Below are 114,337 nucleotides of genomic sequence, written 5' to 3'. Positions count from 1 at the left end.
CTGTCACCGAGTCCGGTCGTCACCGCGGCGGCCGCCGGCGTCTGGGGTCTGGGCATCGCCCTCGGGTTCCCGCTGTCGATCTCCGCCGCGGGCGACCACCCCACCGACGGCGACCGCCGGGTGTCGGTGGTGGCCACCGCCGGGTACATCGCGTTCCTGGTGGGGCCGCCGCTGCTCGGGTTCGTCGGGGAGCACCTCGGCCTGCAGACGGCGATGCTCGTGCCGCTCGTCCTGCTGGTCGCGGCGTTCCTGGTCGCCCCGGCGACGCGGGGACAGGACACCGGTCGGACGATCGAGCCGTCGGAACCGGCGCGGCGGCCGTCCGGTCGGTAGCGTCTCCGGCATGCCGTTCTTCCGCGACGCTCCGCGCCCGACCACCCCAGCCCCGCCGTCCAGGGTCCAGGCCGCGTGGTCCGACTCCGCCGGGCACTTCGCGACCCGGTGCCTGCAGCTCATCATCGTCGTGGTGGTCGTCGCCGGCATCGTCTGGGCGAGCAACATCCTGAGCGTCGTCACGATCCCGGTGCTCCTCGCGCTCATCATCGCGTCCGCCATGCACCCGGTGGTGTCGTGGCTCCGCAAGCACCGGGTGCCGTCGGTGCTGGCCACCCTCGCGGTGCTCATCGGCGTCCTCGCGATCCTGGGGCTGATCGGCTGGCTCATCGTCGTCGCCGTCGAGAACCAGTGGGCACAGCTGCAGAAGTCGGCCGTCGACGGGTTCCAGCAACTGCAGGAGTTCGCGAAGAACCTGCCGTTCTCGATCTCGGACAAGCAGATCGACGACGCGGTCGCGTCGGCGTCCGACTTCGTCACGAGCGCCCAGTTCGGATCCGGTGCACTCGCCGGCGCCTCGGCCACCGCGAACTTCCTGACCGGGCTCGTCCTGATGATCGTCGTGCTGTTCTTCTTCCTGAAGGACGGCCCGAGCATCTGGGAGTTCCTGCTCCGCCCCTTCACCGGTGAGCGCTACGCCCGCGCACGTCGCGTCGGCGACCGGGTCGTCTCCACCCTCGGCGGGTACGTCCGCGGCACCGCCACGGTTGCGGCGGTCGACGCGATCGGCATCGGAGTCGGCATCGCCATCGTCGGCGTCCCGCTCGCCCTGCCGCTGGCCGTCATCGTCTTCATCACGGCGTTCATCCCGATCGTCGGTGCAACCGCCGCCGGCATCCTCGCCGCCCTGGTCGCGCTCGTGGCCCTCGGTCCGGTGCAGGCGCTCATCGTGATCGGCATCGTGGTGCTGGTGAATCAGCTCGAGGGCAACCTGCTGCAGCCGGTCCTGATGGGGCGCACCCTCAAGCTGCACGGCCTCGTCATCCTGATCGGGCTGACCGCCGGCACCGTCCTCGCCGGCATCACCGGCGCGATCATCTCGGTGCCGCTGATCGCCGCGGCCTGGGGCGCGATCCTGGTGTGGGACGGCCCGAACACCCCGGCACGACCGTGGCGGAAGAAGCGCAACGAGGACGTCACCGCGCACGAGCTGCCGCAGGGCTGATCCGCAGCGCCGATCCGTGAGGCGCGTTGCGGACATCCGCTTCGCGCAGCGGCCTTCCACCCAGCAGGATGGAGGAGTGCTCGTCTCCATCGTCTACATGAGCCGTGCCGTCGTCCCCTTCGACGACCAGGCCATGGCGGTGCTGCTCGCGGAGTCCCGGCTGCGCAACGAAGCGCTCGGGGTCTCCGGGCTCCTGCTCGCGAAGGGCGGCCGGTTCATGCAGCTGCTCGAGGGGCCGGCGTGGAGCGTGCAGGACCGGTACGACGTGATCGCGAAGGACCGCCGTCACGGTGAGGTGAAGTCACTCGTGCGCGAGGACATCGAGCGCCGACGGTTCGACGGCTGGTCGATGGCCTACCGCGCGCTCGACGACTCGGACATCCGGTCCGAAGCGGGCTTCAGTCCCTTCCTGTCCGGCACGATGGACTTCCCGCGCTCGTTCGACCGGACGAGTGCTGCCTGGCTGCTGAAGTGGTTCCGCGACCGCGAGCTGCACGACCTCTGAACCGACCCAGGACCCCGTCGCCGGATCAGCGTTCGGTGAACTCGTCCTCGACGACGCCGAGCAGCCGGTCGCGGTGCTTCGGGTCCGCCGTCGCCGCGATCACCACGCGCCACATCGTCGCCACGGCCGGCATCAGGTCGGTGCGCCGCGTCCGGACGTCGGACACGAGCTGCACGCCCGTGAAGTAGGGCACCACCGTCGACCCGAGCTGCTCAGCGGTCAGGTCCGTCCGGAGTTCCCCACTCGCGACCGCCAACCGGAACACGTCGACGATCCCACCGATCCACTGCTCGTAGAAGCTCAGCGTCGCGGTCTGGAACTCGCCGCGCTCCAGCGACAGCCGGATCCCGGCCCGCACGATCGGGTCGGTCCGGAGCAGGTCGGCGATGCCGTGCGACGCCCCGATCAGCGCGGCGACGGGCGAGCTGTCGGTGTGGCTGACGACGTCGAAGGTGCGGGCGTTCTGCTCGCCGATGACGCCGAGCGCCAGGGCGAGCTTCGTCGGGAAGTGGAAGTGCAGGGTGCCCTGCGAGACACCCGCCGCGCGGGCGATGCCCGCGATCGTCGCGCCGGCGAAGCCGACGCGGTCGAACTCCTCCGCCGCGGCCACCAGGATCTGCTCACGTCGTTCCACGGGACCAGTCTCACAGTCTGGAGGGACGGTGCCAGCTGGCACCGCGCCTCCAGTCCGAGGGGTGGTGCGGCTCAGGCTGCGTGCCGGCCGAGCGTGATGCGCTCCTCGGGCAGGTCCTGCAGGTCGCGCCCACGGAACCAGCGGAGCAGCCAGTCGGCGGGCGTGCCCGCCACCCCGGTCGGCAGACCGGTGCGGTCGCTGAGGAAGGTACTGAACCCGGGCTCGTCACGGAGCTCGTCCCCGGTCGGGCTGCCGAACGCCATCGCCCAGCCGTCGAACCGACGCGTGCTGATGGACTCACGCGACAGCGACTTCACGCCGGTGTGCCGCGGGTCGCGCTCGATCGCGGCGAAACGGTCCTCGACGCTCCAGACCGGACCCTCGAGCACCTGCATGAAGCGGCCGCCCTTGGCGAGCAGGAGCCCGGAGACGCCGAGCGCGTGGTTGCGGAGCCGCGCCTCACGCAGCATGGCGACCAGCTGGTCGTCGGTCAGGTCGTCGACGGCGACGGACATGTAGACGAGGGAGGTGAGGGAGGTCATCCCCTGCAGTCTGGGTCGTGGTCGGCGGCACGGTCAACGCGTCGTCCGCACACCGCACCGGACGGTGCGGCATGCGGACGACGGGCGGGGTTTCGATCAGGTGAGGGCGAGCAGGTTGTTGACCTGCTCGTTGACCCCGGTCAGCGTCGAGATCGGCTTGCCGTTCGCGTAGACGTCATCGAAGGCGGGCTGCAGCAGGGCCTGCACGTCGGCGGGGTTCTTCGTGACCGGGAACAGGAACGTGGTGTCCTCCTCGACCTGCCGGGTGAACGCCGAGACATCGAGCCCGCGCTTCCGGAACGACGCCACGGCAGCCTCGGTGCCAGCGGGACGAGCGGGGAACACGATCCCGCTCTCACCGACGATCCGCTGCGCCTCGTCGCTGCCCAGGAACGCCACCCACTTCGCCGCGGCCTCGGGGTCCTTCGCCTGCTTCGTGATCGAGTCGCCGAGCCCGTTGAACATCGACGCACGATGACCCGACGGGCCGATCGGGGTCGGGGCGACCGCGACGTCGAGGTCCTCCATGCCGAGGTACGAACCGATCATCCACGAGCCGTTGAACGACAGCGCGCACTTGCCCGCGCCGAGCTGGACCTCGGGCCCGGTCGTGGTGGAGAACACCCCGTACTTCGCCATGTAGCCCTTCTCGGCCAGCCGGTAGTACCAGGCGAGGGTGTCCTGCACGACGCGCTCGTCGTAGCGGAACCTGTCACCCCAGGGGTTCTCGTTCGTGTAGAACCAGTCGACCGATCCGGTGAACGGTGACCACTGGGTCTGGCCGAAGCCGTCACCGCCCGAACCGTTCGACGAGATGCCGTAGACGGCGACGTCGTCCTTGTCGAAGCCGTCCTCGTCGCCGCGGCGGCCCTTCGAGTCGACGGTCAGCCGCGCGAGCATCCGTTCGAACGTGCCGCCGTCGTCCGGGTTCCACTCGAGCGACCCGAGCTCCTCGGCGGAGACCCCGGCCTTCGCCATCGCCTTCTGGTCGTAGAACATCGCGACGGTGTCCCAGTCCTTCGGCGAGCCGTAGCGGTGGCCGTCCTGGCCCTTCCACAGTTCGGCGAGTCCGGACTGGTAGTCGTCGTCCCGGATCCCCTTCGTGGCGTCGAGTTCGTCGAGCTTGTAGAGCACGTCGAGGTCGGCGTACTGCGGGAACTTCGTCAGGTGGTCGGTGAAGACGTCGGGCGCGGTGCCGGCGATGAAGCCCGCGGTGAGCTTGGTCCAGTAGTCGTTCCACCCGAGCTGGGTGATCTTCACGGTGATGTCCGGGTTTGCGCGGTGGAACGCGTCGGCGACGGCCTGGTACGCGGGCTGCTGGTTGGCGTCCCAGAGCCAGTAGCTCACGGTGCGCGCACCCGACCGGTTCGTCGTGCGGCGACCGGGCGACGAGCAGGCGGCGAGTGCGCCGAGGGCCAGGGCCGAGGCGCCGCCGGCGAAGAGCGTGCGGCGGGTCAGTTGGTTCGTCATGGTGTTCGTCCTGTCCGACAGCCGGGTCACTTGATCCCGGAGAAGCCGATGGAGTTGACGATCCGCTTGGCGAAGACGCCGAACAGCAGGATCATCGGGAGCGCCGCCACCAGGGTCGCGGCCATGAGCCCGGCCCAGTCGGTGCCGGACTGCGGGGTCTGCGACTTGAAGACGCCGAGCGCGACGGTCAGCACCCGCGAGCTGTCGGTGTACGACACCATGAGGGGCCAGAAGTAGTCGTTCCAGCTCGTGATGTACGTCAGCACGGCGAGGGTGGCGATCGGGGCCGCCGCCATCGGGATGACGAGCCGGAAGAACACGCGGACCTTGCCGGCGCCGTCGATGAGCGCCGCCTCTTCGACCTCCTTCGAGATGCCGAGGAAGAACTGCCGCAGGAAGAACACCGCGAACGGGGTCATGAACATCGTCGGCAGGGCGATGCCGAGCAGGTTGTCGACGAGCCCGAGCTGCTTGATGAGGGTGAAGTTCGGCAGCAGCGTGAAGATCGCGGGGACCATCAGCCCGGCCAGGAACACCCCGAACACCTTGTCGCGACCGGGCCAGCGCAGCCGGGCGAAGGCGTAGGCGGCCGCTGCCGAGAAGAACACCTGACCGACGGTGACGAGCGTCGACACCAGGATCGAGTTGAGCAGGTACCGCCAGAAGTTCAGGGCGGCGCCGGAACCGCCCTGCGCCAGTGCCTCTTCGGTGGACTGCAGGCCGAAGACCCGCTCGAACCCGCCCAGGCTGAACCCGACGGGCAGCAGCGAGGTGGGGTCGGAGTTGATCGCGGTGTTCGACGACAGCGCGGTGCGCAGGATCCAGTAGAACGGGAACAGGGTGACGACGATGACGAGGATCATCGCGACCCAGGCCAGAACCCGGCCGAGCGACGGGCGACGACGGTGGCCGGCGCCCATCCGCGGCGGGCGGGACGTGGTGACGGAACGGGTGAGTGTCGTGGTCATGGCGCTTCCGTTCAGTCCAGGTCGGACTCACCCGAGCGGGTGAGGCGGTACTGGATGATCGTGATGATGCTGAGGACGATGAGGAGCGCGACCGAGACCGCGGACGCGTAGCCGAACTGGAACCGGCCGAACGCCAGGTTGTAGATGTAGTTCTGCACGACGTTCGTGGCGTTCGCGGGGCCGCCCTGCGTGGTGACGGCGACGGTGTCGAACACCTGGAACGACCCGATCACGGTGATGATCAGCACCAGCGACAGGATCGGGCGGAGCAGCGGCACCGTGATGCGCCAGAACATCTTCCACTCGCTCGCACCGTCGATGCGTCCGGCCTCGTACACGGTCTCGGGCAGCGACTGCAGGCCGGCGAAGATGAGCAGTGCCGTGTAGCCGACGTGCCGCCAGACGTTGATGAGCGCGATCGAGGGGATGCCCCAGACGTCGCTCTGCAGGAACGGGATGCGGTCGAGCCCGAGTGCGGCGAGCATCTCGTTGCCGATGCCGAGCTGGGTGTCGAGGATCCAGAGCCAGACCAGGGCGGCGACGACGTTCGACACCAGGTACGGCGCGAGCACGATGCCGCGCACGAAGGTCGACTTCGTCAGCCGGTGCATCATCACGGCGATGAACAGCGCGACGACGGTCTGGATGACGATGTTGATGAGCACGTACTCGACGGTCACCACCATCGAGTGCCAGAAGATCGAGTCCTGCACCAGGCGGGCGTAGTTCTGCAGGCCGGTGAACTCGGGCTCGGTGAGCAGGTTGTACGACGTGAAGCTCAGGTAGATGCCCCGCACGGTCGGCCAGGCGAGGAACACCGCGAACCCGACAGCTGCCGGGGCGATGAAGACGAGCGCGAGCCACAGGTCGTTCCTGGGGCGGCGCCGTGGTGCGGTGGTGCGGGCACGGGCGAGGTCGGCGGACCGACTCCTCCGTCTCGTGCTGGCGGTCGTCAAGGGTGACGACACAGGGCTCTCGGTTGCCATCGCGACTCCTTCGTCTGCGGTGGACTGACGTGCAGCAGTCCGTGAGCCGGGAATCTACACGTGGGGACCACTGCTGGCAAGAGGCTCTTTCCGGGCTGTCGGCGGGGGTTGTCACGTGTAGACAGCATGTGTCAGGATGGCGCTCGATCGCATCGGAGCGACCCGCTCGGCGACGCATCCCACACCCCTGGAAAGGTCACTGATGATCTCTGTCGGAATGGTCGGCGCGGGCCAGTTCGCCCCCCAGTTCGCCAAGCTGTTCAAGCTCCACCCCGACGTGGACCGGGTCTACGTCACGGACCTCGTCGACGAGCGCGCGTCCGAACTCGTCGAGACGCAGCACCTCGACGGCACGTTCCCGGACTTCGACGCCGTCCTCGCCTCGGACGTCGACGCCGTCGCGATCTTCACGCAGCGCTGGACCCACGGCCCGCTCGTGGTCAAGGCCCTGCGCGCCGGCAAGCACGTGTACTCCGCCGTGCCGATGGCGATCTCCGTCGACGAGATCCGCGACATCATCCAGGCGGTCCGCGAGACCGGCCTGACCTACATGATGGGCGAGACGAGCTACTACAACCCCGCGACGGTGTTCGCCCGGAAGCAGGTCGCCGCCGGCGCCTTCGGCCGGGTGTTCTACGCCGAGGGCGACTACGTGCACGACATGGACCTCGGCTTCTACGCCGCGTACCAGTACAGCGGCGGCGACGAGTGGAAGCGGACCGCCAGCTACCCGCCCATGCTCTACCCGACGCACTCGGTCGGCGGGGTCCTCGGCGCGATCCCCGGGCACGCGGTCAGCGTCAGCTGCATCGGTGTGAAGGACGACCGCGGCGACGGCGTCTTCGACAAGGACGTCAGCCAGTTCGACAACGACTTCTCGAACGCCACCGCCCTGTTCGAGCTCGACAACGGCGGGGTCATGCGCATCAACGAGATGCGTCGCGTCGGCTACCCGTCGCACATCCGTGAGTCGCGCTTCCGCTACTTCGGCACCGAGGCCAGCTTCGAGCAGCTCGCGAAGACCAGCGTCTGGCAGGACAAGGAGGACTCGTACGACATCAGCGACAAGATCGACACGCAGGCGACGATGTCCCTCGACGACCCGCGCCTGGCCGACGTCGACCCGTCCCTGCGCGACGCGTTCGTCTCCGGCTACGCCGAGGTGCACGACACCGACCGTCTGCCCGCCGAGTACGACGGCGTGCCGACCGGGCACGAGGGCAGCCACCAGTTCCTCGCGGACGACTTCGTCCGTGCCGTCGTCGACCGGACCCTGCCGCCGGTGAACGCCTGGACGGCCGCGCGCTTCACCCTGCCGGGCATCATCGCCCACCAGTCCGCGCTGCAGGGCGGCGCCCGCCTCGACGTGCCGGACTTCGGTGACGCCCCCGAGACGACGAGCGCTGCGACGGCGAGCGCACCGACGTCAGCGGGCAGCACGTCGTCGGCTACGATCGCGTCCGAGTAACACGTGTCGTTCGGGTGCCGGTCCGTCGTGGGCCGGCACCCGAACGACGCTCCTGGACCCGACGAAGGTGGCACCCGTGACCGTCCCGACGAACCCGAGGGCGGTCACCCGTGCGGACGTCGCCCGCTACGCCGGGGTCAGCACCTCCGTCGTGAGCTACGTCGTGCACGACGGACCGCGCCCCGTGGCCGCCGCCACCGCCGCCCGGGTGCGCGAGGCCATCCGCGTCCTCGGCTACCGCCCGAACGCGAGCGCCCAGGCCCTGCGCACCGGCTCGTCGAAGATGCTCGGCCTGATCGTGCCCGAACTCGACAACCCGTTCTGGTCCGAGCTCGCCGTCGCCGTCACCCACGCCGCGGCTGCGCGCGGCTACGACGTGCTGCTCGCCAACAGCGACGGCGATGCCGCCCAGGAGCGCGAGCGGCTCCGCAGCCTGTCCGCGCGCCAGGTCGACGGCATCATCGTGACGAGCATCATGACCCACCCCGACCTGTCGACCGTCACCGACCCCGGCCTGCCGATGGTCCTGCTCAACACGTTCTTCGAGGTCCCCGAGTACGCCAGCATCGGTGTCGACGCCCTGCGTGGTGCCCTCGACGGCACGCAGCACCTGGTCGAGCACGGCTACCGCTCGATCGGCCTCGTGATGGGGCACACCGGCTCGATGGAGCTCCGCGAGCAGGGCTGGATGCGTGCCCTGCGCCAGGCTGGCCTGCCCGACGGGCCCATCGTCCGCACCGACTTCACCCGGCGCGGAGGCTACGAAGCCGGCCTCCGGATGTTCGCCGACGAGACCGGCCCCCGAGCCGTCTTCGTCAGCTCCGACATGCAGGCGATCGGCGTCATGCGCGCACTGTGGGAACTCGGTCTGCGCGTCCCCGAGGACGTCGCGATCGTGTCGTTCGACGGCGCGGCCGAGGCGGACTACACGAACCCGCAGCTCACCACGGTCCGGCAGCCGATCGAGACGATGGCGGTCGCCGCGGTCGACCGCGTGCTCGGCCTCGACGCCGACAACCAGTGGCACCGCGACCTGGTCCCCGCCGAGTTGGTCCTCGGCGCGAGTTGCGGGTGCGACGTGCGTCGCTGACGCACCCACCGACAGCCTGGGGGCCCACGCCGCCGGTTCCGGACCGACGCGCCAGCGGCGGGCCGGCCGTGCCGGTGGGGAGGCGCGGGACGGGGCCGCCACGGGCCTCCAGGCCGTCAGCTGGTCGCGTTCAGGACGCCGGCTCCATGACGGCGCGGAGGCGCGCGGTCGGGATGCGCTCCTGCGCATCCACGGTCACGGCGGCGGCCTCGACCGCCTCGCCGGTCTCCGCGTCGACGAAGCGCAGGTCCGACTTCCGCTCGGACGGCCGGTGCCGGTCTGCCCAGCCCCCGAGGGCGAGCAGCACGAGCGACAGGTCGCGGCCTGCGTCGGTCAGGACGTACTCCTCGCGGGCACGTGCCCCCTCGGGCTTGTAGGTCGTGCGCTCGAGCACTCCCCCGTCGACGAGTGAGGCCAGGCGTGCGGTCAGGACCTCGCGCGGGATGCCGAGGCTCTGCTGGAACTGGCTGAAGCGGGTCGAGCCACCGACGGCGTCGCGGACGATCATGAGCGTCCACTTCTCGCCGAGGACGTCGAGGGAGCGTGCGATGGGGCAGCGCTCGTCGCCGCCGAGGATGCCGAGCATGCGTTCATCCTAGCTGGGTTCGATTTCCGGACACAACGTGCTAGGTTCGGTTTTCGTACTCAACTTCTCTTCTTTGGAGCATTCATGACCGACCTCACCAACGCCGTCGTCCTCGTCACCGGAGCGAACGGCGGCCTCGGCGCCGAGTTCGTCCGCCAGGCCCTGGAGCGTGGCGCCACCAAGGTCTACGCGACCGCCCGCAACCCCCGTACCTGGGACGACGAGCGCATCGTCCCGCTCGCCCTCGACGTCACGAGCCAGGAGAGCGTCGACGCCGCGGCCCGCACCGCAGCCGACGTGACCGTCGTCGTGAACAACGCCGGGATCGCCGGCTCCGACCCGCTCGTCGACGTCTCCGTCGAAGAGGTCGAGCGCATCTTCGCCACCAACGTCTTCGGTGCACTCCGCGTCGCCAAGGCCTTCGCCCCCTCGATCGCCAACGGTGCGCTGATCGACGTGCACTCCGCCCTGAGCTGGGTCGCCCTCGCCGGCGCGTACTCGGCGTCGAAGGCCGCGTTCTGGTCGATCACGAACTCCCTGCGTCTCGAGCTCGCACCCCAGGGCACCCAGGTCGTCGGCGCCCACCTCGGCTACACCGACACCGGCATGATCGCCGACCTCGACGTCGAGAAGTCCGACCCCGCCGACATCGTCCGGTCGATCTGGGACGCGGTCGAGGCCGGCGAGCACGAGGTCCTCGCCGACCAGGTCAGCCGCGACGTCCGTGCCGGCCTGAGCGCCCCGCTCACCGCGCTCTACCCGATGCTCGCCAGCGCCTGAGGCCGGTTCTCGTCGGGACGGTGACGGTTCTGGTTCACGAACACCCGGGTTCCTGAACCAGAACCGTCACCCGCCCCGATCGCGTCAGCCGCCCGCGCCGCGGTCGGTGATCCGACGGTTCGTGGCGGTGATGGCGGACCGCTCGTCGTCGGACAGACCACCGGCGTGGAGGATCCGGCTCAGCACGTCGCTCTTCCGCTCGATGTAGTCGTCGATGTCCTCGGCCTCGGTGGCTGCCCGGCGTTTCACGGCGGCGTACTCGTCGCGCAGCACCGGGTCGGCACGCAGCACGTCGCGGACGGCCAGGTGGTTCCGCAGCGCGAGCGACCCGGCCGCGACGACGTAGGTGTTGGTCGGGGCGAACCGCTCCGGTGCCCGGAACGCCTGCCTGTCCGGGACGCCGAGTTCACCGCGCGGCTCGAAGCCGATCGTCGCCATCGCCGCCACTGCAGCCGGGACGTCGGCAGCGTCCACCACGACGTCGACGTCGAGCACGGGCTTCGCCGCCAAGCCCGGCACGGACGTGCTGCCCACGTGCTCGATGCTCCGGAACGGCACGTCGGCGCCGTCGAGCGCGGCGGCGTACGCGTCGTGGAGCTGCCGGAACCGCTCGGGCCAGGACGACCGGTACTCGACGACCTCGATCACGGGGCCGGCGTCGGCGCGAGGAGCTGGAACATGACGTGGTCGCGCCAGACGCCGTTGATCTTGATGTACTCCGGCGCGAAGCCGTACCGGGTGAAGCCCGCCGACTCGAGCGCGCGCTGCGAGCCGACGTTCTCGGGCAGGGTCTCAGCCTGCACGCGGTGCAGGCGGAGCACGTCGAACGCGTGATCGGCCGCCGCGCGGACAGCGCGGGACGCGTGGCCCTGTCGCGTGCGGTCGGCGCGGATCCAGTACCCCATCGCGCACGACTGCAGGGCGCCGCGGACGACGCCGCTCAGCGTGATCCGGCCGAGGAGTTCCCCGTCGGTCGACTCGATGACGAACGGCACCGCGTTGCCCGCGCGCTGCGTGGCGAGGGCCTGCGTGATGACGTCCCGCTGCCCGGACTCCGTGTAGTACGACGGCGCTCGCGCCGGTTCCCACGGTCGCAGGTGGTCGGCGTTCTCGGTGATGACCGCAGCCAGGACGGCCGCGTCGTCGAGGCGGAGTGGGCGCAACCGTGTGTCCATCGCGGAGGGTGTGGGATTCGAACCCACGAGACATCTCTGCCCACCTGTTTTCAAGACAGGCTCCATCGGCCGCTCGGACAACCCTCCAGTGACGCGACCACGTGGCGAGACGTGATCGCGTCCCGGGAAGTCTACCCGGGCCTCCAGGCAGGGGTGCGCGCGAGCGCGGACTAACGGGGCAGGGAGTCGAGCGCCGCTGCCAGGCCGTCGTCGGTGATGCCGCCGGTGAGCTCGTTGCCGGCGTCGACGACGTCGTCGGGGGCCTGGCCCATGACGACGCCGCGACCGGAGGTCGAGGCCCAGCGGAGCATGTCGATGTCGTTGCGGCCGTCGCCCGCGGCGAAGACGCGGGAACGCGGGATGTCGAGCCACTCGCGCACGCGCTCCATCGCGGTGGCCTTCGTCACGCCCTCCGGAGCGATGTCGAGCCACGACGTCCAGCCGACGGAGTACGAGACCTTGTGCAGGCCCATCTGCTCGACGATCTGCAGGAAGTCCTCGGTGTCGTGGCCGGGCGAGATGACGACGACGCGGGTGGCCTCGACGCCGAGCAGCTGCTCGAACGGCACGTGCTCGCCCTCGACGGTCATCGTGTCGTCGGGGAAGTTGCCGGACAGCAGGAAGTGACCGGTCTCGTCCTCGACGCCGAACGCGGCGTTCTCGAGCGCGCCGTGGATGGTCTGCAGCACCTCGGACGGGTCGAACCGCTCGACGTGTTCGCGCACGTAGGAGCCGTCGGCGCGGCGGGCCAGGATGAGCGCACCGTTCGCGCAGACCAGGTACTTCGGCCGGATGCCGAGGGTCTCGAGCAGGGGCACGGTCATGCCCTCGCTGCGGCCGGTCGAGAGCATGACCTCGTGCCCGGCGGCCTCGGCGTCACGGACTGCCGCCACGACGGCCTCGGTGATGACACCGTCCTCGCGCATGGTGGTGCCGTCGATGTCGAGCGCGACCAGCCAGCGCTTGGTGCGGGCGGGCGCGTCGGTGCCCGCGCCCTGCTCGGTGCCGTCCACGAACCGTCCCTGGGTGCTCATCGGGGCTCGATCACCTCGACGCCACCGAGGTAGGGGCGCAGGACCTCCGGCACGACGACGGAACCGTCGGCCTGCTGGTGCGTCTCGAGGATCGCGACGATCCAGCGGGTGGTGGCGAGGGTGCCGTTCAGTGTGGCGACCGGGGCGGTCTTGCCGCTCTCGGTGCGGTAGCGGATGTCGAGGCGGCGGGCCTGGTACGTCGTGCAGTTCGACGTCGAGGTGAGCTCGCGGAACGTGCCCTGCGTCGGGACCCAGGCCTCGATGTCGTACTTCTTCGCGGCGCTCGTGCCGAGGTCACCGCCGGCGACGTCGATCACGCGGTAATGCAGCCCGAGGTCCTGCAGCATCTGCTCCTGGTGGGAGACGAGGCGCTCGTGCTCGGCCTCGGCCTGGTCCGGGTGGACGTAGGCGAACATCTCGAGCTTGTTGAACTGGTGCACGCGGAGGATGCCGCGGTTGTCCTTGCCCGCCGAACCGGCCTCGCGGCGGTAGCAGGTCGACCAGCCGGCGTAGCGGTGGGCCTGTCCTTCCTCGAGCGGAAGGATCTCGTCGGCGTGGAACCCGGCGAGGGCGACCTCGCTCGTGCCGGTCAGGTACAGGTCGTCGGCTTCGAGCCGGTAGACCTCGGCCGCGTGCTCACCGAGGAAGCCGGTGCCGGCCATCGTCTCGGGGCGGACGAGCGTCGGGGTGATGAGCGGCTCGAAGCCGGCGGCGATCGCACGGTCGAGGCCGAGCGACATCAGTGCGATCTCGAGCCGGGCGCCCAGGCCGCGCAGGAAGTAGAAGCGCGAGCCGGAGACCTTCACGCCGCGGGGGATGTCGATGATGCCGAGGTGCTCGCCGAGGTCGGCGTGGTCCTTCGGCTCGAAGTCGAACTCGGGCTTGGTGCCGACGGTGCGGAGCGTGACGAAGTCGTCCTCGCCGCCCTCGGGCACACCGGGGAGCACGACGTTCGGGATGCCGCGGACGACGGTGTTGAAGGTGTCCTCGGCCGCGGTGACGGTGGCCTGCGCCTCCTTCACCTTCGCGGCGAGGGCCTGGGCCTGCTGCACGAGCGCGGCCTTCTCGTCCTTCGGGGCCTTGGCGACGGTCTTGCCGAAGGCGTTCTGCTCGGCGCGGAGCGACTCGAACGAGGTGATCGCGCTGCGGCGGGCGGAATCGGCGGCGACGGCTTCGTCGACGACGGCCACGGAGGCACCACGCGCCCGCTGTGAAGCCTTGATGACGTCCGGGTTGTCGCGAAGCAGCTGTGGATCGATCACCGCCCCATCCTAGACGGGGCAACCGCACGCAGCCTCGATCGGTAGCGTGGACGTATGTCGACCCCTTCGGAGACCGCGCCCGCGGACCAGGACGCCCTCCCCACCGAGCAGCGGACGGCCGCGGTGGTCTACAACCCGGTCAAGGTCCACCTGCCGACCCTCAAGCGCACGGTGCAGGAACACCAGCAGCAGGCCGGCTGGGCCGAGACCCTGTGGTTCGAGACCTCAGAAGAAGACCCGGGCGGCGGCATGGCCCGCGCGGCGATCGAGGCCGGTGCCGACGTCGTCGCGGCGGCCGGTGGTGACGGCACGGTCCGTGCGGTCGCCGAGGTCGTGCACGAGTCCGGTTCGACCCTGGCGCTGCTGCCGAGCGGCACCGGCAACCTGCTCGCGCGCAACATGAAGCTCCCCCTCGACGACCTGGCCGCGAGCGTCCGGACGATCTTCCACGGCGACGACCGCAAGATCGACTTCGGCATGCTCAAGGTCGAGCGCCCCGGGGGCGAGCGCGAACGCTTCGGCTTCCTGGTGATGGCGGGCCTCGGGCTCGACGCCCGGATGCTCGTGAACACCCGCCCCGAGCTGAAGAAGAAGGTCGGTTGGCTCGCCTACGTCGACTCGCTGTTCCGTTCGGTGCGCGACGCCAACGCGTTCGAGTTCCGCTACCAGCTGGACGACGACGGCAACCACTCGCTCCGGGCGCACTCGCTCATCGTCGGCAACTGCGGCATGCTGCAGGCCGGCGCGATCCTGCTGCCCGACGCCGAGATCGACGACGGCGTGTTCGACATCGCCGTGATGCGCCCCCGCGGGTTCTTCGGCTGGGTGCGGATCGGTGCCCGGGTGTTCTGGGAGAACGGGATCCTGCGGGCGTTCCGCCGGTCGAACCTGGGCAAGACCGCCGTCGGCAAGAAGATCGTGTCGCGTTCGCGCGAGGAACGACCCCTGCGCTACCTGCGCGGGCAGGAGTTCACGGCGCGGCTCGAGCGGCCTGACGAGTTCGAGATCGACGGCGACCCGGTGGGCGAGGTCATCGCCTTCCGTTCGCGCATCGACCCGATGGGGCTCTCCGTGCGGGTGCCGGACCCGGCGGACGACCGCCACGGCTCGCGCCAGGTGCCCTGACCCGGCCGGTCGCTCCGTCGCTCCGTCGCTCCGTCGCTCCGTGCGAGGTTCCGTCGTCCGTGCGAGGGCCGCGGGCTCTCACGGACTACGGAACCTCGCACCACACGGTGTCACGGCACCGCGCCGCGCCGGCGCTACCGCGCCCCGGGCTCGCCCGACACGATCGCGCGCAGCCAGTCCCGCGCCTCGACGAACGCGGCGTCCGAGTAGCGCGCGGGCACCTCGGGGCGGGCACCGTCGGCACGCGGGTACGACCCGAGGAACGTCACGCGCGGGCTGAACCGACGCAGGCCGAGCAGCGCGTCCGCGACCCGCTCGTCGCGCACGTGCCCGTCGAGGTCGATGACGAACCGGTAGCGGCCGAGCTCGTCACCGATCGGCCGTGACGACAGCAGCCCCATGTTGATGCCCCGCGTCGCGAACTGCTCGAGCATGTCGACCAGGGCACCGGGGTGGTCGGCGGGCAGCTCGACGATGACGCTGGTCTTGTCGGCGCCGGTCGGTTCGGGCAGCGCGAGGGTCTTCGACACGAGCACGAACCGGGTGACCGCCGAGGCGTTGTCGCCGATGGACGACGCGAGCACGGCGACGTCGTGGTGGTCGGTGATGCCGGGCGGCGCGACGGCAGCGTCGGCGGTGGGGTTCGCCTCGAGCAGGGCGAGGGCCGCTGCGACGTTCGACGACGCCGGGATGTGGCCGTGGCCGGGCAGGTTCGCCTCGAGCCAGTTGTGCGTCTGCGCGTAGGCGACCGGGTGCGCGTTCACGGTGTGGACGTCGGCCAGGGTCGTGCCGGGTCGGGCGACGAGCACGAAGTCGACGGGGACCAGGTACTCCCCCACGATCCGCACGCCGGGGATCCGGGCCAGGGCGTCCTGCGTGGCGCTGACCCCGCCGTCCACGCTGTTCTCGATCGCGATGACGGCCCCGATCGAGCGGCCGGACATGACGTCGTCCAGGGCCTCACCGACGTTGTTGACGCTCCGCCAGGGCTTGCCGGCGGCGGCCTCGACGAGCTTCAGGGCTGCCTCGGTGAAGGTGCCGGCGGGTCCGAGGTAGGAGTACGTGTCGGACGGCGCGGCGGGGTCGGTCATGCGGCGAGCCTATTGCAGGGACGCGGCCGTCAGCCCGCCTCAGTCGGTCGCCGCACCCGTCAGCCGCTGCTCGCAGATCGCGGTGTCGTCGTCCTCGCGCGGGTAGGTCAGCGCCGCGAACCGCCCCTCGGGGTCGAGCCGCGTCAGGAGCGACGCCGCGATGCCGTCGAGCTGCGCGACCTGCTCGTCGGAGAGCGCGTCGATGACCACCCGGCGGGCGGTGCGGACGTGGTCCGGGGCAGCGTCGACGATGGTGGCGTACCCGGCGTCGGTCAGCCGGACGTCGGTGGCCCGGCGGTCGGAGGTCGACGGGCACCGGGTCACGAGCCCGCGCTTCTCGAGCCGGGACACCACGTGCGACAGCCGCGGCAACGAGGCGTTCGTGGCCGAGGCGAGTGCCGACATCCGCAGGGTCCGGGTGTCGGTCTCGGAGAGCATCGCGATGACCATGTAGTCGAAGTGCGTCAGGTCGGCGTCGCGCTGCAGCTGCTGGTCGAGCGCCGCCGGCAGGAGTTCCATGACCGCGACGAGCTTCATCCACGCGCGCAGCTGCTCGCGGGTGAGCCACGGGGTCTCGTCGGTCATGACCTGATCATACCGAAAGGTTGTCTCTTTAACCAGTGGTGCGCACCGCGGACGAACCGGACGAACCGGACGAGCCCGCCGAACCCGACGAACCGCCAGCGCGACGCGACCGCACCACCCCGATGACGAGCACGACCACCACGACGACGAGCAGCGCCCCCTCGACGAGCAGCAGGCGCGTGCCGTAGTCGAACGGCAGCACGGTCGGGTTCTTCTGCCCGTGGTCCTTCGCAGCGATCTCCGGCAGGACCACCAGGGCGAGCACGCTGCCGAGCACGATCGCCGCCTGCACGACGACGAGCACCCAGGCCCGCAGCGAGCGTCCGGCCCGACGCAGCAGCAGCCCGGCACCGACCACGAACGGCGACAGGATCGCGTCGTGCAGCACCACCGCCGCGAGCAGCCACACCCCGAGCCCGCCGATGCGGTTCGGCGTGACGGACGTCACGAGCACGTACGCCCCGAACGCGATGACCAGAACACCGATCACCACGAGCACGATCCGCGCGACCTTCACCGGAGCACCTCGATCTTCTCGATCCACTTGGTCTGCAGCACACCGGGCCGTCCGGGAGCGATGATCCGCGCCGGGAACCCGTGGTCCAGGTCGAGCGTCGCACCGTTCAGCTCGAGGGCGACGAGCGTCGTCGGGTCCTCGGCGTACTCCGGCCCCATGTCCATGATCCGGTAGCCGCCGTGCCGCTCCAGGCTCGTCACGCGCACGTGCGACCCCTGCGGCGCCTGCACGGCGTCGAGCAGGTCGCGCATCCGCACGCCATTCCAGGTCGCCATCTGGCTCCACCCCTCGACGCACGAGATCGGCAGGTCGACCTGCGCGGTGCCGAGCGCGACGAGTTCCGCCCGGACGAACGTCCGGCTCACGTCGTGGCCGACGACGGTGAGCGTCCAGTCGGCGGCGGTCGCGGTGGCGAGCACGCCGGCCGCCCGCGCGGTGCGGTTCACCGGCAGTCCGTTCGCGCCGATGCCGCGACCGCGGGCACCGAACACGTTGAACGGTTCCGCGAGCTTCGAGGACTGCCCCGCCGTGAGCGCGACGACGCCGACCGTCGCCGCCGTCACGCCGGCGAAGAACCCGCGTCGGGCGATGCGCTGGCGTCGTCCGGTGGCTGCTTCCGGCGTCGGCCTGGAGGCCCGGCTCGCCTCCGCCACGTCGGCCGTCGGCTGGGCGGGACTCGGCTCCTCGGACACCTCGCGGGTCTCCGGGGCCGTGTCGGGTCCGGTGGGACGGGACTCGGCGCCGCCGGGGGCGGCGTCGACGCCGTCGATCCAGCGGAACACGCGGCCCAGCAGGCCGGGGGCGGTGGACCCGGTGGTCTCGGAGACCGCAGCGCGCGGGGCGGACGCTGAATGAGCCTCCAGACCGGGTGGGAGCAGTTCACTGCCGGACGCGGGGTCCGCGATGAACCGGCCGTGCACGTCGTAGGAGTCGCGCTTCCGCCAGTAGCGGGCGATGACCGGCAGCTTGGCGGCGATGTGGATGGCCAGCGACCCGATGATCACGTAGGCCAGGGCGTTGTGCACCTGGCGGAACGGGAACGGCCACGGGTACCACTGGTACGTGTTGAGCAGGCCGGTGACGACCTGGATGATCGACGCGGACACGAGCACCGCGATCGAAAGCCGCTCGAGCAGGTGCAGCACGCCGCGCACCGGCGGCACCTGCACCAGGGCGGGCATGACGGTGTTGAGCTTGGCGAGCAGCAGCGGGATGATCGCGATGCCGGTCGTGATGTGCAGGCCCTGCGTGAACTGGTACAGCTGCGTCGGACGGGTCGGGAACCGCATCCAGCCGAGCGGTTCCTGCAGCAGGTGGCTGTAGATCCCGGTGCCGAAGCAGATCAGGAACGCGATGCCGAGCAGGCGCCCGAGCACCACGGCCGAGCGGGCGTTGCGGTTGGGGGACGCCAGAGCTGCTCGTCCGTCGTGCAGCAGGCGCTGGAGGCCGGATAGCCTCGACGGACCATGAGCGACCGACTGCGTGCCCTCCGACCGTCCCTGGCCGACGGCACCGCCGTCCGGATCGGCACGGTGCTGGCCGTCGTTGGGGTACTCGCCCTGTCGGGCGTCATCGCCGTCGGCGTCACGCATCTGGGGTTCCTCCGATCGGGCCATCGTTCTGCATTCGTTGCGTGGACGCTGATCGCTTGGACCGTCTTCGTGATCGCCGTGCTCGCGGTGCGTTTCGTGCCCGTCCGGTGGATGACCACCATGGTCATCGGCGGAGCGGTGGTGATCGGCATCGCCGCGCTGGTCGGCCCGCCCAACACGAGCACCGACTCCGCTCGGTACGCGTGGGACGGCATCGTCCAGCATGCCGGTGTCTCACCGTACGCGCACACCCCCCAGTCCGCGGCACTGTCCGGTCTGCGACCCGACTGGTTGTTCCCCGACAAGGTCGACGGCACGTGCGATCCGCTGAAGCCCCGGTTCCGCGGGCTCGGCGACGGCGCGGACGGGCACTGCACCGCGATCAACAGGCCCGACGTCACGACGATCTACCCGCCGATGGCGCAGCTGTGGTTCGCCGCGGTGCGGTTCTTCGTGCCGGCGACCGCGCAGTACCTGCCGTTCCAGGTCGCCGGGCTGCTCGTGTCGCTCGGTGTGACCGTCGGGCTCGTCCTGGTGCTCCGCCGGATCGGCCGTCCGACCTGGTGGGCGGCGCTCTGGGCCTGGTCGCCGCTCGTCGCGTCCGAGGCGGTCACCAACTCGCACGTCGACGTCGTCGGCGCCGCCCTCGCCACGGCCGGTGTCGTGCTCGTCGCGTTCGGCCGGCCGATCTGGGGCGGGATCGCGCTCGGGGCCGCGACCGCGACCAAGCTCATCCCGGCGATCGTGTACCCGCCGTTGCTCGGCCGCGGTCGGGCGTGGTGGGCGATCCCCATCGGCATCGCCGTGTTCGGGCTGCTCTACGTGCCCTACGTGCTGACGACCGGGCTCGACGTGCTCGGGTACCTGCCCGGCTACCTGAACGAGGAGGGCTACGAGGACGGCTCCCGGTTCGCGCTGGTGTCGCTCGTGGTCAAGGGCGACGCGGCGACCCTGGTGGTGGGGCTCCTGGTGCTGCTGGCGGCGTTCGTGGCGTGGCGGCTGTCCGACCCGGCGCGGCCGTGGTCCGGCGAGGTCCTGATGATCGGGGTGACGTTCCTCGCCGTGACGCCGCGCTACCCCTGGTACGCGCTGCTGCTCATCCCGTTCGTGGTGCTGTCCGGGCGGTGGGAGTGGTTGTCGATCGGCCTCGCCATCGCGCTGCGCGGGGTGTGGCCGTCGGCGGACGCCTACCGGTGGTGGTTGCTCGCGGCCGTGGCGGTCATCGTGGTCGTCACACTGCTGCGCACGGAGCGGTCGGAGTGGCGACGGTGGTGGGAGCGGCTGACGTTCCGGCGCGTGGAACACGTACGCTGACGACCATGGCACCCGCGATCCTGCTCGGCACGACCGGCTCCGTGGACCCGGCTCCGGCCGGGCTCGTCGACCGCTTCGGGCGTCGCGCCGTCGACCTGCGGGTGTCGCTGACCGAACGCTGCAACCTCCGCTGCACGTACTGCATGCCCGCGGCCGGACTGCCCTTCGCCCCCGACGAGGCCCTGATGACGGCGACCGAGATCGAGCGGCTGGTCCGGATCGGCTCGTCGCGGTTCGGCGTCCGCAAGGTCCGGTTCACCGGCGGGGAGCCGATGCTCCGGCACGACCTGGTCGACGTGATCGCCCGGTGCGCCGCGCTGCCCGACGCCCCGGAGCTGTCGCTCACCACGAACGCGATCGGCCTCGCGCACCGCGCCCAGGGCCTGTACGACGCCGGGCTGCGGCGCGTGAACGTCTCGCTCGACACCGTCGACCCCGACGTCTTCACCACCGTGACCCGGAGGCCGTTCCTCGACAAGGTGATCGCCGGGCTGTCAGCCGCGCACGACGCCGGACTCGACATCAAGGTGAACGCGGTGCTGCTGCGCGGGATCAACGACGAGGCCGCCCCGGAGCTCCTCCGCTGGTGCCTGGTGCGAGGCTACGAGCTGCGGTTCATCGAGCAGATGCCCCTGGACCCCGACCACGCGTGGGACCGCACCTCGATGATCACCGCGGCCGAGACCCGCGCGCTGCTGGCGACGTCGTTCGTGCTCACCCCGGACGACGCCCCGCGCGACGGTGCCCCGGCGGAGCGGTACCGCGTGCACGACGCCGTCACCGGGGAGCCGCTCGGCACCGTCGGGATCATCGCGAGCATCACCGAGTCGTTCTGCGCCGACTGCACCCGTACCCGGCTGACCGCCGACGGACACGTGCGCAGCTGCCTGTTCTCGGACGAGGAGACCGACGTGCTCGGGCCGATGCGCTCCGGGGCGGACGACGACCAGGTCGCCGAGCTCTGGCGGCTCGCGATGTGGGCGAAGCCGCGCGACCACGGTGACGACAGCGACGAGCTCGTGCACCCGACGCGCGGCATGAGCGCGATCGGCGGCTGAGGCATGACCACGATCCGGTTCTTCGCCGCTGCCCGGGCTGCCGTGGGTGTCGACTCGCTGACCACGTCGGGGCCCACCATCGAGGCCGCCCTCGGCGCGATCGACGTCGTGGACCCTGCGCGATGGAGTGCGCTGCAGGAGCGCTGCTCGTACCTGGTCGACGGCGTGACCACGCGCGACCGGGCGACCTCGCTCGACGGTGTCGAGGCCGTCGACGTCATGCCGCCCTTCGCCGGGGGCTGAGTTCGGCGGCTGAGCGGTAGTACGCCCGTTCCTTCCCAGAACACCCGCGATACCTGGTGCTTCCGGGCATACCGTGTCGGAACTTCCGACCAGGTACGCCCGATTCGACCAGGTACGCGCGGAACGACCAGGCACGCCCGACTCGACCAGGTACGCCCGGAACGACCAAGTACGCCCGACTCGACCCCGCGCCCGCGCACCCCGCGCCCGTTCCTTCCCAGAACACCCGCGATGCCTGGTGCTTCCGGGCATACCTGGTGCGAACTTCCGACCAGGTACGCCCGATTCGACCCGGTACGCCCGGAACGACCAGGCACGCCCGACCCGACCCCGCGCCCGCGCACCCCGCGCCCGTTCCTTCCCAGAACACCCGCGATACCTGGTGCTTCCGGGAATACCTGGTGCGAACTTCCGACCAGGTACGCCCGGAACGACCAGGTACGCCCGGAACGACCTGGCGCAGCCAGCCCAGCCCGAACCAGCCCAGCCCCGACCCCGCCCCGCCCCCACCCCGCCCTACGGCGAGACGGACAGCACGATGAACGCGGCGAAGATCACCAGGTGCACCCCGCCCTGCAGCCGCGTGGCACGACCGGGCAGCACGGTGAGCACCGCCGCGACGATCGTCAGCGCGAGCAACACGATCTGCGACGGCCCGAGCCCGAGCAGCAGCGTCCCCGGCATGAACAGCGACGCGACCGCGATCGACGGGATCGTCAGGCCGATCGACGCCATCGCGGACCCCATCGCCAGGTTCAGGCTCGTCTGGATCCGGTTCCGTGCGGCGGCCTTCGACGCCGCGATGCCCTCCGGCAGCAGGATGAGCAGCGCGATCACGACACCGACGAACGACGGCGGGAACCCGACCGCGGCGACCCCGGCCTCGATCGCGGGCGACTCCACCTTCGCGAGCCCGACCACGGCGACGAGCGCGACGACGAGCAGCCCGAGCGACACCATCGTGGTGCGTCCCGACGGGCGGGCGGCGTGGGCGTCCTCGGACTCGACGAGCACCCCGCCGGCGCGGTTGACCGGCAGGAAGAAGTCGCGGTGCGCCACGGTCTGCGTGACGACGAACAGCCCGTAGAGCACCAGTGACGCGATCGCGACGAACACGAGCTGCGTCCCCGTGAAGGACGCGTCGTCGGTGCCGGTGGTGAACGTCGGCAGCACCAGGGTCAGCACGGCGAGTGCGGCCACCGTCATGGTCGCGGCGCTCGCGCCCTCCTGGTTGAAGCGCACGGTGTTGTGCCGCAGGGTGCCGATCAGGATCGCGAGGCCGACCAGCCCGTTCATCGTGATCATCACCGCCGAGAACACCGTGTCGCGCGCCAGGGTCTCGGCCTGCGCACCGCCCGAGCTCGACAGCGAGATGATGAGCGCGACCTCGATGATCGTCACGGCGACGGCCAGCACGAGCGAGCCGAAGGGTTCCCCGACCCGGTGCGCGACGACCTCGGCGTGGTGGACGGCCGCCAGGACCGTGACCGCGAGCACGACCGCGACGACGACCACCACGGCGGTACCGAGCCCGTAACGGCCGTACGAGAACGCGAGCACGACGGCCGCCAGGATCGGCGTGGCCACGGGCCACACCTTGGGGAACCAGGAGGTCATCCGACCATTGTCTCAACCGCGGGGCGCGTAGACCGCCACCTCGGCTGCGGGGACGTCGATGCGCACCGCGTCGCCGGGCGCGATCCCGAGCGCGGTCAGCCGGGCGAGGGTCAGGTCCGCCACCAGGTCACCGGCCCGCACCCGCACCAGTCCGTCGCGCGGTTCGAGCGACGTGACGGTGCGCGCGGCTCCGGCACCGTCCCGCGTCAGCACGGCGGCCGTCGGGTGGAAGGCGGCCAGGGCGGGCCGGCCGGGAGGCACGGCGTGCGCCCCCGACGCCAGCTCGCCCCCGCCGTCGATCGCGATCCCACCCCCGGTGGCGGTCCCACGCACCAGCGCGAGCCCGGAGAACGTCGCGGCGAACGCACTCGTCGGACGACCGAGCACGGCAGCGGGGGTGCCCTGCTCGACCACCCGTCCGCCCTCGAGCACGACGACGCGGTCGGCCAGGGCGACGACCTCGACCGGGTCGTGGGTGACGAGGACCGCGGGCCGGCCGGCGACGGAGGTCCGGAGTGCCGCGCGGACCTCGTCCTGCACGCCGACGTCGAGCGCCGAGGTCGGTTCGTCGAGCAGCAGCACCGCCGGGTCGGTGGCGAGCGCGCGGGCGATCGCGACGCGTTGCGCCTGTCCGCCGGAGAGCGTGCGTGGGTCGCGGGTAGCCAGGTCGGCGACCCCGACGGCGTCGAGCGCGTCGCGGGCGAGCTGCCGGGCCGCGGCGCGACCGGCTCCGGCCGCACGGGGCCCGAAGGCGACGTTCCCGACGACGTCGAGGAACGGGAACAGGTCGGACCGCTGCGCGACGAGTCCGATCCGGCGACGGTGTGCGGGCAGGGTGTGCCGCGGGCTCGAGACCTGCACCCCGTCGAGTTCGATCCGGCCGGCGTCGATCGGCAGCAGCCCGGCCAGGGCCTCGAGCACCGTCGACTTGCCCGCACCGTTCGGCCCGATGACGGCCAGGCACTCCCCCACGCGGACCTCGATCGCGACGTCGACGTCCCGCGACCCGACGACGACGTGCGCCCGGACGCCCACCGCACCCTCGGCCGTCACGCCAGGGCTCCGCGGGTGCGGAACGACGAGGCCCCGATGACGACGACGGCCACCACGACGAGCACGACCGCCAGGGCCACCGCGGTGTCCGGGTCGACCTCGCGCTGCAGGTAGACCTCGAGCGGCAGGGTCCGGGTGACCCCCTGCAGGCTGCCGGCGAAGGTCAGGGTGGCCCCGAACTCGCCGAGGGCCCGGGCGAAGCAGAGCACGAGCCCGGACACGATCCCCGGCAGGACCCGCGGCGTCGTGACGGTCAGGAACGTCCGAGTGGGTCCGGCGCCCAGGGTCGCGGCGACCCGTTCGTAGCGGTCGCCCTCGACACGGAGCGCCCCCTCGACCGAGGACACCAGGAACGGCATCGCGACGAAGGTCTGCGCGATGACCACCGCCGTCGTGGTGAACGCGATGTGCAGGCCGTGGTCGTCGAGGAACGCCCCGACCACCCCGAGCCGACCGAAGGCCGCGAGCAGCGCGAGGCCGCCGACCACCGGCGGCAGCACGAGCGGCAGGAGCACGACGGCACGTGCGACGCCGACCCAGCGAGACCGTGACCGCGCGAACAGCACGGCGAGCGGGTAGCCGAGGACGAACGCGACGCCGGTGGCCGCGAGCGCCGTGCCGAGGCTGAGCCCGAGCGCGGTCAGTGACGCGGTGGAGGTCACGAGCCCGACGAACGACGACCAGTCCACCCGGCCGAGCATCGCGAGCACCGGCACGACGACGAACAGCCCGCCGAGCACCGCGGGCAGCGGGAGCCACCATGCGACCGGCGGCCGTCCGTCAGCGCGGGGAGCCACGGGTCAGGGCTTCCCGAAGCCCGCGTCGGCGAGCACGCGCTGCCCGGCGGCGGAGCGGACGTACTCCGAGAACGCCCGCGCGAGCTCCGGGTCCTGGGATTCCCGGAGCACGCCGATCGGGTACGTGTTGACGGCCTTGCCCGACTCGTCGAACGGGACGCCGTCGACCTTGCCGCCGGCCCCTCGGACGTCCGTCACGTAGACGAGTCCGGCGTCGGCCTGCCCGGACTCGACCTTGCCGAGCACGTCGGTGACGGACTGCTCCTCGCTGACCGGCTCGAGATCGACGCCCGATGCGGACTCGACCTTCGCCGTCGCGGCACCGCACGGCACCGGGGCGGCGCACGTGACGAGCTGGACGCCCGGAGCCGTCAGGTCGTCGAGGTCGGCGATGCCCTTCGGGTTGCCCGGCGCGACGGCGATCTCGAGGACGTTCGTCGCGAAGTCCTGCGGCGACCCGCTTGCCAGGTCGGTCGACGACAGCTTCGCCATGTTCGCTTGGTCGGCGGACGCGAACACGTCGGCGGGGGCGCCGTTCTGGATCTGGGTGACGAGGTCGCTCGAGCCGGCGAACGAGAACCGGATCGAGGCACCGGGGTTCGCGGTCTCGAACTGCTTGCCGAGCGTGGTGAACGTCTTCTGGAGGGACGCCGCCGCGAACACGGTGATCGAACCGGTCGGCCCCTCGGTGTCGGAGCCCGCCGGGGCCGATGCCCCCGACCCCGCGTCCGGAGTCGTGCACGCAGCGAGCCCGAGCGCGACGGTGGCGGCGAGGGCCAGCGCCGCGAACGGCCGGAGGCGGCTCATCGTTCGTCCTCGTGCCGGGCAGGGGCCTCGACCGCGACCATCGTGGCCTTGACGGACGCCACCGCGACGGACCCGACCTCGAGCCCGAGGTCGCGGACGGCCTCGGCACTCATCAGGGACACCACGCGGTGCGGGCCGCACTGCAGCTCGACCTGCGCCATCACGGTGTCGACGACCAGGTCGGTGACGATCCCGACGAAGCGGTTGCGCGCCGAGCTCTTCACCGCGGACCCCGGGTCGGTCAGCTCGGAGCTGCGTTCCCGCGCGTACGCGGCGACCTCGCGACCGTCGACCACGGCTCGCCCCGCGTCGTCCGTGGCACGGGTGAAGGTGCCGCCATCGACGAGCCGTCGCACGGTGTCGTCACTGATCCCGAGGAAAGCCGCAGCATCCCGTACCCGCAGTTGCGTCATGATCCACCGATCCTATCCGCGGATGCGGTGGCATAGGCGGTGGAGGTGACCGGGCTGGGTCAGGACCGGTGCTCGATCGCCACGGGCAGCCCCTCGCGACGCCAGGCCTCGAAGCCGCCGTCGAGGACCGTCACGCGCCTCCCGGCCGGTTGCCGCGCCGCCCACGCGTCCGCACGGGGGCCGCGCGCGCAGTAGACGACGACCTCGTCCGAACCGGTGTCGTCGGTGACGGCACCGGCGACCACGCCGGACGCGCGTTCCTCGTCGGTCCGGACGTCGACGACGACCAGCGGGTCCGACGGGTCCGCCACCCTGGCAGCCAGGGCGGACGGCGCGATGCGCGGCGTCGCGGAGGCACCAGCAGGTGCCGGTCGACGCGAAGCGGGTCCGCGACGGACGGGGCTCTCCATCCAGCGCCACCGGCGGGCGTCGACGGTCAGCACGCGTCCGAGCAGCGGGTCGCCGCTGCCGGTGACCAACGCGAAGACCTGTCCCGCCATCACCGCACCGACCGCACCGCACAGTGCGGGGACCACGCCGTCCAGGGCGCACGAGCCCTCGTCGGGCAGCGCGTCGGGGTGCAGGTCGTGGAAGTCGACGCCGTCCGGCCCGGCGTCGCGGAAGACGCTGACCTGCCCGTCGTGGCCGAGCACGGTGCCCCACACGAACGGCACGCCGACAACGGCGCAGGCGTCCGAGACGGCCCGGGTGACCACGACCGAGTCGGCGGCGTCGACCACGACGTCGTGTCCGGCGACCAGGTCCGGCGTGAACGACCCGACCACGGCGACCGCGTCGAGTTCCGGGTCGACGGCGACGGCCCGGGCGACCGCGACCTGCGCCTTCGGCGAGCCGACGTCCGCGGCGGTGAAGAGCGTCTGCCTGGCCAGGTTCGAAGCGTCGACCACGTCGGGGTCGACCACCGTGAGCCGACCGATCCCGGCGAGGTACGCGACCACCGGCGCACCGAGCCCGCCGGCCCCGACGACGAGGATGCGCGATGTGGCCAGGCGTCGCAGCCCGGTGACCCCGACGTCGGCGAGCGCGGCGGTCCGCGAACCGAGCTTCGTCCGCCCCGGGGAGAGCGCGGCGGCGGGGGCGACGAGGGGTTCCATCCCGTCATTCTGGCCCGTCGCACCGAACTCCTGCATGTGAGAGTTCAGCGCCCGGACGCGGCGGATCCCCAGAGCAGATCGGTACGGTCGCGGGCGTGAGTTCCCCGCGCACCGGTACCGTCCCGGTCCGACGCACGACGTCGGACGCGTCGGTGCGCGCGCGCTCGCTGGGCCTCGTCGTGGCGGCTGTCCGAGCCCTCGCACGGACCCCCGAGATCACCGTCGGCGCGCTCGGCGTCGTCGTCGCAGCGGCCTTCAGCTGGGTGCCGTCGGTCTGGTACGACGAGGCCGCGACCATCGCGAGCGCACAGCGCAGCTGGCCGGCGCTCTGGGCCGAACTGCAGAACGTCGACGCCGTCCACGGCCTGTACTACGCCGTGATGCACGTCTGGTTCACGCTCGTCGGGTACTCGCCGTTCACGCTGCGGTTCCCGAGCGCGCTGGCCATCGGGGTCTCCGCCGGCCTGGTCGTCGCGCTCGGCCGTCGTCTCGGCGGGGTGCGGCTCGGCGTCGTCTCCGGGATCGTGTTCCTGGTCCTGCCGCGCGTCGCCTGGGCCGGCACCGAGGGGCGCCCGTACGCCACCGTCACGACGTTCGCCGTCGCGCTGACCCTCGTGGGGATCACCGCGGTCCGGCGCACCCGGACCCGGCACCACGCGACCCGGTGGTGGGTCGTCTACGGCCTGCTCGCCGTGGTGGCCGTGCTGTTCAACGTCTACCTGGCCCTGGCCGTCGTCGCGCACGGGGTCGTGCTCCTCTGGACCGCCGTCGCGGACCGTGCCGCACGTCGCGACGCCGTGCTCTCGCAGCGCAGCGGTCCGGTGGTCGCGCCGATGGTCGACCGCGCCGCGTTCGTGCGCTGGGGCGTCGCCGCCGTCGGGCCCGCGCTCGTGGTGTCGCCGTTCATCGTCCTCGCGGCAGGGCAGGCCAAGCAGGTCGGCTGGATCACCGGCGTCGGGTGGGCCACCGTGCGCCAGGTCGTCGCGACCGCCTGGTTCGGTGCTGTCTGGCCGTACGCGGTGCTCGGGTGGGCGCTGATGATCGTCGGCGTCGTGCTCGCCGTCCGGGCCACCCGACGCCCTGCCCCCGCTGCCCGTGACCTGCTGCGGATGCAGGCCGTGCGCGTCGCCGTCCCCCTGACGATCCTGCCCACCGCACTGCTCGTCGGCGCGACCGCGGCCGGGGAGCACCTGTACTCCCCGAAGTACGCCAGCCTGAGCCTGCCGTTCGTCGCGCTGCTCATCGGCCTGGCGATCACGGCGATCCGACCCCGGCGGTGGCTGGCGCTCGCGGTCGTCGGGATGCTGCTCGTGTCGGCGCCGACGAGCACGATCGTCCGGCTGCCCCACGCCAAGCAGGACTCGCACTGGGCGAACGCGGCGGCGATCATCGAGCGCGAGCGGGACCGGCGCACCGACCAGAACGAGGGCGTCGTCTTCGGCAGCGTCTGGGAGCACCCGGGCACCACCGCGCAGGTCATCGCCGACTCCTACCCCGAGGCCTTCACCGGGATGCGCGACCTCGCCGTCGCCGAGACCGGTGCCGAACGCGGGCAGCTCTGGAACGTCAACGGGGACATCGCGACGACGGTACCCCAGCGGATCTCCGGCATCGACACCGTGTGGTTCGTCGGCGGCAAGTCACGGAACATCCGCCCGCAGGTCACCGACACGCTCGTGGCCGAGGGGTTCCACGTCGTGCGCTACTGGCACACCGGCACGGTCATCCTCTGGAAGTACAGCCGCTGACGGTGGCGGTCCACCCGCTGACAGTGGCGGTCCCGCCGCTGACGGTGGCGGCACATCCGCCGACGGCTGTGCCGGGGCGTCAGGTCAGTGCACCACGCGTGCGCCGTGCACCGGGCCGGTGGCGCGGAGTGCGACGAGGCCGGCGGCGCTGAGCTCGACCTGCAGTTCGAGTGCGGCGTCACGGTCGCCCACCAGGAACGCCACGGTCGGTCCGCTGCCGGACACCAGGCCGGCCAGGGCACCGGACTTCTCACCGAGCTCCAGGGTCGCCGCGAGCCGCGGTTGCAGCCGCATGGCGGGCGCCTGCAGGTCGTTGTGGACGCAGTCGGCGAGCAGGTCGGGGTCGCCCGCGCGCAGGGCCTGCAGCACGTTCGCCTCGACCACGGGGTGCGACGGCGCTGGAGAGATGTCGGCGCGGTACCGCTCCCGGTGCTCGTCGAGCGCACGGTAGACGGCCGGGGTGCTCAGCCCGTCGTCGCTCAGGGCGAGGACCCAGTGGAACTCGCCCTTGGCCAGCGCCGGGCTCAGCTCGTCGCCGCGACCGGTGCCCACGGCGGTGCCGCCGGCGAAGGCGAACGGCACGTCGGCGCCGAGCTGCGCGGCGAGCCGGAGCAGCTCCTCGCGACCGAGCGCGGTGCCCCAGAGCGTGTCGACGGCGAGCAGGGTCGCCGCGGCGTCCGCGGAGCCACCGCCCATGCCGCCGGCGACGGGCACCTGCTTGTCGATGGTCAGCCGCACCCCACCGCGGTGTCCGGCCGCGTCGGCCACGAGCCGGGCCGCACGGATGGCCAGGTTCGACTCGTCGACCGGCACGGTGCTCGTGTCGATCGGGCCGGTGAAGGTGACCGAGAAGTCGTCGGCGGCCTCGGCGGTGACGTCCTCGTACAGGGACACCGCCTGGTACGCCGTGGCGACGTCGTGGTAGCCGTCGTCCTGCAGCGCCCCGACGGACAGGAACACGTTGATCTTGCCGGGGGCGCGCGTCCGCACGCGGGTCGGTGCGGCCAACGTGGTCATGCGCCCAACCTATCCCGCTGCGGCTGCCGTGAACCCCCGCGCCAGGTCCGCGGTGATGTCGTCGATGTGCTCGAGGCCGATCGACAGGCGGATGAGACCGTCCCCCACCCCCGCGGCAGCCCGCTCGGCCGAGGTCATCTGCACGTGGGTGGTCGATGCCGGGTGCACGACGAGCGAGCGGACGTCACCGAGGTTCGAGACGTGGTCGAACAGCTCGAGCGCCGCCACGAACCGTCGGCCCGCGGCGACCCCGCCGGCCAGGTCGAACGACAGCACGGCCGACGGTCCCTTCGGCACGTAGCGCTGCTGCAGGTGGTGCCACGGCGAGTCCGGCAGGCCGGCGTAGTGCACGTGCTCGACCTGGTCGTGCGCGTCGAGCCAGGTCGCCACCGTGGCGGCGTTCGACACGTGCCGGTCCATGCGGAGCGACAGCGTCTGGATGCCCTGCAGCACCAGGAACGCGTTGAACGGCGCGATCGCGGGCCCGAGGTCGGCGGACAGCTTCGAGCGGGTGCGCTGGATGAACGCCCGCCGCCCGAACTTCTCGGCGAAGTTCGTGTTCGCGAACCCGGACTGCTCGGTCGTGGCCAGCTGCGGGTAGGCGTCGGCGTGCGCCGCCCAGTCGAAGTTCCCGCTGTCGACGATGAGCCCGGCGATGGCGCTGCCGTGTCCGGCCAGGTACTTCGTCGCCGAGTGCACGACGATGTCGGCGCCGTGCTCGATCGGGCGCACCAGGTACGGCGTCGCGATGGTGTTGTCGACGATGAGCGGCACCCCGGCCTCGTGCGCGACGCCGGCAACCCCGGCGAAGTCCAGGACGTCGCCGCGGGGGTTCGGGATGGACTCGCCGAAGAACGCCTTCGTCTCCGGACGCACCGCCGCCGCCCACTCGGACAGGTCGGTCGGGTCCTGCACGAACGTGAAGGTGATGCCGAGGTCCCGCAGGGTCGAGGCGAACAGCGTGTAGGTCGCGCCGTACAGCGAGGCGCTCGACACCACGTGGTCACCGGCGCGTGCGACACCGAGCACGGCCAGCGACGTCGCCGCCTGCCCGGACGCCAGCGCCAGCGCACCGATCCCGCCCTCGAGGTCGGCGATCCGGCGTTCGAGTGCTGCCGCGGACGGGTTGTTCACCCGCGTGTAGGTGTGGCCGGGAGCGTCGAGCATGAAGCGCGCGGCGGCGTCCTCCCCCGACGGGTAGACGTACGCGGCGCTCTGCGCGATCGGCGGCACGTTCGCGCCCCACCCCGGGTCGGCCTTGAAGCCGGCGCGGATCTGGCGGGTCTCGAACGCCCAGCCGTCCTCGGCGTTGGTCGGCGTGGCACCCATCAGGACTGCGCCCCGACCGACTGCCGGACGAGCGGGATGACCTGCTCGCCGAACCGGTCCATCTCCTCGAGCTGCGGCGAGAACTGCAGCAGGAGCGTGTCGACCCCGGCGTCCTCGAACTCCCGGATGCGGGCGGCCACCTGCGACGGCGTCCCCACGAACCCGGGGCGCAGGCCGCGGTTCGACACCGAGTAGTCCTCGAGCGAGGGCACGTGCTCGAGCTGCGACTTCGAGATGAAGTCCTGGTACGACTCGTACGCCGTGCCGTGCTGCACGTCGGTGATCCGGGCGAGCTCGGCCTGCGCCTCTTCCTCGGTCTCGCGCACGATGACGTACGCGGCCATGCCGAACGCCTCGAACGGCGGCAGACCGGCGTCGACGCGGCGCTGCTTCATCTCGTCGATCTTCGCGCGGAGCTCCTCGACCGTGCCGCCGTGCGTGACGTAGGCGTCGGCGTACCCGGTGATCGCGGCCTTGCCGGCCTCGCTCTCCCCACCGGCGTAGATGCGCGGCGTCACGCGAGGCTTCGGCTCGAGGTGCGCGTTCTCGATGTCGTAGTACTCGCCCGAGAACGAGTACGGGGTCTCGCGCCACAGGCCCTTCATGACCTCGACGAACTCCGCGGTGCGCTTGTACCGGTCGTCGTGCTCCGAGAAGATCCCGCCGTACTGCTTCGCCTCCTCCGCCCACCAGGCGCTCACGACGTTGAAGGTGAACCGGCCGCACGAGATGTCGTCGATCGTCGCCGCCTGCTTCGCCGTCACCGCGGGCAGGTGGTACCCGGGACGCATCGCCGCCATGATCTCCAGGCGCTCGGTCGTCGCCGCGATGGCCGCCGCGAGCGACCAGGCCTCGAGCGAGGGTGCCGCCGTGCCCTTGATGTCGTTGAGGTTGAGCTCCGGCACGAGCGTCAGGTCGAAGCCGATCCGCTCGGCGCGCTGCGCCAGGCGCTTCACGTAGTCGAAGGTGACCGGCATGTTCTCGTTGTCGACGTTGCGCAGCCAGCCGCCGAAGAGCGGGGTCCAGTATCCGAATCGCACGTGGGTTCCTTGGGGGTGTGGGAAAGGCGGACTGGAGGCCCGTGGCGGGCCCGCCACGGGCCTCCAGTCCGGTGGTTCTTGCGTTCTCAGGCCGTGAGCTGCGCCGCGTACTCCGCTGCCAGCAGGCCACCGAGGTACTTCGCGATGGAGCGCGGGCCGGAGGCCGGCGCGGACTCCTCGACCGCGGGGTTGTAGTTCGTGTTCGTGTTGATGTCGTAGACGACGGTGCGGCCGTCCGTCGTCTCCATGAACTCGACGCCCGCGATGGTGATGCGCTGGTCGGCGAGGAACGTGCGGAGCTGCTGGACCAGCGGGTGCTCGGCGGTGATCTCGGTCCGGACGGCGAACGCCGGGGGCGCACCGAGGGTCTCGGTGCCGGGGACGTCGCAGACGGCACCCGCGATGACCTGCGGCACCTCGCACGCGTCGGCGGGGCAGAGCTCGAAGCTGCCGGCGCTGGTGTCGACGCGGACGGCGTACACGAACTCGCCGCCGACGAACTCGACGCGGGTGATGAAGGGCTCGCGGGCCGTCAGGTACTCCTGCAGCAGGGTGATGCCGTCGACCGGGGCCTCGAACTCGGGGCTGTCGACGTAGGCGTCGAACTCGGCGAGCGAGTCGAACCGCCGCACGCCCAGGCCCTTGCCGCCCTGGTTGTGCTTCGTGATGAAGGGGACGTCCTGCCCGTCGGTGAAGGTGCGGGCGGCGTCCTTGAGCGTCGTCGTGCCGAACACGGCGGTCGTGCGCGGCACGTCGAACCCGGCCTGCTGCAGGAGCCCGTGCTGGGCGACCTTCGACACCTCGAGCTCGAGCACGTGGCTGCCGCCGACGACCTGGCGGCCGGCACGTTCGAGCCAGCCGAGGATCGCCCGGGTGTACTCCTTGCTGTGCTCGTGGCCGCGGGTGTGGGAGCTCGCGGACATGCGGCTCCAGTAGACGCCGGGTGCCGGCTCGGCCGCGAGGTCGATCTGGCCCTCGGTCAGCAGGATCTCCTCGACCGGGACACCCTCGGCCTCGAAGGCAGCGGCGAGCGGGGGGAACCACTCGGGGTTCTCGTGGATGACGTACACGCGCGGAGTGCTCACGCCCCCACCCTAGGCACGGTATACCGCACGCGGCCAAGTGTGTGACGTGGCGTTGCTTCTCGGGGGCGCGGGCGGGGCGGGGGGCGGGTCGGGCGGCGGGGTCGGGCGGGTCGCACGGTGCGCCCCTGTCCGGTCGGTGCGAGGTTGGTCGCTCGGTGGCGGACTGTAGGGCGGCACCGAGCGGTCAACGGCGCACGGGCTCACCAACCTCGCACCGTGCGGGGTCGACCAACCTCGCACGAGCCGAGCGAACCCGCACCGTGCGCCGTGTCAGCCGGCGAAGGTCTGCTGTCCGACGACGCCGAGGAGCTCGAGCTTCTGCGCGTCCTCTGATCCTGGAGGCGCGGTGAAGAGCAGCAGAGCCTGCGCCTGGTCGTCGGTGTGCAGCACCTGGCAGTCGACGGTGATGCGGCCGAGCTCCGGCTGCACGATCGTCTTGTTGTCCGACCAGCGCGTAGCCACCTCGTGCTTGGCCCAGAGGTCGCGGAACTCGGCACTGCGCGTCTGCAACTCGGCGATGAGTTCCGTCGCCCGACGGTCGCCCGGACCCGCGAGCCCGACGGCCGCCCGGAGCGACGCGACCACCACCCGACCCAGCCGCTCGTGCTGCTCAGGTGCGTACTTCGCGAGCTCCTCACCCGTCACGAACCACCGCCACGCCTGGTACCGGCGGTTGCCCGGCAGGCCGACCGAGCTGCTGAGGAGCGCCGCCGCGAGCCGGTTCTCGACCAGGGTCTCGCCCAGGTGACTGACGACGATCGCCGGGGTGTCCTCGAGCCGGTCGAGCACCCGCAGGATCGCCGGGTCGACGTGGTCGGCGCGGTGCATCCGGGTCGGGGCGTTCTGCCCGGACAGGTGGAACAGGTGGTCGCGCTCGTCGAGGCTGCACCGCAGGGCCCGGGCGATCGCGGCGATCATCTGCTCGGACGGCTGCGGTCCGCGTTGCTGCTCGAGTCGCGTGTAGTAGTCGACGGACATGCCGGCGAGGGCAGCGACCTCTTCACGGCGCAGCCCCGGGGTCCGCCGTCGTGGGCCCTGCCCGAGACCGACGTCCTCGGGGCGCAACAGCTCACGGCGACGGCGGAGGAAGTCGGCGAGCGCGGCACGGTCCATGGGTCGATTGTCGTCCGCTTCCGGCCCGGGTGCCAGGGATCGCCGATCCCCCGATGACCGCGCTCTGGTTGCGTCCCTGTCCACGGAGCATCGTGGTGGTCATGGACATCACGAACTCCACCGTCTTCATCCCCGGCGCGACCTCGGGCATCGGTCTCGCGCTCGCCCAGCGCCTGCAGGCCGCCGGCAGCACCGTCGTCATCGGCGGCCGTCGCCAGGCGCTCCTCGACTCCCTCGCCGCCGAGCACGGCTTCGGCACCGTGCAGATCGACGTCGCCGACGCGGCGTCCATCGAGGCCGCCGCCGCATCGGTGGTCGAGGCGTACCCGTCGCTCGATGCCCTGATCACCATGTCCGGGATCATGCGCGACGAGGACCTCCGCGACCCCGAGCACATCCACGACGCCCTCGAGCTCGTCCAGACGAACCTGGTCGGCACGATCCGGCTCATCGACGCGTTCCTGCCGCACCTGCTCGCCCAGCCCTCGGCCACCCTGATGACCGTCACCTCCGGTCTCGCGTTCGTCCCGCTCACCGCATCACCGACGTACAGCGCGACGAAGGCCGGTGTGCACGCCTACACGCAGGCCCTCCGTCAGCAGCTCGTCGGGTCGTCGCTCGAGGTGCTGGAGCTCGCCCCGCCGGCCGTCATGACCGACCTGATGGGCGGCGCCGACTTCGGTGGGATGCCGCTCGACGCCTTCGCCGACGAGGTCATGGCGCTCATCGAGTCCGGCGCTGCCCCGGAGATCCTGGTGCAGAACGTGCACCCGCTGCGCTTCGCCGAGCGGAACGGCAACCACCAGCAGATCCTCGAGATGATGGCGTCCCGCGAGCACTGACCCGGGCGATGGCCCACGTTCGTACGGTGCGAGGTTCCGTGTTCAGTGCGAGGCACTTCGGCTCGCACGGAACACAGAACCTCGCACCATCGCGGTCAGCAGGCACGCAGCACGCAGGCGTCACGGCGGGGCCGTCGCCGGGCGAGGAACGAGCTACTCCGCGGCCGCCAGGACCGTCCGCCCGAGCCGCACGAAGTCGTCGACCCCGATCGCCTCGCCCCGGGCGGTCGGGTCGATGCCCGCCGCCGTCAGGACCTCGGACGCGTGCGCACTGCCGCCGAGCACCCCGGACAGGCTCTGCCGCAGCATCTTGCGCCGCTGCTGGAACGCCGCGTCCACCAGCGTGAACACCCGGGACCGCAGGAGCTCGTCGCCCGGGGGCTCGTGCCGGTCGAACGCCACCAGGACACTGTCGACGTTCGGCACCGGCCAGAAGACCTGACGGCTGACCAACCCGGCGGTGCTCCACGACCCGTACCAGGCGGCCTTGACGCTCGGCGACCCGTAGACCTTGCTGCCGGGGCCGGCGGCGAGCCGGTACCCGACCTCGGCCTGCACCATGACGAGCGACCGCTCGATCGACGGGAAGGTCGCGAGCAGGTGCAGCAGCACGGGCACGGAGATGTTGTAGGGCAGGTTCGCGACGAGGTGCGTCGGCTCAACGTCGAGGTCCGCGGCGGCGACGGTCATGGCGTCCTGCTGCACGACGGTCAGCCTGGCGTCCGGCTGCATCGACGACACCGTCGACGGCAGCTTGGCGGCCAGGCGCTTGTCGATCTCGACCGCGGTGACGGGGGCGCCGGTCTCGGTGAGCCCGAGCGTCAACGACCCGAGCCCCGGGCCGATCTCGAGCACCTGTGCCGACGGGGTCACACCGGCGACGGACACGATGCGCCGCACGGTGTTGGCGTCGTGCACGAAGTTCTGCCCGAGCTTCTTCGTCGGGGTGACGTCGAGTTGGGCCGCGAGCTCCCGGATCTCCGCCGGGCCGAGCAGTGCGCCCACGACTACTCGTCCACCGTCACGGGCTCGGCGTCCCACGCGCCGTAGACGAGCTCGGTGTTCGAGGCGATCTGGGCCGCGAGCATCGATGCGTCCGTGCCGAGCGTCTCCGCCATCGACCGCAGGGTGAGCGGGATGAGGTACGGCGCGTTCGGGCGGCCACGGAACGGTGTGGGCGTCAGGAACGGTGCGTCGGTCTCGATCATGATCAGGTGCCGCGGGGCGACGACCAGGGCTTCACGCAGCAGTGCGGCGTTCTTGAACGTCACGGTGCCGGCGAACGACATGTACCAGCCGCGCTCGGCGCAGAGCCGGGCGAGGTCCGGCCCGCCGGAGAAGCAGTGGAAGACGGTGCGCTCCGGGGCACCCACGCGGTCGAGGACCTCGACCACGGCGTCGTGCGCGTCGCGGTCGTGGATCGTCAGCGCGAGGTCGTGCTCCTTCGCGATGCGGATGTGCTCCTCGAACGAACGGACCTGGGCGTCGCGGCCGTCCTCGCCGGTGCGGAAGAAGTCGAGGCCGGTCTCACCGATCGCCCGGACCCGCGGCAGGGCGGCGAGCCGTTCGATGCCGGCGAGGTGCTCGTCGAGCAGCCCCTGCTCCTGCAGCACGGGCGCTTCGTTCGGGTGCAGCGCGACGGCCGCCAGGACCCGGGGCTCCCGAGCCGCGATCGACGCGGACCACTCCGAGGTGGCGAGGTCGGTGCCAATCTGCACGACACCGCGCACGCCGACGCTCGAGGCACGGTCGAGGTGCTCGCGGTACTCGAGCGGACCGTCACCCCCGTCGCCGACGCCGTCGGCGATCTCCATGTGGGTGTGGTTGTCGTACACCGGCACGACGAGCGCCTGCGGCAGCGGCGGGTACGTCAGGTCGCGCTTCGAGCCACCGGACGCCCCGTCGCCGCGGGACCGGACGTGCGACTCGGCGTCGGTCACGCGGAGACCTGCTCGATCCGGGGGAACAGCCCGCTCTCGAGCGGCACCACGTGCGACGCACCCTGCCACTCGTACGCGCGGTCGACCCGCTGCTCGGCGACGGACCCGCCGGCGCCGATCGAGGCCCAGAGCTTCTCGGTCGCCTTCGGCATGACCGGGGACAGCAGGACGGTGACGGTGCCGAGGCCGCGGAGCGCGGTGGTCAGGACCGTGCCGAGGCGCTCGCGGTTGGCGTCGTCCTTCGCCAGGGCCCAGGGCGCCTGCTCGGTGATGTACCCGTTCAGGGCGTCGACGAGCTCCCACACGCTGGCGATCGCCTCGTGCGGGGCGAAGGCGGCGATGGCGGCGTCGGCACGCTCGGTGACCGACACGGCCAGGGCGTCGATCGCCTGGTCGGACTCGGTCAGTTCGCCGCGATCGGGGACCTCGCCGTCGCAGTACTTCTGCAGCATGGCGACCAGGCGCGACGCCAGGTTGCCGTAGCCGTTCGCGAGTTCGGCCTGGTAGCGCGCCGAGATGTCTTCCCAGCTGAAGTTGCCGTCCTGCCCGAAGGTGATGGCGCGCAGGAAGTAGTAGCGGAACGCGTCGGACCCGAACGTGTCGGTGATCTCCGACGGCGCGATGCCGGTCAGCTTCGACTTGGACATCTTCTCGCCGCCGACGAGCAGCCAGCCGTGGCCGAAGACGCGCTCCGGCACGGGCAGCCCGGCGGCCATGAGCATCGCCGGCCAGATCACGGCGTGGAAGCGGGCGATGTCCTTGCCGACGATGTGCACGCTCGGCCAGAGGCGCTTGAAGGCCTCGTCGTCCTCGGTGCCGTAGCCCAGCGCCGTGACGTAGTTGAGCAGGGCGTCGAACCACACGTACAGCACGTGGTCGCTGTCCCAGGGGATCTTGATGCCCCAGTCGAAGCTGGAGCGCGAGATCGACAGGTCGCGGAGCCCCTGCTTGACGAACGAGATGATCTCGTTGCGGACACTCTCGGGCTGGATGAACAGCGGGTTCGACTCGTACAGGTCGAGCAGGCGCTGCTCGAAGTCGGACATCCGGAAGAAGTAGTTGCGCTCGGCCAGGACCTCGACCGGGATCGAGTGGATCGCGCAGACCTGCTGGCCCTCGTACGCACCGGTCCCGGCGACCAGGTCGCTCGGCTGCTTGTACTCCTCGCAGCCCACGCAGTAGAAGCCCTCGAACTCACCGGCGTAGATGAAGCCGTCGTCGTACAGCTTCTGCAGGAACGCCGTCACGCCGCGCTCGTGCCGTTCGTCGGTGGTGCGGATGAAGTCGTCGTTCGCGACGTCGACCGTGTCGAGCAGTGGCTTCCAGGCGTCGTTGACCAGCCGGTCGGCCCATTCCTTGGGCGAGACGTCGTTCGCCGAGGCGGTGCGCAGGATCTTCTGCCCGTGCTCGTCGGTTCCGGTGAGCAGCCAGGTGTCGTCACCGCGCTGCCGGTGCCAGCGCGCGAGGAAGTCCGCGGCGACCTCGGTGTAGGCGTGCCCGATGTGGGGCACGTCGTTCACGTAGAAGATCGGCGTGGTGATGCTGAACGAGGACCCGGCGGACATGCGGACCATCCTACGGGCGCACCGAACCCTGATGACGCGTGCGGCGGTGGACTGTGGAGAACCGGGTCCGGGAGGCCCGTGACGGGCCCGCCCCGCGCCTCCAGACCGGCGGACGCGAACGTGACGAACCCCGCTCAGCGCGCCGCGAGCGCCCCTTCGTACAGGTCCCGCTTCGACAGCCCGGTCGCGTCCGCGACCGCCGCGGCGGCCTCCTTCATGCGCATGCCTGCGGCCACCCGCTCGAGCACCAGGCGCACCCCGTCGTCGAGCGTGGCTTCTTCGGTGGCCTCCGCGGCGCCGGCGACGACGATGCAGATCTCGCCACGGACGCCCTCGGACGCCCACGTGACGAGTTCGTCCAGCGGCCCGCGACGGACCTCTTCGTACAGCTTCGTGAGTTCGCGGCAGACCGCGGCGCGGCGGTCGCCCCCGAACCCGACGGCCATGTCGGCCAGGGTCTCGGCCAGCCGGTGCGGCGACTCGAAGAACACCATCGTCCGCTGCTCCCCCGCCAGCGCCTGGAACGCCCGACGGCGCTCGCCGGCCTTGCGGGTCGGGAACCCCTCGAACGTGAAGCGGTCGGTGGGCAGCCCGGACACGGCGAGCGCCATGAGCACGGCCGACGGCCCGGGCAGGGCGGTGACGGTGACCCCGGCGGCCGCGGCGGCCTCGACGAGGGGGAAGCCGGGGTCGCTGATCGCGGGCATGCCGGCGTCGGTCAGGACCACGACGTCCTCGTCGCGGGCGAGCTCGACGACCTCGGACGCCTTCGCCCGCTCGTTGTGCTCGTGCAGGGCGATGAGCCGCGGACGGTTCTCGATGCCGAGGGCGCGCATCAGGTGGATGGCGGTCCTGGTGTCCTCCGCCGCGACGACCGTGGCGTTGGAGAGGGTCTCGACGAGACGGCGCGAGGCGTCCCCGAGGTTGCCGATGGGCGTTGCTGCGAGGACGATCACGCACCCATTGTCCCCGCACCGCGACGCCGGCGCGGCCCCGGGGCGGCCGCGGGGCGGCTGCGTCGGCGCGAGCAGCCCCGTCGCAGCGGGGACATGTGGTCGATCCGTAGGATGCTCAGCGATGACCAGCGAGCTGACCGACGACCGCACGGCCGTGCCCGACGGGCCGGTCGGCTCGCGCCTGGACGACTGGTGGGGGCGGGTGCTCTCCACGTCGCAGCGCGTCGCCGTGTGGCGGTGGACGGGTCCGCTCGCGGTGACGCTCCTCGCCGCCGTGCTGCGGCTGGTGAACCTCGGCAACCCGCACTCGCTCGTGTTCGACGAGACGTACTACGTCAAGGACGGCTGGTCGATCGTGCACCTCGGGTACGAGGGCACCTGGCCCGCGAACCCGAGCGGTGACACCGCCCCGACGACCGACGACCGGTTCGTGCGCGGTGAGACGGACGTCTTCACGAGCGCCGCGGAGTTCATCGCGCACCCGCCGCTCGGCAAGTACCTCATCGGCCTCGGGATGCTGCTGTTCGGGGCGGACAACTCGTTCGGCTGGCGCTTCACGGTGGCCGTGCTCGGCATCGCGACGGTGTTCCTCACCGCCGTGATCGCCCGGTCGCTGTTCCGTTCGACGATGATCGGCACGCTCGCCGGCTTCCTGCTCGCGATCGACGGGCAGGCGATCGTGATGTCGCGGGTGACGCTCCTCGACGGCATCCTGACCTTCTTCGTCATCCTCGGCTTCGGGGCGCTGCTGCTCGACCGCCGGCAGAGCCAACGGCGGCTCGACGAGTGGGTCGCCGCCCGCGCCGCCGCGGGCCGGACAACCCTGTGGGGGCCGGTGTTCTGGTGGCGTCCGTGGTTGTTCGCGATGGGCCTGGCACTCGGGCTGGCGGCGGCGACGAAGTGGTCGGGGATGTACTTCCTGGCGTTCTTCGCGGTGTACTCCGTGCTGAGCGACATGATGATGCGCCGCCGTGCCGGGGTCGAGTTCTGGTCGTCGAGCGCGCTGCTGCAGCAGGCACCGGTGTCGTTCCTGCTGACCGTGCCGATCGCCGCGGTGACCTACGTGGCGTCGTGGACCGGCTGGTTCGTGTCGAGGGACGGCTGGGACCGCAACTGGCTGTCCTCGGGCGGCGATCGCTGGACCGGGCTGCTCGCCTGGGTGCCGGACAGCCTGCAGAACTGGTGGCACTACCAGTCGGAGATCTACGCCTTCAACATCGGGCTGCACACCCCGCACTCGTACCAGGCGAACCCGCTGCTCTGGCTCGTGATGCAGCGCCCCACGTCGATGTTCTACGTCGGCACGGACGCCGGGCAGGACGGCTGCTGGGCGGACCGCTGCGGCGAGGCGATCACCGGCATCGCGAACCCGTTCATCTGGTACGCCTCGGTCATCGCGACGGTGGCGCTGCTCGTGCTCTGGGTCCTGCGCCGGAAGTGGGAGTACGGCTTCGTCCTGCTCGGCGTCGCGGCGGGGTACCTGCCCTGGCTGATGTACGTCGACCGGACGGTGTTCCAGTTCTACACGATCGCCTTCGAGCCCTACATGGTGATGGCGCTGGCAGCAGCGATCGGGTTGGTGCTCGGCAGGCGGAGCGACGAACGGTCCCGCCGGTCACGGGCGATCCTGTGGGTCGGCGTGTACCTGGGCGTCGTCGTGCTGGCCTCGGTCTACTGGTACCCGATGTGGACGGCGATGCAGGTGCCGTGGGACTTCGTCCGGTCGCACTACTGGATCCCCAGCTGGCTGTAGCCGGCCTGGCAGGTCCGGCCGTTCCGGTCGCGCTCGTCGCGCTGGGCGCTCTGGTGGCGACCACCGCCGGACTGGAGGCCCGTGGCGGCGCCGCCACGGGCCTCCCCTGCGTCCGTGGTCAGGACTGCGCGTGCAGCGCGCGCTCGATCGACTCGCGGTCCAGCGGGTCGCCGAGCATCGGCGCGGTGTCGTCCGTGCCCGGCAGGACGCCCTGGATCAGGAGCTCCGCGTAGCGGCGCCAGGCATCAGGGTCGTGCTCGCGGGTGGCGTCGGCGACCGCACCGACCATCGCGGTGAGCATCGGCAGGTCCCGGTAGTCGAAGCCGGGCCGGACGACGCCGGCGGTCTCGGCACGGCCGATGATCGCGGCGACCTGCCGTTCGAGCCGGTCGCGCTCCTGCACGATGGACGGTCGGGCCTTGCCGGCACGGACGATGGCGTCGGCGAGGGCGCGGTCGCGTGCACGGAACGCGAAGACGCCCATCAGGTACACCCGGAGCGCCTCGCGCGGGTCGGACACGTCCGCGGCGCGCGCTGCGGCGTCGTTCATGGCCTCGAACTTGGTGGCGAGCAGCGCCTCGATCAGGGAGTCCTTGTCGGCGAACCGTCGGTAGACGGTGCCGACCCCGACGCCGGCCTCGTGCGCGATGTCGTTCAACGTGACGGAGAGCCCGCGCTCCGCGAAGCACTTGCGTGCCGTCTGCAGGATCAGCTCGCGGTTGCGCGCTGCGTCGGCGCGCAGCGGTCGCTCGAGGTCGGACGCGGACTCGGTGGTGCTCACGATCCGACCGTAGTTGCACTTTCTGGGAACAAGTGGATGCCCTCCTTCCGTTTCGGTCTACACTGACCACAAACGGATGCCTCGCATCCGTTTTCGTCACCACCACATCTCGGGAGTGCCCGACGGCGCGCACCTCCACCCCACCCTCCAACCTTCTCGAAGGAGGCTGCCGTGACGGCAGAACACACCGTGCCGACCCCCACCGGGACAGCACCCACGACTCCGGGCACCACCCCCGCCAAGAGCAACCACCGCTGGATCGCCCTGGCGGTCATCGCCCTCGCACAGCTGATGGTCGTGCTCGACGCGACCATCGTGAACATCGCCCTGCCCTCGGCCCAGGCCGACCTGGACTTCGGCACCGACCAGCGACAGTGGATCGTCACCGCGTACTCGCTGGCCTTCGGTTCGCTGCTGCTGCTCGGCGGTCGCCTCGGCGACCTGTTCGGGCGCAAGAACACCTTCATCATCGGGCTCGTCGGGTTCGCCGTCGCCTCGGTGCTCGGTGGCCTCGCCGACTCGTTCGGCCTGCTCGTCGCGGCCCGCGCACTGCAGGGTGTCTTCGGCGCGCTGCTCGCCCCGTCCGCACTCGGCATGCTGACCACCACGTTCCGCGACCCCAAGGAACGCGGTCGCGCGTTCGGCATCTTCGGGTCCATCGCCGGCTCGGGTGCGGCCATCGGCCTGCTGCTCGGCGGCGTGCTGACCGAGTACGCCTCGTGGCGCTGGTGCCTCTACGTCAACGTCGTCTTCGCCGTGCTCGGCGTGATCGGCGCACTCGTCTTCATGGAGAAGCCGCCCAAGGTCGAGCGTCCGCGCATCGACGTGCTCGGCGTCATCACCATCACGCTCGGGCTGGTCGGCGTCGTCTACGGCTTCTCGAACGCCGAGACGAACGGCTGGGACTCCCCCGTCACGATCGCCATGCTCGCCGGCGGTGTCGTGCTGATCGCCGCGTTCGTGTTCATCGAGACCCGCGTCGCCCACCCGCTGCTGCCCCTGCGCGTCGTGCTCGACCGTGACCGCGGCGGCTCGTTCATCGCGATCGGCCTCGTCGCGATCGGCATGTTCGGCATCTTCCTGTTCCTGACCTACTACCTGGAGCAGACCCTCGGGTTCAGCTCGCTGCAGACCGGTCTCGCGTTCCTGCCGATGCCGCTGTCGATCATGATCTCGGCGACGCAGATCGGTGGCCGCCTGCTGCCGCGCGTCGGGCCGAAGGTGCTCATCTTCGCCGGTGGCCTGGTCGCCGCGACCGGGCTCCTGCTGCTGCTCCGCACCGACCTGGACAGCTCCTACGCGGGCACCGTCCTGCCGGCGCTGATCGTCATCGGTCTCGGCATGGGCACGATCTTCTCGTCCGCGATGAACACCGCGACCACCGGAGTTGCTCGGGCCGACGCCGGTGTGGCCTCGGCGACGGTGAACACCATGCAGCAGATCGGTGGCTCGATCGGTACGGCGCTGCTGTCGACGATCTTCGCGGACGTCGTGTCGAACAGCCTGTCCGGGCTGACCGCCGCGCCGACCAAGCTGCAGCAGGCCCAGGCCACGCTCGACGGGTACCACGTGGCGTTCGGCATCTCGGCCGGCGTGCTCGTGCTCGTCGCCCTGGCCAGCGGACTGCTCATCAACCGGCAGTCGGTGCGGGTCGAGCGGCTCGCACGTGCCGGGTCCGCCACGACCGGGAGCATCCCCGCCGCAGCGCACTGACGCTGGCGGTTCGCTCCGCGTCTTCGGCCCGTTCCGGTTCTGCCGGGGCGGGCCGTTGTGCGTGGGGGGGGGGGGGGGGGGGGGGGGGGGGGGGCGCGGCGACACCCGTTCCACGACGATCCACCTGTCGAACGACGCGTGCTTCGTCGAAGGATGCGCACACAATCGGTGCCCGCGCATGTTCCGACAGACCACTCGTCGAACGACTGGTGCATCGTCGATCACTGCCCACGCATGCACCTACCCCCACCCCCGGTTGCGCCGCGTGTCCACGTCCCTGGCCCACGTCAGGGGTGCGGATTATGGTGTGCGACATGGCCCCCGTCCTGACCTCACCACTCGTGTCGACGCAGTGGCTCGCAGACCACCTCGGTGCTGACGAGCTCGTCGTGCTCGACGCCTCGGTGCACACCGTCGGGGCCGGGTTCGACACCACCTGGCTCCCCGGACGGGACGCCCACGAGCAGCGCGGCCACGTGCCCGGCGCCCGCTTCGCCGACCTGATCGACGACTTCTCCGCCGCCGACGCCGACGTCCCGTTCACCCGCCCCGGCGCCGAACGCTTCGAGGTCGCCGCGGCACAGCTCGGCGTGACGAACACCTCGACCGTGGTGGTCTACGACGACAGCGTCGGCGAGTGGTCAGCGCGCCTCTGGTGGATCTTCCGTTCGTTCGGCTTCGACTCGGTCGCGGTGCTCGACGGTGGTTTCACGAAGTGGCGCGACGAGGGCCGCCCCGTCCGCGTGGGCGCACTCCGCACGCCCGCGACGCCGTCCGACCCCGATGCCGGTGCGTTCCTGGCCGGGGAAGAACGTGCGCTCTGGGCCGACCACGACCGCGTCACCCGTGCGGTCTCCGGCGAAGAGCCGGCGTCCCTGGTGTTCGCCGCGCCCTGGGCCGCCCTCGGTGACGACCACCCGCCGATCGTGCCGGGCAGCACCCCGATCACGGCGGACACCCTGGTGGACCCCGAGACGAACGCGTACCTGCGCGGCGCCGAGCTCGAGCGGGCCTTCGCCGCGGTGATCGGTGCCGACGAGATCGTCACGTACTGCGGGGTGGGCAGCGCCGCGTGCGTCGACGCCCTCGCCCTGACGGTGCTCGGGCACGACCGGGTGAAGGTCTACGACGGTTCGCTGGCCGACTGGTGGCGGCACGAGCAGCTCGCCTCCTGACGGAACCGATCGCGGAACCACGGCCGCGCCGGGCCGACGGCCGCGGACCGTCAGCCGAGGACTGACGGCCGCGAGCCGACCGCCGCGCCGCGCCGCGCCGCACCGCACCGCACTACCGTTGCACCATGAGCACCAGACGCGCGGTCATCCTCGGCGGCACCGGCGGCATCGGCTCAGCCGTCGCACGAGAGTTCCTCGACGCCTCGGGCCGCGGCGGCGACGACTGGCAGGTGGACGTCCTCGCACGCCGAGGCGGCCCCGCGGCGGACGCGCTGACCGCTTCCGGAGCCACGTTCACGCCCGGCGACCGCCGCGACCGATCCGTCCTGCGTGACCTGCTCCGCCCCGGAGCCGACCTGCTCGTCGACACCGTCGGCCTGACCCGCGACGACGCCCAGCAGCTCCTGCCGTTCCTCGACGACGTCGGCTCGACCGTCTTCGTCTCGTCCAGGTCGGTGTACGCCGACGAGCAGGGGCGGCACGCGAACTCGCTCGACAAGCCGGTGTTCGGCGTCGCGGTCACCGAGATCCAGCCGACCGTCACCGCCGGCGACGGGGACCCGACGAGCCGTGACGGCTACGGCGCCGCGAAGGTGGCGGCCGAACAGGTCCTGCTCGACCACGGCGCCCCGGTCACGGTGCTCCGCCCGTCGAAGGTGTACGGCGTCGGCATCGGCCGCCCGCGGGAGTGGTTCGTCGTCCGCCGTGTGCTCGACGGCCGGGAGCGGATCCTGCTCGCCGACCACGGCCGCGGTGTGGACCACACGACGGCGGCGAGCGGCATCGGTTCGCTCGTCCGTCTCGTCGCGGACGCACCGGACCGCCGGATCCTCAACGTCGCGGATGCCTCGGCCCCGACCGCGCTCGAGATCGTGCGGACGATCGGCGGACACCTGGACCACCGGTTCGACGAGGTCCTGCTCGACGAGGACGCGCCCGCGTTCGTGGGCGGCACGCCGTGGTCGTCACGGCCGCCGTTCGTCCTCGACACCACGGCGGCACGCGCCCTCGGGTGGGAACCACCGGAGTTCGCGACCGCCGTCGCCGCGGAACTGGCATGGCTGGTCGAGACCGCCCACGCGACGCCCGCCGACGGCGACGTCCCGTGGGCCGACGACCCGTTCTGGGAGCACATGTTCGACTACGGCCCCGAGGACGCCGCACTCGCACTCCTCTCCCTCAACCTGGGCTGACACGGTGCCCCGGTCCGAGGTCCTGTTCATCGGCGGACGTTCCGGCGTGGGCAAGTCCACGGCCGCCGAGGCGCTGCACGACCTGCTCGTCGCGGCGGACGTCCGGCACGCGGTGATCGAGGGCGACCTGCTCGACCTCGCGCACCCGGCACCGCACGTCGAACACCCCGAGGCGCGCCTGGCCGAGCGGAACCTGGCCACGATCTGGGCCGGCTACCGGGCGATCGGGCACCACCGGCTCGTCTACACGAACACCGTGTCCGTGCTCGAGCACGAGCGCCTCGCTGCGGCGATGGGCGACGATCCGCTGGTGCGCGTCGTCCTGCTCCGCGCATCCGACGGCGCGACCGCCGACCGGCTCGCACGACGAGCGGGTGGCGCGGTCCCGCAGGCGCAGCTCGCGCACAGCACGCGGACGGCCGGGAGGCTCGACTCGGCCACCGCGGACACGGTCACCCGGGTGGACACCGACGGCCAGAGCCCCGCCCAGGTGGCCGCACGGCTCGCGTCGATCACGGGGTGGCTCGAGCGCTGATCTCCCCGCACGGCCTGTGCAGAGTGGGCGTTCCGTCCACAGATGTCCCCGGGCGGTGGTCCGCCCAGTCGGGGGCGGGCACGCTGGAGCCATGAACGACAACCGCCTCGGCACCTCGGTCAGCCCCTACCTGCGTCTGCACGCCGACAACCCCGTCGACTGGCGCGAGTGGGGTCCCGAGGCGTTCGCCGAAGCGCGCGAGCGCGGGGTCCCGGTGCTGGTGTCCGTCGGGTACGCCACGTGCCACTGGTGCCACGTCATGGCGCGTGAGAGCTTCGCCGACCCGGAGATCGGCGAACTGCTCCGGCGGGACTTCGTGTCGGTGAAGGTCGACCGCGAAGAACGGCCGGACGTCGACGCGAGCCTGATGGCCTCGGCGAGTGCGTTCACGCAGCAGCTCGGCTGGCCACTGACGACGTTCCTGACGCCCGACGGCCACGTCTTCTTCGCGGGGACGTACTTCCCGCCCACTCCCGTCGGGCAGGTCCCGGCGTTCCGGCAGATCCTGGCCGCGGTGCTCGACGCCTGGACCGAGCGTCGGCACGAGGTCGACGCGAACGCGTCGGCCATCGCGACGGCGATCCGGCAGGGTGCCATGGCGGACGCGACCGCTCGCTCGGGCGAGGGCGGTGCCGGAGCCGACCCGGGCCTCCCGTCCGTCGATGCCATCCGGGCCGTCACGGACCAGCTGTCCCAGGCAGAGGACACCACCTACGGCGGTTTCGGCGGCGCGCCGAAGTTCCCGAGCACACCGTTGCTCGAGTTCCTCGCCGGCGCGGCGGCCGACGGCGACGCCGAGGCCGACGGGCTGCTCGACCGGTCGTTGCACGCGATCCGCGCGTCCGAGCTGACCGACGCCGACGGCGGCGTCTTCCGGTACGCAACCAAGCGCGACTGGAGCGTGCCGCACTACGAACGGATGCTCTACGACAACGCGGGGCTGCTCGCGGTCGCGGGTGCCGAGCAGGCCCGCGGCATCGCCGACTTCCTCCGGGACACCCTGCGCCGTACCGACGGGGCCTTCGTCGCCGCGCAGGACAGCGAGTCGACCATCGACGGCCGTCGGGTCGAGGGCGAGTGGTACCGCCGGCCGATCGCCGAGCGCGCCCAGCTCGACCCGCCACCGCTGGACGACCAGGTGCTCACGGGCTGGAACGGCCTGGCGATCCGGGGGCTCGCGATCGCCGGCGCACGGCACGGCGACCCGGAACTCGTCGCGCTATCGCGGGGCGCGGCCGACGCGGTCCTCGCCGCCCACGTGCGGGACGGCCACGTGACGGTGCGGTCCAGCACACCGCGCGGGGCGTCCTCTGCTCCGGCCACCGTCGAGGACGTCGGGCTGCTCGCCGAAGGGCTGCTCGAACTGGCCCTGGTGACGGGCGAGGTGTCCTACGCGACCGTCGCACGCTCGCTGGTCGACGACGGCCTGGCCGAACGCTTCGACGTCGACCCGGTGCTCGCCGCCGCGGGCACGGCCACGGGCGAACAGCCGCAGACCGCGATGCGGTCCGGCACCGTGGCGCTGGCGTCGGCCGCCGCGACGCTCGGGGCGCTGACGGGTGACGGGGCACTGCGGGTCGCCGCGGCACGACTCGTCGCCGACCGCGCCCGCACCGGGACGGAGCGACCCCTCGGTCACGCGGATGCCCTCGGTGTCGCCCTCGCCCTGCAACGGCCGTCGCGCGAGATCGTCGTCGTCACGAGCGGCACCGACGACCCGATGCGAGCCGTGGCACACCGTGCTCGGCGCCCCGGCACAGTCGTCGCCACCACGACGCCGGAGCAGGCACGCAACTGGGCCGAGGCGGGGTTCTCGTTGTTCGAGGGTCGCGACGTGCTCGACCCTGCCGCGTACGTCTGCCACGACCGGGTGTGCGAACTGCCGTCCCGGTCGGCGAACGCCCTGGCCCAGCAGATCGCCTGACGCACCAGCCGCCCGGCGCGCCTGTATCCTGCAATGCTCATGTCTTCTCCGCTGCCCGTCATCACGTACCCGCCCGAACTGCCGGTCTCGCAGCGGCGGGACGACATCGCGGCTGCCATCCGTGACAACCAGGTGGTCATCGTCGCCGGGGCCACCGGCTCGGGCAAGACCACGCAGCTGCCGAAGATATGCCTCGAGCTCGGTCGTGAGCACATCGGGCACACCCAGCCCCGCCGGATCGCGGCGCGGACCATCGCCGAGCGCGTGGCGGAAGAACTGGGCGGCGGGGAGCTCGGCGGGCTCGTCGGCTACCAGGTCCGGTTCACCGACAAGGTCAGCTCCGAGACCCGCGTGAAGCTGATGACCGACGGCATCCTGCTGAACGAGATCCACTTCGATCGCGATCTCAAGCGGTACGACACGATCATCATCGACGAGGCGCACGAGCGGTCCCTGACGATCGACTTCCTGCTGGGTTACCTGAAGCGGCTGCTCCCCCGTCGCCCCGACCTGAAGCTCATCATCACGAGTGCGACGATCGATCCGGAGTCGTTCTCGAAGCACTTCGACGACGCGCCCATCATCGAGGTGTCCGGCCGCACCTACCCGGTCGAGATCCGGTACCGCCCCCTCGTCGCCGAAGACCAGGACGACGACGCCGACGACGAGTCGGACTCCCGCACCGGTGACAGCGGCAACGCAGCCGACGACCGCGACACCCTGCAGGGCATCACCGACGCGCTCGACGAGCTGGCGCAGGAGGACCCGGGCGACGTGCTCGTGTTCCTGTCCGGCGAGAACGAGATCCGCGACGCGCAGGACGCGATCGAGGGCAAGCGCTATCCGGGCACCGAGGTCCTGCCGCTGTACGGCCGACTGTCCGCGGCCGACCAGCACCGGGTCTTCGAGCGCCGGCACACCCCGGGCATCCGCCGTCGTGTCGTCCTCGCCACGAACGTCGCCGAGACCTCACTGACCGTGCCCGGCATCAAGTACGTGATCGACACCGGGACGGCGCGCATCTCGCGGTACTCCCCGCGGGCCAAGGTGCAGCGCCTGCCGATCGAGGCGATCTCGCAGGCCAGCGCCAGCCAGCGCTCCGGTCGAGCGGGCCGCACCAGTGCCGGCATCGCGATCCGGCTCTACTCCGAGGACGACTTCGGCCGACGCCCCGAGTACACCGACCCCGAGATCCTCCGCACGAACCTCGCCGCGGTGATCCTGCAGATGATCTCGCTCGGCTTCGGGGACATCGAGTCGTTCCCGTTCCTGCAGCCGCCGGACAGCCGGGGCGTGAAGGACGGCCTCGACCTGCTCCGCGAGCTCCGTGCCGTCGACCAGGACGGCCGCATCACGAAGTCCGGGCGACAGCTGACCCGGCTGCCGATCGATCCCCGGCTCGGTCGGATGGTGCTCGAGGCCGGACGGCAGGGCGTCGGACGCGAGGTCATCGCGATCGTCAGCGCCCTGAGCATCCAGGACCCCCGCGAGCGCCCCCTCGAGAAGCGTGCGCACGCCGACCAGCTGCACGCCCGCTTCGCCGACCCGACGAGCGACTTCCTGACCCTGCTGAACCTCTGGAACCACATCGAGGACCAGCAGGAGGAACTCTCGTCGAGCGCGTTCCGCCGACTGTGCAAGGCCGAGTTCCTGAACTACCTGCGCATCCGCGAGTGGCAGGACCTGTACCGGCAGCTCTCCCGTGCCGCGAAGCAGGTCGACGTCCGAGTCGGGCAGTCCCGCTCCGACGACGGTGACGCCGTGCACCGCGCACTGCTCGCCGGACTCCTCAGCCAGATCGGGCTGCGGGACCGCGAGAAGCGCGACTACCTCGGCTCACGGAACACCCGGTTCGTGGTGTTCCCGGGCAGCGTGCTCGCGAAGAAGCAGCCCGACGCCGTGATGGCCGCCGAGCTCGTCGAGACCAGCCGGCTGTTCGCCCGGACCGTCGGCCGGATCGACCCCGCCTGGGTGGAGCCACTCGCCGGTGACCTGCTCAAGCGCACCTACGGCGAGCCGCACTGGGAGAAGAAGCAGGGCGCGGTCGTCGCCTACGAGCGGGTGACCCTGTTCGGTGTCCCGATCGTGCAGCGCCGACGCGTGCAGTACTCGCGGATCGACCCGGAACACTCCCGCGAGCTCTTCATCCGGCACGCCCTGGTCGAGGGCGAGTGGGAATCGCAGCAGGCCTTCGACCGCGCCAACCGGAAGCTCCGCAAGGAACTCGAGCAGCTCGAGGAACGCACCCGCCGCCGGGACATCCTGCTCGACGACGAGAACGTCTACGAGTTCTACGACGCCCGAATCCCGGCCGACGTCGCCACGACCCGCGACTTCGAGGGGTGGTGGCGGACCACTCGCCGCGAGCAGCCGGACCTGCTCACGATGCGCCGGTCCGACCTGCTGGACGAATCAGCGGCCGAGGCCGCCGAGGACGACGTCGAGTACCCGACTCAGTGGCGGAGCGGCGACCAGCGTCTCGCCATCCAGTACCGCTTCGAGCCCGGCGCACAGGACGACGGGGTCAGCGTGCAGGTCCCCCTCGCGCTCCTGCCGCGGATGCGTGAAGAGGGCTTCGACTGGCAGGTGCGCGGCCTCCGCAAGGAACTCGTCACCGCGCTCATCAAGTCGCTGCCGAAGCAGATCCGCAAGAACGTCGTGCCCGCTGCCGACTGGGCCGAGAAGATCGTCGCCGAGCTGCCCGACGACGCCCCGACCGAGCCGACGGAGTCGTTCCGCGCCACCCTCGCCAAGGCGATCCAGCGCATGACCTACGTGCCGGTCTCCGAGTCCGACTTCGACCTGTCCCGCGTCCCCGCGCACCTGCTGCCGACGTGGGCCGTGGTCGACGAGCGTGGTCGCCGGGTCGAGACCGGCAAGGACCTGTCGGCCCTGCAGACCAAACTGAAGGACCGGACCCAGCAGAGCGTCGCCTCCGCCACGGCGAAGGGCGCGGGACGGACAGGAGGCGCGGCTCGCGTCGCGTCCGCCGGTGCCGGTCGTCCGCTGGAACAGTCCGGACTCACGGCCTGGCCCGACCAGGACCTCCCGCAGACCCTCGACACCAAGCAGGCCGGCGGCGTCATCCGCGCGTACCCGTCCCTGGTGGAGGAAGGCACCGGTCCGAAGGCGACCGTCGGCGTGCAGTTGCTCGCCACCCCGTCCGACCGCGGCGTCCGGATGCCTGCCGGGGTCCGCCGTCTGGTGATGCACGCGGTGCCGTCGCCCGTGTCGTACATCCAGTCGCACCTGACCGCGCAGGAGAAGCTCGCGCTCGCCGCCAGCCCCTACCCGTCGACCGCCGCGCTGTTCGACGACGTCCTGGCCGCCGTGGTCGACGCCGGCATCCGTCGGGCCCATCCGGACGGCCTGGTCTTCACGAAGGCCGAGTTCGATTCGGTCCGCGATGCGGTGTCAGCCACCGTCGTCGACACGATGTTCACCGCCGTGTCCGAGGTCGCGGCGGTCCTGGCCGCGCAGCGCTCCGCCGAACGGGCACTCAAGCAGGCGAACTCGATGTCGCTGCTCGCCGCCCTCAGCGACATGCGGCAGCAGATGGAGCGCCTGGTGTTCCCCGGGTTCGTCTCCGTCGCGGGGCTCGACCGGCTGCGACGCATCCGCGTGTACCTGCAGGGCATCGAGGCGCGCGTGCAGAAGCTGCTGCAGAACCCCGGACGCGACGCGACCTGGATGCGCGAGGTCACCGTGGCGACCGACCGCTACACCGATGCGGGCGGCACCTTCCCACCCGCGGTCGGGGCGCACCCGGAGCTCGTGCACGCTCGGTGGATGCTCGAGGAGTTCCGGCTCAGCCTGTTCGCGCAGGAACTCGGGACCGCCGAGACCGTCTCGTTGCAGCGGATCACGAAGGCCCTGACCGCCGCACGCTGATGGGTCTACCGTGTCGGCCATGATCGGCACACTCGACGTCGTCGTCCTGGACTGCCCGGACACCCGCGCCCTCGCCCGCTTCTACGCCGAGCTGCTCGGCGGGGAGATCGTCGGCTTCGACGAGGATTGGGCGGAGCTCGCCCTCCCGTTCACCGACCACCGTCCGATCCTGGCGTTCCAGCAGGTCGACGACTACCGGGCGCCGGACTGGCCGGGGCAGACGGTCCCGCAGCAGAGCCACTTCGACGTGAAGGTCGACGACCTCGACGACGGCGAGGCCGCGGTGCTCGCGATCGGTGCGACGGCCACGGGGTCGGGCACGGAGACGTTCCGCGTCTACCTCGATCCCGCGGGGCACCCGTTCTGCCTCATCCGGCCGTCGGACTGACCGGTTCGGTCGCCAGGCCCTCGACCACGGTGACGTTCGGCAGTGCGGTGAGTGTTGCGCCGGGCAGGAACAGCTTCGCGGCGCGGCGCCCGGCGCCGATGACGACCTCGGGAGCGTCGAGCACGCGCGCGTCGATGTAGAGCGGCCACGACGACGGCAGTCCGATGGGGGTGATGCCGCCGTACTCCATGCCGGTCAGCTCGACCGCTTCGTCCATCGGGGCGAAGCTCGCCTTGCGGACGTCGAGCAGCTGCTTCACGACGCGGTTGACGTCGAGCTTGGTCGATGCGAGAACGACGCAGGCGGCGTAGCGGACCTCGTCGCCGCGCTTGCCCGCGACGACGATGCAGTTGGCGCCGCCGGCCAACGGGTAGCCGTACGCCTCCGAGAACGCGGCGGTGTCGGCGAGGTCGGCGTCGATCGGGGCGCCCTCGATCTTCATGACGACCTCGGTCGGCAGCGCGACGAGGGCTTCGGCGACGGGGATCGCGAGGAATCCGGTGGCGACCAGGGCGGGAACACGTTCGAGCGTCGGCATGGCTCCACCGTAGGGAAGCGATCCCGCACGAGGGTGGAGCCATGACCGAACTCCGGGCGATCGACGTCGACCAGTGGCCCCGCCGGGAGCACTTCGAGCACTACCGGCACCGGGTGCCGTGCGCGTACGAGGTGACCGTCGAACTCGACGTCACCGCCTTCGTCGAGCGCGTCCGAGCGACCGGCCGTCGGACCTACGCGTCGCAGCTCTGGGCGATCGCGACCGTGGTGAACCGGCACGACGAGTTCCGGATGCAGCGGCTGGACGACGGCTCCCCCGCCGTGTGGGACCGTGTCCACCCGATGTTCACCGTGTTCCACGCGGACACCGAGACGTTCTCCGCCCTCGTCGTGCCGTACGACGACGACTTCGGCACCTTCCACGACGCTGCGGTGTCGACGATGACGGAGTACCGCGACGACACCCGGATGTTCCCGCAGGACGACCGGCCCAGCAACGTGTTCGACGTCTCGACCCTGCCGGGAGCATCGTTCACCGGCTTCTCGTTGCAGGTGCGCGACGGCTGGGACCACCTGCTGCCGATCATCACGCTCGGCGGGTACCGGACCGCCGGTGACCGGACGCTGCTACCGCTGGCGCTGCAGGTCAACCACGCGGCTGCCGACGGCTTCCACACGACCCGGCTGCTGCGCGAGCTCGAGGAGCTCTTCGCCGCCCCTGGCTGGCTCGGCTGACCTTGCCCCGCCGTCCCACCGCATCTCCTACGCTGACCCCATGACGTCGCAGTCGGAGTCCCTCGCCCGCAAACGCATCGGGCTCGTCGGCGCGGGCGGCATCTCCGTCGCCCACCTGCCCGGGCTGCTCCGCCTGGGCGACGTGGTGGTGCACGCTCGCGAGGGCGCCCACGAACTCGTCGCCGCCTTCACCGACACCGCCCGGGCCGAGGGCAGCACGATCACCGTCGCCGACAGCCTCGATGAGCTCCTCGCCGTGGTCGACGTCGTCGACGTGGTGGTCCCGACGCACGCCCACGCCGAGGTGGTCCGTGCGGCGATCGCGGCCGGCAAGGACGTCGTCTCCGAGAAGCCCCTGGCCCGGACCGACGCGGACGCGGCGGACCTGGCGGCCCGCGCTGCGGACGCAGGCGTGCAGCTCTACCCGGCCCAGGTGGTGCGCTGGTTCCCCGCGTACGCGCGCCTGCAGGAGGCCGCGACCACGGGCCTCCTGGGCGACCTGGCGGTGTTGCGGTTCTCGCGGTCCGGCGCCTTCCCCACCCACGTCCCCTGGTTCGGTGACCGAGCCCTGTCGGGCGGGATCGTGATGGACCAGATGATCCACGACCTGGACATCGCACGCTGGGTGGCGGGCGAGGTGACCCGGGTGTCGGCGGTGAGCGTCCGCGCGGGTTCCGAGGCGGAGCCGGTCGAGGCGGCGCACGTCCTGCTCACGCACGAGTCGGGCGCGATCAGCCACGTCGCCGGGCTGTGGGGGCCGCAGCACCTCGCCTTCACGACGGAGTACTCGGTGACGGGGACGCTCGGCAGTTTGTCGCACTCGTCCCGGGCCGAGGAGGACACCCGGACCGACCTGGCGGCACCGGCTTCCGTGGACGGTTTCCTGCCGACGGTCGACCCGGCGGACGATCCGTACGCGCTGGAGCTCGCCGACTTCCTCGCCGCGTTCGACGGTGGTGCACCGCCCCGGGTCAGCGTGGACGACGGCGTCGCCGCGGTGCGGATCGCGAACGCGGCGATCGCCTCGATCGAGTCCGGCCAGCCGGTCGAGGTCGCGCGGTGACGCTCCGGGTCGGGGTGCTCTCCTTCGCCCACACGCACGCCATCAGCTACCTCGGTGCCCTGGCGGCGATGCCGGATGTCGAGGTGCGCGGCACGGATCCGGACGGCACCTCGACGGGGACGGAACTCGGCGATCTGCGCGGAGCCGAACTGGCACGCGCGCTCGGCGCCGGGTACGCGGACTCCGTCGACGAGCTGCTCGCCTGGGGCCCGGACGCCGTGATCGTCACGAGCGAGAACGCGCGGCACCGCGAGTTCGTCGAGCTCGCGGCGGCAGCGGGGGCACACGTGCTCTGCGAGAAGCCGCTCGCGACCTCGTGGCAGGACGGCCTCGCCATCCGCGAGGCGGTGGACCGCGCCGGGGTGCTGCTCCTGATGGCGTTCCCGGTGCGCTTCGCCTCGGCGTTCGACCGGCTGCGCGCGACGCGGGACTCCGGCGCACTCGGCACGGTGTTCTCGGTGCGGGGCGCGAACAACGGCATGCTGCCGCTCGCCCGGGACTGGTTCACCGACGTCCGGCTGAGCGGAGGTGGCGCCCTCGTCGACCACGTCGTGCACGTCGCCGACCTGATCGACGGGCTGACCGGAGCGGCGCCGGTGTCGGTCACCGCCGTCGCCAACCGGGTGCTGCACGCAGACCGCGCGAACGCCGAGACCGCGGGCCTGGTGACCATCACGTACGACGACGGCACGATCGCGGCGATCGACTGCTCGTGGAGCCGACCGGACACGTCGCCGGTGTGGGGCGGGCTGACGCTCGACGTCGCGGGGACCGGTGGCACGGTGTCGGTGGACTTCTTCGGGGCGGCTGCTCGCGGGCTCGAGGCGGTCGGGGGCCGGCCGATCGAGCTCCGGTACGGACCCGACCACGACCTGCCGATGCTCCGGACGTTCCTGGCGGCGGTGCGGTCCGGGGAGCAGCCGCAGCCGGACGTCGGGGTCGGACTCCGGACGCTGTCGATCGTGCTGGCGGCGCAGGAGTCGGTGCGGACGGGCAGGACGGTGCCGGTGCAGGTCGCGGACTGAGCACCGCCCCGCGCTACGCTCGTCCCGATGCGCGCAACCGTGCGGGACGTGGCCGCCCTCGCCGGGGTGTCCCCGAAGACCGTCTCCAACGTCGTCAACGGCGGCGTGGTCGTGCGCCCGGAGACCCGCGAACGCGTCGAGCGGGCGGTCGCCGAGCTCGACTACGTGCCGAACCTGTCCGCCCGCGGGCTCCGCAACGGCCGCTCCGGAGCCATCGCGTTGACGCTGCCGGAGATGGGCAGCGCCTACTCCGCCGAACTCGCGCAGTCCTTCGTGGAACTCGCCCGCGAACGCGGCTGGGTCGTGCAGCTCGAGCAGACCGGCAACGACCCGGCCCGCGAACGCGAACTGGTCTCCCGTGCCCGGGCACACCTGGTGGACGGGCTCATCCTCAACCCGGTGTCGCTCAGCGCGAGCGTCCTGGCCTCGACCGAGGGGCTGCCGCCGACCGTCGTCATCGGCGAGGTCGAGCCCGAGCACGTCGACCAGGTGCACGTGGACAGCCGCGCGGCCGCCGAGCAGGTCACCGAGCACCTCATCGCCCACGGGCACCGGCGCATCGCGATCGTCGGGGCGTCACCCGATGGCGCCGCGACGGCGACGAGCGAGCTCCGCGAACGCGGCTACACCGCCGCGCTCGCCGCCGCCGGCATCACGCCCGACCCGTCGCTCCGAGTCCCGCTGCCGTCGTGGACCACGAGTTCCGCGGCGACGACCTTCGCGGCCTGGCTCGACGAGCACCCGTTGCCCGACGCCGTCTTCGCCTTCACCGACTCGATCGCGTTCGGGGTGCTGCACGTCCTCGCCGCCCGCGGCGTCCGCGTGCCCGAGCAGGTCAGCGTCATCGGGTTCGACGACGTCGACGCGGCCGCGTACGCGATCCCGTCGCTCAGCACGGTGTCGTTCGACCGTCGGGCCTTCGCGACGGCGGCGCTCGACCTGCTGACCCGACGGATCGCGGACCGCGCGGCAGCGCCGGAGACCGTCGTCGTGCCGCACCGGATCGTCGAGCGCGCGAGCGTCGGCGACCGCCCGCGCTGACGCTGCTGCCGCGCCGCTTCGCTGCCGCCGCCGCGCCGTTTCGCGCTGGCCGACACCTCACGCGGCCGCGCGCCCACGAAGTGTCGGTCAGCGCGAAAGACCGCCAGAGCCGCCGCCCCCGCCCGGGTCCGCCGCTGCCAGCACCGCCGACCGCGTCCGCGCATCACCGAGGATCCGGAAGTGCCCACCCACCGGCAGCCGCACGTTCGTCGCCCCCTGGAGCTCGCTCCCCTCGGGGATGAGCGTGTCGAACACCCCGTACACCGAGGTGATCCGCGCGTTCGCGTCGAGTTCCCGCGCCAGCCCCGCCAGCACCGGGTCGGCCGCCCGGAACGCCCGCAGGTGCGGCACCGGCGCGAGCCGCGCGTAGACCGAGCCCGCGAAGGGCGTCGACACCGCGACCATCCGGTCGATCCGCTCGTGCTGGTCGAGCTGCGTCATCGCGTACTTGCCGATGAGCCCGCCCTTGCTGTGCGCGAGCACGAGCACGTTCCGCAGGTCCTGTTCCTCCAGGGTCGCGATCACCTCGCGCGCCGAGTCCGGCACGGGTCGCAGGTTGTGCCGCAGGACCGGCAGCACGTGCACCGGGTGTCCCCGGTCGTGCAGTGCGTCCATCAGCGGCCGCATGAAGTGCCAGGTCTCGTAGACGCCGGGGACCACGACGACGGGCTGCCCGGCGCCGGTCCGGTAGTCGTCCGCGGTGGTCGGCCCGAGGCTCCTGACCTGCCACCTGGCGGCGTACCCCCAGTCGAGTGCGGCCCACCACGCGCGTCGCACCAGCGGGACACGGCCTGGAGGCCCGGATCGCGCCGTCCGCGCCGCCTCCGTCCCCGACGTGGTCGGCCGGGTCATCGCAGCCCCTCCAGGCGCTCGGCGCTGCGGAACGTCTCGAGGAGGCGTGCGAAGGCGTCCGGCTGCCGTTCCTGCACGTGGTGCGGGCCGGCCAGTTCCACGAAGGTGCCGTTCGGCGCAGCGGCCGCGACCCGAGCCGACCAGTCGTGCCGCGCGATCGGGTCCTGGGCGCCGCGGACGACGAGGACGGGCTGCGTCACCTCGGTGATCGTCTGCTCGGTCGGGTAGCGGAGCATCGGCCCGAGCTCACGCGTGTACTGCCGCATGCTCCGCAGGTAGTCGGTGACCAGGACGCCGTTCATCCGGACCCCCTCGACGAACCCGTCGCGGCCCAGGTCGAGTGCCTGCAGCGGGAGCGACCGCCGTTCCGCGTTGATCACCGGACCGACGAGCACGATCGCCGCGACGGTCTCCGGGTGGCGCCGGGCGGACTCGACCACGACCTGGGCACCCATCGACTGCCCGACGAGCACCAGGTCGCCGTCGACCAGGTGGCGGACCGCCCGCACGACCACGTCGCCGAGCTCCTCGATGGGCAGCCGCCGACCGGCCGCGGGCAGCCAGCCGAACCCCGGCAGGTCGACGCTGATCGTGCGGTGCTCGGCGGCGACGGCGCGCTGCGACCGGGCGAAGGACCGGTGGGACATCCCGATGCCGTGGACGAACACGACGGTGGGGTCGGTGTCGTCGCGGACCGGCTCTCGCGCCGCCATGGTGTGCAGGCGCACGGGCAACCCGTCGATCCGGACGGTCTCCACAGCAGCGCGCACGAGCCGAGGCTACGCGGCGGTTCGCAGCACCGGGTCAGCCTCGTCATCGGCCGCACATAGCCGGGCCGTGTGCACTCCTGGCATGAGCGACACCACTCCCACCAACGGCCACGGACCGGACGGCTCCGACCGGGCGAACCGGGCAACGGCTCCGACCGGCTGGGGCGCCGCCCCGACCCCGACGTCGACCTCCACGCTCGACGCCCCCGCGCCGAAACAGCAGCAGCAGCCGTACCGCGCGGACGCCGGCGCCAGGAACCCGGGCGCCTGGGACGCCACCGCCCCGAACGGCGCCACCCCCAGGTACGGAGCCGCAGCCGGCGCCGCGAGCCCGACCGACCGCCGCAGCACCGGCCCGAAGCCCCCGTGGTTCTGGCCGCTCCTCGCCGCGATCGTCGGGCTCGCCGCACTGCTCGTCGGCGGAGGCGTCGGGTTCGCCATCGGCCACGCGATCGGTGCGGACCGGACGCAGTCGACGACGCAGGTCCCCGGCACGAACCGGTTCCCGGGCAACGGCACCGGCCAGGCCCCCGGGTACGGCTCCGGCAGCACCGACGGCACCGGGAGCTGACGGGCGCGTACGATCCGTCCCATGCGGAAGACCACTGCCGGTCTGTTCACGTCGGTCGACGGCGTCGTGCAGGACCCCTACGAGTTCCAGTACGACAGCTTCGACGACGAGCTCGGCGCCGGGATGGGTGCCTTCATGGCCCGCACCGACACGGTGCTGCTCGGCCGGAACAGCTACTTCGAGTGGTCCGAGTGGTGGCCCGCCCACCCGGACGACCCCTTCGGGCAGTGGATCAACCCGATCGAGAAGCACGTGGCCTCCACCACGCTCGGCGACGACCTGACCTGGCAGAACAGCACGCGGATCCCGGGCGACGTCCCCGCGTTCGTGCGCGACCTGCAGCAGCGCGAGGGGGCGGACATCGCCGTGTGCGGCAGTGTCACGCTCGTCCGCAGCCTGCTGTTCGCCGGGGTCCTCGACGAACTGCAGCTCATGATCCACCCGGCGATCGCCGGCCGTGGCCGGCGACTGTTCGAACCGACCGACCCGCCCACGCGCCTGCGTCTGGTCGACAGCACCGTGACGAGCAAGGGGAACATGCTGAACACCTACGGGCGGTTCGACGCCTGACGGACGCACCACGGGCCTCCCGGCCTCTGCCCGTCATGCACCCCGGCAAACCGCGCGTACCCTCGTGGGTGACCATCCGCACCCGAGGAACACCGGAGCAAGCATGACCCAGGACACCCGCCCGCACGTCGTCATCGTCGGCGGTGGATTCGCCGGTGTGGCCGCCATGCGGGAGCTCGCCGACGCGCCGGTCCGGGTGACCCTGGTCGACCGTCACGTCTACAACATGTTCCAGCCCCTGATGTACCAGGTGGCGACGGGCGGCCTGAACGCCGGCGACGTGACGTACTTCCTGCGCTCGCTCCGGGCCCGCCAGTCGAACGCCGAGTTCCGTCACGGCCTGCTCACCGGCATCCGCACCGACGAGCGCATCGCCGAGATGTCCGACGGTGAGCACCTGCACTACGACTACCTGATCCTCGCCAACGGCGTGAACACGAGCTACTTCGGCACCCCCGGGGCGTACGAGTACGCGTACTCGATGTACTCCCGCTCGCAGGCACTCCGCATCCGCGACGAGCTGTTCACCCGGCTCGAAGAAGCGGCGGCCAACCAGGGCCCCGACGAGATCCGCATCGTGATCGTCGGTGGCGGTGCGACCGGTGTCGAGATGGCGGGCGCGCTCGCCGAGCTCCGCGACCAGGCGCTCGTCGGCGCGTACCCGGAGATCGAACGCGGCAACATCTCGATCACCCTCGTGCACCGCAGCGGCGAGCTCCTCAAGCCGTTCGCCCCGCGCCTGCGCCGGTACGCCGCCAAGGTGCTGCGCAAGCGCGGTGTCGTGCTGCGGCTGAACACCGGCGTCTCCGAGGTCAAGCGCGACGGCGTGATGACCGCGGACGGCGAGTTCATCCCCGCGTCGCAGGTGATCTGGGCGACCGGCGTGGCCGCGCACAAGGAGGTCTCCGGCTGGGGCCTGCCGCAGACCCACGGTGGCCGCATCCAGGTGAACGACGACCTGAGCGTGAAGGGCGCCGAGCGGATCTTCTCCGCCGGCGACATCGCCGCGCAGGACGACGCCCTCGCCCAGCTCGCCCAGCCCGCGCTCCAGGGCGGACGGCACTCGGCGCGGCAGATCGTGCGCCTGCTCGAGGGCAAGGCCACCGAGCGCTTCAAGTACTTCGACAAGGGCACCATGGCGACGATCGGCACGAACGCCGCGGTCGCCCAGCTGCGCGGCGGGATCACCATGGTCGGCCCGGTCGCCTGGCTCGCCTGGGTGTTCGTGCACATCACGAGCCTGCTCGGCGCCGGCAACCGGATGTCGACCCTGACCCACTTCTTCGTCCGCTACGTGTGGTTCATGCGGAAGCGCTCGATCCCGATCGTCGGCGACGTCCGCCCGGTGCGCCCGAACGGCGACCGCGAGCCGGACCCCTGGCAGCTGCAGAAGGCCGAGTAGCCGCGCGCGGTCACTCGCACGCTCACTTGGTGAGCAGGAACGGTCGGGTCCGCACGTCGGACCCGACCGTTCCTGCTCACGGTGTGCGTGCGGGGGACGCGGGGCGCGACGGCCTGGAGGCGCGGTGCGGGCCGGCCACGGGCCTCCCGGCCGGCGCGTGGTGCGCGGGGCTGGCGCCGACGCGTGGTGCGGACCCCGGGGCCGGCCGACGCGGAACGACCATGTCGCTGTCGTAGGACAGCGACATCGTCGCTGCGCGCGCTTCGCAACAGCGCGCGCGTGCAACGAACGACGTTGTCGACGTCGCGCGACGTCGACGCTGTCGTTCGGCGTCGGCCCTGACGAGCCTGGCGCCCCCGCTCGTTGAGACTCCTCTTACCCGCGAGGAGGACCCTGGTCGGCGACACGCAACCGAGCAGCGCGGGGAGGGACCATGGCGACGACCACGCTGACCCACGCGCCGACGCCGACGCAGGCGCAGCCACAGCACCGCACGGCCGCCCCGGAGCGCTCCGGGGCGGGGACGCAGCAGGCTCCGCCACCCCCGCTGACGCACCGTGCACCCGCGCTCGACGGACTCCGGACCCTCGCCATCCTGGTCGTCGTCCTGTACCACCTGCACGTGCCGCAGTTCGAGGGCGGCTTCATCGGCGTGACGGTGTTCTTCGTGCTGTCCGGCTTCCTCATCACGACGCTGCTGCTCGGCGAACGGCGTCGTACCGGGCGGGTGCGCCTCGGCTCGTTCTGGGTGAAGCGGTTGCTCCGCCTGTACCCGGCACTGCTCGCGTTCGTCGTCGTCGGGCTCCTGCTCTGGAACTGGGTCGGTGACTACAAGGGCGCCTCGCTGTCGTCCGGCGAAGCGGCGTTCATCGCGTTGACCTACACGGGCAACCTGTTCCGCGCCTTCTGGGACACGTCGCAGGGCGTCTTCGCGCACACGTGGAGCCTGTCGATGGAGGAGCAGTTCTACCTGGTGTGGCCGCCGGTCCTGGTCCTGCTCGCCGCGCTCCGGGTCCGCCGCCGCTGGCTCCTGGCGGGGCTCGGGGTCCTGGTCGTCGCGGCGTCGGCGGCGTCGTGGGCGAGCTACCGCAGCCCGAGCGGCGGTGCCACGCCCGACGTCTACTTCTCGCCCGTGCTCGGGGTCGTGCCGCTCGCGATCGGCTGCGCGCTGGCCCTGGTGCTCGACGACGAACGCGTGCGCGTGCGGGCCGCCGGAGTCCTCGGACACCTGGCGACCTGGCTCGGTCTCGTGCTGCTGGTCGGGGTGCTGCTCTGGATCGACGACGACTGGACGCAGCACGCGTCGACGTTCGGCATCGTGCTCCCGCTGACCGGGCTGATCGCGGCGGTGACGATCGGCGGGCTGGTCTCGGTCCGCTCCCCCGTGTCCGCCGCCCTGGCCTGGACGCCGGTGTCGTGGTTCGGCCGCCGGGTGTCGTACTCGGCGTACCTCTGGCACCCGCTGGTGATCGCGCTGCTCGGCACCTTCGCGATCGGCCCCTGGGGCACGGTCGGCCTGGTCGGCGCGGTGGCGATCGTGTCGATCGGAGCCGCGTACGCCGTCGAGGTGCCCGTCGAGCGCTTCCGCACACGGGTCCGAGCGGGTCGCAGGGCAGCCGCGAACGCCGCGCCGGCGACCCCGCCCTCACAGCGCCCGCGCTCGCGCACGCGCAGCGCATCGGGTGCGCAGAAGACGTCGAGTACGGCCCGCTGACCCGACGTCTTCTGCTCACTGAACGCCGCGGCGATCGGTCACCGTAGGCTCAGCGGCGTGCCCATCGAACGCGTCGACGTCCTCGTCGTCGGCGGCGGCCCCGTCGGACTGTTCCTGGCGGCACTCCTGGCGGCCCGGGGCGTCGACGTCCGGGTGTGGGAACGCCGAGCCGAGCCGCCGACCGGTTCGCGGGCCATCGGCATCCACCCGCCGTCCCTCGACGCGTTCGCCGCGATCGGCCTGGACACCGCGGTGCTCGCCGAGGCGTCACTGGTGCACGCCGGAGTGGCCCGCAGCCGTGGCCGGACCCTCGGCACCCTGCGCTTCGACCGCGCGTCGCCGACCCACCCGTACGTGGCCACCCTCGACCAGCACCGCACCGAGTCCCTGCTCCGAGACCGGCTCCGGGCCAGCGCACCGGGCGCCCTGCGGACCGGGACCACCCTGACCGCACTGTCCCGGCACCCCGGCCACGTCGACGCCACCGGGACCGGACCGGACGGCGACACCGTGACGGTCCGTGCGGCCTTCGTCGTCGGGGCCGACGGTGCCCGGAGCGCCGTCCGCGACCTGCTCGGCATCGGCACCACCGGCCGGGAGTACCCGGACCGCTACGTGATGGGCGACTTCGCCGACCCCGAGGCACCGTCGGCCCGGTCCGCCGCGCTGGTCGACGTCGGCCCGGACGGCGTGGTCGAGTCCTTCCCGCTGCCGGGTGCGCGTCGCCGGTACGTCGCCCTCGTGCCGGACGACGACGCGTTCGCCTCGGCCGAGGGCAGCTGGACGGGCACGCCGGACCCCACGGTCGTCGCACGCCTGGCCGCACTCGTCGCCGAGCGCACCGGTGTCGTCCCCGACCCCGCGACCTGCTCGATGACCAGCGGCTTCCGGGTGCGCCGCCGCACCGCCGACCGCGTGGGCGTCGGCCGAGCCGTGCTCGTCGGGGACGCCGCCCACGAGATCAGTCCGATCGGCGGGCAGGGCATGAACCTGGGGTGGCTCGACGCCGCCGAGCTCGCGCCGCTGCTGGCCGGAGCGGTCCGCACCGGCACGGCCGGGCCGTGGCCGGGCTACGCCGCCCGCCGCCAGGCAGCCGCCCGACGCGCGGCTCGGCAGGCCGAGGCGAACATGGCGCTGGGACGTCCGCTCGGCCCCGTCACGGCGACCGGCCGGGAGGCACTGCTCCGGACCGCCCTGTCCCTGCCGACCGCGCATGGCCTGGCCCGGCTCTACGCGATGCGCTGGGCCTGACGGCTCGCGTCCAGCGCACCGGCGCAGTCGCGCAGTCTGTTCCGCGTCGTCAGGCGACGAGTCGCGCGCCCGCGAAGCCGAGCTCGACGACGAGTACGAGGGACGACGCGATGACCAGCCGGAACAGGGTACGCGACGCCCGTCCCGCGAACACCAGCCGGACGCCGACGACGGCGAGCACCGCCACCACGACGGCACCGAGGACCGCGAGCACGACGCCGAGCCCCTGCACGGGGTCGTCGCCGAGCACCTGTCCACCGAGCACCAGGGCGGCCGCGCCGACGAGCGAGGCGAACGCGACGATCCCCGCGCCGCGGAGCCCGAGCCGGTGCGGGAAGCCCCGCACCCCGGTGGCGGCGTCGTCGACCAGGTCGGGCAGCACGTTGGTGCAGTGGATCGCGATCCCGAAGACGGCCCCCGTGGCGATCGCCCACCACGCCGGCCACTGCCCCTCGGGCCCGGCCGCGACGGACACGACGGGCAGCAGCCCGAAGGCGACGACGAACGGCGCCACCGACCACACCGAACGCTTCAGCCCGGCGTCGTAGGCCCACCCGGCGGCGACGAGCACGAGGTGCGCGACCGCGGCGACCGGCCCCAGGAACAGCGAGAGCACCACCGCGGCCCCGGCGGTGGCGTACGCGGCGGCACGGACGGTGCCGACGGCGATGAGGCCGCGGGCGACGGGCTTGTCGCTCCGCCCGACGGCCCGGTCGCGGTCCGCGTCGATCCAGTCGTTCGCCAGCCCGATGGACAGCTGCCCGGCGACGACCGTCAGCGCCACCAGCACCACGAGCGACACCGGGTGCCCCACGGCGGCGGCGATCACCGCGGCGAGGACGGTCACGGTGACCGTGGGTCCGGGGTGCGACGACGCGAACAGCAGACGCGCGGTCGACGGGGTGCGGCTGGCGGTCACCCGGTCAGCGTACGGATCGCCCCTGCGCGGTCGTGGGGCGGATCACGGAACCGCCGTCACCTCGACGCTGAACCGGTCGACGAGCTCACGCTTGAGCACCTTGCCGCTCGGGCCGAGCGGCAGCGCCTCGAGGACGTGCACCACCCGCGGGTACTTGTACGCGGCGATCTCGGCGGCGACGAAGTCGACCAGGACCTGCGGCTCGACGGTCGCGCCGGCGTGCAGGACCACCGCGGCCTCGACCTCCTGCCCGTGCACCGCGTGCGGCACGCCGAAGACCGCGGCCATCGCGACGTCGGGGTGGGTGGCGAGCACTTCCTCGACCTGCCGCGGGTACACGTTGTAGCCGTTGCGGATGATCATGTCCTTCGTGCGGTCGACGATCGTCAGGTACCCGTCGTCGTCCTTCGTGCCCAGGTCACCGGTGCGGAACCACCCGTCGACGATGGCCTCGGCGGTGTCCTCGGGTCGGTCGAGGTACCCGTTCATCAGGTTGTGGCCACGGATGACGAGCTCACCGATCTCGCCGTGCGGCAGCATGACGATCGCGTCGCGGACCTCGGGGTCGGCGATCTCGACGTCGATGCCCCACACCGCCGTGCCGATGGTGCCGGGCCGCGGCGGCTGTCCGACGTGGTTGAAGGTGGCGACCGGCGAGGTCTCGGTCAGCCCGTACCCCTCGTGGATCGGCGCGTCGAAGACGTGCTGGAACCGCTCGAGCACCGCCAGCGGCAGCGAGGCCCCGCCGGAGATCGCGTACCGGAGCGTCGGACGGGCCTCGGACCGGGTCGCGGCGTCGAGCAGCGCCATGTACATCGTCGGGACGCCCATGAAGATGCCGCAGCCGTGCTCGACCATCGCGGCGAGCGCCGTGTCACCGTCGAACTTCGGCAGCATGACGAGCGTCGCGCCGGTCCGGAACCCGGTGTTCATCGTGCAGGTCTGCCCGAACGTGTGGAACAGCGGCAGGGCGCCGAGCAGGACGTCCCCGCGGTGCATGTCGAACGTCGTCATCAGGTTGGTGTTGACCTGTTCGAGCAGCGCGAAGTGCGAGCCCTCGGCACCCTTGGGCTGGCCGGTGGTGCCGCTCGTGTACAGGATCGTGGCGGTGTCGAACGGGTGCCGCGGCACGTAGGTGTCGAGCGGTTCGCTGTGCGCGGCCAGGGCCTCGAGCCGGTCGGGGCCGGCCGCGGACCCGTCGTCGGTCGTCGCCGGCGCGAGCACGGTCACGACGTCGACCCCGGCGAGCTCGGCACCGGCGGCGCCCTCGCCGAGCAGCGGGGCAGCACAGACGAGCAGCGTCGCGCCGCTGTCGCGCAGGACGTACTCGATCTCGCGGCGCTTCAGCAGCGCGTGCACGGGCACGGCCACCGCGCCGAGGGCCAGCGTGGCGTAGTAGACGCGGGGGAAGTCCGCGACGTTCGGCACGAGCATCGCCACCTTCGACCCCTCGGTCACGCCCCGCGCGCGGAGTGCCCCGGCGTGGGCCAGGGTCTGCGCCCACAGCTCGGCGTAGGTGGTGCGGACGTCGCCCACGATGACGGCGACGTCGTCCGGGTACCGTGCCGCCGACTCGGCGAGGATCGCTGCGACCGACGCGGTCGCGCGGGTGGTGTGGGTGTCGTGCATGCCGGTCTCCGTCTTCGTCGACGACCTCGTCGTCGTCACCGCCGATCCTACGGCTCGACCCGGCGGACCGGTCAGGCAAGCTCGACGCGGCGGACCGGTCAGGCGGCGGACGCCGCAGGTTCCCGCCGGCGCACGAGCACCCCGGACGCCAGGGCGATCCCGAGCAGGACGACGAGTCCGCCGACGGGCTCGTTCCACCGCACCCGCTCCCCCAGCACGAGCACACCGAGCGCCACCCCGACCACCGGCGTCAGGTACGTGACGGTGGAGGCGCGACCGGCGCCCCACGCCTGCACGAGCCGGGTGTTCCAGGCGTAGGCCAGCCCCGTGCCGACGCAACCGAGTGCGATCATCGCGGCCACGATCCTCCCGTCCAGCTGCACCGGACCGGTCGCGATGACGGGCGCGACCAGCAGGAGCATCCCGGAGGCCAGCGTCAGCTGGACCGTCGCCAGCGTGACCGGGTCGTACACGCTCGCCACGGCGACCCGGCGCAGGTAGGCGAGCCCGATGCCGTAGGACGCGGTCATGCCGAGCAGCGCGACCTGTCCCGGCACGCTCGCCAGGACCTCCGGGTCGGTCAGGACGTCCCACGGGCCGACCAGCACGAGCACCCCGACGATGCCGAGCACGATCCCGACCACCTGGCGTCCGCGCAGCCGTTCGGACGGCACGAGCACCGCGAGCGCGGCCAGCGTCATGATCGGTGTCGTCGCGTTGTAGATGCTCGCGAGCCCGGACGGCACCGTCTGCTCGGCCCACGCCATCAGCGACGACGGCACCGCGTTGAGGAAGACCGCGACGACCGCCAGGTGCGCCCAGGTCCGCGGCTCCCGGGGCCACCGGCGACGGGTCGCCAGGAGCACCACGACCAACGTGACCCCACCGAGCACGGTCCGCACGGTGGCGACCTGCTGCGGGGCGAGACCGTCGAGGCCGATCTTCGCGAAGAGGAAGCTCGATCCCCAGGTCAGTGCGACGAGGGCGTAGAGGAGGGCGTTCACGTGGCCTAGTGTCGGACCACCGGGTGGCATGCGGCAAACGCATGGCACTCATGCAGCCATGAGGAGGACGCATGACCGTCTCGGTCCAGCAACTTCGAGCGTTCGTCGCCACGCTCGACGCCGGGTCCTTCACCGCGGCGGCCGCCGTGCTGGGCGTCGGCCAGTCCGCGGTGTCCCACGCCGTCGCCGGGCTCGAACGCGAGGTCGGCGGCCCCGTGGTGCGCCGCGGCACGGTCGCCGCCGCCACGCCGCTGGGTGACCGCCTGCTGGCCCACGCCCGCAGCGTGCTCGCCTCGGTCGAAGCCCTGGAGGCGGTGGTCCGGCCCGCCACGGCGCGCGGCACCGTGCGCCTCGCCGCCGTCCCCACCGTCTGCCAGGGCCTGCTGCCGCGGCTCCGCGAACTGTGGGCGGTGACCCTGCCGGACGTCGACGTGCAGGTCTACGAGGGGGACGACGACGAGATGCCGGAGTGGCTCGAGGCCGGCACCGTCGACGCCGCCGTGCTCGTCGACCCGTCGCCGGTTCCCGAGGGTGGCGTGGTCGTGGCGCGGGACGAGATGGCCGCCGTGATCCGTCGCGACCACCCCCTCGCCGAGCTGCCCGCACTCACCCTCGACGACCTGCACGAGGACGGCCTGGTGGCGGGCGGCGGCGGCTGCGAGTACCAGATCCAGAAGCTGCACGAGCTCGACGGCCGGCCGTTCCGGTACGCCCACCGGGTGCGGGAGATGAGCACGATGTTCGGGATGATCCAGCGGGGCGAGGGCGTGTCGATCGTGCCGACCCTGGGCCGCGGGATGCTGCCGCCGGACCTCGTGATGATCCCGATGGTCCGGCGGCTCGAGCGCACCCTGGTGCTGAGCGGGCCGTCGCCCCGTGCGTGGCACCCGTTGGCGCGGGCCCTGGTGGACGCGGTCTGAGACACGGGGCACCTCCGACCGCCGACCTCCGACCTTCGGCGGATCCGCTCGTCCCGACGGCTCCCTAGGCTCGGGGCATGACCTCGACCACGCTCCCCGCCGTGCCGCTCGGGCAGCGTGTGTGGTCCCAGACCTGGCGTGTCGCCGTCGCGGCCCTGACCGGGCTGCTCACCGCGGGGCTCGTGTGGCCGACGATGGACACCCGTGGGTGGAGCGACCTGCACGTCGGCGCGCTGATCCTCGGCGACGTGGGTGCCGGTCTGGCCGCCCTCGTCCTCCTGCCGTTCCGGCACCGGGCACCGCTGGTGATCACCGTCGTCATCGGTGCCCTCAGCTCGGTGTCGACGTTGGCGGTCGGAGCGGCCGCGATCGCCACGGTGTCGCTCGCCACCCGGCGCCGGGCTGTCGAGCTCGCCGTCGCCGGTGCGGTGCTGCTCGGTGCCACGGTGCTCTACGACGTCGTCCTGGCGCCCCCGGCCGACGACATGCCGCTCTGGCAGATCTTGATCGCGGGCGTCGTCGGCATCGCCTTGCTCGTGGTCATCGGCATCGCGATCGGGCAGCGCCGGGCGCTCCTGCTGTCGCTGCGTGAGCGGGCCGCCCTGCTCGAACGCGACCAGCAGCTGCGCGAGGACCGTGCCCGCGAGCAGGAGCGCGCCCACATCGCCCGCGAGATGCACGACGTCCTGGGCCACCGGCTGTCCCTGGTCGCGCTGCACGCCGGTGCCCTCGAGTACCGCGGCCCGGGGCTCACCCCCGACGAGACCGCCGCGGCGGCCGGGGTCGTGCGGGCCGAGGCGCACTCCGCGCTGACCGACCTGCGCGACGTCCTCGGGGTGCTGCGCGACCCCGCGGCGACCGGCGGCGACGAGGTGACCGGCACCGCGCCTCCGCAGCCGACGCTCGTCGACCTGCCCGACCTGCTCGACCAGGCGCGTGCCGGCGGTGCGACCGTCCGGGCACGCGTCGACGCCGACGGCGCGGCGGTGCCGACGGCAGTCGGCCGGCACGCCTACCGGATCGTGCAGGAATCGCTGACGAACGCCCGTCGGCACGCCCCCGGACAACCCGTCGACGTGGTGGTCGAGACCGTCCCCGGTCCCGGGGTCCGGGTGGTGGTGTCGAACACGCTGACCGACGGACCTGCGCACGCGGACGCGTCCGGGAAGACCGCCGGGCACGGCCTGCGCGGGCTCGCCGAACGCGCCCGGCTCGTCGGCGGGAGCTTCCGCGCCGGCAGCGACGACAGACACGTGCACGTGGTCGAGGCGGTGCTGCCGTGGACTCCGTGACCGCTCCCGTCCGCGTCGTCCTGGTCGACGACGACCAGCTCGTGCGCGTCGGGCTCCGCATGCTGCTCAGCGGCGACGACGGCCTGGTGGTGGTGGGCGAAGCGGGCGACGGGCTCGAGGCCGAGGGCGTCATCGCGTCGACCGCGCCCGACGTCGTGCTCATGGACATCCGGATGCCCCGGTGCGACGGGCTCGTCGCCACCGAACGCGAACTGCGCCGACGACCCGACCTGGCCGTCCTGGTGCTGACGACCTTCGAGGGCGACGACCTCGTGCTCGGGGCACTGCAAGCCGGCGCCCGCGGGTTCCTGCTCAAGGACACCCCGCCGCACGAACTCGTGCAGGCCGTGCGGACCGTCGCGGCCGGGCGCTCGATCCTGTCCCCGTCCGTGCTCGACCGGGTCATCGCGTTCGCGGCCGGATCCCGCTCGGGCCAGGCGGCCGGTGGCCCGGGCGGCGCACCGGCCGGGTCATCGGCCGGTGCCGCTTCGGACGACACCGAGGCGCGCCGGCTGCTCGCCCTGCTGACCGAGCGGGAGCGGGAGGTCGCACTCGCCGTGGCGAACGGGGCGTCCAATGCGCAGATCGCCGCCGACCTGTACGTGGGACTGGCCACCGTGAAGACGCACGTCGGGCACGTGTACGAGAAGTTCGGCGTCGAGAACCGGGTGCAGCTGGCGCTCGTGGTGCACGCGGCCCGGCGGGGAGAGCCGACCGGGTGACCGGGTGACCGGGTCGCCGGGGCGCCGGGTCGCCGGGTGACCGTGGGCTGAACGGTCGACGGTGCCCCCTCGGCAGGATGGACCGATGGCCGAGACGCACGTGAAGACGTTCACCACCGCGGACGAAGCGGCAGCCGAAGCCGCCGGACTCGCCTGGCTCGCCGAGGCCGAGGACACCGGAGGCACCCGCATCGCCCGCGTGCTCGGGCGCCCGACCCCGACCGTGCTCGACCTCGAGCTGATCTCCGACGGCTCCCCGACAGCCGCCCAGGCGGAGCGGTTCGGCCGGTCCCTCGCACACACGCACGCCGCCGGCGCCGACCACTGGGGTGCGCCGCCCGCCGGCTGGACCCGCGGTGCGGCGCTGCGGATGGGCCGCTCGCGCACGCCGTTCGTCACGGCCGAGCAGGCACCGGCGACCTGGGGCGAGTTCTTCGCCGAGTACCGGATCCGCGACTTCGTCCGCCGGATCGTCGACGCCGGTGGGTTCGACCACGCCGAGGCCGCCGTGTTCGAGCGGGTCGCCGCACGGGTGCAGGACGGCACGCTCGGGTCGCCGCAGCCCGCGCTCGTCGGGGACCGACCCGCGCGTCTGCACGGCGACCTGTGGGCCGGCAACGTCCTCTGGCCGACGGACTCGTCCGAACCGACCGGCGCCGTGCTCATCGACCCGATCGCCCACGGCGGGCACGCGGAGACCGACCTGGCACTGCTCGGGCTGTTCGGGCTGCCCCGGCTCGAGACGGTGCTCGCCGCCTACGACCGGGAGTCACGGCTGGCCGACGGCTGGCAGGAGCGCGTCGAGCTCCACCAGCTCGCGCCGCTGCTGCTGCACGTGTTCCTGTTCGGCGGCTCGTACACCGGGGCCGCACTCCGGGCAGCGCGGCGGTACGCCTGACCCCTCGCACTGTGCGGCCCCGCTCACCCCGTGCGAGGTTGCCCGCCCCGGTGCCGGCGCCGCACCGTGCGGCCTCACTCAACCCGTGCGGGGTTGCCCGCACCGTGCAGCGCTACAACCGTGCACCGAGCAGGCGACGCCGCACGGACCGAACGACAGCGCACCGTGCGCCGCGCCGCCCGACGCCCGCAATCCGCCGCCCAACCTCGCACCGTGCGTCCTTAGCGCGCACATAGCCGGCACAGTGCAGCAGTCGGGGAACGCCCCGGATGCTCATCGACATGACCACGTACCCGATACCCGTGACCGACCGACGCGACCCCGCGCGCAGTGCCGCCCGGGATCGGCGCCGCCCGCCCCTCGCCCGGCTGTTCCTCGGCGAGCGCGAGGACGCCCGCTGGCTCCGGCCGGCGTTCTGGGCGCTCCTGGCCGTGACCGCCGTGGTGTACCTGTGGGACCTCAGCGTCTCCGGGTACGCCAACAGCTTCTACGCCGCCGCCGTACAGGCCGGCACGAAGTCGTGGGAGGCGTTCTTCTTCGGCTCCCTCGACTCGTCGAACTTCATCACGGTCGACAAACCGCCGGCCTCGCTGTGGGTGATGGTGCTGTCGGCCCGGCTGTTCGGCTTCTCGAGCACCAGCCTGCTGCTCCCCCAGGCGCTGATGGCCGTCGGTTCCGTCGCCCTGGTCTGGGGCACGGTCCGCCGCACCCTGGCCCGACTCGGAGCCACCACCGCGAACGTCGGCGCCCTGCTCGCGGGCTTCGTCGTCGCAGCGACCCCGGCGGCGGCGCTGATGTTCCGGTTCGACAACCCGGACGCCCTGCTCGTCCTGCTGATGACCGCCGGGGCGTACTGCACGGTGCGGGCGCTGCCGAAGGGCAGCTGGAAGTGGATCGCGCTCGCCGGGGTCGCCCTCGGGTTCGCGTTCCTGACGAAGATGCTGCAGGGCTTGCTCGTCCTGCCCGCCTTCGGCCTCGTCTACCTGTTCGCCGCCCGCACGGGCTGGGGCCGGCGTGTGGTCGGCCTGCTCCTCGCCGCCGGCTCCCTCGTGGTGGCCGCGGGCTGGTGGGTCGTCGCCGTGTGGCTCTGGCCCGCCGAGTCCCGCCCGTACATCGGCGGTTCGACGAACAACACCGTCCTCGACCTGGTGTTCGGCTACAACGGCCTCGGCCGGATCTTCGGCGGCTCGGGCAACGGCGGCGGAGGCGGCGGCATGACCGGCGGCACCGCCGGAGGCTCGTTCGGCGGCTCGACCGGCCTGGACCGCCTGTTCTCGTCCGAGATGGGGCTCGAGATCTCGTGGCTCCTGCCCGCGGCGCTCATCGCCCTGGTCGTCGGGCTGGTCGTCGTCGGCCGTCGGCACCTGGCCGATCCCGCACGCGCCGGGCTGGTCCTGTGGGGTGGCTGGCTCCTGGTCACCGGACTCGTGTTCTCGTACATGTCGGGCACGATCCACCCGTACTACACGGTCGCCCTCGCCCCGGCCATCGCCGGACTCGTCGGCACCGGCGGCGCCCTGCTCTGGCACGCACGAGCCCGCTTCGTCGGCCGCCTCGGCCTCGCTGCGATGATCGGTGTCACCGCGTTCTGGGGCTGGTGCCTGCTCAACGAGAACCCGACCTGGCTGCCGTGGCTGCGCTGGGTGATGCTCGCCGGCGGGCTGCTGTCCGCGGCACTGATCGTCATCGGCAGCGTGCCGTCGCTGCGCCGGCTCGTCACGGTCGGCGTCCTCGCCGGCACCCTGTTCGGCCTGTCCGGCACCACCGCCTACGCCCTCGCCACGACGACCGTCGCGCACTCCGGTTCGATCCCGAGCGTCGGTCCGGCGGGCAGCAGCTCCGATGGGATGGGCGGCGGCACCGGTGGCTTCCCGGGAGGCACGGGCGGACCGGGTGGGTCGACCTCCGGCTCCGACGACGGCGGCTCCGACAGCACGTCGGACTCCCAGCAGGGTCCCGGCGGGACCCCGCCGGAGGGCGCCTCCGGCGAGGCGCCGGAGATGCCGGACGGCACGTCCGGCACGGCACCGGGCAGTGGGCAGGACGGCACGGACGGCGCGACCTCCGAGGGCGGGTCGGGGACGGGCCTCCAGGCCGGGGGTGGTGGCGAGGGCGCGTCGACCTCGTCCGCCCTGCAGGAGCTGCTCGAGGCATCCGACGCGAAGTGGGCGGCCGCGGTCAACGGATCGCAGTCGGCCGCGCAGCTCGAACTCGACACCGACACCGCCGTGATGGCGATCGGCGGCTGGTCGAGCGACCCGGCACCGACGCTCGCGCAGTTCAAGGCGTACGTCGCCGACGGCGACATCGGGTACTACGTGTCGTCCGGCTCCGGCGGCGGCATGGGCGGCGGCTCGTCGACCGCGTCGGCGATCCAGGAGTGGGTCGCAGCGAACTACGAGTCGACGACCGTCGGCGGCCAGACCGTCTACGACCTGAGCAGCACGGAGTGACCGGCGACGAGGGCGCGGTGGATAGGCTCCGGGACATGCCCGGCACCCCGCTGCAGCGCACCGACGGCTCCCCCGTCCGCGCCCTCGTCGTCGACGACGAGCACGCCCTGGCCGAGGCCGTCGCCCTGGCGTTCGCGGGCGACGGCTGGGCCGTGCGGTCGGTGCACCGCGGGCGCGACGTGCTGTTCGCGGCCCGGGAGTTCCAGCCCGACGTGATCGTGCTCGACGTGATGCTGCCGGACATCGACGGGTTCGAGGTGCTCGAACGGCTCCGCGACGCCCGCGACGGCGTGCGGGTGCTGTTCCTCACCGCACGCGACGCCCCCGAGGACCGGCTCGCCGGGCTGACCGGCGGCGGCGACGACTACCTGACCAAGCCCTTCGGCATCGAGGAGCTGCTCGTCCGTGCGCGGATCCTGGCGCGCACCTCGGCCCGGGTCGCTGCGGCCGGGGCGAGTGCCGAGGTCGTGGTCGGGGACCTCCGGCTCGACGAGGACGCCCGCTCGGTCAGCCGTGCCGGGGACCCGATCGAGCTCACCCCGACCGAGTACGAGCTGCTGCGACACCTGGCCCGGAACGCCAACCGGGTCCTGTCCCGCGAGCAGCTGCTGGCGAGCGTCTGGGGCATGGACTTCGGCACGTCGTCGAACCTGGTGGACATGTACGTGTCGTACCTGCGGAAGAAGCTCGATGCCGGACGTGAGCCGATGCTGCAGACCGTCCGTGGGGCGGGGTACGTGCTCCGGCCGGCGACGTGAGCCGCCCCGGGCGCACCGGGCGTGTGCCGTCGTTGCGCTGGCGGATCGTGGCGGCCGTGGCCCTGCTGCTCGTGGCGACGAACGTCGTCGTGGGGGCGGTGACCGTCGTCGCCTTCCGGGGGTACCTGGTCGACCGGCTCGACGCGGAGCTGTCGACGGCGGCGATGCGGACCGTCGGCGGACGGGACGGGGCGGAACCGCCGCCGGGGGCGTCCGGGCCGCCGCCGGGGTCGTCGTCCTCGTCCTCGTCGTCGTCCTCGTCGGACGATCTGCCGGATCCCGACAACGCCTTCATCGGAGCCCCGGGGCAGTCGGCGGGCACGGTCATCGCCATCGTCCGCGACGGCGACGTGGTGCTCGGTGGCTACACCGACGGGGACGGTGACCAGCGCAGTCTGACCGCAGCGCAGCAGCGGACGCTCGCCGCGGTGCAGGCCGGCGGCGCCCCCGTGACGGTCGAACTCGGCGCGCTCGGCGACTACCGGGTGCAGGCGGTGAGCGACGACGGCGACGTGTTCGTCACCGCGCTCCCCCTCGGTGACCTCGACGCCGCGATCGCTCGACTGCTGCTCGTCATCGGGGTCGTCACGGTGCTCGGGCTCGCCGTCGCCGCGTGGGCGCTCACCGTGCTCGTCCGTCGATCGCTCCGTCCGCTCGAACGCGTCGCCGCGGTGGCGTCCGGCGTGACCGCACTCGACCTGGAACGCGGCGACCCGGACATCCCCGTGCGCGTCTCCGACGCCGACCTGCGCGCGAACCGCGAGGTCGCGCAGGTCGGCGGTGCGCTGAACCGGCTGCTGGGCCACGTCGCCCGGGCACTCACCGTCCGTCGCGACGCCGAGGCCGGCATGCGGACGTTCGTCGCCGATGCCTCGCACGAGCTGCGGACCCCGATCGCCACCGTCCGGGCGTACGCCGAGCTGTCGGAGCGGACCTCCGAACTGGACGCCGTGCACCGCAACGTCGAACGGATCGGACGCGAGGCCGTCCGGATGGGCGACCTCGTCGACGAGCTGCTGTTGCTCGCACGGCTCGACGCCTCGGCCCTGGCGTCGGGAGCGCCGGCGTCGCAGGTCGTCCGCGAGCCGGTCGACCTGACGTCGCTCGTCGTCGACGCCACGATGGACGCCCGCGCGACGGCGCCGGACCACCGGTGGACGCTGGAGATCGTGGACGACCAGCCGGTGCTCGTGGCCGGCGACGAGGTGCAGCTCCGACGGGTGGTCACGAACCTGTTGACCAACGCCCGGACGCACACGCCGCCGGGGACTGCCGTCGTGGTGTCGTTGCAGTCGGTCCCCGGGTCGGGCTCTGCGTCTGCGTCTGCGTCTGCGTCTGCGTCTGCGTCGGACGGTGCCGTCGTCCGCTTCGTCGTCGCGAACGACGGGCCGCCGATCCCCGCCGAGTCACTGCCGACCCTGTTCGACCGGTTCACCCGGGGTGAGGCCTCGCGCTCACGGGAGCACGGCACGAGCGGTCTCGGGCTGGCGATCGTGCGGGCCGTCGTCATGGCGCACGGCGGCAGCGTGCGGGTCGCGTCCGAGCCCGGCCGGACCGCGTTCACCGTGGACCTGCCGGCCTCGGGCGCTTCGTGAGCAGAAGACGTCGGGTGCCGCGACCGCACTCGACATCTCCTGCTCACCGAGTGCCGTCCCGGTCGCATACTGGTCGGAGAACGCCGGACGAGGAGGCCCCGTGACGAACGCGTACGACAAGCTCCCGGGCCGCCCCGACCCCGCCGACCTGGTGGTCGAGGTCCCGGCCTTCGAGGACGACCGCCCCCAGCCCGAACCCGCACCGCCCGCCGCGGCGCCGGAGCTCGTGGCCGCGACCGAGTTCGCGCGCTCCTCGCACGCACCGCCCACGATCCGCCGGACACAGATGCGGGCGGGCGCGTGGATCGCGGGCGTCCCGATCGCGGCGCTCGTGGTCGTCGCGATCGTGCAGATCCTGCTGCCCCACTGACCGAGAGCGTCACTGATATGTAGAGTGGTACGCCGTGGGGACGCGGTGGTGACGACAGCGACGAACGGGTACCGAGAGGTCTTCGTCGATGAGTCGAAGGTCAAGGACTACCTCCTCGTCGCCGTCTGCCTCGAACGCTCATCGACACGGGCCGCACGGTCGGCACTCACCGGCCTCGTCCTGCGTGGGCAGTCGCGCCTGCACATGCGGAAGGAGAGCGACGCCCGTCGCCGGCTGATCCTCAGCACGATTGCGTCCTTACCGGTGGAGGTCACGGTCTTCCGTGCCGTCAAGGACGGGCGATCCGACACGGCACGCCGCGCTGCGTGCCTCAGACGACTCGTCGCCGCCACCGCGGTGTCCCCGCGCGTCAGCGTGTGCTTCGAGCGGGACGAGACACTCGTCCGCAAGGACCGACAGTGGATCGTCGAGGCGACGCGGGACTCGGGTGGCGCTCGCCTGGTCCACCGCCACGAGACGGCTGCACACGAGCCGCTCCTGGCCCTGCCGGACGCAGTGGGGTGGGCGTGGGCGAAGGGCGGCGACTGGCGACGTCGTTGCCCGACGGAGCTCACCGTGATCGACGCCTGAAACGCGCAGAACCCGAGCGCCCAACCGTCCGGATGGGTCTCGGGTCCACTTCTCGAAGCTCAACGCAACGAGCACGATCACGCTACCACCGTGCCATGTCACACGCCAGGACCGGCAGACGATGGCACGGCGATCGGGCGTCGTCCGGATCGTCAGACGATCGACCAACGTCGAGCCCCGTCGCGTGCATCCGCGTCGGAGCGCACGCAGGCTGGGTCTTGTCCGAGCAAGACGACCCGAACGGGTCACCACTGCAGAGATGGGAAACACGATCATGAACTCCTTCAAGCGCAAGTCCGTGAAGCTCCTCGCCGGCACCGCCCTCGGTGGCGCCGTCATCGCCGGGGTGTTCGTCGCAGCCCCGGCGCAGGCTGCCGAGCCCGCGCCGCCCAGCACCTCGTCGTCCGTCGGCGGCAGCGTCAACGTCAACCTCGACCCGGTCGCGATCGTCAACGCGATCAAGGACGCGGTCAACGACCAGAGCGACCGCGGCGGCGCCGTCCAGGCGGCGCTCGACGTCGGGTACTGGAACGCCGGCAACCCCGACCGCCTCACCGTCGCGGTGGTCAACAAGAACCAGGACATCACCGTCGAGGGCGACGTCGCGGACGCCCAGTCGATCGACATCAAGGGTGGCAACTACGTCATCTACTGGTTCAAGGGCCCCGGCAAGGTCACCAACAACGGTGACGGCGGCTGGCTGAACTGGGGTGTGTTCGGCAACATCGAGCGCATCGACAACGTCATCCACGTCAACGGCGGCTGACTCCAGGTCCGCACGACAGCGCCCCCTGGGACCTCGGTCTCAGGGGGCGTCGTCGTGCACCCGCGCCGCTTCGATCGCCGACGGTCGGTTGCGAGCGGCCAGCCTCAGGTCCCGCCGAGACCGGATCCAGCCCCGGACGAAGGCGACCGACACCAGCGCCGTGCGGTTCGGTGCGTTCCAGGACTTCATCAGCCGGCCGAGGTGCCAGGCGACGGCCTGCCGGCTGTAGGCGGTCTCCTTGGCGATCGCGTCGTTCGACAGCCCACGGGCGGCGAGCGCCAGCATCCGCTCCTCGGTCTCGTCCAATCCGGGCGCCGATGCCACCAGGTCGATGTCGTCGGTGCCGAGCGCTGTCGTCGCGTCCGCCGACGCCCCTCCCCGGTGCTGCGCCCAGGCCTCCGCCCAGCACGAGCCGAGTTCGTGTGCCACGAGCGATGCCCGGCTCATCGCGAGCATCGTCCGGCCGGCGTGGTCGATCGTCGTCGCGTGCTCGCGGGTGGCCGTGTGCATGACGAGGGCGAAGACACGGATCGCGGGCAGGGCGCCGCGGAGCACGACCGAGACGTCGACCTGCGGGTCGCCGGCACTGGCGGCTGCGACCTCGCGGAGTCGGACCAGGCACTCGGGGTCGAGTGGCTCCCCACGCTCGACCGCGCGCAGTGCCGCGGGGAGCACGAGCGGGACGATCTGCTCGTACCGACGCCGGAGCCAGTCGTGCCCGTCGGGTCGGATGCCGTGCAACGGCGGCGCGAGCAGCAGCTCCGAGAATTCCGAGCACCGCTCGTCGAGCGCCAGCCCCAGCCGCTCCCCGGGGAGCAGCACGGCCGTCCGTCGTGCGTCGTCGCGCTCGGTCGTCATCGTGCGTCGAACGTATCCGGACAACAGGTGTCGTGTCCGCGGCGTTCACGTGGTGTTCGTTCTTACCCGGGCCACAGCGCCCTGCCTCGGCCCCCGTAGCCCCGCTGCCGAGCATGAGCGGCATGACGGAGACGAACCAGCCCCTCGACATCGACATCGTCGTCCCCTGCTACGACGAGCAGGACACGCTCGCCGCCCACGTGCGACGGCTCCACACGTTCTGCCGGACGTCGTTGCACCACTCGTGGCGGATCACGATCGCGGACAACGCCTCGACCGACGACACCGCCCGGATCGCCGACGACCTCGCCGCGATGCTCCCCGGTGTGCACGCGGTGCACCTACCCGAGAAGGGCCGAGGCCGTGCGCTCAAGGAGGTCTGGGCGGCATCGCCGGCCACCGTGCTCGTCTACCTGGACGAGGACCTGTCCACCGACCTCGCCGCGCTCGAACCCCTCGTGGCACCCCTGCTGTCGGGGCACTCGGACCTGGCGATCGGCACCCGGCTGGCCGGTTCGTCGCGCGTGGTGCGCGGCAGCAAGCGCGAGTTCATCTCACGCTCCTACAACCTGCTGCTCCGGACGACGATGGGGGTGTCGTTCTCGGACGCGCAGTGCGGGTTCAAGGCGGTCACGAAGGCCGCCGCCGACCACCTGCTGCCGCTGTGCGAGGACGATGCCTGGTTCTTCGACACCGAGCTGCTCGTGCTGGCCGAGCACGCGGGACTCCGCATCCACGAGGTCCCCGTCGACTGGGTCGACGACGTCAACTCCTCGGTGCACATCGCGTCGACCGCGACCGAGGACCTGAAGGGCATGTGGCGGGTGTCGAGGAACATCGCCACCGGGCGGGTGCCGATCAGCACGGTCTACGCGGCGATCGGTCGGCAGCCGTTCACCCCACCGAGCGTGGGGTTCCTGGGGCAGGTCCTGCGGTTCGGAGCGATCGGGGTGCTCTCGACCCTGGCGTTCGCCGCCCTGTACGCCCTGTTCCGGCCGGCGATCGGCGCCCAGACCGCGGACTTCCTCGCGCTGTTGGTCACGGCGATCGGCAACACCGCACTGAACCGGCGGTTCACGTTCGGGGTGCGGGGCCGTGCGGGAGCCGGTCGGCACCACGTGCAGGGTCTGGTCGTGTTCGGCATCGCCTGGGCCATCACGTCGGGGTCGCTCGTGGTGTTGCACGCGTCGGTGCCGGGAGCCTCGCACGGTGCGGAGATCGCGGTGCTGACGGCAGCCAACCTGGTGGCGACCGGCGTGCGGTTCGTGTTGTTCAAGGCGTGGGTGTTCCGTGGTCGCCGACGCCCGGAGCTCATCCGTGCCGGGACGACCCCCGCCGCCGACGCGAGCACGGCGGTCACGGAGCCGATCGCAGTGAGCGACCGAACCGGCGAGCGAGCAGCCTGACACTGTGCCGGGTTACCCACCCGGTGCAGGGTTGCACGGCGCCCGCGGCACGCCGCACCGTGCGGCGTCGGCCATCCCGTGCGAGGTTGCACGCTCCGTGCAGCGCTACGAACTCGCACCGAGCGTGCAACCTCGCACCAGCCGATCAGACCCGCACGGTGCGACACCATCGCGCCCCACGCCACCCGTGTTGCACGGTCGGTATACCAAGCCGTAGCATCGCCCTACCGCACCACCACCCCACAGGGCCCGACTGCCACCATCGGTCTGCCCGCGGCGAGCGCTCCATCGATGCAGCCCGCGCCGTCCGCTGCCGGCAACGCCCCACTGGACCCGCACGTGAACCCCACCTCTTTCGGTCTCTACGACCCTGCCCGCGAATCGAGCGATTGCGGCGTCGGTTTCATCACCCGTCTCGACGGGACGCCGAGCCACGACGTCATCCGCAAGGGCGACGAAGCGCTGTGCTCCATCCCGCACCGCGGCGGCAAGTCCGCCGAGGGTGTCGGTGACGGGGCGGGCGTCAGCATCGACCTGTCGGTGGAGTTCTTCAGCGCCATCACCGGCCAGCAGCTGCGCGCCGGGCACTTCGGCGTCGCGAACTGCTTCGTGCCGAGCAGCGACGGAGCGGACGGCACCGACGAGCGCGCCCGTGCCGAGCAGACCGTCACGGACGCCATCACGGCCGAGGGCTTCGACCTGCTGCTGGTCCGTGACGTCCCGGTGGACCACTCCGTCGCGCGCCCCGAGGCCGAGCAGTACCAGCTGCCGATCGTGCAGTGGGTCTTCCGTGCACCGTCCGACTGGTCCCGCACCGAGGTCGACGCCGCCGCGAACCGCGCCCTGCTCGCCATCGAGGCGGTCTCCTACGCCCAGGCCGCCGCCGAGCGCGCCGAGCACGCCGCCCTGTACCCGCTGTCGCTCAGCGCCCGGACCCAGATCCTGAAGGGCCGGCTGAACTCCGGCGAGGTGATCGGGTATTTCACCGACCTGCGCGACCCCCGGCACTCGGTCCGGACGCTGTACTTCCACACCCGGTTCTCGACGAACACCGAGCCGCACCCGACGATGGCGCAGCCGTTCCGCCTGATGGCGCACAACGGCGAGCTGAACACCGACCGCAAGAACCGGCTGTCCGACGAGGCGCTCGCGCGGGCCCGCACCCGGAGCATCGTGCGTCCGCCCGGGCAGTCGGACTCGAGCCGACTCGACCAGACCCTGCAGAGCCGTGTGTTCGACGACGGGCTCGAGATCGTCGAGGCCGTGGTCTCGCTCATGCCGCCGGCGTGGGAGAACGACCGCACCCTGACCCCGGACGTCCGGGACATGCTCGAGTACTTCTCGCTGTACGAGGAGAAGAACGACGGTCCTGCCGCCGTGATCTTCAGTGACGGCGACGTCGTCGGCGCCCGCCTGGACCGCCTGGGCCTGCGCCCGCTGCGCACCGTCGAGACGGCCGAGTACCTGATGGTGTCGTCCGAGGCCGGCCAGGTCGAGTTCGACGCCGACGAGGTCGTGCACCGCGGCCGCATCGAGGCCGGCGGCATGCTCGTCGTCGACCACCGCACCGGCACCCGCATGCGCACGGGCGAGGTGCTGCACATGCTCGCGGCCCGCCGTGACTACGGCACCCTGCTCGACGCCGCCCGCGTGAACCTGGACGACGTGCCCGCTCCGGACTACGAGCGCACGACGTCCACCCTGGGCTACGACGGCGACCTGTCGCTCGCGGGCCGGTACGTGGCGTACTCGCTGAACCAGGAGAGCTTCCGGTTCATGCTCGACCCGATGCTGCAGAACGGGTCGGAGCGCATCTCGGCGATGGGCTACGGCAACGCGATCAACGCCCTGAGCGACACCGAGGGCGGCATGGCGAAGTACTTCTCGCAGCGCTTCGCCCAGGTGACGAACCCGCCGCTCGACTCGATCCGCGAGGCCGACGGCATGTCGATGCGCGTGGCACTCGGCGCGAAGCCGGACGGCACGGGCACCACGGGGCGTCAGCTCGTCGTGCAGTCGCCGATCCTCGGGCACCTCGACATGGTGCGGCTGCGCGAGCAGGACATCGTGCCGCTCGAGCGCTTCGACATGCTCTACGTGCCGGTGCCCGCCGACGAGCAGGCCAACGCCGACGCGATGCGCGGCGCGCTGGACGCGCTGTGCGACGCGATCGAGGCGTTCGCGGCGCGCGGTGGCGGGATCGCGGTCGTGACCGACCGCGAGGTGTCGTCGACCCATGCGCCCCTCCCCGTGATCCTGGCCGTGGCCGCCGTCAACCAGCGGCTCATCGAGACCGGTCTGCGTCTGCGGGTCTCCGTCGTCGCCGAGAGCGGTCAGCTGCCATCGTCACACCACGTCGCGACCGCGCTGGGCTTCGGTGCCGCCGCTGTGTACAGCTTGAGCGCTCGGCTGCGTGCGGAGGAGAAGTACCCCGCCGCACCCGCACCCGCCGGTGAGCTGACCGCGACCGACCTGGCACTCAAGCAGTTCCGCAAGGCCGCCGAGAAGGCCCTGGCGAAGACCATGGGCCGCGTCGGCCTGTGCACCGCCGAGAGCTACATCGGTGGCGAGTTCTTCGAGCCGAACTACCTCGACACCGGCGACGACGTGCTCGCGCGGATCTTCCCGCACATGCAGGCCCCGGTCGGCGGCGTCGGCTTCGCGCGCATCGCCCAGGCGGCGACGGACTGGCACGAGCGTGCCCGGTCGGTGGCGTCCGAGGGCCAGGTCCCGCTGCTCGGCCTGTTCAAGGAACGCTCCGACGGCGCCGGCCACTCGTTCGGCGTCGCGAGCGTCCGCGGGTTCGGCGGCATGACCGAGGAGCGCCCGGCCTTCGAACGCTCCGGCGACTCGGACGCGCTGCGCCTGCTCACGCTCGGCCAGCTCGACGACTCGTTCGGCATCACCGACGCCGCGTACCGGAACACCGGGTACGACCGCCTCAGCGACGCCGAGATCGACGCGCACCGCATCACGCCGGGCTACGTCACGTTCCTGCAGACGACCCACGACGAGCGGTCCCGCCGTCCCGCCGCGCTCCGCGACGTGCTCGCGCTGCCCGCGGACGTCACCGGCATCGACGCGGCCGAGGACTTCGCCCGCGAGCTCGGCCGCTTCTCGACGAGCGGCAACGCCAGCGTCACCGTGCGCGGGCTCTCCGGCTCGCGTCCGTCGGACGACCAGGACCTGCCGGGAGGCACGGAGCGGTTCCGCCTGGAACTCACGTCGACGGGGACCACGGGTGCACTGCGCCACGCGGCCCTGGCAGACGGCCTCGCGCTGCTCCACCCGGGGCAGATCGACGTCGACGCCGTCGACGACAGCGCGGTGACGCTCCGCGCCACCGGTGCGGCGGTCGCCCTGCTCGCACTGCTGCAGAGCGCCCCGGCGAGCGTCGAGCTCGACGAGGTGCAGCCGGCCCACGAGATCACCCGGACCCTGGCGTCCGGCGCGATGAGCCACGGCGCGCTCGTCGCCACCGCCCACGAGGCCGTCGCGCACGGGACGAACATGGTCGGCGGCATGTCGAACAGCGGTGAGGGCGGCGAGCACCACTCCCGCTACGGCACCATCCGCGGCTCGCGCATCAAGCAGTTCGCCTCGGGCCGGTTCGGCATCTGGGCCGGCTACCTCGCCGACCCCATGCTCGAGGAGCTCGAGATCAAGATCGGCCAGGGCGCGAAGCCCGGCGAGGGTGGCCAGCTGCCCGCACCCAAGGTCACGGTGGACATCGCCGCGGCCCGTGGCGGCACGCCCGGCGTCGAACTGATCTCGCCGCCGCCGCACCACGACACGTACTCGATCGAGGACCTCGCGCAGCTCATCCACGACTGCAAGGCCGCCCGCGTCCGGGTGATCGTGAAGCTCGTCTCGTCCGAGGGCATCGGCACCATCGCGGTCGGCGTCGCGAAGGCCGGCGCCGACGTGATCAACGTCGCGGGCAACACCGGCGGCACCGGCGCCGCGGCCGTCACCAGCCTGAAGTACGCCGGCCGTTCTGCGGAGATCGGCGTCGCCGAGGTGCACCAGGCCCTGGTCGCGAACGGCCTGCGCCAGAAGGTCACGCTCCGCTGCTCGGGTGCGCACCAGACCGGCAGCGACGTCGTCACGAGCGCCCTGCTCGGCGGCGACAGCTTCGAGTTCGGCACGACCGCGCTCATGATGCTCGGCTGCGTGATGGCGAAGAACTGCAACGTGAAGTGCCCGGCGGGCCTGACCACGAACGCCGAGGCGTTCGAGGGCGACCCCCGCGCGCTCGCGCAGTACCTGCTCAACATCGCCCACGACGTGCGGCAGATCCTGGCCCGTCTCGGCCTGCGCTCCCTGCGCGAGGCCCGCGGCCGGACCGACCTGCTGCAGCTCCTGGACCACCCGGCGAGCGTCGGCCGGCTCGACGCCCGTGCCCTGCTCGCTCAGGTGCCCGAGAAGGTCGTCGCGGACCCGGAGTACCTGGAGAAGGACTTCCACACCGACGACGCCCTGCTCGAGCGCGTCCGCACCGCCCTCGTCGACCACGCGCAGGAGCACGTGCTCGTGCACGGCGTGCTGCTCGGCAACGCCGACAAGTCGGTCGGTGGCCAGCTCGGCATCGACCTCGAGCGCCTGCTCAACCACGAGCTCCGCGCCGAGGACGTGCAGGACCTGCCCGCCGTGACGACGGACGACCGCGGACGCCGCCGGCTGGTGGACGGTGCGGTCACGATCCGCACGCAGGGCTCGGCCGGGCAGTCCTACGGCGTCTTCAACAACGACGGCGTCGTGCTCGAGCACACCGGCACCGCGAACGACGGCGTCGGCAAGAGCCAGAGCGGCGGACGGATCATCGTCCGCGCCCCCGGTGGCGGCAGCGCCGCACAGGGCGGCAACGTGCTGGTCGGCAACTTCGCGCTGTTCGGGGCCACCGGTGGGCGCACCTTCGTCGAGGGCGAGGCCGGCGACCGGTTCGCCGTCCGCAACTCCGGCGCGACCGCCGTGGTCGAGGGCCTCGGCGACTTCGGTTGCGAGTACATGACCGGCGGCGCCGTGTTCAACCTCGGCGCGTTCGGCAAGGGCCTCGGCAACGGCATGTCCGGTGGGTTCCTGTACCAGTACGACCCCTCCGGCCAGGTCGCCGAGCGTGTCAGCACGGACTCGCTGCTGGTGTTCCCGATCACCGACACCGAGCGCGGTGCGTTCCACGAGGCCGCCGCCCGCCTGCTGCTCGAGTGGCACCTCGAGGCGACCGGTTCGGCCCTGGCCGAGCGACTGCTCGCCGAGTGGGACACCGCCCGCGCGCACGTGTACGTCGGCATGCCCCGTGCCCTGCTGCTCACGCAGGACGCCGGCGAGATCCTCGCGGCGGCGACCCGGCCCGAGCTCCTCGACGAGCTCGCGACCTCGATCGCCACCGACAAGCTCCGCGCGTTCAAGCTCGACTACCGCGACCAGCGCACGGTGCTCGACGGCCGTGCCCCGGCGCTCGGCGACCAGGGCGAGGACATGTTCTCGCTGCTGTCGTCGTACACGGTGCTCGGGGTCGCCCAGGACGTCGCCCTCGAGCGCGTCCCGGGTGCGCTCGGCAGCGCCGACCCGCGAGTGGCCGAGGCCGTCAAGAACCTCGTGCTCACCGAGGACTTCTCCGTCAAGCAGCGCGTCGTGAAGTACCTGCGCGGCACGCTCGACCGGTTCGCCGACGACCAGCTCGCCACGCTCATCGCGATCAAGCGGCTCGACGACTACAAGCGCGCGCTCACGCAGCGGAACAACCGCAGCATGGACGCGCCGGGCACCACGGGGTGGATCATGCACCAGAACGCCAAGAACGACGGCCGCGTCCGCGAGGCCCGCTTCGACGAGCTGCTCGCCACCGCGGCGCTCGAGGACATCGCCCGCCGTGCACCGCAGGCGCCGACCGAGGCGGTGACCGCGTGAGTCTGCTCCCCCCGACCGGGTCGCTGATCCCCGTCGACGCACCGTTCTCGGCCGCCCAGGAGTCCTGGCTCGCCGGGTTCATCGCGGGCATCGCCGCCGCCGGCAAGAAGGTCGCGGCCAGCGCGCCCACGACGACGATCGACGTGCTCTTCGGCACCCAGACCGGCAACGCCGAGTTCCTGGCCGACGAGCTCGTCGCCGGCGCGAAGGCCCGCGGACTCGGCGGTCGTGCCAGTGCGCTCGACGCCGTCACCCCCGAGCATCTCGCCGAGATGTCGCACGTGCTCGTCGTCACCTCGACCTACGGCGAGGGCGAGATGCCCGACAATGCCGGGCTGTTCTGGGACGCGATCCAGGCGAGCACCGTGCCGCGGCTCGAGGGGCTGCAGTACGCCGTCCTGGGCCTCGGTGACACGAGCTACGACGAGTTCTGCCAGGCCGGCAAGCTCCTCGACACCCGGTTCGAGCAGCTCGGCGCGACCCGCATCCACGACCGCGTCGACTGCGACGTCGACTTCGAGGACCCGGCCGCACTGTGGACCGCGGCGGTCCTCGACCGCCTCGCCGCCGAGGCCGGCGCGACGGCTGCACCCGGCGCGACCACGGGCGGTGGTGCCGGCGACGGTGCAGCCGCGACGGGCGGGGCGGGCGCGAGCCGTGCCTCCCGGCCGGGGTCGCAGTGGAACAAGCGCAACCCGTACCCGTCGCGCCTGGTCGAGAACCGGCTGCTCTCCTCGCCGCGCAGTGCGAAGGAGATCCGGCACTACGAGTTCGACCTCGGTGACTCGGGCATCGAGTACGCGGCCGGCGACGCCCTGGCGGTCGTGCCCGTGAACGACGAGGTCTTCGTGGCGGACCTGCTCGAGCAGGTCGGCGCGAACGGCGGCGAGGCGTTCGACGGCCGGCCGATCACCGAGGTCCTGCGGACCGACCGTGAGATCCGGACGCCCTCGAAGGACCTCATCGCCGACCTGGTGCAGCGCGCGCCGTCGAGCGAACTCGCGGCCGTCGTGGCGCACGGCGACAAGCACGAGCTGGACCGCTGGTTGTGGGGACGCGACGTCCTCGACCTGCTCCGCGACGCCGGCCCGGCCGCTCCGGGACTCGACGAGCTGCTGCCGAACCTGCGGCCGCTGCAGGCGCGGCAGTACTCGATCTCGTCGAGCCCGCTGGCCCACCCGGACCGCATCCACCTGACCATCGCGTCGGTGCGCTACGGCGACCCGCACCGGATGTACGCCGGTGTCGCGTCGACGTTCCTGGCCGACCGGGTCGACCCGGACGGCACCGTCGACGTCTACCTGCAGCCGAACGCGTCGTTCGGAGTGCCGGCGGACGAGTCGGCCCCGATGATCATGATCGGACCGGGCACCGGTGTCGCGCCGTTCCGCGGGTTCCTGCACGAGCGCGCGGTGTCCGGGGCGACCGGACGCAACTGGCTGTTCTTCGGCGACCAGCACCGGGACACCGACTTCGTGTACCGGGACGAGCTCACCGAGCTGCAGGAACAGGGCGTGCTCGACCGCCTCGACCTGGCGTTCTCGCGCGACCAGGCCGAGAAGGTCTACGTGCAGACGCGGATGCTCGAGCGGTCGGCGGAGCTGTTCGCCTGGCTCGAGGACGGCGGCCACGTGTACGTCTGCGGCGACGCCTCACGCATGGCGAAGGACGTCGAGGCTGCGCTGCTCCAGGTCATCCGGACCGGACGCGCGCGCGGCGAGGACGACGCGCAGGCGTACCTGGCCGACATGCGTCGCGCGAAGCGGTACGTGCGCGACGTCTACTGAGCCGCGTGCAGATCTGATGAGTCCGCCCCGGCCACGGAACCCGAATCCGATGGCCGGGGCGGTCCCGGAGGAGCGCCGGTCAGTGGCGACCGACCAGCGAGCCCTGCAGCGTGGCGCGGCGGACGCGACGCACAGCGTCGGTCGCACGAGCGTCGAGTGCCCTGATCCGGGACTCGCGCCGCTCGTTCGTCTCGGCCACCGATGGTTGGTCGGTGCCGGACTCGCCGGGCGTCACGGGCAATTCGGGTTCCCCTCCTGCCGCGGACGCTGCCAACACCGGTGCCCTAGCGCCGGTGCGGGGGACGACAGCGAACCGCGGTGAAGCCACAGTACGATCCGAGCAACCCGACTGGAACCCGTTGACCCGGATCAGCGCGTTGTGCTACCACTCGGTGTCCCGGATGCGTCGTCCGCGTCCCCGGGTGCCACCGCCCGCGACCACGCCGAGTCGGCCGCCGTGCTGGTGTCCGCCGGCTCCGGCGTCAGCACGAGCCCCGACCCCGAGGTGGCCGAGGCGTAGAGGTCCTCGAGCCAGCTGCGGTTGATGGACGGCACCCGGCTGCCGGTGAACTTGAAGTGCAGGCTCACGTTGGGGTGCAGCCAGATCGTGCTGCGACCGTTGCCGTGGACAACGTCGTCCTTCCACGAGAACGCGAAGCGGTGGTCACGCCGGAGCATGTTGACGATGACGATCTGCAGGTGCGTGAGCGCGCGGTCGTCGATCCGCAGGTCGAGCGGTCGGCCGTCGTAGATGAGCTGCCCCATGGCTCCTTCTACTCTTGCGCTCCGGTGTGCGCGAGGCCGGACGCCCAGGTGGTGATGGTGCGGTCGAACCAGACGGCGTCGACGTTGCGCTCCCAGGCGTGCTCGGCCGGCTCGCTCACCGCCAGTGTGACCGTGCCGGGGTGGGCGTCGGCGAACTCCTGACTGGCCGAGAACGGCACCGTGGTGTCGCCGGTGGAGTGGATGAGCAGGGTCGGTGGCAGCGGCCGGGGTGCGCGCAACCACGACAGCGCGCGCACGTCGACCGGCGAGCGCAGCCCCACCATCCGGCAGAGGACCGGCGTCGCCATCGCCCCGAGGGCAGCACCCACCACGGGGCCGGGAAGCCCCGCGCGACGGGCCTGGGACCGGACGGTGACGGCCCAGTCCAGTGCCGGGGCGACGAGCACGATCCCGGCCAGGCGGTCGCGGTGCGCCGAGCGGGCGAGGAGCTCGTGCGTGATCGTCGCGCCCATCGACCACCCCACGATGACGAGCCGCTCGGCGCCGTTCGCGACGGCGTGGTCGAGCGCCACTTCGACGTCCGCCCACTCGCGGGCTCCGAGGTGTGAGGCCCGGCCCTCCCACGGTGCCTCACCGTCGCCGCGGAACGACGGGACGATCGAGGTCCAGCCGAGTTCGAGCGCCGCGGGGACGGTCCGGAGCGCGGTGACCCGGGTCGTCCGGATCCCGTGCACGTGGACGGCCCAGGTGCGGGCGGCCACGGGGTCGGCGCCCCGGGCAGCCAAGGGGTCGGCACCCCGGGCGGCCGGGCGGCCCGGGCCCGCGGCGCCGTCCGGCCCCGGCCGCACCACCCACGCGGGCGCCGGCCCCACCGGCGTCGGCAGCGACACCTCGGACCAGTCGACCTCCATCGCCGCCGGGTCCGGGTGCACGTGCCCGCTCCACCGCACCCGCGACGACACGGCGCCGGTCGTCCGCACCACGGCCCGGCGCACGAACCCGGCGGCTTCGTCGACCTCGAGCACCGGCCCGACGGTGGTGTGCCCCGGGCCGTCGTGCCACAGCCCGTACTCTCCCGGCCGCATGGTGTCGTCGGTGATCGGCAGCCGGACGGAGTCCGCGTCGGACTCGAGCACGGGCGTCCACCGGTCGCCACCGGGCAGCACGATCCTGCCGACGACCTTTCGCAGGACGACCAGGACGACCAGCCCGATCAGACCCACCGCCGCCAGCACCCCGAGCGCTCCGAGCACCCACCACACGATCGTCACGCCGTCATCCTCCGAGGCTCCGGGTCAGGGTCCGTTCGGCCGACCGCACCTGCGCGAGTTCGGCGTCGTCGAGGGTCCGGCCCTGCACCTCGGCGTCGCGGATCGCGATGACCAGGTCGTAGGTCCGGGCCTGCGGGTCCCCCGGCCGCTCGACCGCTCGCACCGCGTGCCGACGGGCGATGCGGCGCAGGCGTCGGTGGTGCCCGCGGTGTCGCAGGTCACGGCCCCACCGCCGGAACGTCAGCGAGGCCATCGCCACGACGATGAGCACGATGCCGAGGTAGAACGGCGGGTCGAAGGCCAGCCGCAGGCCGTCCCGCGCCCCGGCCGGGAAGAGCCCGAAGTGGTCGGCGGTGAGCGAGACGACCTCGTCGACGCTCGCCACGACGACCAGGGCGAGCCCGACGCGGAACACCACGAGCGCCACCGGGCTCTGCAGCACGCCGCGGCGCAGGGTCGTCGCGGCGATCAGCCCCACGCCCACCATGTACACCGTCCCGTAGAGCCACATCGGGGTCTGCTCGATCTCGCGCACGATGAAGTGGAAGTCGGTCCCGCCGCGCTCCTCGACCAGCAGGAACGGCACCGTGAACGCCACGACCACGACGAGCAGCGCCACCGGCCTGGCGAGCACCGGGCGCTCCGGCAGGTCGTCGGTGCTCGCGCGCAGCATCAGCCAGAACGCGACGGTCGCGCAGACGTTCTGCACCAGGTTGATGAGGTTCGAGCCGCCCAGGGCACCGTCGAGCACCGGCTGCGGCACGACGCTGCCGAGGGTCAGGAGCCCGAGTGCCCCGACGCCGGTGGCACCCCAGGCCGCCCGACCACGAGGGTTCCGCAGCACGTACGGCGTGCGGGCGAGGAAGATCAGCGCCGCGAACCAGAAGGCCGCGGCGTGCAGGACGGCCATCAGCCGTAGGCCCGCTCGTCCGCGCCCGTGGCACCGGCGAGCAGGACCGTCGCGAGCTCGTAGGCGAACCGTTCGGCGAAGTGCTCGTCGTCGTCGGAGATGCTCACGAGCCCGGAGTCGGCGTCGAGCGCGCGACGGCAGACGTGGCCCCCGGCGGCGAACTCGACGACGGACGACGCGGTCGGTGTGCCGACGTCGCCGTGCACCAGGTGCCCGAGCTCGTGCAGCACGCAGTGCATGCGGTAGAGCGGCGGTGCGTCGGCCGGCACGAGCACCAGGTTCTCGTGCTCGAACTGCGACACGAGCGCGGTGAGCGGACCCCAGCTCGGCCCGTCGACGTCGACGACGCGCGTGGGCTTGCCGACCATCCGACCGACGCCGGTCACCACGTCGGACAGCTGCGGCGCACGGGGCAGGGTGGCGACGAGGGCACGGACGGCACCGGACGCACCCAGCTGCTCCGCCATCGCCCCTCCGATCTCCGCGGCAAGACTACCGGCAGGTCCCCCTTGTGGACGAGACCGGCCGGACGTAACCTACAACCAAATGGTTGTACGAATCGAACTGTCCGACGCCGAGGTCGACCGGGTGTTCCACGCACTGGCCGACGCGACCCGTCGTGACATCGTCCGGCGCACGCTCGTCGGGTCGTCGTCCGTGAGCGAGCTCGCGGACGCCTACTCGATGTCGTTCGCCGCAGTCCAGAAGCACGTCGCCGTCCTCGAAGGAGCCGGACTCGTGAGCAAGGAGGCCCGCGGCCGCACCCGCATCGTGCGCGCCGAGCCGGAGCAGCTCGAGCGTGTCCGTGCCCTCCTCGACGCCTACGGCCGCCTCTGGCACACCCGGATGGACCGCCTCGGCGACCTGCTCGACGGCGACGCGTCCGGACACCCAGCACCAGACGACCCCCGACGACACCAGGAGCGATGATGCCCACCACGTCCGTCCACACCGATCCCGACACCCTCTCGATGACCCTCGTCGCCGAGTTCCCCGTCCCCGTCGAACGCCTCTGGGCCGCCTTCGCCGACCCGCGCCAGCTCGAGCGGTTCTGGGGACCGCCCGGGTTCCCCGCGACGTTCACGACGTTCGACCTGCGCCCCGGTGGCCGCGCCGACTACCGGATGACGTCTCCGCAGGGCGAGCGGTTCCACGCCGTCTGGCAGGTCACCGAGGTCGACGAGCACCGTCGCATCGTCTTCCGCGACCTGTTCACCGACCCGGAGGGCACGGTCGACGAGTCGCTCCCCACCAGCGAGACCGTGTTGTCGTTCGGGCCGGCGGGCGACGGCTCGCGGGTCACCGTGGTGTCCTCGTTCGCCTCCGCCGCCGACCTCGACGCGATGCTCGAGATGGGCATGCTCGAGGGCTACCAGCAGGCGTTCGGCCAGCTCGACCGGGTGCTCGCCGACCTGCGCGAGTGGGCCCTCGGTGCGGGCACCGAGACCGAGGTCCTCGACGACACCCACGTCCGGATCACCCGGGCGTTCGCGGCGCCGCGGCACCTGCTCTGGCGCGCGCACACCGAGCCCGACCTGGTGCGCCGGTGGCTGCTCGGCCCCGACGGGTGGGAGATGACGGTGTACGAGAACGACCTGACCCCCGGCGGCGCGTTCCGGCAGGCCTGGGCGCCGACGGGTGACACCGAGGGCGAGCCCTTCGGGTTCGAGGGCGAGAACCTCGTCGTCGAACCCGAACGCCGGATGGTGTCGACCGAACGCATGACCGGGGCGCCCTTCCCGCCGAACACGAACGACCTGCAGTTCGACGAGGACGACGGCGTCACGCTCATGACGCTGCTCGTCACCTACCCGGACCGGGAGCAGCGGGACATGATCCTCGCGACCGGCATGACGGAGGGCATGGAGGCCAGCTACCAGCGGCTGGAACGCGAGGTCCTGTCCGCAGCGTGACCGGCAGGCGGACGGGAGGCCCGTGGCGGCGCCGCCACGGGCCTCCCGTCCGTCCCGGTGTCCGGTCCAGGACGCCTCGTGCCGGTCCAGGACGCCTCGTGCCGGTCTAGGACGCCTCGTAGTGCCGCGCGCCGCCGCGCACGCCCGCGAAGCGGAACGGCGCGGTCGTGACGCGCGGACGCTCGACGTCCTCGCTGGTGGCGGCACCCGCGGCGTGCAGCGCGCGGTACGCGTCGACCGTCAGCGGGACCCGCGCCTCGAGCAGCGACCGCACGCGACCCGCACGGCGGTGCTCGCGGTAGTCGGGCCGGACGGTGCCGGTGATGAGCTCACCGACGCTGCCGGAGCCGTAGCTGAACAGGCCGAGTCGCTCCCCCGCCAGGTCGTCGTCCAGGTCGAGCAGTGCTGCGAGCCCGATCCAGAGCGACGCCGTGTAGGTGTTGCCGGTCTGCCGGTTGTAGGTGAACCCGATCGCCAGGTCGGCCTCGTCGAAGGGTGCGCCGACGTGCTGCGTGAGCTTGCGGTGCGCCTTGATCGCCATCTTGGTGAAGGGCTGGTGGTGCACGAAGCGGGCGATGTCGTCGTACGCCGGGCCACCCTGTTCCGCCAGGTCGTCCCAGGCGCCGACGAACGCGTTGACGTACGCGCTCACCGAGAGCCGACCGTCGACCAGCGCGGTGGAGCGGTCGTTCGGCCGCCAGAAGTCGTCGACGTCCGCCGTGTAGACGCCCGCCGCCGGCTCGATCTCGATCAGGTCGGGGTCGGCGGACACCAGGATCGCGGCGGCACCGGCACCCTGGGTCGGCTCGGCCGGGGTGTCGACGTCGTACCGGGCGACGTCGGCGGCGATGACGAGCACCCGCTCGTGCGGGGCGCGCGCGACGATGCCGAGTGCGAGCTGCACCGCGGCCATCCCGCCGTAGCAGGCCTGCTTCAGCTCGACCACGCGGACGGCCTTCGGCAGCCCGAGCAGGCCGTGCACGTACACGCCGGCGGCCTTCGACTGGTCGACGCCGGACTCGGTGGCGAACAGCACCGTGCGGATGCCGTCGACGCCGTGCCGGTCGATGAGCTCCTTGGCGGCGGCGGCGCCCATCGTGACGATGTCCTCGTCGGGCGCCGGCACGCTGAAGGCGTCCTGCCCGATGCCGACGTGGTACTTCGCCGGGTCGACGCCGAGCCGCTCGGCCAGGTCGTCGAGCTCGAGCACGTGGTGCCCGGTCGCGATCGCGATGTCGTGGATGCCGACGCCGCTCATGCTGCACCGCCTGCGGGCTTCGTGCCGCGGCGTTCCATGGCGACGTGGGCGGCCATCAGTTCACCCGGGTTGGTCTGTGCGGCGAGGAGCGAGAGCTCCCCGCACAGGACGGTCGCGGCGCACAGGGCGGCGAGGCGGCGGGCGTTCCCGCCCGGCTCGCGGTCCTCGCGGCAGCCGAGGCGCACCAGGGCGTCCTCGACGACGGGCAGGTCCCCGCCCTTGCCGTTGCCGACCGTGCCGACGATCAGGTGCGGCAGCGAGGTCGCGAAGTACAGGTCGCCGTCGCGGTCCTCGGCGCTCGTGATGCCCTGCGAGCCCTCGACGATGTTGGCGGCGTCCTGCCCGGTGGCCAGGTAGAAGCCGAGCAGCATGTTCGCGTAGTGCGCGTTCGCCGAGCGGATGGCCCCGGCGATCGTCGACCCGATCAGGTTCTTCGCGATGTTCAGTTCGACGATGCGCGCGGTGCTCGACCGCAGGCGCTTCTCGACGACCTCGCCGGGGATCACGATCTCGGCGATGGTGTTGCGGCCGCGGCCACGGATGCCGTTCACCGCGGTGGCCTTCTTGTCGGTGCAGAAGTTGCCCGACACCGAGACGTACCGCAGGCCCGGCTGCCAGTCCAGGATCGCCGGCAGCAGCTTGTCCGCCGCCTGCGTGACCATGTTGTGGCCGGAGGCGTCGCCGGTGGTGAACGCGAAGCGCAGGAACAGCAGGTCTCCGACGATCTCCGGGTGCACCTCGATGAGCTTGGCGAACCGGCTCTGCCCGGACACGATCGCGGCGAGCTCGTCCTGGCGCGCGAGGATCTGGCCTGCGGCGACGTGGGCTGCTGCGGCGCTGTCGGCACGGACCACGACGGAGCGGGTCATGCGCTCGTCGACGACGGTCGCGACGATGCCGTCCTCGACCATCCGCGAGATGCGGGCGCCACGGCCGACGGACGGCCAGAGCGGCGACTCGTAGGTGGCGAGGGGGACCTCGTGCTCCCCCTGCACGGCGTTGCCGCTGACGCGGATCGGGCCGACCCACTTGGTGGGGATCGGTGTGAGCAGGTCACTCATCGAGGGCTCCTTCTGGTGCTCGCACCGCGACGCTGAGGTGTCTGATGTCGTGCGCCTCCCAGGCGCGGTGGATGCCGGCGGGGTCGGTGTCCGCCGGGACGAGCGCGATGCCGCAGTCGCCGCCGCCGGCACCGGACGGCTTCGCCGCCCCGCCCGCCGCCTCGACGACGTCGCACAGGGTCGCGAGACGCTCGGTCTCGATCTTCGACCCGACCGAGTCGCCGAGACGCTGCAGCAGCCCACGGGCGCGTCGGAGGGCACCGAGCGTGCGCTCGGCGTCGCCGGTCTGGAGGCCCGTGGTCAGGTCGTCGACGGCGCTGCGGCTCTCGTCGAGGAACGCCTGGTACCCGCCGTTGCGGTGCCGACGCACCACGTCGACGAGCTTCGTGGTGGACGCGGGCGAGCCGGTCCAGCCGACGAGCAGCTGCAGGTTCTCGGGAGCGGGCAGCCGCTGGACGTCGAAGCCGTCCCACGCGTCGGCGTCGGTCAGGATCGCGGACACGGCGTGGTCGCCGAGCATCGCGGCGAGGCGCTCGCGGTCCGGGGCGCTGTAGCGCAGCCAGCCGCCGAACGTGCTCGCGGCGAGGTCGCCACCGGAGGCCCGGGGGTTCACCCGGATGGTGGCGAGCAGGGCGACCTGGAAGCGCTGGCGCTGCGTCAGGCCGATGCCGTAGAAGCGGTCGAGGGCGCCGACGGTGGCGACGGTGACCGCGGCCGAGGACCCGAGTCCGAACTTCCGGCCGCTGGCGTCGTCGAGCTGGCTCTCGATGCGCAGGTCGTGGAACCGCGGGGCGATGCCGTGCTCGGCGCGGAGCTTCTCGACCAGGTCGATCGTGGCCATCACGTAGTCGTAGGGGTGGTGCTCACGGTCGAGCGCCAGGCCGTCCTCGGCACGGGTCCACGTGAGCGGCAGGTGCCCGTACTCCTCGGAGTGCACGCTGCCAGCGCCGTGGCCCTCGCGCACCTTCGCCGTGATGGCACGGTCGAGGGCGATCAGGACGGACGGCTGGCCCGGCTCGACGACGGCGTACTCGCCGGCGACGAACAGCTTGCCGTGTGCACGGAACTCGATCACTGCGCGGACTCCTTCTGGTCGGGATTGCTCCCGGTCTCTTCGGAGCGGAGCACCCGCGCGGCAGGTCCGGTGCCGGACTCGATGACGTCCCCCAGCGACGCGAGCGCCCCGGCGACCGCCGCCCGGTCCTGCGGCTTCGTGAGCACGACGACGTTCGGGCCCGCGTCGGCCGTGGCGTAGGCCTCGGTGCCGCCGGCACGCAGCTCGGCGACGGCGTCGAACACGGCGACGCTGCGGGCGTTGAGGTAGCGGATCGGCGGGAACGCGCCCTCGATCGTCGCGTGCATCCGGAGCGCGTTGCTCTCGGTGATCTCGCCGATGCGGGTGAAGTCGCCGGCCGCGCAGGCCGTGAGCATGTCGCCGACGGTCTCGGTCGTCGAGGTCACCCAGGCCGGGTAGAAGGGCGACGTCGCGATGGTGCGGCGCATGGCCTCGCGCGACCCGATCGGCTTCGGGCCGGCGTCGATCGTGACCACGACCATCGCCATCGGCGGGGCCGGGATCGGCTCGGCGAAGGAGCCCTGGTCGTCGCCGGCGTGCCAGACGGCGACACCGCCGGGGATCGAGCGCGTGGCCGAGCCGGAACCGCGACGGGCCAGACGGGACAGGTCGCGCGTCGACAGGTCGAGGCCGTAGGCCGCGGCGGCCGCGGTCGCGAGGGCGGCGAAGCCGGACGCGCTCGAGGCCAGCCCGGCGCCGGTCGGGACCGTGTTCTCGGAGACCACCGACGCCCGCTCGGACGACCCGGCGAGCTCGCGCACCAGGTCGAGGAACTGCTGCACGCGCACCAGCGCACCGTCGTCGACGACGTGCCCGTTCAGCGTGAACCGATCACGAGCCTCCCGTCCGCCGTCCACCGTGACGGTGGTCGTCGTCGGGAACACGTCGAGCCCCATCGAGACGCTGCCCGTGGCGGGCAGCGCGAGCTGCGCGTCCGCCTTCCCCCAGTACTTGACGAGGGCGATGTTGGGGTGCGCGACGGCGGTGGCTGTCAGCAAGCGCGGGCTCCGATCGTGGTGGTCCAGGTGGCTGCGGCCCCTGCGCCGCGGAGTGCGGCCGCGATGCGGTCCGCGTGGTCGTCGTCCGCGGCGAGCGCGAGGACGCACCCGCCCCGCCCGCCGCCGGTGAGCTTCGCGCCGAGGGCGTCCGCAGCACGTGCGGCGTCGACGAGCCGGTCCAGGTCGTCACTCGACACGTCGAGTGTGCTGAGCAGGTCGTGCGCGGCGTCCATGGTGGCACCCAGAGCCTGGGCATCGCCGTCCTCGAGTGTCCCCCGTGCCCGACGGGCGAGCGCGCCGATCCGGTCGATCACGGCGCCGACGCCGGCCGGGTCCTGGTCGTGGCGGGCGCGGACGGCCGAGACGGCCTCGCGGGTGTGCCCGGGGACGCCGGTGTCCGCGACGACGAAGGTGAACCGGGTGCCGAGCGTGACGGGTTCGATGTGCCCGCCCTCGAACCACACCGGCGCGGACGCGACGACGCCCCGGGCGTCGAGGCCGGACGGTCGGCCGTGGGCGACGCGCTCGCACTCCTGGATGAGCTCGTGGTGGGTCTCGACGTCGAGGGTCTCGCCCAGGGCGTCGGCGACGGCCGCGGTCACGGCGGCGGCGACCGCGGCGCTCGAGCCCATGCCGCGGGCGGTCGGGACCTCGCTGTCGACCCGGACGTGGAAGTGGCGGTCGGTGACCCCGAAGTGGCGCAGGGTCGCGGTGACGGCGGTGACGGTCGGCATCACGGCCGCGGGTGCGAGGTCGAGGGGGCCGGTGTGCACGGTCGACTGCAGGCTGTGACCGGGCTGCTCGGCGTCGGCGGCGACCGGGGTGACCGTCGCCACGACCCGTGCGTCGAGCACCGGCAGGACGAGAGCGGGTGCGCCGTAGACCACGGCGTGCTCACCGATCAGGATCGTCTTGCCGTGGGACGACGCCGATCCGTTGCCGGGGGTCGTGGTGGTGTCGAGGTCGCTGCTGCTCATCTTGGGTCACGTCAGCCTAACCGTCCGGGTCGTCGGCGTGTTCGTCAGCTGGGCATCCGCTCCATCGAGTTGTGCACAACTGGGTTGCGTGACAGTGTGGATGCATGCCCGTGACCGACGAGATGGTGTGCTTCTCCCTCTACGCGGCGTCCCGCGCCACCACGCAGGCGTACCGCACGATGCTCGAACCCTGGGGTCTGACGTACCCGCAGTACCTGGTGCTCGTGACCCTGTGGGTCGAGGGCGACCAGACCGTCTCGAGCCTCGGCGAACACCTGCAGCTCGACTCCGGCACCCTCTCGCCACTGCTCCGCCGCATGGAGCAGAGCGACCTGGTCCGCCGCGAGCGCCGCAGCACCGACGAGCGCGTCGTCACGGTGACCGTCGGTGACCGAGGCCGCGAACTGCGGTCCGAGCTGAGCGGCATCCCCGCGCGCATCGCCGCCGGGATGGGCCTGGCCGACGAACGTGCCGCCGCCGAGCTCATCGCGACGCTGCACCGGCTGACCGAGACGATGCACGCGGCGGCCGAGCCCGAGCACGACGCCGCGGGCGCTGACGCCGGCGCCGACGCCGTTTCGCGCTGAGCGACACCGCACGGCCACGTGTGCCCGTGAACTGTCGCTGAGCGCGAGAGCACGCCGCACACCCCCGAACTTCACGATCCGCCCCACAAGGAAGGAACCCCATGGAAACCCTCTACACCGCCGAGGCCCTGGCCACCGGCGAAGGCCGCAACGGCCACGTCGCCACGAGCGACGGCACGGTCGAGTTCGACCTCGCCATCCCGAAGGAGATGGGTGGCTCCGGCAACGGCGCCAACCCCGAGCAGCTCTTCGCCGCCGGCTACGCCGCCTGCTTCCACTCCGCACTGCAGGGCGTCGCCCGCAGCCAGAAGGTGAAGATCACCGACTCGTCCGTCGGCGGTCGCGTGTCGATCGGCCCGAACGGCAACGGTGGCTACCAGCTCGCCGTCATGCTCGAGGTCGTCATCCCCGGCCTGGAGCACGACCAGGCCCAGGCCCTCGCCGACGCGGCCCACCAGGTCTGCCCGTACTCGAACGCGACCCGCGGCAACATCGACGTCACCATCGTCGTCTCGGAGGACTGACCCATGAGCACCACCATCCCCACCACCATGCGCGCCGTCATCCACGAGACGTTCGCCGAGCCCGCCGACGTCCTCGAGGTGCATGAGCGCCCCGTCCCGACGCCCGGCGCCGGCGAGGTCCTCGTCCGCACGGTCCTCTCCCCCATCCACAACCACGACCTGTGGACCGTCCGCGGCACCTACGGCTTCAAGCCGGAGCTCCCCGCCGCCTCGGGCACCGAGGCACTCGGTGTCGTCGAGGCCCTCGGCGAGGGCGTCACGAACCTGCAGGTCGGCCAGCGCGTCGCCGGCGGTGCCTTCGGCGTCTGGGCCGAGTACTACACCGCCAGCGCCGCCGGGCTCGTCCCGGTGCCGGACGCGATGACCGACGAGGCCGCCGCCCAGCTCGTCTCGATGCCGTTCAGCGCCATCAGCCTGCTGCACTCGCTCGACCTGCACGAGGGCGACTGGATCATCCAGAACGCCGCCAACGGTGCGGTCGGACGCATGGTCGCCCAGCTCGGCGCCGCCCGCGGCATCAACGTGATCGGACTCGTCCGTCGCGCCGCCGGTGTCGACGAGCTCCGCGAGCAGGGCATCGAGCGCATCGTCGCCACCGACGCCGACGACTGGCAGGACCAGGTCGCCGCGATCACCGGTGGTGCCCCGATCATCGCGGGCGTCGAGTCGGTCGGTGGCAAGGCCGCCGGCGACATCGCGTCCGTGCTGGGCGAGAACGCCACCCTCGTCGTCTTCGGCGCGATGGCGTCGCCGACGCTCGAGATCCCGTCGGGCAAGGTCATCTTCGGCCAGCTCACCGTGAAGGGCTTCTGGGGCTCCGTCGTCAGCAAGACGATGCCGGCCGAGACGAAGGGGCAGCTCTTCGGTGAGCTCATCACCCGCGTGCTCGACGGCTCGCTGACGCTCCCCGTCGCCGAGACCTTCGCCTTCGAGCAGGTCCGCGACGCCGTGCGCGCCAGCGACACCGCCGGCCGCGTCGGCAAGGTGCTCCTGCGCCCGTAGCGCGCCCACAGGACGGACGGGCGCGCCCCGCTCAGCGGCAACGCGAAGCGTTGCGCGGGGCGCGCCGACCGAGCCTGCGAGGGAGGACGGTGCCAGCTGGCACCGGGCCTCCCGTCCGTTCGCTGGTCCGTCACATGGCCTCCTTGATGCCCCGACGCACCAGCCACGCGTTCACGGGGTAGGAGCCGACGAAGCCGGCCACCATCGCCAGCTGCATCGCCACCCAGAACTCCGGCGAGAAGACGCTCGCGCGCCCGCCGACGAGCGCCGGGAACACGACCAGCTGCCACACCGCCATCAGGCCGTACATGCCCACCTGCCACGCGATGATCGACAGTGTGTCGGCCTTGAGCGCGGCGACGAGCCCGGCCCGGACGCCGAGGCCCCGCATCGGCGCGATGGCGAAGTACTGGAACGCGATGCCGAGCACGAACGCGATGACGAAGTCGACGATCCACCCGGCGACCATCCGGTCCTGGTAGAGCGACCCCAGGCCGACCGCCACCCCGAGCGCCGGGAACGCCGCGAGCCCGAACTCGCCGATCAGGTCACCGAGGGCGCAGCCGGCCCCGCAGTGGCTCGTGTCGATCGCGGTGCCCGCCCACCGTCCGTGGCCGGGCGCCGTGGCCCGCCCCCGACGCAGGTAGAAGACGAGCCAGACGACGCTGCCGAACAGCATCGTGAGCGGCCACACGAACGCCATGACGCGCATGTGCGGCGGCCGACGCACCACGTCGACCGCCACGAACGCCGCACACCCGACGGCGACCACGAGCAGCGCGGAGCACACCACGTTGAGGGCGGTCGGGAAGTCCTGCAGCACCAGTTCCGTCACGCCTCCATGCAACCAACCGGGCGGCGACCGTGGATCCAGTGCGCAGAAGACGCCGGGTGCCCTGGGGCGACCCGACGTCTTCTGCGCACTCGGTGCGGCGTGGAGCGGACTAGCGGCGCGACGCCTTCACGGGGACGGTGAAGATGTTGCCGGTGGTGACGCCCTCTTCGACCTCTTCGAGGGTGCGACCACGGCTCTCCGGCACGAACTTCCAGATGAAGAGCAGCGCCAGCAGCCCGACGACCCCGAAGCCGAAGAAGGTCCCGGTGATGCCGGTCGCGGCGACGATCGTCGGGAAGTACAGCCCGAGGAACGCGTTCGCGATCCAGAGGCAGAAGACCGAGATGCCCATGCCGAGCGCACGGATCTGCGTCGGGAAGATCTCGGACAGGACGACCCACACGGCGATGTTGAGGAAGGTCTGCATCGAGCCGACGAACGCGACGACCAGGAACAGGATGACCCACGGGCGAGCCGGGTTGCCCTCGGGCAGCGCCACCGACGCGATGCCGATGAGGAAGTGGCAGATCGTCGTCAGCGTGAACCCGAGGATCAGCGTCGTGCGGCGGTTGATCTTCTCCATGTTGTACAGCGCGATGACGCCACCGACGACGGCGATCACGCCGGGGGCGATGTTCGCGATGAGGGCGGCCGACGCCTGGAACCCGGACTCGATGAGCACGGTCTGGCCGTAGTACATGATCGAGTTGATGCCGGTGAGCTGCTGCGCGACGCCGAGCCCGGCGCCGATGAGCACGATGCGGATGAGCCACTTGTTCCCGCGCAGCGTGTGCCAGCCGCTGACACGCTCGACCTTCGCTTCGAGGTCGTTGCTCCGCTTGATGTCGTCGAGCTCGGCGCGGGCCCGATCGGTGGTCCGGACCTGCTCGAGGACCGAGAGCGCCTCGTCGTAGCGGTCCTTCGACGCGAGCCAGCGCGGCGACTCCGGCACCCGGAGCATGCCGACGAACAGCGCGATCGCGGGGAGCGCGCAGACGGCCAGCATGACGCGCCAGACGCCGTTGCCCTCGCCCCAGATGTTGCCGATGAAGGCGTTGACCACGAACGCGGCGAGCTGACCGATCACGATCATGAGCTCGTTGCGGCCGGACAGCGACCCGCGGATCTCGTACGGTGCGAGTTCGGCGAGGAACACCGGCACCACCGTGGAGGCACCACCCACCGCGAGGCCGAGGAGCACACGACCGATGACGATGACCTCGAACGTCGGCGCGAACACGCAGATCAGCGTGCCGACGAAGAACGTGACGGCGAGCAGGATGATCGTCTTGCGGCGACCCCAGCCGTCGGCGATGCGGCCGCCGAGCATGGCGCCGATCGCGGCGCCGAAGAGCAGCGAGCTGGTGACGACACCCTCGGTGAAGTTCGTGAGGCCGAGCTCCGCCTTCATCGGGTTCAGGGCACCGTTGATGACACCGGTGTCGTACCCGAAGAGCAACCCGCCGAACGTGGCGACGAGGGCCAGCACACCGAGTCGTCGGCGGTGCGGCCCGGTCCCCAACGGGGGCAGTGCGACAGTCGGGGCTGTCGGTTTGATGTCGACCATTCGGTGACTCCTTCGTCGGTGATCGCGCGTCAGTGCGTGGACCGATCGTAACCCGAATCCATGTCCTGTCAATTGGACATTCTGTCGTCAGGTCGTTTGGATCGGTCCACAGAAGGCCTGATGAGGACGGGAGCGGTCCAATCCGCGGATCGGGCTCAGCGCTCGTCGTCGACGGGGCCGTCGCCCAGGACGTCCCCCAACGAAGCCATGTCCGCACCGTGGTCGGTGTAGCGGCGCACGGTCCGTCGGGCGGCGGCACTCGCGGCGCCGGACAGGGCGGGGTTGCGTCGGGCGGCGTCGGCGACGCGTCCGGCATGCCCCGCGGTGGAGAGCAGCACGTTCGCGAGCGCGCGGGCGTCGCCGCGCTCGGGGACCCCGGTCACGGTCCACGCCGTGCGGACCTGGGCGTCGGGGGTGACGCCACGACGGGTGCCCATCCGGTGCCAGTCCGACAGCACGCCCTCGGTGCGCGAGGCGGCGCGGTCCGCCTCTCCCGCGCGACGGCGTGCGGCGTCACGTGCATCGGACTCGGTGTCCGAGCCCTCGACCGTGTCGTACCGGTCGGTGAGCCCGTCGGCCCGGCGCCGGACGCTGTCGGCACGTTCACGCGCTGCGACGTCGTCACCACCCGCCGCTGCGATGCGGGCGGCGTGCGCGGCGGCAGCCGCGGCGAGGATCTCCGAACGCTCCATGCCCTCGACCGTAGCCGCTCCGACCGACACCATCTCGCCCCCTCGGCGGCTGGACTGCGTCCCGGGACACAGTCCGCCGGCGACGACGACCGTGTGATCGGCATCGCGTTACCCTCGACCTGAGGGGGCATCATGAAACGGACCGGCGGAATCGCCATCATGCTGGCGGCCAGCGTGGTGCTGTCCGGCTGCTCGCTGCTGCGGGGACCGGACGATGTCCCGCCCGCTCCCTCCAGTCCGCCGGCGTCCAGCCCGACGGCGAGCGAGACCCCGGCGGCGACCCCGACCGGCGAGTCCGCATCGGACCTGATCGAGGCGTCGGCGAACCCGCGCACACCGACCCCGGTGCCGACGGAGGCCGCCGCACCCGCACCGACGCTGACACCGATCCCCGCCGGGACCGTCCTGGCCCAGGGGGACGTGGCCTCGCCGAAGGGCAGCGTGCACTTCCACTTCCGGGTGGTCGCGGACGGCGACGACACGTTCACCGCGCAGTACTCCGGGATCACCTCGACGCTGCCGGTGCCGATCGGCGTCGCGTTGTTCGACCTGCCCCGTGCGGTGGGCGACGGGCTGACCTACCCCGGTGTCGGTGACCGGACCCTCGGCGGCCCGACCAGCACGGCGGCCGCGGTCGACGTCCCGTTGGACGGATCCGGGGTCGACCCGTCACACCTCGGCAACCTCGTGACCTACTCCGCCGCGGCGCCCGGACAGGACGTCCCCGTCGAGATCTCCGCCGGCAAGGTCCTCGCGGTGTCCACCGTGCGGTGGTCCGTCCCCGCCCGGCAGACGAACGTGCACCCGAAGGACGCCGGACGACGGGCGAACGCGACCGGGACCGTCACCGCGACCACGGCCGCCGGCGCGCCGAGGTCCTACGGCGTCGCACCGGACGACCTGATCGGGGACGTCGCCGCGCGGTTCGGCATCACCGTCCGCGACCTGGTCTGGCTCAACGAGGGTGTCCAGGTGTTCGGCGAGGACCAGCACCTGTACGAGGGCACGTCCCTCAACCTCGACCCGCTCGCCCGCTGAGCGGGCGGTCCGTGCGGCCCGGGCCCCGCGGCGTCGCAGCGGGCCCTCGCGAAAGCGACACTTCTCCGCGGAAGATCGGCGCACATCTGTCGCTTTCGCAGGCCTGACGGCGGCCCGTCGGGCGCAACTGTCGCTTTGGCAGTGCCCGACACGACGGACGGGAGGCCCGTGGCGGATCCGCCACGGGCCTCCCGTCCGTCAGGTGGGGACGTGCGTTACTTCCGCAGCTCCAGGTACTTCGCGATGAGCGCCTTGGTCGACGGGTCCTGCGCGTCGAGCGCGGCCTGGTCGCCCTCGACGGCCGGCGTGACCTGCAGCGCCAGCTGCTTGCCGAGCTCCACACCCCACTGGTCGAACGAGTCGATGCCCCAGATCGTGCCCTCGGTGAACACGATGTGCTCGTACAGGGCGATGAGCTGGCCGAGGACGCTCGGGGTGAGCTCCGGCGCGATGATCGACGTGGTCGGCTTGTTGCCCGGGAACGTGCGCGCCGCGACGATGCCCTCGTCGGTGGTGCCCTCGGCGCGGACCTCGTCGGCGCTCTTGCCGAACGCGAGCGCCTTGGTCTGCGCGAAGAAGTTCGCCAGGAACAGCGTGTGCACGTCGGTGCCGGGCGCGACACCCTTGCCGTCGCCGGTCTCGTCCTTGAGCGGACGGGCCGGGTTGGCGACCGTGATGAAGTCGGCCGGGATCAGGCGGGTGCCCTGGTGGATGAGTTGGTAGAACGCGTGCTGGCCGTTCGTGCCGGGCTCACCCCAGAAGACCTCGCCGGTCTCGGTGGTGACGGGCGAGCCGTCCCAGCGGACGCGCTTGCCGTTCGACTCCATCGTGAGCTGCTGCAGGTACGCGGCGAAGCGGTGCAGGTACTGCGTGTACGGCAGGACCGCGTGGCTCTGCGCACCGAGGAAGTTCGTGTACCAGACGTTGAGCAGGCCCATCAGGACGGGGACGTTCTGCTCGAGCGGCGTGGTGCGGACGTGCTCGTCGATGGCGTGGAAGCCGGCGAGGAACTGCTCCCAGTTCTCCTTGCCGATCGCGATGACGACGCTCGTGCCGATGGCCGAGTCGACCGAGTAGCGGCCGCCCACCCAGTCCCAGAAGCCGAAGGCGTTCTCGGGGTCGATACCGAACGCCTCGACCTTGTCGAGCGCGGTGGAGACGGCGACGAAGTGCTTGGCGACGGCGTTCTTCTTCTCGTCGTCGGCGGCGTCGGTCAGGCCGAGCTTCTCCCACAGCCACTGGCGTGCGAGGCGCGCGTTCGTCAGGGTCTCGAGCGTGCCGAAGGTCTTCGACGCGACGATGAAGAGCGTGGTCTCGGGGTCCAGGTCCGCGGTCTTCTCGTAGATGTCCGCCGGGTCGATGTTCGACACGAAGCGGGCCTCGAGGCCGGCCTGGACGGAGGGCTTGAGTGCCTCGTAGACCATGACGGGGCCGAGGTCGGAGCCACCGATGCCGATGTTGACGACGGTCTCGATGCGCTTGCCGGTGACACCGGTCCAGGCGCCGCTGCGGACCTGCTCGGCGAAGCCGTAGACCTTGTCGAGCGTCGCGTGCACGTCGGCGTCGACGTCCTGGCCGTCGACGGTCAGGGGAGCCGCCGGCACGAGGCCCTCGGTCGCCTTCGGGCGGCGGAGCGCGGTGTGCAGCACGGCGCGGTCCTCGGTGACGTTGATGTGCTCACCGGCGAGCATCGCCTGGAAGCGTTCGGCGACGCCGGTGTCCTTCGCGACCTGCAGCAGCGCGGCGAGGATCTCGTCGGTCACCAGGCCCTTGGACAGGTCGACGGTCAGGTCGGCCGCCTGGAAGGTGTACTGCTCGGCACGACCGGGGTCGCTGTCGAACCACCCTCGCAGGTCCGGGGTGAAGCCGGCAGCGATGCTGTCGAGCTTCTTCCAGCCTTCGGTCGATGTGGGGTCGACGGGAGCGGATTCGGTCACTTCGGTCCTCCTGGGGATCACGTTCAAGACGTACAGCCCGCGGGTCACGCAGCGCTGCGTCGCGGACCGTCTTCGAGCGTAGTGCGCTCCGGCGGGTGGTGCGCACAGTCGGCCGGGAGGCGCGGCTCGCGTTCGCTGCGCGCGTCACGCCTCCCGGCCGGTCGCGTTCAGGGCCGCGGTCGGCTCGCCGGGTTCAGGGCTGCGGTCGGTTCGCCCGGTCCACGGCTGTGGCCGGCTTCACGGCTGCGCCGCGAAGCGACGCAACCGCAGGCTGTTCGTCACGACGAAGACCGACGAGAACGCCATCGCCGCACCCGCGAGCACCGGGTTGAGCAGCCCCGCCATCGCGAGCGGGATCGCCGCGACGTTGTACGCGAACGCCCAGAACAGGTTGCCCTTGATGACGCCGAGCGTCGCGCGCGACAGCCGGATGGCGTCGGCCACCACCGTGAGCCGACCGCTGACGACCGTGATGTCGCTCGCCGCGATGGCCGCATCGGTGCCGGCCCCCATGGCGATGCCGAGGTCGGCCGCGGCCAGTGCGGCGGCGTCGTTCACGCCGTCGCCGACCATCGCGACGCTCCGCCCCTCGGACTGCAGCCGACGGACGGTCTCGAGCTTCGACGCGGGGGTCGCGCGGGCGTGCACCTCGTCGATGCCGACGCTCACGGCGACAGCACGTGCGGCACCGTCGTTGTCGCCGGTGAGCAGGACCGGGTGCAGGCCGAGCGCACGGAAGCGGGCGATCGCGTCGGCGGCCTCGGGCTTCGCGGTGTCGCCGACGACGACCACGCCCAGGGCCGTGCCGTTCCGGGCGACGACGACCGCCGTGCCTCCGTCGGCCTCGGCACGGTCGACGGCGTCGGACAGCACCGGTGGCAGGGTGATCGACCACGAGTCGGCGAGCCAGCGGGTCGTGCCGACCAGGACGACGTCGCCGTCCACGACGGCCTGCACACCGGCGCCGGCGGTGGCGGTGAACTGCTCGGCCTGGGGCAGGTCAGCGCCCCGGGCACGGGCCGCGGTGGTCACAGCGCGGGCGACGGGGTGTTCGGAGCCGTCCTCGACCGCTGCGGCGAGGCGCAGGACGTCCTCGGTCTCGTCCAGGGCGGTGACCGACCGCAGGGTCATCGACCCCGTGGTGACGGTGCCGGTCTTGTCGAGCACGACGGTGTCGACGCCGCGGGTGCGCTCGAGCACCTGCGGACCGCCGATCAGGATGCCGAGCTGCGAGCCTCGGCCGGTGCCGACCAGCAGCGCGGTGGGCGTGGCGAGCCCGAGGGCGCACGGGCAGGCGATGATCAGGGTGGCGACGGCCGCGGTGAAGGCCGCGGTGACCGAGCCGCCGAACACGAGCCAGCCGACGAAGGCCAGCACGGCGAGCACGATGACGATCGGCACGAAGACCCCGGACACGCGGTCGGCCAGACGCTGCACCTCGGCCTTGCCGGTCTGGGCGTCCTCGACCAGGCGACCCATCCGGGCGAGCTCGGTGTCGGCGCCGACACGCGTGATCGCGACGACGAGCCGCCCGCCGACGTTGATCGTGGCACCGGTGACCCGGTCGCCCGGGCCGACCTCGACCGGCACGGACTCGCCGGTGAGCATGCTGAGGTCGACGGCCGAGGAGCCGTCCTGCACCAGGCCGTCGCTCGGGATCCGCTCGCCGGGTCGCACCACGACGACGTCGCCGACGACGAGGGACGAGGCGGGCACGCGGTGTTCGGCACCGTCGCGCAGGACGGTGGCGTCCTTCGCACCGAGTTCGAGCAGCGCCCGGAGTGCGGCACCGGACTGCGTCTTCGCGCGGGCCTCCATGTACCGGCCGGCGAGGATGAACACCGTCACGGCCGCCGCGACCTCGAGGTACAGGTCGGTGGCCTCGGGGTCCGTGGCGAACCACGAGAACGTCATGTGCATGCCGGTCGTGCCGGCGTCGCCGAAGAACAGGGCGTACAGCGACCACCCGAAGGCGGCGAGGACACCGACGCTCACCAGGGTGTCCATGGTGGCGGCACCGTGCCGGGCGTTGACCCACGCGGCACGGTGGAACGGGAGCGCACCCCAGACCGCGACGGGCGCCGCGAGCGTCAGGGCGAGCCACTGCCAGTTCGGGAACTGCAGGGCCGGCACCATCGAGAGCACCACGACGGGCACCGCGAGCACGGCGGACACGGCCAGGCGTCGGCGCAGTGGGCCGGTCGGGTCGGCATCGGCCACGGGTTCGGCGTCGGCGGCTGCGGGCGGTGCCGGCACCGCGGCGCCGTAGCCGGCCGACTCCACCGCGGCGATGAGCGCCTCGGGGTCGGCGGTGCCGTCAGCGGCGACCTGCACCTGCGCCTTCTCGGTGGCGTAGTTGACGGTGGCGGTGATCCCGGGCAGCTTGCCGAGCTTCCGCTCGATGCGGTTCGCGCACGAGGCGCAGGTCATCCCGGTGATGTCGAGTTCGACGGTGCGGTCGGTCACGAGCGCACGACCTCGTACCCCGCCTCGGTGACCGCGGCACGGAGGGCGTCCGCGTCGACGGGTGCCGCCGAGCTGACGGTGACCTCGGACGACCCGCCGGGGACGAGTCGGACGTCGACGCCCGACACCCCGTCGACCTCGGTGAGCTCCTCGGTGACGCTCATCACGCAGTGGTCACAGGTCATGCCCTCGACGAGCAGCGTTTCGGTGGTCATGGTGTCTCCTTCTCGGTGGGTGGTCGTCAGGGTCAGGAGCGGACGAGCCGGGCGATCGCCTGGCTGGCCTCGCGCACCTTCTCGTCGGCGGCGTCCCCGCCCTCGGCGACGGCCTCGGCGACGCAGTGCGCCAGGTGGTCCTCGAGCAGCGACAGCGCGACGCGTTCGAGCGCCCGGTTCGCCGCCGAGATCTGGGTCAGGACGTCGATGCAGTACGTCTCGTCCTCGACCATCCGCGCGATGCCGCGCACCTGCCCCTCGGCGCGACGGAGTCGCTTGAGCAGGTCGTCCTTGTCGCCGATGTACCCGACGTGTTCGTGCATGTCCGCCTCCACCGTTCTCAATACGGTACCCCCCTAGGGTATTCCGATCTCGTTCGGACGCAACCGGTGGCATGATCAGCGCATGGACCCCTCGACGACGAACGGATTCCGCCGGCTGCGGTTCTCCGACGGCGAGGGTTCCGACTACTCCGAGATCTTCGCGGCGGAGTACGGCGGTTCGGACTTCGCCTCCGAGACCTTCGCCACCGACGACACCCGGTACGAGTACACGGTCGTGGGTGACGACGACCTGTCGCTGCGCACCATGCGGGCCGAGGGCGGTCGGCGGGGCGGGGTCATCGGCGTGCGGGACGACCACGTGGTGTTCTGGCTGACCAAGGGCCGGCTCGAGATGCACTTCGCCGACCGCACCCGCGTCGTCGAGCCGGGCAGCCCGTACATCGCGTCGGCGTCCGAGGCCTACCGGTTCGAGTCCGACGGCACCGTCTACAACGGCGTGCACGTGTCCGACCGGTTCCTGCGGAGCGTCGGCCGCGACCTCGGCTACCGCCTGCCCGACGGCCCACTGTTGTTCGACCAGCAGGACGAGGTCGTCGCCCGGCGAGAACCCCTGCGGCACCTGATCCGTGAACTCGGGCCGGCCCTGGTCGACGAGCGCGTGCTCGGGCCGATGCGGACCGCGCTGAACCGTCGGCTGGCCGTCGTCATCCTCGACACGTTCCCCATCCGCAACCGCGGTGACGACGTGCCCGTGGCGAACCGGCTCCGCGACGCGATCCGCTTCATCGAGCTGCACGCCGCCGATCGCCCCTCGGTCCCCACCATCGCCGCCGCGTGCGGACTGAGCCAGCGCGGGCTGCAGGACGTCTTCGCCCGGACGCTCGACACCACCCCGCACCGGTTCCTCCGCGACCACCGCCTGGACCGGGTGCGCGAGGAGCTGCTCCGCGCGGACCGGGGCGGACCGGTCGCCCCGGCGGACTGCCCGCTCGTGTCCTCCGGCATCGCAGCGATCGCCCGCCGCTGGGGCTTCACCAACCCGGGACGGTTCGCCGAGACCTACCGCGACCGGTTCGGTGAGGACCCCGCCGTGACGAAACGCGCGTCGCTGGCTGCGCAGCCGGAGGCCGGCAAGGCGTCGTGGCGTGTCCGTCGTGCGGTGTCGTACATCGAACAGCACCTCGACGACCCGCTCACGCTCGACGGCATCGCGGCCGCCGCAGGGGTGCTCCCCCGACGGCTGCAGCAGCTCTTCCGCGAGGAGCGCGGCGAGTCCCCGATGGCCTGTGTGCGTGCCATGCGGGCCGCTGCCGAGCGCAACGGCGCGGCCGGAAACGGCTGAACGGCCGGACGGAACGCCCCGGGGGTACACGTGGATCCCCGGAATTCCGGGGCTCCCTGGAGATCACCCGAATCCGAGAAGTCGTGTGTGACGAATCTCTTCCACAGCCCGTCTCATCCGTGAACAGCAACCGCTGGGAACGCCCGGCGGGTCAACGGAAGGAACGAACATGGCTGACACCATCACCCCCACCCCGGCCACCACGGCGACCCGTGCCACCTCGCACGCCGGCACCAGCGGCGTCACCGGCAAGACCGTCATCGACGACACCGTCGTGTCGAAGGTCGCCGGCATCGCCGCCCGCGAGGTCAACGGCGTGCACTCCCTCGGCAACGGCGCAGCCCGTGCCATCGGCGCGATCCGCGACGCCATCGGCCAGCGCGACTTCGGTCAGGGCGTCAAGGTCGAGGTCGGCGAGAAGCAGGTCGCCGCGGACATCGTGATCGTCGCCGAGTACCCGGTGTCGCTCCAGCAGGTCGCCGACGGCGTCCGTGCCGGTGTTGCCCGTGCCCTCGAGCAGATCGTCGGCATGGAGGTCGCCGAGGTCAACGTGACCGTCCAGGACGTCTACATCCCGGGCGACGACGACGACAACGAGGACGAGAAGAAGGAAGCGCGAGTCGCATGAGCAACACGCTGATCGGCGCCCTCATCGGCGCAGTCCTCGCCGTCGTGGCACTGCAGTTCGGGTTCTGGGGCTTCGTGCTCGTCATCGTCTTCGGTGCGATCGGGGCCCTCGTGGCCGCACTCGCCACCGGGCGCATCGACCGCGGTGCCCTGACCGACGTGCTGACCGGACGCCGGAGCTCCCGGTGAACGCCGGCCCGGACGTCCCGGGCCGCGTCGAGATCACCGCACGCGCGCTCACCTCGCTGGCGCGGGCCGTCGCAGCCGAAGGGCTCGGCGCCCCCGCCAAGCGGGTGCGCGTCGGACTCGGCGACGCGTCGGGAGCACTGTCGCTCGACATCACCGGGCCGATCGCCGCGAGCGACGACATCGTCTCCGGGTCGATCCGGATCGCGGACCAGGTCAAGGGCCGCGTGAGCGACCTGACCGGGCGCCGCGTCGGCAGTGCCCACATCGAACTCACCGGGATCGTGCGCGAGCACGAGTCCCGTGCCCGCTAGGAGGCCATCATGAGCAACGGTTCCGTCGAACGACGCATCCGTCGTCGGAGCGTGCACCGCTCCCGCTCCACAGCAGTGGCGGTGGCACTCGTGGTGCTCGCCCTGGTGGCCGCCTGGATCGGCACCGAGGCGGTGCTCAGCGCCATCGGACGCCCGCCGCTGGTCGCCGACCCCCAGACCGTGGTCGACACGGCGCTCCGTCCGGACGCCGCGTTCGTCACCATCGTCGAGGTCATCGCGGGTGTGCTCGTCGTCCTCGGCGTCGTGCTGGTCGTCCTGGCGCTCAAGCCCGGCCGGCAGCACCGATCGGTCGTCGAGCACGAGCGTGGTGCGGTCGTCATCGACGCCCGCATCGTCGCCTCCACCGCGGCGAACGCTGCCGGCATGGCGGCCGGTGTCCCCGAGGGGAACGCCTCCGCCACCGCCCGTGGCCGTTCCACCGAGGTCCGCATCGTCCCCGTCACCGGTGTGCCGGTCGACGAGGCGAGCGTCCGCGCCGCCGTCGTGGAGCGTCTGAGCGGTCTCGACGAGCGCTTCGGCCGACGCGTCCGCGTCCGGGTCGAGGAGAAGGGAACCCTCGCATGACCAAGAGCAACCGGACCCTCAACCGGATCATCCTGTTCGTCCTCGGCCTCGTCGCCGTGGTCGTCGGGATCGCGATGGGCGCGGGTGTGCTGCCCGCCGTCCAGGACACCGTCAAGCCGTACGTCGACCTCCCCCGCAGCCTCGACGTCCCCGCGTCCGCGCTGTGGATCGTCGCCGGGGCCGCGGCCCTCGTGATCGTCCTGTCGCTCGTGTGGGTGTTCACCCGAGGTGGTGGCGGCACGTCCGTCGCCGTCCGGGAACACTCGGGCGACGATGCCGTCACCGTCAACGTCGCACTCGTCCGGGACGTCCTCGAGCACGAACTCGCGGGTGTCCGCGACGTGGTCGGCTCCCGGGTCGACACCTACCTCGTCCGCCGGCAGCGCGCCGCCCGGATCCGTGTCGCGGTCCGCCGCGGCGGGGACGCCGTCAGCGTGCTCGACGCCGTCGACCGAGCCGTCGCGGTCCTCGACCGCACCCTCGGCCGTCCGGTCCCGGTGCTCGTGCACCTGACCGGCGGTACCCGCTCCGCGCTCGCGAAGTCGACCCGCGTCCACTGACACCCGTCAGCCGGACGCACCCCGGGCCTCCCGGCCCACCACCACACCACCGGGCGTACGCCCACCCACGAAAGGACCCGTCATGGGACTCGACGACAAGATCAAGAACGCCGCTCAGGACCTCGCCGGCAAGGCGAAGGAAGCCGTCGGCAACCTGACCAACGACGACGCCAAGGTCGCCGAAGGCAAGAAGGACCAGACCGCTGCGAGCGCGAAGCAGACCGGCGAGGACGTCAAGGACGTCTTCAAGAAGTAGGTCGCACGACCGCATCGGGGCACCCGTTGAACGGGTGCCCCGATGCGTCCCCGCGCAGATCCCGAACGAGGAGGAACCATGCAGCACGACCCACATGCGAACACGCAGGTCACCGAGGTGGCGCTGCCCGCAGCACTGACGGAGCCGCTGCCCGACGACGCGAGCACCGCGACGATCGTCGCGCGCACCGCGGCGGAGACCGCGCTCGGCGTGCCCGGCGTGCACCACCTCGGCGGGATCGCCGCCCGTGCCGCCGACCAGCTGCGGAAGCAGCTCGGCCGCTCGGCGGGCACCGCCGGCGTGCAGGTCGACGAAGAAGACGGTGTGCTCGCCGTGCAGGTCGCCGTCGTCGTCAGCTACCCACACCCGGTGCTGGACGTCGCCGCCGAGGTCCGGCAGCAGGTCACCGCAGCCACCCGACAGCTGTCCGACCTCCGCACCTCGGTCG

109 protein-coding genes and 1 tRNA gene (2 of these 110 cut by a window edge) are annotated in these 114,337 nt (G+C 72.0%); 56 read left to right on the top strand and 54 right to left on the bottom strand.

Annotation, left to right across the window (positions count from 1 at the left end; genetic code table 11):
- The 3 genes from HP445_RS05560 to HP445_RS05550 all read left to right on the top strand — a co-directional run.
- A protein-coding gene (locus HP445_RS05560) for an MFS transporter (protein ID WP_128780815.1) crosses the window boundary here: on the top strand, positions 1-333 show its 3' end. Its footprint begins 885 nt before the window's first position; 333 of the gene's 1,218 nt are visible here — the last part of the coding sequence; its start codon lies off the left edge, out of view; its stop codon occupies positions 331-333.
- Positions 334-343: 10 nt separating this feature from the next.
- Positions 344-1,498, top strand: coding sequence for an AI-2E family transporter (locus HP445_RS05555; RefSeq protein WP_128780814.1), 1,155 nt, complete (start codon positions 344-346; stop codon positions 1,496-1,498).
- Positions 1,499-1,574: 76 nt separating this feature from the next.
- Entirely contained in the window at positions 1,575-2,003 is a 429-nt protein-coding gene (locus tag HP445_RS05550) for a BLUF domain-containing protein (protein ID WP_017888306.1), read from the top strand.
- 25 nt (positions 2,004-2,028) lie between these two features.
- Here the strand turns inward: HP445_RS05550 and HP445_RS05545 are convergent, their stop codons facing one another.
- The 5 genes from HP445_RS05545 to HP445_RS05525 form a co-directional block, all read right to left on the bottom strand.
- On the bottom strand, positions 2,029-2,637 hold the full coding sequence (locus HP445_RS05545) for a ScbR family autoregulator-binding transcription factor (protein ID WP_164941198.1): 609 nt from the start codon (positions 2,635-2,637) through the stop codon (positions 2,029-2,031).
- A gap of 71 nt (positions 2,638-2,708) precedes the next feature.
- Positions 2,709-3,179 (bottom strand): BLUF domain-containing protein, encoded by a 471-nt coding sequence (locus HP445_RS05540; protein WP_051596847.1) that lies wholly within the window; start codon positions 3,177-3,179, stop codon positions 2,709-2,711.
- A 96-nt stretch (positions 3,180-3,275) separates the two neighbouring features.
- Complete coding sequence (locus HP445_RS05535; RefSeq protein WP_206647616.1) at positions 3,276-4,649, bottom strand: ABC transporter substrate-binding protein; 1,374 nt, start codon at positions 4,647-4,649, stop codon at positions 3,276-3,278.
- Between the two features lie 26 nt (positions 4,650-4,675).
- The gene (locus HP445_RS05530) at positions 4,676-5,617 is read right to left on the bottom strand and encodes a carbohydrate ABC transporter permease (RefSeq protein WP_027466099.1); all 942 of its coding nucleotides are present in this window, start codon (positions 5,615-5,617) and stop codon (positions 4,676-4,678) included.
- Between the two features lie 11 nt (positions 5,618-5,628).
- Positions 5,629-6,603: a carbohydrate ABC transporter permease gene (locus HP445_RS05525; protein WP_228516654.1), complete on the bottom strand. Its 975-nt coding sequence runs from the start codon at positions 6,601-6,603 to the stop codon at positions 5,629-5,631.
- A 202-nt stretch (positions 6,604-6,805) separates the two neighbouring features.
- On the opposite strand from HP445_RS05525, the gene HP445_RS05520 reads away from it, so the two are divergent.
- Positions 6,806-8,071, top strand: coding sequence for a Gfo/Idh/MocA family protein (locus HP445_RS05520; RefSeq protein WP_372440197.1), 1,266 nt, complete (start codon positions 6,806-6,808; stop codon positions 8,069-8,071).
- Positions 8,072-8,147: 76 nt separating this feature from the next.
- Positions 8,148-9,161, top strand: coding sequence for a LacI family DNA-binding transcriptional regulator (locus tag HP445_RS05515; protein ID WP_232536521.1), 1,014 nt, complete (start codon positions 8,148-8,150; stop codon positions 9,159-9,161).
- Positions 9,162-9,291: 130 nt separating this feature from the next.
- Here HP445_RS05515 and HP445_RS05510 read toward each other — a convergent pair whose 3' ends face one another.
- On the bottom strand, positions 9,292-9,747 hold the full coding sequence (locus HP445_RS05510) for a winged helix-turn-helix transcriptional regulator (protein ID WP_128780811.1): 456 nt from the start codon (positions 9,745-9,747) through the stop codon (positions 9,292-9,294).
- A gap of 84 nt (positions 9,748-9,831) precedes the next feature.
- Between HP445_RS05510 and HP445_RS05505 the strand changes: the two genes are divergently transcribed.
- Positions 9,832-10,527, top strand: a complete 696-nt coding sequence (locus tag HP445_RS05505; protein WP_111029862.1) for an SDR family oxidoreductase — start codon at positions 9,832-9,834, stop codon at positions 10,525-10,527.
- 84 nt (positions 10,528-10,611) lie between these two features.
- On the opposite strand, the gene HP445_RS05500 is transcribed toward HP445_RS05505, so the two are convergent.
- The 5 genes from HP445_RS05500 to serS all read right to left on the bottom strand — a co-directional run bounded on the left by HP445_RS05500 (position 10,612) and on the right by serS (position 13,998).
- The gene (locus HP445_RS05500) at positions 10,612-11,175 is read right to left on the bottom strand and encodes a GrpB family protein (protein WP_128780810.1); all 564 of its coding nucleotides are present in this window, start codon (positions 11,173-11,175) and stop codon (positions 10,612-10,614) included.
- Positions 11,172-11,702: a GNAT family N-acetyltransferase gene (locus HP445_RS05495; protein WP_111032926.1), complete on the bottom strand. Its 531-nt coding sequence runs from the start codon at positions 11,700-11,702 to the stop codon at positions 11,172-11,174. The genes HP445_RS05500 and HP445_RS05495 overlap by 4 nt, the downstream gene beginning before the upstream one ends.
- A gap of 2 nt (positions 11,703-11,704) precedes the next feature.
- Positions 11,705-11,789 (bottom strand) — tRNA-Ser (locus HP445_RS05490).
- Between the two features lie 83 nt (positions 11,790-11,872).
- The gene (locus HP445_RS05485; RefSeq protein WP_084741461.1) at positions 11,873-12,736 is read right to left on the bottom strand and encodes an HAD family hydrolase; all 864 of its coding nucleotides are present in this window, start codon (positions 12,734-12,736) and stop codon (positions 11,873-11,875) included.
- Positions 12,733-13,998 carry a serine--tRNA ligase gene (serS, locus tag HP445_RS05480; protein WP_128780809.1) on the bottom strand — a complete coding sequence of 422 codons (1,266 nt, stop codon included), beginning with the start codon at positions 13,996-13,998 and terminating at the stop codon, positions 12,733-12,735. Before serS ends, HP445_RS05485 begins: the two co-directional genes overlap by 4 nt.
- Positions 13,999-14,052: 54 nt before the next feature.
- Between serS and HP445_RS05475 the strand changes: the two genes are divergently transcribed.
- The gene (locus tag HP445_RS05475) at positions 14,053-15,123 is read left to right on the top strand and encodes a diacylglycerol/lipid kinase family protein (RefSeq protein WP_111023675.1); all 1,071 of its coding nucleotides are present in this window, start codon (positions 14,053-14,055) and stop codon (positions 15,121-15,123) included.
- Between the two features lie 134 nt (positions 15,124-15,257).
- Here HP445_RS05475 and pheA read toward each other — a convergent pair whose 3' ends face one another.
- Genes pheA through HP445_RS05455 form a run of 4 tightly spaced genes read right to left on the bottom strand, consistent with a single transcriptional unit; the run spans position 15,258 to position 18,908 of the window.
- Positions 15,258-16,214: a prephenate dehydratase gene (gene pheA / locus HP445_RS05470; protein ID WP_128780808.1), complete on the bottom strand. Its 957-nt coding sequence runs from the start codon at positions 16,212-16,214 to the stop codon at positions 15,258-15,260.
- Positions 16,215-16,253: 39 nt separating this feature from the next.
- Positions 16,254-16,799 (bottom strand): MarR family winged helix-turn-helix transcriptional regulator, encoded by a 546-nt coding sequence (locus tag HP445_RS05465; RefSeq protein ID WP_017888293.1) that lies wholly within the window; start codon positions 16,797-16,799, stop codon positions 16,254-16,256.
- A gap of 28 nt (positions 16,800-16,827) precedes the next feature.
- Positions 16,828-17,316, bottom strand: a complete 489-nt coding sequence (locus tag HP445_RS05460) for a hypothetical protein (protein ID WP_164941197.1) — start codon at positions 17,314-17,316, stop codon at positions 16,828-16,830.
- Positions 17,313-18,908 carry a molybdopterin-dependent oxidoreductase gene (locus tag HP445_RS05455; RefSeq protein WP_175330786.1) on the bottom strand — a complete coding sequence of 532 codons (1,596 nt, stop codon included), beginning with the start codon at positions 18,906-18,908 and terminating at the stop codon, positions 17,313-17,315. Before HP445_RS05455 ends, HP445_RS05460 begins: the two co-directional genes overlap by 4 nt.
- Positions 18,909-18,977: 69 nt before the next feature.
- On the opposite strand from HP445_RS05455, the gene HP445_RS05450 reads away from it, so the two are divergent.
- From HP445_RS05450 to HP445_RS05440, 3 genes are read left to right on the top strand one after another with little or no spacing between them, the layout of a single operon-like run.
- Positions 18,978-20,222 carry a glycosyltransferase family 87 protein gene (locus HP445_RS05450; protein ID WP_128780807.1) on the top strand — a complete coding sequence of 415 codons (1,245 nt, stop codon included), beginning with the start codon at positions 18,978-18,980 and terminating at the stop codon, positions 20,220-20,222.
- A 5-nt stretch (positions 20,223-20,227) separates the two neighbouring features.
- Positions 20,228-21,280, top strand: coding sequence for a GTP 3',8-cyclase MoaA (moaA, locus tag HP445_RS05445; RefSeq protein WP_128780806.1), 1,053 nt, complete (start codon positions 20,228-20,230; stop codon positions 21,278-21,280).
- Between the two features lie 3 nt (positions 21,281-21,283).
- Positions 21,284-21,523 carry a MoaD/ThiS family protein gene (locus tag HP445_RS05440; protein WP_128780805.1) on the top strand — a complete coding sequence of 80 codons (240 nt, stop codon included), beginning with the start codon at positions 21,284-21,286 and terminating at the stop codon, positions 21,521-21,523.
- A 516-nt stretch (positions 21,524-22,039) separates the two neighbouring features.
- Here HP445_RS05440 and HP445_RS05435 read toward each other — a convergent pair.
- From HP445_RS05435 to HP445_RS05410, 6 genes are read right to left on the bottom strand one after another with little or no spacing between them, the layout of a single operon-like run.
- Complete coding sequence (locus HP445_RS05435) at positions 22,040-23,140, bottom strand: calcium:cation antiporter (protein ID WP_017888287.1); 1,101 nt, start codon at positions 23,138-23,140, stop codon at positions 22,040-22,042.
- Positions 23,141-23,152: 12 nt separating this feature from the next.
- The gene (locus tag HP445_RS05430) at positions 23,153-24,193 is read right to left on the bottom strand and encodes an ABC transporter ATP-binding protein (RefSeq protein ID WP_241660423.1); all 1,041 of its coding nucleotides are present in this window, start codon (positions 24,191-24,193) and stop codon (positions 23,153-23,155) included.
- Entirely contained in the window at positions 24,190-24,990 is an 801-nt protein-coding gene (locus HP445_RS05425; RefSeq protein WP_071246956.1) for an ABC transporter permease, read from the bottom strand. Before HP445_RS05425 ends, HP445_RS05430 begins: the two co-directional genes overlap by 4 nt.
- Before the next feature lie 3 nt (positions 24,991-24,993).
- On the bottom strand, positions 24,994-25,797 hold the full coding sequence (modA, locus tag HP445_RS05420) for a molybdate ABC transporter substrate-binding protein (protein WP_128780804.1): 804 nt from the start codon (positions 25,795-25,797) through the stop codon (positions 24,994-24,996).
- On the bottom strand, positions 25,794-26,210 hold the full coding sequence (locus HP445_RS05415; protein WP_111031154.1) for a TOBE domain-containing protein: 417 nt from the start codon (positions 26,208-26,210) through the stop codon (positions 25,794-25,796). The genes modA and HP445_RS05415 overlap by 4 nt, the downstream gene beginning before the upstream one ends.
- Before the next feature lie 59 nt (positions 26,211-26,269).
- Positions 26,270-27,325 carry a ThiF family adenylyltransferase gene (locus HP445_RS05410; protein WP_164941196.1) on the bottom strand — a complete coding sequence of 352 codons (1,056 nt, stop codon included), beginning with the start codon at positions 27,323-27,325 and terminating at the stop codon, positions 26,270-26,272.
- 95 nt (positions 27,326-27,420) lie between these two features.
- Between HP445_RS05410 and HP445_RS05405 the strand changes: the two genes are divergently transcribed.
- The gene (locus HP445_RS05405; protein ID WP_128780802.1) at positions 27,421-29,073 is read left to right on the top strand and encodes a glycosyltransferase family 39 protein; all 1,653 of its coding nucleotides are present in this window, start codon (positions 27,421-27,423) and stop codon (positions 29,071-29,073) included.
- An 84-nt stretch (positions 29,074-29,157) separates the two neighbouring features.
- On the opposite strand, the gene HP445_RS05400 is transcribed toward HP445_RS05405, so the two are convergent.
- From HP445_RS05400 to HP445_RS05380, 5 genes are all read right to left on the bottom strand, one after another.
- A complete protein-coding gene (locus tag HP445_RS05400) occupies positions 29,158-30,090 on the bottom strand; it encodes a 4-(cytidine 5'-diphospho)-2-C-methyl-D-erythritol kinase (protein ID WP_027466065.1) in 933 nt (310 codons plus the stop codon).
- 9 nt (positions 30,091-30,099) lie between these two features.
- Positions 30,100-31,419 carry an O-acetylhomoserine aminocarboxypropyltransferase/cysteine synthase family protein gene (locus HP445_RS05395; protein ID WP_111024677.1) on the bottom strand — a complete coding sequence of 440 codons (1,320 nt, stop codon included), beginning with the start codon at positions 31,417-31,419 and terminating at the stop codon, positions 30,100-30,102.
- Positions 31,419-32,459, bottom strand: coding sequence for an LLM class flavin-dependent oxidoreductase (locus HP445_RS05390; RefSeq protein WP_128780801.1), 1,041 nt, complete (start codon positions 32,457-32,459; stop codon positions 31,419-31,421). The genes HP445_RS05395 and HP445_RS05390 overlap by 1 nt, the downstream gene beginning before the upstream one ends.
- An 86-nt stretch (positions 32,460-32,545) precedes the next feature.
- Complete coding sequence (locus HP445_RS05385) at positions 32,546-33,544, bottom strand: ATP-grasp domain-containing protein (protein WP_128780800.1); 999 nt, start codon at positions 33,542-33,544, stop codon at positions 32,546-32,548.
- Between the two features lie 270 nt (positions 33,545-33,814).
- On the bottom strand, positions 33,815-34,657 hold the full coding sequence (locus tag HP445_RS05380; RefSeq protein ID WP_071406524.1) for a helix-turn-helix transcriptional regulator: 843 nt from the start codon (positions 34,655-34,657) through the stop codon (positions 33,815-33,817).
- 101 nt (positions 34,658-34,758) lie between these two features.
- On the opposite strand from HP445_RS05380, the gene HP445_RS05375 reads away from it, so the two are divergent.
- Positions 34,759-35,499 (top strand): SDR family oxidoreductase, encoded by a 741-nt coding sequence (locus HP445_RS05375; protein ID WP_128780799.1) that lies wholly within the window; start codon positions 34,759-34,761, stop codon positions 35,497-35,499.
- A gap of 153 nt (positions 35,500-35,652) precedes the next feature.
- Here the strand turns inward: HP445_RS05375 and rsmA are convergent, their stop codons facing one another.
- The 4 genes from rsmA to rsmI all read right to left on the bottom strand — a co-directional run bounded on the left by rsmA (position 35,653) and on the right by rsmI (position 39,960).
- Entirely contained in the window at positions 35,653-36,504 is an 852-nt protein-coding gene (gene rsmA, locus HP445_RS05370; protein ID WP_128780798.1) for a 16S rRNA (adenine(1518)-N(6)/adenine(1519)-N(6))-dimethyltransferase RsmA, read from the bottom strand.
- A 2-nt stretch (positions 36,505-36,506) separates the two neighbouring features.
- The gene (locus HP445_RS05365; RefSeq protein WP_128780797.1) at positions 36,507-37,439 is read right to left on the bottom strand and encodes a TatD family hydrolase; all 933 of its coding nucleotides are present in this window, start codon (positions 37,437-37,439) and stop codon (positions 36,507-36,509) included.
- Entirely contained in the window at positions 37,436-39,004 is a 1,569-nt protein-coding gene (gene metG / locus HP445_RS05360) for a methionine--tRNA ligase (protein WP_128780796.1), read from the bottom strand. Before metG ends, HP445_RS05365 begins: the two co-directional genes overlap by 4 nt.
- A gap of 134 nt (positions 39,005-39,138) precedes the next feature.
- A complete protein-coding gene (rsmI, locus tag HP445_RS05355) occupies positions 39,139-39,960 on the bottom strand; it encodes a 16S rRNA (cytidine(1402)-2'-O)-methyltransferase (protein ID WP_027466054.1) in 822 nt (273 codons plus the stop codon).
- A 121-nt stretch (positions 39,961-40,081) separates the two neighbouring features.
- Here rsmI and HP445_RS05350 point away from each other — a divergent pair, with 121 nt between their 5' ends.
- A complete protein-coding gene (locus HP445_RS05350; protein WP_128780795.1) occupies positions 40,082-41,713 on the top strand; it encodes a dolichyl-phosphate-mannose--protein mannosyltransferase in 1,632 nt (543 codons plus the stop codon).
- Between the two features lie 118 nt (positions 41,714-41,831).
- On the opposite strand, the gene HP445_RS05345 is transcribed toward HP445_RS05350, so the two are convergent.
- Positions 41,832-42,494, bottom strand: a complete 663-nt coding sequence (locus tag HP445_RS05345; protein ID WP_111024668.1) for a TetR/AcrR family transcriptional regulator — start codon at positions 42,492-42,494, stop codon at positions 41,832-41,834.
- Positions 42,495-42,665: 171 nt separating this feature from the next.
- Here HP445_RS05345 and HP445_RS05340 point away from each other — a divergent pair, with 171 nt between their 5' ends.
- The 7 genes from HP445_RS05340 (at position 42,666) to HP445_RS05310 (ending at position 53,313) form a co-directional block, all read left to right on the top strand.
- A complete protein-coding gene (locus HP445_RS05340) occupies positions 42,666-44,207 on the top strand; it encodes an MFS transporter (protein WP_128780794.1) in 1,542 nt (513 codons plus the stop codon).
- A 314-nt stretch (positions 44,208-44,521) separates the two neighbouring features.
- The gene (locus HP445_RS05335; RefSeq protein WP_164941195.1) at positions 44,522-45,382 is read left to right on the top strand and encodes a sulfurtransferase; all 861 of its coding nucleotides are present in this window, start codon (positions 44,522-44,524) and stop codon (positions 45,380-45,382) included.
- A gap of 125 nt (positions 45,383-45,507) precedes the next feature.
- On the top strand, positions 45,508-46,575 hold the full coding sequence (locus tag HP445_RS05330; protein WP_128780793.1) for an NAD-dependent epimerase/dehydratase family protein: 1,068 nt from the start codon (positions 45,508-45,510) through the stop codon (positions 46,573-46,575).
- A 4-nt stretch (positions 46,576-46,579) separates the two neighbouring features.
- Positions 46,580-47,110 carry an AAA family ATPase gene (locus HP445_RS05325; RefSeq protein WP_128780792.1) on the top strand — a complete coding sequence of 177 codons (531 nt, stop codon included), beginning with the start codon at positions 46,580-46,582 and terminating at the stop codon, positions 47,108-47,110.
- Positions 47,111-47,201: 91 nt separating this feature from the next.
- Entirely contained in the window at positions 47,202-49,034 is a 1,833-nt protein-coding gene (locus tag HP445_RS05320; protein ID WP_128780791.1) for a thioredoxin domain-containing protein, read from the top strand.
- Between the two features lie 39 nt (positions 49,035-49,073).
- Entirely contained in the window at positions 49,074-52,925 is a 3,852-nt protein-coding gene (gene hrpA / locus HP445_RS05315) for an ATP-dependent RNA helicase HrpA (protein ID WP_128780790.1), read from the top strand.
- A 19-nt stretch (positions 52,926-52,944) separates the two neighbouring features.
- Entirely contained in the window at positions 52,945-53,313 is a 369-nt protein-coding gene (locus tag HP445_RS05310; RefSeq protein ID WP_164941194.1) for a VOC family protein, read from the top strand.
- Here the strand turns inward: HP445_RS05310 and HP445_RS05305 are convergent.
- The gene (locus tag HP445_RS05305) at positions 53,294-53,851 is read right to left on the bottom strand and encodes a YbaK/EbsC family protein (RefSeq protein WP_128780788.1); all 558 of its coding nucleotides are present in this window, start codon (positions 53,849-53,851) and stop codon (positions 53,294-53,296) included. The two genes, HP445_RS05310 and HP445_RS05305, sit on opposite strands and share 20 nt — an antisense overlap.
- A gap of 41 nt (positions 53,852-53,892) precedes the next feature.
- Between HP445_RS05305 and HP445_RS05300 the strand changes: the two genes are divergently transcribed.
- From HP445_RS05300 to HP445_RS05285, 4 genes are read left to right on the top strand one after another with little or no spacing between them, the layout of a single operon-like run.
- Complete coding sequence (locus tag HP445_RS05300; protein ID WP_128780787.1) at positions 53,893-54,546, top strand: CatA-like O-acetyltransferase; 654 nt, start codon at positions 53,893-53,895, stop codon at positions 54,544-54,546.
- Positions 54,547-54,586: 40 nt separating this feature from the next.
- The gene (locus HP445_RS05295; protein ID WP_128780786.1) at positions 54,587-55,609 is read left to right on the top strand and encodes a Gfo/Idh/MocA family protein; all 1,023 of its coding nucleotides are present in this window, start codon (positions 54,587-54,589) and stop codon (positions 55,607-55,609) included.
- Positions 55,606-56,634 (top strand): Gfo/Idh/MocA family protein, encoded by a 1,029-nt coding sequence (locus HP445_RS05290; protein WP_128780785.1) that lies wholly within the window; start codon positions 55,606-55,608, stop codon positions 56,632-56,634. Before HP445_RS05295 ends, HP445_RS05290 begins: the two co-directional genes overlap by 4 nt.
- 27 nt (positions 56,635-56,661) lie before the next feature.
- Positions 56,662-57,675, top strand: coding sequence for a LacI family DNA-binding transcriptional regulator (locus tag HP445_RS05285; RefSeq protein ID WP_111047276.1), 1,014 nt, complete (start codon positions 56,662-56,664; stop codon positions 57,673-57,675).
- Between the two features lie 87 nt (positions 57,676-57,762).
- On the opposite strand, the gene HP445_RS05280 is transcribed toward HP445_RS05285, so the two are convergent.
- Positions 57,763-58,527: an esterase/lipase family protein gene (locus HP445_RS05280; RefSeq protein WP_254699450.1), complete on the bottom strand. Its 765-nt coding sequence runs from the start codon at positions 58,525-58,527 to the stop codon at positions 57,763-57,765.
- A complete protein-coding gene (locus HP445_RS05275) occupies positions 58,524-59,297 on the bottom strand; it encodes an alpha/beta fold hydrolase (RefSeq protein ID WP_128780784.1) in 774 nt (257 codons plus the stop codon). The genes HP445_RS05280 and HP445_RS05275 overlap by 4 nt, the downstream gene beginning before the upstream one ends.
- Positions 59,298-59,379: 82 nt before the next feature.
- On the opposite strand from HP445_RS05275, the gene HP445_RS05270 reads away from it, so the two are divergent.
- The 5 genes from HP445_RS05270 to HP445_RS05250 all read left to right on the top strand — a co-directional run bounded on the left by HP445_RS05270 (position 59,380) and on the right by HP445_RS05250 (position 64,805).
- Positions 59,380-59,868 carry a hypothetical protein gene (locus tag HP445_RS05270; RefSeq protein ID WP_128780783.1) on the top strand — a complete coding sequence of 163 codons (489 nt, stop codon included), beginning with the start codon at positions 59,380-59,382 and terminating at the stop codon, positions 59,866-59,868.
- A gap of 21 nt (positions 59,869-59,889) precedes the next feature.
- Entirely contained in the window at positions 59,890-60,438 is a 549-nt protein-coding gene (locus HP445_RS05265; RefSeq protein ID WP_128780782.1) for a dihydrofolate reductase family protein, read from the top strand.
- 103 nt (positions 60,439-60,541) lie between these two features.
- The gene (locus HP445_RS05260; protein WP_071406544.1) at positions 60,542-61,840 is read left to right on the top strand and encodes an NAD(P)/FAD-dependent oxidoreductase; all 1,299 of its coding nucleotides are present in this window, start codon (positions 60,542-60,544) and stop codon (positions 61,838-61,840) included.
- 433 nt (positions 61,841-62,273) lie between these two features.
- Positions 62,274-63,554, top strand: a complete 1,281-nt coding sequence (locus HP445_RS05255; RefSeq protein ID WP_128780781.1) for an acyltransferase family protein — start codon at positions 62,274-62,276, stop codon at positions 63,552-63,554.
- A gap of 57 nt (positions 63,555-63,611) precedes the next feature.
- Positions 63,612-64,805 carry an FAD-dependent oxidoreductase gene (locus HP445_RS05250; RefSeq protein ID WP_241660422.1) on the top strand — a complete coding sequence of 398 codons (1,194 nt, stop codon included), beginning with the start codon at positions 63,612-63,614 and terminating at the stop codon, positions 64,803-64,805.
- A gap of 49 nt (positions 64,806-64,854) precedes the next feature.
- On the opposite strand, the gene HP445_RS05245 is transcribed toward HP445_RS05250, so the two are convergent.
- The 3 genes from HP445_RS05245 to HP445_RS05235 form a co-directional block, all read right to left on the bottom strand.
- Entirely contained in the window at positions 64,855-65,724 is an 870-nt protein-coding gene (locus tag HP445_RS05245; protein ID WP_128780780.1) for a UbiA family prenyltransferase, read from the bottom strand.
- A gap of 42 nt (positions 65,725-65,766) precedes the next feature.
- Positions 65,767-67,353 carry a long-chain-fatty-acid--CoA ligase gene (locus tag HP445_RS05240; protein WP_128781068.1) on the bottom strand — a complete coding sequence of 529 codons (1,587 nt, stop codon included), beginning with the start codon at positions 67,351-67,353 and terminating at the stop codon, positions 65,767-65,769.
- Positions 67,354-67,451: 98 nt separating this feature from the next.
- A complete protein-coding gene (locus tag HP445_RS05235) occupies positions 67,452-68,357 on the bottom strand; it encodes a DMT family transporter (protein ID WP_128780779.1) in 906 nt (301 codons plus the stop codon).
- A gap of 71 nt (positions 68,358-68,428) precedes the next feature.
- On the opposite strand from HP445_RS05235, the gene HP445_RS05230 reads away from it, so the two are divergent.
- From HP445_RS05230 to HP445_RS05185, 10 genes are all read left to right on the top strand, one after another.
- Positions 68,429-69,277: a LysR family transcriptional regulator gene (locus tag HP445_RS05230; RefSeq protein WP_128780778.1), complete on the top strand. Its 849-nt coding sequence runs from the start codon at positions 68,429-68,431 to the stop codon at positions 69,275-69,277.
- 77 nt (positions 69,278-69,354) lie between these two features.
- Positions 69,355-70,569: a sensor histidine kinase gene (locus tag HP445_RS05225; protein WP_128780777.1), complete on the top strand. Its 1,215-nt coding sequence runs from the start codon at positions 69,355-69,357 to the stop codon at positions 70,567-70,569.
- A complete protein-coding gene (locus HP445_RS05220; protein WP_128780776.1) occupies positions 70,557-71,291 on the top strand; it encodes a response regulator transcription factor in 735 nt (244 codons plus the stop codon). The genes HP445_RS05225 and HP445_RS05220 overlap by 13 nt, the downstream gene beginning before the upstream one ends.
- Positions 71,292-71,376: 85 nt before the next feature.
- A complete protein-coding gene (locus HP445_RS05215; RefSeq protein ID WP_128780775.1) occupies positions 71,377-72,189 on the top strand; it encodes a fructosamine kinase family protein in 813 nt (270 codons plus the stop codon).
- Between the two features lie 281 nt (positions 72,190-72,470).
- A complete protein-coding gene (locus HP445_RS05210; protein WP_241660421.1) occupies positions 72,471-74,642 on the top strand; it encodes an ArnT family glycosyltransferase in 2,172 nt (723 codons plus the stop codon).
- 35 nt (positions 74,643-74,677) lie between these two features.
- The gene (locus HP445_RS05205; RefSeq protein ID WP_111030747.1) at positions 74,678-75,400 is read left to right on the top strand and encodes a response regulator transcription factor; all 723 of its coding nucleotides are present in this window, start codon (positions 74,678-74,680) and stop codon (positions 75,398-75,400) included.
- Entirely contained in the window at positions 75,397-76,995 is a 1,599-nt protein-coding gene (locus HP445_RS19120) for a sensor histidine kinase (protein ID WP_128780774.1), read from the top strand. Before HP445_RS05205 ends, HP445_RS19120 begins: the two co-directional genes overlap by 4 nt.
- Positions 76,996-77,095: 100 nt before the next feature.
- Positions 77,096-77,365, top strand: coding sequence for a hypothetical protein (locus HP445_RS05195; RefSeq protein ID WP_111032772.1), 270 nt, complete (start codon positions 77,096-77,098; stop codon positions 77,363-77,365).
- Between the two features lie 48 nt (positions 77,366-77,413).
- A complete protein-coding gene (locus HP445_RS05190; RefSeq protein ID WP_128780773.1) occupies positions 77,414-77,956 on the top strand; it encodes a hypothetical protein in 543 nt (180 codons plus the stop codon).
- 259 nt (positions 77,957-78,215) lie between these two features.
- On the top strand, positions 78,216-78,722 hold the full coding sequence (locus tag HP445_RS05185; protein ID WP_241660420.1) for a hypothetical protein: 507 nt from the start codon (positions 78,216-78,218) through the stop codon (positions 78,720-78,722).
- Between the two features lie 39 nt (positions 78,723-78,761).
- Here HP445_RS05185 and HP445_RS05180 read toward each other — a convergent pair whose 3' ends face one another.
- Positions 78,762-79,580: a helix-turn-helix transcriptional regulator gene (locus tag HP445_RS05180; protein WP_128780772.1), complete on the bottom strand. Its 819-nt coding sequence runs from the start codon at positions 79,578-79,580 to the stop codon at positions 78,762-78,764.
- A 113-nt stretch (positions 79,581-79,693) separates the two neighbouring features.
- Between HP445_RS05180 and HP445_RS05175 the strand changes: the two genes are divergently transcribed.
- From HP445_RS05175 to HP445_RS05165, 3 genes are all read left to right on the top strand, one after another.
- The gene (locus HP445_RS05175; protein WP_128780771.1) at positions 79,694-80,986 is read left to right on the top strand and encodes a bifunctional glycosyltransferase family 2/GtrA family protein; all 1,293 of its coding nucleotides are present in this window, start codon (positions 79,694-79,696) and stop codon (positions 80,984-80,986) included.
- A 339-nt stretch (positions 80,987-81,325) separates the two neighbouring features.
- A complete protein-coding gene (locus tag HP445_RS05170) occupies positions 81,326-86,896 on the top strand; it encodes a glutamate synthase-related protein (protein WP_128780770.1) in 5,571 nt (1,856 codons plus the stop codon).
- On the top strand, positions 86,893-88,683 hold the full coding sequence (locus HP445_RS05165) for a sulfite reductase subunit alpha (protein WP_128780769.1): 1,791 nt from the start codon (positions 86,893-86,895) through the stop codon (positions 88,681-88,683). Before HP445_RS05170 ends, HP445_RS05165 begins: the two co-directional genes overlap by 4 nt.
- Before the next feature lie 369 nt (positions 88,684-89,052).
- On the opposite strand, the gene HP445_RS05160 is transcribed toward HP445_RS05165, so the two are convergent.
- The 4 genes from HP445_RS05160 to HP445_RS05145 are packed head-to-tail and all read right to left on the bottom strand — an operon-like array spanning position 89,053 to position 92,057.
- The gene (locus HP445_RS05160; RefSeq protein WP_111032766.1) at positions 89,053-89,448 is read right to left on the bottom strand and encodes a DUF7882 family protein; all 396 of its coding nucleotides are present in this window, start codon (positions 89,446-89,448) and stop codon (positions 89,053-89,055) included.
- Positions 89,449-89,456: 8 nt separating this feature from the next.
- A complete protein-coding gene (locus HP445_RS05155; RefSeq protein WP_128780768.1) occupies positions 89,457-90,680 on the bottom strand; it encodes an alpha/beta hydrolase family protein in 1,224 nt (407 codons plus the stop codon).
- A gap of 4 nt (positions 90,681-90,684) precedes the next feature.
- The gene (locus HP445_RS05150; RefSeq protein ID WP_128780767.1) at positions 90,685-91,590 is read right to left on the bottom strand and encodes a hypothetical protein; all 906 of its coding nucleotides are present in this window, start codon (positions 91,588-91,590) and stop codon (positions 90,685-90,687) included.
- The gene (locus HP445_RS05145) at positions 91,590-92,057 is read right to left on the bottom strand and encodes a hypothetical protein (RefSeq protein WP_128780766.1); all 468 of its coding nucleotides are present in this window, start codon (positions 92,055-92,057) and stop codon (positions 91,590-91,592) included. The genes HP445_RS05150 and HP445_RS05145 overlap by 1 nt, the downstream gene beginning before the upstream one ends.
- Positions 92,058-92,136: 79 nt before the next feature.
- Between HP445_RS05145 and HP445_RS05140 the strand changes: the two genes are divergently transcribed.
- Positions 92,137-92,520: an ArsR/SmtB family transcription factor gene (locus HP445_RS05140; protein WP_128780765.1), complete on the top strand. Its 384-nt coding sequence runs from the start codon at positions 92,137-92,139 to the stop codon at positions 92,518-92,520.
- On the top strand, positions 92,520-93,503 hold the full coding sequence (locus HP445_RS05135) for an SRPBCC family protein (RefSeq protein WP_128780764.1): 984 nt from the start codon (positions 92,520-92,522) through the stop codon (positions 93,501-93,503). The genes HP445_RS05140 and HP445_RS05135 overlap by 1 nt, the downstream gene beginning before the upstream one ends.
- A 106-nt stretch (positions 93,504-93,609) precedes the next feature.
- Here HP445_RS05135 and HP445_RS05130 read toward each other — a convergent pair whose 3' ends face one another.
- Genes HP445_RS05130 through mvk form a run of 5 tightly spaced genes read right to left on the bottom strand, consistent with a single transcriptional unit; the run spans position 93,610 to position 98,872 of the window.
- Positions 93,610-94,761 (bottom strand): hydroxymethylglutaryl-CoA synthase, encoded by a 1,152-nt coding sequence (locus HP445_RS05130; RefSeq protein WP_128780763.1) that lies wholly within the window; start codon positions 94,759-94,761, stop codon positions 93,610-93,612.
- Positions 94,758-95,822: a hydroxymethylglutaryl-CoA reductase gene (locus tag HP445_RS05125; RefSeq protein ID WP_071406099.1), complete on the bottom strand. Its 1,065-nt coding sequence runs from the start codon at positions 95,820-95,822 to the stop codon at positions 94,758-94,760. Before HP445_RS05125 ends, HP445_RS05130 begins: the two co-directional genes overlap by 4 nt.
- Positions 95,815-96,897: a phosphomevalonate kinase gene (locus HP445_RS05120; protein WP_071406100.1), complete on the bottom strand. Its 1,083-nt coding sequence runs from the start codon at positions 96,895-96,897 to the stop codon at positions 95,815-95,817. Before HP445_RS05120 ends, HP445_RS05125 begins: the two co-directional genes overlap by 8 nt.
- The gene (gene mvaD / locus HP445_RS05115; protein ID WP_128780762.1) at positions 96,894-97,895 is read right to left on the bottom strand and encodes a diphosphomevalonate decarboxylase; all 1,002 of its coding nucleotides are present in this window, start codon (positions 97,893-97,895) and stop codon (positions 96,894-96,896) included. The genes HP445_RS05120 and mvaD overlap by 4 nt, the downstream gene beginning before the upstream one ends.
- Positions 97,889-98,872, bottom strand: coding sequence for a mevalonate kinase (gene mvk, locus HP445_RS05110; protein WP_128780761.1), 984 nt, complete (start codon positions 98,870-98,872; stop codon positions 97,889-97,891). Before mvk ends, mvaD begins: the two co-directional genes overlap by 7 nt.
- Before the next feature lie 104 nt (positions 98,873-98,976).
- Here mvk and HP445_RS05105 point away from each other — a divergent pair, with 104 nt between their 5' ends.
- The 3 genes from HP445_RS05105 to HP445_RS05095 all read left to right on the top strand — a co-directional run bounded on the left by HP445_RS05105 (position 98,977) and on the right by HP445_RS05095 (position 100,985).
- Complete coding sequence (locus HP445_RS05105) at positions 98,977-99,459, top strand: MarR family winged helix-turn-helix transcriptional regulator (protein ID WP_175330784.1); 483 nt, start codon at positions 98,977-98,979, stop codon at positions 99,457-99,459.
- Positions 99,460-99,560: 101 nt separating this feature from the next.
- A complete protein-coding gene (locus HP445_RS05100; RefSeq protein ID WP_071406102.1) occupies positions 99,561-99,983 on the top strand; it encodes an organic hydroperoxide resistance protein in 423 nt (140 codons plus the stop codon).
- 27 nt (positions 99,984-100,010) lie between these two features.
- Complete coding sequence (locus tag HP445_RS05095; RefSeq protein WP_128781065.1) at positions 100,011-100,985, top strand: zinc-binding dehydrogenase; 975 nt, start codon at positions 100,011-100,013, stop codon at positions 100,983-100,985.
- 130 nt (positions 100,986-101,115) lie between these two features.
- On the opposite strand, the gene HP445_RS05090 is transcribed toward HP445_RS05095, so the two are convergent.
- The 3 genes from HP445_RS05090 to HP445_RS05080 form a co-directional block, all read right to left on the bottom strand.
- Complete coding sequence (locus tag HP445_RS05090; protein ID WP_241660419.1) at positions 101,116-101,820, bottom strand: DUF4396 domain-containing protein; 705 nt, start codon at positions 101,818-101,820, stop codon at positions 101,116-101,118.
- Between the two features lie 109 nt (positions 101,821-101,929).
- Positions 101,930-103,387: a sugar porter family MFS transporter gene (locus HP445_RS05085; RefSeq protein WP_071405967.1), complete on the bottom strand. Its 1,458-nt coding sequence runs from the start codon at positions 103,385-103,387 to the stop codon at positions 101,930-101,932.
- Between the two features lie 155 nt (positions 103,388-103,542).
- On the bottom strand, positions 103,543-104,079 hold the full coding sequence (locus tag HP445_RS05080) for a hypothetical protein (RefSeq protein ID WP_071405966.1): 537 nt from the start codon (positions 104,077-104,079) through the stop codon (positions 103,543-103,545).
- A 132-nt stretch (positions 104,080-104,211) separates the two neighbouring features.
- Here HP445_RS05080 and HP445_RS05075 point away from each other — a divergent pair, with 132 nt between their 5' ends.
- Entirely contained in the window at positions 104,212-105,117 is a 906-nt protein-coding gene (locus HP445_RS05075) for a LysM domain-containing protein (RefSeq protein WP_217499717.1), read from the top strand.
- 215 nt (positions 105,118-105,332) lie between these two features.
- Here the strand turns inward: HP445_RS05075 and pgi are convergent, their stop codons facing one another.
- The 4 genes from pgi to HP445_RS05055 form a co-directional block, all read right to left on the bottom strand.
- Positions 105,333-107,054: a glucose-6-phosphate isomerase gene (pgi, locus tag HP445_RS05070; protein ID WP_128780760.1), complete on the bottom strand. Its 1,722-nt coding sequence runs from the start codon at positions 107,052-107,054 to the stop codon at positions 105,333-105,335.
- A gap of 237 nt (positions 107,055-107,291) precedes the next feature.
- A complete protein-coding gene (locus HP445_RS05065) occupies positions 107,292-109,520 on the bottom strand; it encodes a heavy metal translocating P-type ATPase (RefSeq protein WP_128780759.1) in 2,229 nt (742 codons plus the stop codon).
- Positions 109,517-109,735 (bottom strand): heavy-metal-associated domain-containing protein, encoded by a 219-nt coding sequence (locus HP445_RS05060; RefSeq protein ID WP_111024449.1) that lies wholly within the window; start codon positions 109,733-109,735, stop codon positions 109,517-109,519. The genes HP445_RS05065 and HP445_RS05060 overlap by 4 nt, the downstream gene beginning before the upstream one ends.
- A gap of 32 nt (positions 109,736-109,767) precedes the next feature.
- A complete protein-coding gene (locus HP445_RS05055; RefSeq protein WP_027466001.1) occupies positions 109,768-110,058 on the bottom strand; it encodes a metal-sensitive transcriptional regulator in 291 nt (96 codons plus the stop codon).
- An 82-nt stretch (positions 110,059-110,140) separates the two neighbouring features.
- Between HP445_RS05055 and HP445_RS05050 the strand changes: the two genes are divergently transcribed.
- From HP445_RS05050 to HP445_RS05015, 8 genes are all read left to right on the top strand, one after another.
- The gene (locus HP445_RS05050; protein WP_128780758.1) at positions 110,141-111,361 is read left to right on the top strand and encodes an AraC family transcriptional regulator; all 1,221 of its coding nucleotides are present in this window, start codon (positions 110,141-110,143) and stop codon (positions 111,359-111,361) included.
- A gap of 169 nt (positions 111,362-111,530) precedes the next feature.
- Positions 111,531-111,989 carry an Asp23/Gls24 family envelope stress response protein gene (locus HP445_RS05045; protein ID WP_111024451.1) on the top strand — a complete coding sequence of 153 codons (459 nt, stop codon included), beginning with the start codon at positions 111,531-111,533 and terminating at the stop codon, positions 111,987-111,989.
- Positions 111,986-112,177, top strand: a complete 192-nt coding sequence (locus tag HP445_RS05040) for a DUF2273 domain-containing protein (RefSeq protein ID WP_017885412.1) — start codon at positions 111,986-111,988, stop codon at positions 112,175-112,177. The genes HP445_RS05045 and HP445_RS05040 overlap by 4 nt, the downstream gene beginning before the upstream one ends.
- A complete protein-coding gene (locus HP445_RS05035; protein ID WP_017885411.1) occupies positions 112,174-112,488 on the top strand; it encodes a hypothetical protein in 315 nt (104 codons plus the stop codon). The genes HP445_RS05040 and HP445_RS05035 overlap by 4 nt, the downstream gene beginning before the upstream one ends.
- 9 nt (positions 112,489-112,497) lie before the next feature.
- Positions 112,498-113,073 carry a DUF6286 domain-containing protein gene (locus HP445_RS05030; protein ID WP_027465998.1) on the top strand — a complete coding sequence of 192 codons (576 nt, stop codon included), beginning with the start codon at positions 112,498-112,500 and terminating at the stop codon, positions 113,071-113,073.
- Positions 113,070-113,633: a hypothetical protein gene (locus HP445_RS05025; RefSeq protein WP_128780757.1), complete on the top strand. Its 564-nt coding sequence runs from the start codon at positions 113,070-113,072 to the stop codon at positions 113,631-113,633. The genes HP445_RS05030 and HP445_RS05025 overlap by 4 nt, the downstream gene beginning before the upstream one ends.
- Before the next feature lie 82 nt (positions 113,634-113,715).
- Positions 113,716-113,889, top strand: coding sequence for a CsbD family protein (locus HP445_RS05020; RefSeq protein WP_017885408.1), 174 nt, complete (start codon positions 113,716-113,718; stop codon positions 113,887-113,889).
- 78 nt (positions 113,890-113,967) lie between these two features.
- Positions 113,968-114,337, top strand: partial view of an Asp23/Gls24 family envelope stress response protein gene (locus HP445_RS05015; protein WP_164941192.1) — the beginning only. It continues 530 nt past the right edge of the window; 370 of the gene's 900 nt are visible here — the first part of the coding sequence; its start codon is at positions 113,968-113,970; its stop codon lies beyond the right edge, outside the window.

The sequence above is a fragment of the Curtobacterium flaccumfaciens genome (assembly GCF_013359815.1).
In the GTDB taxonomy this organism is placed as follows: domain Bacteria; phylum Actinomycetota; class Actinomycetes; order Actinomycetales; family Microbacteriaceae; genus Curtobacterium; species Curtobacterium flaccumfaciens.
This window is presented reverse-complemented; position numbering and strand designations above follow the sequence as displayed.

Coding starts and splice junctions, on each gene's coding strand:
- HP445_RS05555 (WP_128780814.1), top strand. CDS start 344: ATGCCGTTCTTCCGCGACGCTCCGCGCCCGACCACCCCAGCCCCGCCG.
- HP445_RS05540 (WP_051596847.1), bottom strand. CDS start 3,179: ATGACCTCCCTCACCTCCCTCGTCTACATGTCCGTCGCCGTCGACGAC.
- HP445_RS05535 (WP_206647616.1), bottom strand. CDS start 4,649: ATGACGAACCAACTGACCCGCCGCACGCTCTTCGCCGGCGGCGCCTCG.
- HP445_RS05530 (WP_027466099.1), bottom strand. CDS start 5,617: ATGACCACGACACTCACCCGTTCCGTCACCACGTCCCGCCCGCCGCGG.
- HP445_RS05525 (WP_228516654.1), bottom strand. CDS start 6,603: ATGGCAACCGAGAGCCCTGTGTCGTCACCCTTGACGACCGCCAGCACG.
- HP445_RS05520 (WP_372440197.1), top strand. CDS start 6,806: ATGATCTCTGTCGGAATGGTCGGCGCGGGCCAGTTCGCCCCCCAGTTC.
- HP445_RS05510 (WP_128780811.1), bottom strand. CDS start 9,747: ATGCTCGGCATCCTCGGCGGCGACGAGCGCTGCCCCATCGCACGCTCC.
- HP445_RS05505 (WP_111029862.1), top strand. CDS start 9,832: ATGACCGACCTCACCAACGCCGTCGTCCTCGTCACCGGAGCGAACGGC.
- HP445_RS05495 (WP_111032926.1), bottom strand. CDS start 11,702: ATGGACACACGGTTGCGCCCACTCCGCCTCGACGACGCGGCCGTCCTG.
- HP445_RS05485 (WP_084741461.1), bottom strand. CDS start 12,736: ATGAGCACCCAGGGACGGTTCGTGGACGGCACCGAGCAGGGCGCGGGC.
- HP445_RS05475 (WP_111023675.1), top strand. CDS start 14,053: ATGTCGACCCCTTCGGAGACCGCGCCCGCGGACCAGGACGCCCTCCCC.
- pheA (WP_128780808.1), bottom strand. CDS start 16,214: ATGACCGACCCCGCCGCGCCGTCCGACACGTACTCCTACCTCGGACCC.
- HP445_RS05465 (WP_017888293.1), bottom strand. CDS start 16,799: ATGACCGACGAGACCCCGTGGCTCACCCGCGAGCAGCTGCGCGCGTGG.
- HP445_RS05455 (WP_175330786.1), bottom strand. CDS start 18,908: ATGCGTGACGCCGACGGCGATGACGCCCGACAGGGCGAGTACCCCAAC.
- moaA (WP_128780806.1), top strand. CDS start 20,228: ATGGCACCCGCGATCCTGCTCGGCACGACCGGCTCCGTGGACCCGGCT.
- HP445_RS05440 (WP_128780805.1), top strand. CDS start 21,284: ATGACCACGATCCGGTTCTTCGCCGCTGCCCGGGCTGCCGTGGGTGTC.
- HP445_RS05435 (WP_017888287.1), bottom strand. CDS start 23,140: ATGACCTCCTGGTTCCCCAAGGTGTGGCCCGTGGCCACGCCGATCCTG.
- modA (WP_128780804.1), bottom strand. CDS start 25,797: ATGAGCCGCCTCCGGCCGTTCGCGGCGCTGGCCCTCGCCGCCACCGTC.
- HP445_RS05415 (WP_111031154.1), bottom strand. CDS start 26,210: ATGACGCAACTGCGGGTACGGGATGCTGCGGCTTTCCTCGGGATCAGT.
- HP445_RS05410 (WP_164941196.1), bottom strand. CDS start 27,325: ATGGAACCCCTCGTCGCCCCCGCCGCCGCGCTCTCCCCGGGGCGGACG.
- HP445_RS05400 (WP_027466065.1), bottom strand. CDS start 30,090: ATGACCACGTTGGCCGCACCGACCCGCGTGCGGACGCGCGCCCCCGGC.
- HP445_RS05395 (WP_111024677.1), bottom strand. CDS start 31,419: ATGGGTGCCACGCCGACCAACGCCGAGGACGGCTGGGCGTTCGAGACC.
- HP445_RS05380 (WP_071406524.1), bottom strand. CDS start 34,657: ATGGACCGTGCCGCGCTCGCCGACTTCCTCCGCCGTCGCCGTGAGCTG.
- HP445_RS05375 (WP_128780799.1), top strand. CDS start 34,759: ATGGACATCACGAACTCCACCGTCTTCATCCCCGGCGCGACCTCGGGC.
- metG (WP_128780796.1), bottom strand. CDS start 39,004: ATGTCCGCCGGGTCCTCGTTCAGCATCACCACGCCGATCTTCTACGTG.
- HP445_RS05350 (WP_128780795.1), top strand. CDS start 40,082: ATGACCAGCGAGCTGACCGACGACCGCACGGCCGTGCCCGACGGGCCG.
- HP445_RS05335 (WP_164941195.1), top strand. CDS start 44,522: ATGGCCCCCGTCCTGACCTCACCACTCGTGTCGACGCAGTGGCTCGCA.
- HP445_RS05330 (WP_128780793.1), top strand. CDS start 45,508: ATGAGCACCAGACGCGCGGTCATCCTCGGCGGCACCGGCGGCATCGGC.
- HP445_RS05320 (WP_128780791.1), top strand. CDS start 47,202: ATGAACGACAACCGCCTCGGCACCTCGGTCAGCCCCTACCTGCGTCTG.
- hrpA (WP_128780790.1), top strand. CDS start 49,074: ATGTCTTCTCCGCTGCCCGTCATCACGTACCCGCCCGAACTGCCGGTC.
- HP445_RS05310 (WP_164941194.1), top strand. CDS start 52,945: ATGATCGGCACACTCGACGTCGTCGTCCTGGACTGCCCGGACACCCGC.
- HP445_RS05305 (WP_128780788.1), bottom strand. CDS start 53,851: ATGCCGACGCTCGAACGTGTTCCCGCCCTGGTCGCCACCGGATTCCTC.
- HP445_RS05300 (WP_128780787.1), top strand. CDS start 53,893: ATGACCGAACTCCGGGCGATCGACGTCGACCAGTGGCCCCGCCGGGAG.
- HP445_RS05295 (WP_128780786.1), top strand. CDS start 54,587: ATGACGTCGCAGTCGGAGTCCCTCGCCCGCAAACGCATCGGGCTCGTC.
- HP445_RS05285 (WP_111047276.1), top strand. CDS start 56,662: ATGCGCGCAACCGTGCGGGACGTGGCCGCCCTCGCCGGGGTGTCCCCG.
- HP445_RS05280 (WP_254699450.1), bottom strand. CDS start 58,527: ATGACCCGGCCGACCACGTCGGGGACGGAGGCGGCGCGGACGGCGCGA.
- HP445_RS05270 (WP_128780783.1), top strand. CDS start 59,380: ATGAGCGACACCACTCCCACCAACGGCCACGGACCGGACGGCTCCGAC.
- HP445_RS05265 (WP_128780782.1), top strand. CDS start 59,890: ATGCGGAAGACCACTGCCGGTCTGTTCACGTCGGTCGACGGCGTCGTG.
- HP445_RS05260 (WP_071406544.1), top strand. CDS start 60,542: ATGACCCAGGACACCCGCCCGCACGTCGTCATCGTCGGCGGTGGATTC.
- HP445_RS05255 (WP_128780781.1), top strand. CDS start 62,274: ATGGCGACGACCACGCTGACCCACGCGCCGACGCCGACGCAGGCGCAG.
- HP445_RS05240 (WP_128781068.1), bottom strand. CDS start 67,353: ATGCACGACACCCACACCACCCGCGCGACCGCGTCGGTCGCAGCGATC.
- HP445_RS05230 (WP_128780778.1), top strand. CDS start 68,429: ATGACCGTCTCGGTCCAGCAACTTCGAGCGTTCGTCGCCACGCTCGAC.
- HP445_RS05225 (WP_128780777.1), top strand. CDS start 69,355: ATGACCTCGACCACGCTCCCCGCCGTGCCGCTCGGGCAGCGTGTGTGG.
- HP445_RS05215 (WP_128780775.1), top strand. CDS start 71,377: ATGGCCGAGACGCACGTGAAGACGTTCACCACCGCGGACGAAGCGGCA.
- HP445_RS05210 (WP_241660421.1), top strand. CDS start 72,471: ATGACCACGTACCCGATACCCGTGACCGACCGACGCGACCCCGCGCGC.
- HP445_RS05205 (WP_111030747.1), top strand. CDS start 74,678: ATGCCCGGCACCCCGCTGCAGCGCACCGACGGCTCCCCCGTCCGCGCC.
- HP445_RS05185 (WP_241660420.1), top strand. CDS start 78,216: ATGGGAAACACGATCATGAACTCCTTCAAGCGCAAGTCCGTGAAGCTC.
- HP445_RS05180 (WP_128780772.1), bottom strand. CDS start 79,580: ATGACGACCGAGCGCGACGACGCACGACGGACGGCCGTGCTGCTCCCC.
- HP445_RS05175 (WP_128780771.1), top strand. CDS start 79,694: ATGAGCGGCATGACGGAGACGAACCAGCCCCTCGACATCGACATCGTC.
- HP445_RS05160 (WP_111032766.1), bottom strand. CDS start 89,448: ATGGGGCAGCTCATCTACGACGGCCGACCGCTCGACCTGCGGATCGAC.
- HP445_RS05150 (WP_128780767.1), bottom strand. CDS start 91,590: ATGGCCGTCCTGCACGCCGCGGCCTTCTGGTTCGCGGCGCTGATCTTC.
- HP445_RS05145 (WP_128780766.1), bottom strand. CDS start 92,057: ATGGCGGAGCAGCTGGGTGCGTCCGGTGCCGTCCGTGCCCTCGTCGCC.
- HP445_RS05140 (WP_128780765.1), top strand. CDS start 92,137: ATGGTTGTACGAATCGAACTGTCCGACGCCGAGGTCGACCGGGTGTTC.
- HP445_RS05135 (WP_128780764.1), top strand. CDS start 92,520: ATGCCCACCACGTCCGTCCACACCGATCCCGACACCCTCTCGATGACC.
- HP445_RS05130 (WP_128780763.1), bottom strand. CDS start 94,761: ATGAGCGGCGTCGGCATCCACGACATCGCGATCGCGACCGGGCACCAC.
- HP445_RS05125 (WP_071406099.1), bottom strand. CDS start 95,822: ATGAGTGACCTGCTCACACCGATCCCCACCAAGTGGGTCGGCCCGATC.
- mvk (WP_128780761.1), bottom strand. CDS start 98,872: ATGAGCAGCAGCGACCTCGACACCACCACGACCCCCGGCAACGGATCG.
- HP445_RS05105 (WP_175330784.1), top strand. CDS start 98,977: ATGCCCGTGACCGACGAGATGGTGTGCTTCTCCCTCTACGCGGCGTCC.
- HP445_RS05100 (WP_071406102.1), top strand. CDS start 99,561: ATGGAAACCCTCTACACCGCCGAGGCCCTGGCCACCGGCGAAGGCCGC.
- HP445_RS05095 (WP_128781065.1), top strand. CDS start 100,011: ATGCGCGCCGTCATCCACGAGACGTTCGCCGAGCCCGCCGACGTCCTC.
- HP445_RS05085 (WP_071405967.1), bottom strand. CDS start 103,387: ATGGTCGACATCAAACCGACAGCCCCGACTGTCGCACTGCCCCCGTTG.
- HP445_RS05080 (WP_071405966.1), bottom strand. CDS start 104,079: ATGGAGCGTTCGGAGATCCTCGCCGCGGCTGCCGCCGCGCACGCCGCC.
- HP445_RS05075 (WP_217499717.1), top strand. CDS start 104,212: ATGAAACGGACCGGCGGAATCGCCATCATGCTGGCGGCCAGCGTGGTG.
- HP445_RS05060 (WP_111024449.1), bottom strand. CDS start 109,735: ATGACCACCGAAACGCTGCTCGTCGAGGGCATGACCTGTGACCACTGC.
- HP445_RS05055 (WP_027466001.1), bottom strand. CDS start 110,058: ATGCACGAACACGTCGGGTACATCGGCGACAAGGACGACCTGCTCAAG.
- HP445_RS05050 (WP_128780758.1), top strand. CDS start 110,141: ATGGACCCCTCGACGACGAACGGATTCCGCCGGCTGCGGTTCTCCGAC.
- HP445_RS05045 (WP_111024451.1), top strand. CDS start 111,531: ATGGCTGACACCATCACCCCCACCCCGGCCACCACGGCGACCCGTGCC.
- HP445_RS05040 (WP_017885412.1), top strand. CDS start 111,986: ATGAGCAACACGCTGATCGGCGCCCTCATCGGCGCAGTCCTCGCCGTC.
- HP445_RS05030 (WP_027465998.1), top strand. CDS start 112,498: ATGAGCAACGGTTCCGTCGAACGACGCATCCGTCGTCGGAGCGTGCAC.
- HP445_RS05025 (WP_128780757.1), top strand. CDS start 113,070: ATGACCAAGAGCAACCGGACCCTCAACCGGATCATCCTGTTCGTCCTC.
- HP445_RS05020 (WP_017885408.1), top strand. CDS start 113,716: ATGGGACTCGACGACAAGATCAAGAACGCCGCTCAGGACCTCGCCGGC.